General features: G+C 69.5%; 112 protein-coding genes (1 of these 112 running past the window's edge). 73 read left to right on the top strand and 39 right to left on the bottom strand.

Features of this window, described 5'->3' with window-relative positions; genetic code table 11:
• Positions 1-292 carry the final stretch of an FAD-dependent oxidoreductase gene (locus VF557_06720; GenBank protein ID HEX8079886.1) on the top strand. 1046 nt of this gene lie to the left of the window's left edge, so the window shows 292 of its 1338 coding nt (coding positions 1047-1338); the start codon falls outside the window, past its left edge; the stop codon is at positions 290-292.
• 113 nt (positions 293-405) lie between these two features.
• A complete protein-coding gene (locus tag VF557_06715; GenBank protein HEX8079885.1) occupies positions 406-1734 on the top strand; it encodes an FAD-dependent monooxygenase in 1329 nt (442 codons plus the stop codon).
• Between the two features lie 205 nt (positions 1735-1939).
• Here the strand turns inward: VF557_06715 and VF557_06710 are convergent, their stop codons facing one another.
• From VF557_06710 to VF557_06690, 5 genes are all read right to left on the bottom strand, one after another.
• The gene (locus VF557_06710) at positions 1940-2767 is read right to left on the bottom strand and encodes an alpha/beta hydrolase (GenBank protein HEX8079884.1); all 828 of its coding nucleotides are present in this window, start codon (positions 2765-2767) and stop codon (positions 1940-1942) included.
• Between the two features lie 11 nt (positions 2768-2778).
• Positions 2779-3729 (bottom strand): cyclase family protein, encoded by a 951-nt coding sequence (locus VF557_06705; protein HEX8079883.1) that lies wholly within the window; start codon positions 3727-3729, stop codon positions 2779-2781.
• The gene (locus VF557_06700) at positions 3726-4895 is read right to left on the bottom strand and encodes an epoxide hydrolase (protein ID HEX8079882.1); all 1170 of its coding nucleotides are present in this window, start codon (positions 4893-4895) and stop codon (positions 3726-3728) included. Before VF557_06700 ends, VF557_06705 begins: the two co-directional genes overlap by 4 nt.
• A gap of 127 nt (positions 4896-5022) precedes the next feature.
• Positions 5023-6237 (bottom strand): sigma-70 family RNA polymerase sigma factor, encoded by a 1215-nt coding sequence (locus tag VF557_06695; GenBank protein ID HEX8079881.1) that lies wholly within the window; start codon positions 6235-6237, stop codon positions 5023-5025.
• A gap of 2 nt (positions 6238-6239) precedes the next feature.
• A complete protein-coding gene (locus VF557_06690) occupies positions 6240-6611 on the bottom strand; it encodes a YciI family protein (GenBank protein ID HEX8079880.1) in 372 nt (123 codons plus the stop codon).
• Here VF557_06690 and VF557_06685 point away from each other — a divergent pair.
• Both VF557_06685 and VF557_06680 read left to right on the top strand, forming a co-directional pair.
• A complete protein-coding gene (locus tag VF557_06685) occupies positions 6595-8346 on the top strand; it encodes an MFS transporter (protein ID HEX8079879.1) in 1752 nt (583 codons plus the stop codon). The genes VF557_06690 and VF557_06685 overlap by 17 nt on opposite strands.
• A gap of 57 nt (positions 8347-8403) precedes the next feature.
• Positions 8404-8772: a VOC family protein gene (locus VF557_06680; protein HEX8079878.1), complete on the top strand. Its 369-nt coding sequence runs from the start codon at positions 8404-8406 to the stop codon at positions 8770-8772.
• Positions 8773-8880: 108 nt separating this feature from the next.
• Here VF557_06680 and VF557_06675 read toward each other — a convergent pair whose 3' ends face one another.
• From VF557_06675 to VF557_06660, 4 genes are all read right to left on the bottom strand, one after another.
• Positions 8881-10101 carry a CaiB/BaiF CoA-transferase family protein gene (locus tag VF557_06675; GenBank protein ID HEX8079877.1) on the bottom strand — a complete coding sequence of 407 codons (1221 nt, stop codon included), beginning with the start codon at positions 10099-10101 and terminating at the stop codon, positions 8881-8883.
• Complete coding sequence (locus tag VF557_06670; GenBank protein HEX8079876.1) at positions 10101-12329, bottom strand: 3-hydroxyacyl-CoA dehydrogenase NAD-binding domain-containing protein; 2229 nt, start codon at positions 12327-12329, stop codon at positions 10101-10103. Before VF557_06670 ends, VF557_06675 begins: the two co-directional genes overlap by 1 nt.
• A complete protein-coding gene (locus VF557_06665; protein ID HEX8079875.1) occupies positions 12329-13543 on the bottom strand; it encodes an acetyl-CoA C-acetyltransferase in 1215 nt (404 codons plus the stop codon). The genes VF557_06670 and VF557_06665 overlap by 1 nt, the downstream gene beginning before the upstream one ends.
• A gap of 86 nt (positions 13544-13629) precedes the next feature.
• Positions 13630-14448 (bottom strand): alpha/beta hydrolase, encoded by an 819-nt coding sequence (locus VF557_06660; protein ID HEX8079874.1) that lies wholly within the window; start codon positions 14446-14448, stop codon positions 13630-13632.
• A 36-nt stretch (positions 14449-14484) separates the two neighbouring features.
• Here VF557_06660 and VF557_06655 point away from each other — a divergent pair, with 36 nt between their 5' ends.
• Positions 14485-14976, top strand: coding sequence for a metallophosphoesterase family protein (locus VF557_06655; protein HEX8079873.1), 492 nt, complete (start codon positions 14485-14487; stop codon positions 14974-14976).
• A gap of 97 nt (positions 14977-15073) precedes the next feature.
• On the top strand, positions 15074-16033 hold the full coding sequence (locus VF557_06650) for an LLM class F420-dependent oxidoreductase (GenBank protein ID HEX8079872.1): 960 nt from the start codon (positions 15074-15076) through the stop codon (positions 16031-16033).
• 60 nt (positions 16034-16093) lie between these two features.
• Here VF557_06650 and hutI read toward each other — a convergent pair whose 3' ends face one another.
• The 6 genes from hutI to VF557_06620 form a co-directional block, all read right to left on the bottom strand.
• Positions 16094-17275, bottom strand: coding sequence for an imidazolonepropionase (gene hutI / locus VF557_06645; GenBank protein HEX8079871.1), 1182 nt, complete (start codon positions 17273-17275; stop codon positions 16094-16096).
• Positions 17272-17847, bottom strand: coding sequence for an HhH-GPD-type base excision DNA repair protein (locus tag VF557_06640; GenBank protein ID HEX8079870.1), 576 nt, complete (start codon positions 17845-17847; stop codon positions 17272-17274). Before VF557_06640 ends, hutI begins: the two co-directional genes overlap by 4 nt.
• A 54-nt stretch (positions 17848-17901) precedes the next feature.
• Entirely contained in the window at positions 17902-18348 is a 447-nt protein-coding gene (locus VF557_06635) for a DUF4190 domain-containing protein (GenBank protein HEX8079869.1), read from the bottom strand.
• A gap of 140 nt (positions 18349-18488) precedes the next feature.
• Positions 18489-19355: an RNA polymerase sigma-70 factor gene (locus tag VF557_06630; GenBank protein ID HEX8079868.1), complete on the bottom strand. Its 867-nt coding sequence runs from the start codon at positions 19353-19355 to the stop codon at positions 18489-18491.
• A complete protein-coding gene (locus VF557_06625) occupies positions 19352-19945 on the bottom strand; it encodes a carboxymuconolactone decarboxylase family protein (GenBank protein ID HEX8079867.1) in 594 nt (197 codons plus the stop codon). Before VF557_06625 ends, VF557_06630 begins: the two co-directional genes overlap by 4 nt.
• A gap of 152 nt (positions 19946-20097) precedes the next feature.
• Complete coding sequence (locus VF557_06620; protein ID HEX8079866.1) at positions 20098-20592, bottom strand: DUF4190 domain-containing protein; 495 nt, start codon at positions 20590-20592, stop codon at positions 20098-20100.
• Positions 20593-21019: 427 nt separating this feature from the next.
• On the opposite strand from VF557_06620, the gene VF557_06615 reads away from it, so the two are divergent.
• Positions 21020-21727 (top strand): alpha/beta hydrolase-fold protein, encoded by a 708-nt coding sequence (locus VF557_06615; GenBank protein ID HEX8079865.1) that lies wholly within the window; start codon positions 21020-21022, stop codon positions 21725-21727.
• 51 nt (positions 21728-21778) lie between these two features.
• Here the strand turns inward: VF557_06615 and VF557_06610 are convergent, their stop codons facing one another.
• A complete protein-coding gene (locus tag VF557_06610; GenBank protein ID HEX8079864.1) occupies positions 21779-22945 on the bottom strand; it encodes a hypothetical protein in 1167 nt (388 codons plus the stop codon).
• Between the two features lie 209 nt (positions 22946-23154).
• Positions 23155-25164 carry a hypothetical protein gene (locus VF557_06605; GenBank protein ID HEX8079863.1) on the bottom strand — a complete coding sequence of 670 codons (2010 nt, stop codon included), beginning with the start codon at positions 25162-25164 and terminating at the stop codon, positions 23155-23157.
• 295 nt (positions 25165-25459) lie between these two features.
• On the opposite strand from VF557_06605, the gene VF557_06600 reads away from it, so the two are divergent.
• On the top strand, positions 25460-27190 hold the full coding sequence (locus VF557_06600; protein ID HEX8079862.1) for a hypothetical protein: 1731 nt from the start codon (positions 25460-25462) through the stop codon (positions 27188-27190).
• Here VF557_06600 and hutU read toward each other — a convergent pair whose 3' ends face one another.
• A complete protein-coding gene (gene hutU, locus VF557_06595) occupies positions 27191-28849 on the bottom strand; it encodes a urocanate hydratase (GenBank protein ID HEX8079861.1) in 1659 nt (552 codons plus the stop codon).
• 137 nt (positions 28850-28986) lie between these two features.
• Between hutU and VF557_06590 the strand changes: the two genes are divergently transcribed.
• From VF557_06590 to VF557_06560, 7 genes are all read left to right on the top strand, one after another.
• On the top strand, positions 28987-29640 hold the full coding sequence (locus VF557_06590) for a GNAT family protein (protein ID HEX8079860.1): 654 nt from the start codon (positions 28987-28989) through the stop codon (positions 29638-29640).
• A gap of 177 nt (positions 29641-29817) precedes the next feature.
• Positions 29818-30975 (top strand): ABC transporter ATP-binding protein, encoded by a 1158-nt coding sequence (locus tag VF557_06585; protein ID HEX8079859.1) that lies wholly within the window; start codon positions 29818-29820, stop codon positions 30973-30975.
• Positions 30972-31616 (top strand): ABC transporter permease, encoded by a 645-nt coding sequence (locus VF557_06580; protein HEX8079858.1) that lies wholly within the window; start codon positions 30972-30974, stop codon positions 31614-31616. The genes VF557_06585 and VF557_06580 overlap by 4 nt, the downstream gene beginning before the upstream one ends.
• A complete protein-coding gene (locus VF557_06575; protein ID HEX8079857.1) occupies positions 31613-32365 on the top strand; it encodes an ABC transporter permease in 753 nt (250 codons plus the stop codon). The genes VF557_06580 and VF557_06575 overlap by 4 nt, the downstream gene beginning before the upstream one ends.
• A gap of 64 nt (positions 32366-32429) precedes the next feature.
• Entirely contained in the window at positions 32430-33356 is a 927-nt protein-coding gene (locus VF557_06570; GenBank protein ID HEX8079856.1) for an ABC transporter substrate-binding protein, read from the top strand.
• Between the two features lie 26 nt (positions 33357-33382).
• Positions 33383-34582 (top strand): allantoate amidohydrolase, encoded by a 1200-nt coding sequence (locus VF557_06565; protein ID HEX8079855.1) that lies wholly within the window; start codon positions 33383-33385, stop codon positions 34580-34582.
• Positions 34583-34593: 11 nt separating this feature from the next.
• Positions 34594-35937: a formimidoylglutamate deiminase gene (locus VF557_06560; protein ID HEX8079854.1), complete on the top strand. Its 1344-nt coding sequence runs from the start codon at positions 34594-34596 to the stop codon at positions 35935-35937.
• A 31-nt stretch (positions 35938-35968) separates the two neighbouring features.
• On the opposite strand, the gene VF557_06555 is transcribed toward VF557_06560, so the two are convergent.
• Both VF557_06555 and VF557_06550 read right to left on the bottom strand, forming a co-directional pair.
• A complete protein-coding gene (locus VF557_06555) occupies positions 35969-37684 on the bottom strand; it encodes a GMC family oxidoreductase (GenBank protein HEX8079853.1) in 1716 nt (571 codons plus the stop codon).
• A 159-nt stretch (positions 37685-37843) separates the two neighbouring features.
• Positions 37844-38623, bottom strand: a complete 780-nt coding sequence (locus tag VF557_06550; protein HEX8079852.1) for a class I SAM-dependent methyltransferase — start codon at positions 38621-38623, stop codon at positions 37844-37846.
• A gap of 63 nt (positions 38624-38686) precedes the next feature.
• On the opposite strand from VF557_06550, the gene VF557_06545 reads away from it, so the two are divergent.
• From VF557_06545 to VF557_06525, 5 genes are all read left to right on the top strand, one after another.
• Entirely contained in the window at positions 38687-39709 is a 1023-nt protein-coding gene (locus VF557_06545; GenBank protein ID HEX8079851.1) for a UDP-N-acetylmuramate dehydrogenase, read from the top strand.
• Between the two features lie 42 nt (positions 39710-39751).
• On the top strand, positions 39752-41086 hold the full coding sequence (locus tag VF557_06540; GenBank protein HEX8079850.1) for an MFS transporter: 1335 nt from the start codon (positions 39752-39754) through the stop codon (positions 41084-41086).
• A gap of 472 nt (positions 41087-41558) precedes the next feature.
• Positions 41559-42683, top strand: a complete 1125-nt coding sequence (locus tag VF557_06535; GenBank protein HEX8079849.1) for a GGDEF domain-containing protein — start codon at positions 41559-41561, stop codon at positions 42681-42683.
• Positions 42684-42801: 118 nt separating this feature from the next.
• Positions 42802-44076 (top strand): MFS transporter, encoded by a 1275-nt coding sequence (locus tag VF557_06530; GenBank protein HEX8079848.1) that lies wholly within the window; start codon positions 42802-42804, stop codon positions 44074-44076.
• Positions 44077-44684: 608 nt separating this feature from the next.
• Complete coding sequence (locus tag VF557_06525; GenBank protein ID HEX8079847.1) at positions 44685-45920, top strand: GGDEF domain-containing protein; 1236 nt, start codon at positions 44685-44687, stop codon at positions 45918-45920.
• 59 nt (positions 45921-45979) lie between these two features.
• Here the strand turns inward: VF557_06525 and VF557_06520 are convergent, their stop codons facing one another.
• Entirely contained in the window at positions 45980-46741 is a 762-nt protein-coding gene (locus tag VF557_06520) for an SDR family NAD(P)-dependent oxidoreductase (GenBank protein HEX8079846.1), read from the bottom strand.
• 122 nt (positions 46742-46863) lie between these two features.
• On the opposite strand from VF557_06520, the gene mshA reads away from it, so the two are divergent.
• The 3 genes from mshA to VF557_06505 all read left to right on the top strand — a co-directional run bounded on the left by mshA (position 46864) and on the right by VF557_06505 (position 49551).
• Positions 46864-48165, top strand: coding sequence for a D-inositol-3-phosphate glycosyltransferase (mshA, locus tag VF557_06515; protein HEX8079845.1), 1302 nt, complete (start codon positions 46864-46866; stop codon positions 48163-48165).
• Positions 48162-48683 (top strand): YbjN domain-containing protein, encoded by a 522-nt coding sequence (locus VF557_06510; protein HEX8079844.1) that lies wholly within the window; start codon positions 48162-48164, stop codon positions 48681-48683. The genes mshA and VF557_06510 overlap by 4 nt, the downstream gene beginning before the upstream one ends.
• Before the next feature lie 109 nt (positions 48684-48792).
• Positions 48793-49551, top strand: coding sequence for a phosphoglyceromutase (locus tag VF557_06505; GenBank protein HEX8079843.1), 759 nt, complete (start codon positions 48793-48795; stop codon positions 49549-49551).
• Between the two features lie 77 nt (positions 49552-49628).
• On the opposite strand, the gene VF557_06500 is transcribed toward VF557_06505, so the two are convergent.
• Positions 49629-49979 carry a helix-turn-helix transcriptional regulator gene (locus VF557_06500; GenBank protein HEX8079842.1) on the bottom strand — a complete coding sequence of 117 codons (351 nt, stop codon included), beginning with the start codon at positions 49977-49979 and terminating at the stop codon, positions 49629-49631.
• 753 nt (positions 49980-50732) lie between these two features.
• Between VF557_06500 and VF557_06495 the strand changes: the two genes are divergently transcribed.
• Complete coding sequence (locus VF557_06495; protein HEX8079841.1) at positions 50733-51305, top strand: hypothetical protein; 573 nt, start codon at positions 50733-50735, stop codon at positions 51303-51305.
• A 28-nt stretch (positions 51306-51333) separates the two neighbouring features.
• On the opposite strand, the gene VF557_06490 is transcribed toward VF557_06495, so the two are convergent.
• Both VF557_06490 and phoU read right to left on the bottom strand, forming a co-directional pair.
• Complete coding sequence (locus VF557_06490) at positions 51334-51933, bottom strand: hypothetical protein (GenBank protein HEX8079840.1); 600 nt, start codon at positions 51931-51933, stop codon at positions 51334-51336.
• Between the two features lie 1274 nt (positions 51934-53207).
• A complete protein-coding gene (gene phoU, locus VF557_06485; GenBank protein ID HEX8079839.1) occupies positions 53208-53897 on the bottom strand; it encodes a phosphate signaling complex protein PhoU in 690 nt (229 codons plus the stop codon).
• A 142-nt stretch (positions 53898-54039) separates the two neighbouring features.
• On the opposite strand from phoU, the gene VF557_06480 reads away from it, so the two are divergent.
• The 3 genes from VF557_06480 to VF557_06470 all read left to right on the top strand — a co-directional run bounded on the left by VF557_06480 (position 54040) and on the right by VF557_06470 (position 56269).
• A complete protein-coding gene (locus VF557_06480) occupies positions 54040-55251 on the top strand; it encodes an ATP-binding protein (protein ID HEX8079838.1) in 1212 nt (403 codons plus the stop codon).
• A complete protein-coding gene (locus tag VF557_06475) occupies positions 55248-55928 on the top strand; it encodes a response regulator transcription factor (protein ID HEX8079837.1) in 681 nt (226 codons plus the stop codon). The genes VF557_06480 and VF557_06475 overlap by 4 nt, the downstream gene beginning before the upstream one ends.
• A 107-nt stretch (positions 55929-56035) precedes the next feature.
• Positions 56036-56269 (top strand): hypothetical protein, encoded by a 234-nt coding sequence (locus tag VF557_06470; protein HEX8079836.1) that lies wholly within the window; start codon positions 56036-56038, stop codon positions 56267-56269.
• An 11-nt stretch (positions 56270-56280) separates the two neighbouring features.
• Here VF557_06470 and VF557_06465 read toward each other — a convergent pair whose 3' ends face one another.
• A complete protein-coding gene (locus VF557_06465) occupies positions 56281-57066 on the bottom strand; it encodes a hypothetical protein (protein ID HEX8079835.1) in 786 nt (261 codons plus the stop codon).
• A gap of 163 nt (positions 57067-57229) precedes the next feature.
• Here VF557_06465 and VF557_06460 point away from each other — a divergent pair, with 163 nt between their 5' ends.
• The 6 genes from VF557_06460 (at position 57230) to VF557_06435 (ending at position 62339) form a co-directional block, all read left to right on the top strand.
• Positions 57230-58156 carry a Ppx/GppA phosphatase family protein gene (locus tag VF557_06460; GenBank protein HEX8079834.1) on the top strand — a complete coding sequence of 309 codons (927 nt, stop codon included), beginning with the start codon at positions 57230-57232 and terminating at the stop codon, positions 58154-58156.
• A gap of 51 nt (positions 58157-58207) precedes the next feature.
• Complete coding sequence (gene proC / locus VF557_06455) at positions 58208-59032, top strand: pyrroline-5-carboxylate reductase (protein HEX8079833.1); 825 nt, start codon at positions 58208-58210, stop codon at positions 59030-59032.
• A 205-nt stretch (positions 59033-59237) separates the two neighbouring features.
• Positions 59238-59441, top strand: a complete 204-nt coding sequence (locus VF557_06450; protein HEX8079832.1) for a helix-turn-helix domain-containing protein — start codon at positions 59238-59240, stop codon at positions 59439-59441.
• A gap of 637 nt (positions 59442-60078) precedes the next feature.
• Entirely contained in the window at positions 60079-60177 is a 99-nt protein-coding gene (locus VF557_06445) for an AURKAIP1/COX24 domain-containing protein (GenBank protein ID HEX8079831.1), read from the top strand.
• 136 nt (positions 60178-60313) lie between these two features.
• Positions 60314-61417, top strand: coding sequence for an NAD-dependent epimerase/dehydratase family protein (locus VF557_06440; protein HEX8079830.1), 1104 nt, complete (start codon positions 60314-60316; stop codon positions 61415-61417).
• Positions 61410-62339, top strand: a complete 930-nt coding sequence (locus tag VF557_06435; protein HEX8079829.1) for a lysophospholipid acyltransferase family protein — start codon at positions 61410-61412, stop codon at positions 62337-62339. Before VF557_06440 ends, VF557_06435 begins: the two co-directional genes overlap by 8 nt.
• Positions 62340-62413: 74 nt before the next feature.
• On the opposite strand, the gene VF557_06430 is transcribed toward VF557_06435, so the two are convergent.
• The 3 genes from VF557_06430 to VF557_06420 all read right to left on the bottom strand — a co-directional run bounded on the left by VF557_06430 (position 62414) and on the right by VF557_06420 (position 65549).
• Positions 62414-63262 (bottom strand): HAD-IB family hydrolase, encoded by an 849-nt coding sequence (locus tag VF557_06430; GenBank protein HEX8079828.1) that lies wholly within the window; start codon positions 63260-63262, stop codon positions 62414-62416.
• A 55-nt stretch (positions 63263-63317) separates the two neighbouring features.
• On the bottom strand, positions 63318-64604 hold the full coding sequence (locus VF557_06425; GenBank protein ID HEX8079827.1) for a DUF5667 domain-containing protein: 1287 nt from the start codon (positions 64602-64604) through the stop codon (positions 63318-63320).
• Positions 64605-64727: 123 nt separating this feature from the next.
• Positions 64728-65549, bottom strand: a complete 822-nt coding sequence (locus VF557_06420; protein ID HEX8079826.1) for a sigma-70 family RNA polymerase sigma factor — start codon at positions 65547-65549, stop codon at positions 64728-64730.
• 301 nt (positions 65550-65850) lie between these two features.
• Here VF557_06420 and VF557_06415 point away from each other — a divergent pair, with 301 nt between their 5' ends.
• From VF557_06415 to VF557_06390, 6 genes are all read left to right on the top strand, one after another.
• Positions 65851-67422: an AMP-binding protein gene (locus tag VF557_06415; GenBank protein HEX8079825.1), complete on the top strand. Its 1572-nt coding sequence runs from the start codon at positions 65851-65853 to the stop codon at positions 67420-67422.
• Between the two features lie 5 nt (positions 67423-67427).
• Positions 67428-67676: a glutaredoxin family protein gene (locus VF557_06410; protein HEX8079824.1), complete on the top strand. Its 249-nt coding sequence runs from the start codon at positions 67428-67430 to the stop codon at positions 67674-67676.
• A 251-nt stretch (positions 67677-67927) separates the two neighbouring features.
• Positions 67928-68710, top strand: coding sequence for a redox-sensing transcriptional repressor Rex (locus VF557_06405; protein ID HEX8079823.1), 783 nt, complete (start codon positions 67928-67930; stop codon positions 68708-68710).
• Positions 68707-70176, top strand: coding sequence for a glutamyl-tRNA reductase (locus VF557_06400; protein HEX8079822.1), 1470 nt, complete (start codon positions 68707-68709; stop codon positions 70174-70176). Before VF557_06405 ends, VF557_06400 begins: the two co-directional genes overlap by 4 nt.
• A 7-nt stretch (positions 70177-70183) precedes the next feature.
• Positions 70184-71128, top strand: a complete 945-nt coding sequence (hemC, locus tag VF557_06395) for a hydroxymethylbilane synthase (GenBank protein HEX8079821.1) — start codon at positions 70184-70186, stop codon at positions 71126-71128.
• Positions 71125-72681: a uroporphyrinogen-III synthase gene (locus VF557_06390; protein ID HEX8079820.1), complete on the top strand. Its 1557-nt coding sequence runs from the start codon at positions 71125-71127 to the stop codon at positions 72679-72681. The genes hemC and VF557_06390 overlap by 4 nt, the downstream gene beginning before the upstream one ends.
• Positions 72682-72749: 68 nt before the next feature.
• Here VF557_06390 and VF557_06385 read toward each other — a convergent pair whose 3' ends face one another.
• The 4 genes from VF557_06385 to VF557_06370 all read right to left on the bottom strand — a co-directional run bounded on the left by VF557_06385 (position 72750) and on the right by VF557_06370 (position 76708).
• Positions 72750-73400: a DUF6318 family protein gene (locus VF557_06385; GenBank protein HEX8079819.1), complete on the bottom strand. Its 651-nt coding sequence runs from the start codon at positions 73398-73400 to the stop codon at positions 72750-72752.
• Between the two features lie 236 nt (positions 73401-73636).
• Entirely contained in the window at positions 73637-75064 is a 1428-nt protein-coding gene (locus tag VF557_06380; GenBank protein ID HEX8079818.1) for an ATP-binding protein, read from the bottom strand.
• A 286-nt stretch (positions 75065-75350) separates the two neighbouring features.
• Positions 75351-75827 carry a hypothetical protein gene (locus VF557_06375; protein HEX8079817.1) on the bottom strand — a complete coding sequence of 159 codons (477 nt, stop codon included), beginning with the start codon at positions 75825-75827 and terminating at the stop codon, positions 75351-75353.
• A 410-nt stretch (positions 75828-76237) separates the two neighbouring features.
• A complete protein-coding gene (locus tag VF557_06370) occupies positions 76238-76708 on the bottom strand; it encodes a DUF6318 family protein (GenBank protein ID HEX8079816.1) in 471 nt (156 codons plus the stop codon).
• Between the two features lie 281 nt (positions 76709-76989).
• Between VF557_06370 and VF557_06365 the strand changes: the two genes are divergently transcribed.
• Positions 76990-77445: a nuclear transport factor 2 family protein gene (locus tag VF557_06365; protein ID HEX8079815.1), complete on the top strand. Its 456-nt coding sequence runs from the start codon at positions 76990-76992 to the stop codon at positions 77443-77445.
• Between the two features lie 68 nt (positions 77446-77513).
• Here the strand turns inward: VF557_06365 and VF557_06360 are convergent, their stop codons facing one another.
• Positions 77514-78776 (bottom strand): ArgE/DapE family deacylase, encoded by a 1263-nt coding sequence (locus VF557_06360; protein ID HEX8079814.1) that lies wholly within the window; start codon positions 78774-78776, stop codon positions 77514-77516.
• Between the two features lie 58 nt (positions 78777-78834).
• Between VF557_06360 and hemB the strand changes: the two genes are divergently transcribed.
• The 11 genes from hemB to ccsB all read left to right on the top strand — a co-directional run bounded on the left by hemB (position 78835) and on the right by ccsB (position 89375).
• On the top strand, positions 78835-79833 hold the full coding sequence (gene hemB, locus VF557_06355) for a porphobilinogen synthase (protein HEX8079813.1): 999 nt from the start codon (positions 78835-78837) through the stop codon (positions 79831-79833).
• The gene (locus VF557_06350; protein HEX8079812.1) at positions 79830-80621 is read left to right on the top strand and encodes a GNAT family N-acetyltransferase; all 792 of its coding nucleotides are present in this window, start codon (positions 79830-79832) and stop codon (positions 80619-80621) included. The genes hemB and VF557_06350 overlap by 4 nt, the downstream gene beginning before the upstream one ends.
• 69 nt (positions 80622-80690) lie before the next feature.
• Positions 80691-81587: an ABC transporter substrate-binding protein gene (locus VF557_06345; GenBank protein HEX8079811.1), complete on the top strand. Its 897-nt coding sequence runs from the start codon at positions 80691-80693 to the stop codon at positions 81585-81587.
• A complete protein-coding gene (locus tag VF557_06340) occupies positions 81587-82477 on the top strand; it encodes an amino acid ABC transporter permease (GenBank protein ID HEX8079810.1) in 891 nt (296 codons plus the stop codon). The genes VF557_06345 and VF557_06340 overlap by 1 nt, the downstream gene beginning before the upstream one ends.
• Positions 82474-83262: an amino acid ABC transporter ATP-binding protein gene (locus VF557_06335; protein ID HEX8079809.1), complete on the top strand. Its 789-nt coding sequence runs from the start codon at positions 82474-82476 to the stop codon at positions 83260-83262. The genes VF557_06340 and VF557_06335 overlap by 4 nt, the downstream gene beginning before the upstream one ends.
• Positions 83263-83294: 32 nt before the next feature.
• Entirely contained in the window at positions 83295-84602 is a 1308-nt protein-coding gene (gene hemL, locus VF557_06330) for a glutamate-1-semialdehyde 2,1-aminomutase (GenBank protein ID HEX8079808.1), read from the top strand.
• Complete coding sequence (locus tag VF557_06325; protein HEX8079807.1) at positions 84599-85255, top strand: histidine phosphatase family protein; 657 nt, start codon at positions 84599-84601, stop codon at positions 85253-85255. Before hemL ends, VF557_06325 begins: the two co-directional genes overlap by 4 nt.
• Positions 85256-85375: 120 nt before the next feature.
• A complete protein-coding gene (locus VF557_06320; GenBank protein ID HEX8079806.1) occupies positions 85376-85963 on the top strand; it encodes a TlpA disulfide reductase family protein in 588 nt (195 codons plus the stop codon).
• A 3-nt stretch (positions 85964-85966) separates the two neighbouring features.
• A complete protein-coding gene (locus VF557_06315) occupies positions 85967-86728 on the top strand; it encodes a cytochrome c biogenesis protein CcdA (protein HEX8079805.1) in 762 nt (253 codons plus the stop codon).
• Complete coding sequence (locus VF557_06310; protein HEX8079804.1) at positions 86729-88351, top strand: cytochrome c biogenesis protein ResB; 1623 nt, start codon at positions 86729-86731, stop codon at positions 88349-88351.
• Between the two features lies 1 nt (position 88352).
• Entirely contained in the window at positions 88353-89375 is a 1023-nt protein-coding gene (gene ccsB, locus VF557_06305) for a c-type cytochrome biogenesis protein CcsB (GenBank protein HEX8079803.1), read from the top strand.
• 18 nt (positions 89376-89393) lie between these two features.
• Here the strand turns inward: ccsB and VF557_06300 are convergent, their stop codons facing one another.
• Positions 89394-89732 carry a PLD nuclease N-terminal domain-containing protein gene (locus VF557_06300; protein ID HEX8079802.1) on the bottom strand — a complete coding sequence of 113 codons (339 nt, stop codon included), beginning with the start codon at positions 89730-89732 and terminating at the stop codon, positions 89394-89396.
• 64 nt (positions 89733-89796) lie between these two features.
• Here VF557_06300 and VF557_06295 point away from each other — a divergent pair, with 64 nt between their 5' ends.
• The 6 genes from VF557_06295 to VF557_06270 all read left to right on the top strand — a co-directional run bounded on the left by VF557_06295 (position 89797) and on the right by VF557_06270 (position 95127).
• Positions 89797-91251, top strand: coding sequence for a menaquinone biosynthesis decarboxylase (locus VF557_06295; protein ID HEX8079801.1), 1455 nt, complete (start codon positions 89797-89799; stop codon positions 91249-91251).
• Between the two features lie 62 nt (positions 91252-91313).
• A complete protein-coding gene (gene mqnP / locus VF557_06290; GenBank protein HEX8079800.1) occupies positions 91314-92222 on the top strand; it encodes a menaquinone biosynthesis prenyltransferase MqnP in 909 nt (302 codons plus the stop codon).
• A gap of 91 nt (positions 92223-92313) precedes the next feature.
• A complete protein-coding gene (locus VF557_06285) occupies positions 92314-92985 on the top strand; it encodes a UbiX family flavin prenyltransferase (protein HEX8079799.1) in 672 nt (223 codons plus the stop codon).
• Positions 92986-92997: 12 nt separating this feature from the next.
• On the top strand, positions 92998-93456 hold the full coding sequence (locus VF557_06280) for an Lrp/AsnC family transcriptional regulator (protein ID HEX8079798.1): 459 nt from the start codon (positions 92998-93000) through the stop codon (positions 93454-93456).
• 50 nt (positions 93457-93506) lie between these two features.
• Positions 93507-94277: a thioesterase family protein gene (locus tag VF557_06275; protein HEX8079797.1), complete on the top strand. Its 771-nt coding sequence runs from the start codon at positions 93507-93509 to the stop codon at positions 94275-94277.
• Between the two features lie 7 nt (positions 94278-94284).
• Complete coding sequence (locus tag VF557_06270; GenBank protein ID HEX8079796.1) at positions 94285-95127, top strand: 4'-phosphopantetheinyl transferase superfamily protein; 843 nt, start codon at positions 94285-94287, stop codon at positions 95125-95127.
• Here VF557_06270 and VF557_06265 read toward each other — a convergent pair.
• Together VF557_06265 and VF557_06260 are read right to left on the bottom strand one after the other, a co-directional pair.
• The gene (locus tag VF557_06265) at positions 95116-95502 is read right to left on the bottom strand and encodes a type II toxin-antitoxin system VapC family toxin (protein HEX8079795.1); all 387 of its coding nucleotides are present in this window, start codon (positions 95500-95502) and stop codon (positions 95116-95118) included. The two genes, VF557_06270 and VF557_06265, sit on opposite strands and share 12 nt — an antisense overlap.
• The gene (locus VF557_06260) at positions 95499-95771 is read right to left on the bottom strand and encodes a type II toxin-antitoxin system prevent-host-death family antitoxin (GenBank protein ID HEX8079794.1); all 273 of its coding nucleotides are present in this window, start codon (positions 95769-95771) and stop codon (positions 95499-95501) included. Before VF557_06260 ends, VF557_06265 begins: the two co-directional genes overlap by 4 nt.
• A gap of 86 nt (positions 95772-95857) precedes the next feature.
• On the opposite strand from VF557_06260, the gene mqnE reads away from it, so the two are divergent.
• Positions 95858-97003: an aminofutalosine synthase MqnE gene (gene mqnE, locus VF557_06255; GenBank protein HEX8079793.1), complete on the top strand. Its 1146-nt coding sequence runs from the start codon at positions 95858-95860 to the stop codon at positions 97001-97003.
• A gap of 81 nt (positions 97004-97084) precedes the next feature.
• Positions 97085-97558, top strand: a complete 474-nt coding sequence (locus VF557_06250) for a DUF4229 domain-containing protein (protein HEX8079792.1) — start codon at positions 97085-97087, stop codon at positions 97556-97558.
• On the opposite strand, the gene VF557_06245 is transcribed toward VF557_06250, so the two are convergent.
• Positions 97544-98320, bottom strand: coding sequence for an inositol monophosphatase family protein (locus VF557_06245; protein ID HEX8079791.1), 777 nt, complete (start codon positions 98318-98320; stop codon positions 97544-97546). The two genes, VF557_06250 and VF557_06245, sit on opposite strands and share 15 nt — an antisense overlap.
• Positions 98321-98383: 63 nt before the next feature.
• Between VF557_06245 and VF557_06240 the strand changes: the two genes are divergently transcribed.
• A complete protein-coding gene (locus VF557_06240; GenBank protein ID HEX8079790.1) occupies positions 98384-99232 on the top strand; it encodes a menaquinone biosynthesis protein in 849 nt (282 codons plus the stop codon).
• Positions 99233-99532: 300 nt separating this feature from the next.
• Positions 99533-100507 (top strand): alpha/beta hydrolase, encoded by a 975-nt coding sequence (locus VF557_06235; GenBank protein ID HEX8079789.1) that lies wholly within the window; start codon positions 99533-99535, stop codon positions 100505-100507.
• 55 nt (positions 100508-100562) lie between these two features.
• On the opposite strand, the gene map is transcribed toward VF557_06235, so the two are convergent.
• Positions 100563-101207, bottom strand: coding sequence for a type I methionyl aminopeptidase (gene map, locus VF557_06230; protein ID HEX8079788.1), 645 nt, complete (start codon positions 101205-101207; stop codon positions 100563-100565).
• Between the two features lie 272 nt (positions 101208-101479).
• Here map and VF557_06225 point away from each other — a divergent pair, with 272 nt between their 5' ends.
• From VF557_06225 to VF557_06195, 7 genes are all read left to right on the top strand, one after another.
• Positions 101480-102292: a GNAT family N-acetyltransferase gene (locus tag VF557_06225; protein ID HEX8079787.1), complete on the top strand. Its 813-nt coding sequence runs from the start codon at positions 101480-101482 to the stop codon at positions 102290-102292.
• 9 nt (positions 102293-102301) lie between these two features.
• On the top strand, positions 102302-103495 hold the full coding sequence (mqnC, locus tag VF557_06220) for a cyclic dehypoxanthinyl futalosine synthase (GenBank protein HEX8079786.1): 1194 nt from the start codon (positions 102302-102304) through the stop codon (positions 103493-103495).
• 267 nt (positions 103496-103762) lie between these two features.
• Complete coding sequence (locus VF557_06215; GenBank protein ID HEX8079785.1) at positions 103763-104929, top strand: AAA family ATPase; 1167 nt, start codon at positions 103763-103765, stop codon at positions 104927-104929.
• 1 nt (position 104930) lies between these two features.
• A complete protein-coding gene (locus VF557_06210) occupies positions 104931-105548 on the top strand; it encodes a hypothetical protein (GenBank protein HEX8079784.1) in 618 nt (205 codons plus the stop codon).
• 88 nt (positions 105549-105636) lie between these two features.
• The gene (locus VF557_06205) at positions 105637-106338 is read left to right on the top strand and encodes a demethylmenaquinone methyltransferase (protein ID HEX8079783.1); all 702 of its coding nucleotides are present in this window, start codon (positions 105637-105639) and stop codon (positions 106336-106338) included.
• A gap of 82 nt (positions 106339-106420) precedes the next feature.
• Positions 106421-106930, top strand: a complete 510-nt coding sequence (locus VF557_06200; GenBank protein ID HEX8079782.1) for a MarR family transcriptional regulator — start codon at positions 106421-106423, stop codon at positions 106928-106930.
• The gene (locus VF557_06195) at positions 106923-108659 is read left to right on the top strand and encodes an MDR family MFS transporter (protein HEX8079781.1); all 1737 of its coding nucleotides are present in this window, start codon (positions 106923-106925) and stop codon (positions 108657-108659) included. The genes VF557_06200 and VF557_06195 overlap by 8 nt, the downstream gene beginning before the upstream one ends.
• Positions 108660-108820: 161 nt before the next feature.
• Here the strand turns inward: VF557_06195 and VF557_06190 are convergent, their stop codons facing one another.
• Complete coding sequence (locus VF557_06190) at positions 108821-109324, bottom strand: inorganic diphosphatase (protein ID HEX8079780.1); 504 nt, start codon at positions 109322-109324, stop codon at positions 108821-108823.
• 87 nt (positions 109325-109411) lie between these two features.
• Here VF557_06190 and dacB point away from each other — a divergent pair, with 87 nt between their 5' ends.
• The 5 genes from dacB to ftsH all read left to right on the top strand — a co-directional run.
• Positions 109412-110830, top strand: a complete 1419-nt coding sequence (gene dacB / locus VF557_06185) for a D-alanyl-D-alanine carboxypeptidase/D-alanyl-D-alanine-endopeptidase (GenBank protein ID HEX8079779.1) — start codon at positions 109412-109414, stop codon at positions 110828-110830.
• Between the two features lie 24 nt (positions 110831-110854).
• A complete protein-coding gene (locus VF557_06180; protein HEX8079778.1) occupies positions 110855-111898 on the top strand; it encodes a zinc-dependent metalloprotease in 1044 nt (347 codons plus the stop codon).
• A 2-nt stretch (positions 111899-111900) separates the two neighbouring features.
• The gene (gene tilS, locus VF557_06175; GenBank protein HEX8079777.1) at positions 111901-112953 is read left to right on the top strand and encodes a tRNA lysidine(34) synthetase TilS; all 1053 of its coding nucleotides are present in this window, start codon (positions 111901-111903) and stop codon (positions 112951-112953) included.
• An 11-nt stretch (positions 112954-112964) separates the two neighbouring features.
• Positions 112965-113504 (top strand): hypoxanthine phosphoribosyltransferase, encoded by a 540-nt coding sequence (gene hpt, locus VF557_06170; GenBank protein HEX8079776.1) that lies wholly within the window; start codon positions 112965-112967, stop codon positions 113502-113504.
• 233 nt (positions 113505-113737) lie between these two features.
• On the top strand, positions 113738-115343 hold a 1606-nt coding region (ftsH, locus tag VF557_06165), incomplete at its 3' end, for an ATP-dependent zinc metalloprotease FtsH (protein ID HEX8079775.1).

Here is a 115343-nt window from a genome sequence, read left to right as displayed (position 1 = left end):
ACCGGCGCGGCCGCTCAGCTTCTTGAAGGAACTCAAGCCGATCGTGGACGTGCCGTGGGACATCTCCGCCGGCGGTGACCTGGCCTTCTCGGGCGTTCAGGGCAAGCGCACTTTGAAGGGCCGGATGGGCAACGCCTACATCTCCAAGCTGCACACGGCTGCCCAGTTCGACGGCAGGTTCACCGCGGCCTTCTTCCGGGTGGCCGGCCTGATCGACCGTCCCGAAGCGCTGATGCGGCCCAGCCTCATGCTCGGCGTCCTGCGCACCGTCCGCGCCAACCGCAACCGCTGATGCGGGCCTGGCCCCCGCGGCTGCGTCGACGAGGACGCAGGCCGGAGCAAGCGCAGTTGAGAAACCACCCAACCGAAACCGAACTCGGTCGCCAAGACCTTGAGGAGACTCCCGTGACTCAGTACGTAGGAAACCGGGCCGTGGTGCTCGGAGGCAGCATCGTCGGAACGCTGGCAGCGCGGGTGCTGTCGGAGTTCTACCGCGAGGTCGTCGTGGTGGACCGTGACACGGTGCTCGACGTCTACTCGTTGCGCAAGGGCGTTCCGCACGCCGCGCACGCCCACGCCTTCCACAGCCGCGGCTATGACAACGTGATGGAGCTGTTCCCGGACCTGCCCGCGGACCTGGACAAGCACGGGATCCCGCAGCCGGACCTCGGCCACATGCGCTGGTACTTCAACGCCCAGCTCCTGCAGCGGACCACCACCGGGCTGAGGTCCATCGGCGCCCAGCGGCCGATCATCGAAGGCATCCTGCGCGCCAAGGTCGCCGCCCTGCCGAACGTGATCTACCGCGAGAAGACCGAGGTTCTCAGCCTGCTGGCCTCCGAGGACGGCGCCCGCATCAGCGGGGTGCGGATCAGCCCGGTGGGCGCCTCGGGTGAGGAGTCGGAGCTGGAGGCCGACCTGGTCATCGACACCACCGGCCGTGGGTCACGTACCCCGGTGTGGCTGGAGCAGCTCGGCTACGAGCGCCCGCCCGAGGAGCGGATGAACATCGGCCTGACCTACACGACGCGGCTGTTCCACCACCGGCCCGGCATGCTGGAAGACACCCAGTCGGTCAACCCGGTCGCTTCGCCGGCACACCCGCGAGGCGCGTTCTTCGGCCGGGTCGCGCCGGACACCTGCATCCTGTCGCTCACTGGCATCCTGGGCGACAAGCCACCGACCGACAGCGAGGGCTTCCTGGACTACGTAAAGTCGCTGCCGGTGTCCGAGGTCTATGACGCGGTCCACGACGCCGAGCCCATGACCGACGCCGTGTCGTTCGGCTTCCCCGCCAGCGTCCGGCGTCACTACGAGTCCATGGCGCGGTTCCCGGATCGCCTCTTCGTCCTCGGTGACGCGCTGTGCAGCTTCAACCCGGTGTACGGGCAGGGAATGATGGTCGCCACGATCGAGGTCATGGCACTGCGCGAGCACCTGTCGGCCGGCGCCCATCCCGACTCGGCGGCGCTGCGGACCGAGCTCGCCGCGATCGTCGACGACCCGTGGATGATCTCGACGAGCGGTGACCTCGACTTCCCGGAGGTGCCGGGCGAGCGCAGCCCCGAGGTGCTGATGGGCAACGAGTTCATCGGCAAGCTGACGGTCGCCGCCACCCAGGACCCGGTGCTCACCGACGCCTTCTTGCACGTGGCCGGCCTCAAGCGCCCGCTCACGTCGCTGATGGAGCCCGAGATCATCGAGCGGGTCGAGAAGCACTCTCCGACAGTATGAGCACCGGCCACGACCGCTACGCCCCCTAGCCGGCTGTCATAGCCTCGCCCGTCAGCGCGAACACGCCCGCTCGGCCACGGCCGAGCGGGCGTTGCTGTGCTCAGTGACAGCAAGGGCATTCCTGCTCTGGCACACTCGCTCAGCCTGGAACGTGCGAAGCGGGGCACTCCGTACGCCGGAGTGCCCCGCTTGGTCCGTGAGGTGTTTAGGTGGTGAAGTATTGAATTATCGGGTCGGCGACCTCAGCCAGTGGCATGACGTGACTGGCTCCCTCGATGGTCACCAGCTGTCCATCAGGAATGCAGTCGGCTACGACAGCGCATGCGTTGCGCTGCCACTGCGGACTCAACCCGCCCTGCATCACCAGGGTGGGGACCGACACCTTGTTCATAATGTCGGTGGGCACCGGTCCATCGCCGAGAATCTCGTGATCGTAGGGAATGGTGCGGGCCAGTCCGTTGAACATCGGCCATGCCGGGTGACTCCGGAAACGCCTCACGAAATCGTCGGAGTGTCCCACGGCCTCTTTCAGAAACAGCAGAACCGCGTCGTCGTAGCGCTCGGCGGCGAGCAGTGCCTTGAGCCGCGCCAGGTACTCGGGCGTGGTATCCGGCCTGCCCTCCTCGCTCTCTCCGTAGGGTGGCTCGTAAATCACGAGCTTGGCCATCGGCACGCCCCGGGCAGCGGCGAAGAGAGCTATGATGCTCCCGGTGCAGTTGGCAATCACGTAGGGCAGCTCGCTGGACTCGGCGATGACTGCGGCGAGATCGTCGATCTCCAGTTCCAGCGAGTACTTTTCGGGATCAATGCGAGCGCTGTCGCCACGGTCGCGCCGGTCGTAGTTGATAACGGTGAACTTGTCGGTAAGCAGGTCCACCAGTGTTTCGAACATGACCCGCTGATTCAGGCCACCGCTCACGATCACCACGGGAGGGCCCTGTCCGACGCGGTCGTAGGCGATCATCGTCCCGTCGCTCGAGGTGACGGTGTGGATCGGTGGTTCAGCTTTCTGATCAAGGGCCTGCTCAGTCATGTTCGTAACTCCTACTTGATTGCAAGGGGATTGACGGGGGAACCGACTGCCCGGCTGATGGGAAGCGGCGGCGCGACGAACAGGAACTCCCAGCAGCCGTCGGTATGGCAGTCCTCGGCAAGCTCGTCCAGGTCGAGGATTTCGCACAACGACATCCCCATGTCCCGGATGAGGACCATGTGGACGGTGAGCAGGGCGTCCGGTGATTCGCCGGGCAGCACCTCGATCGCCCAGTTGTCCGAACCGACGGCGGCGACATCGCGCTCGTGCAACCATTCGCAGCAACGCTGGCCCAGGCCCGGCTCGCCGGCCATGAACGCAGCGGCGTCGCCCTCCTGGACGAACTTGCGCCGCCACCCTGTGCGGAACAGCAGGATGTCACCCGGCAGCACCGTCACGCCCTGCGCCTGGCAGGCCGCGTCGAGGTCTTCCGGAGTGATGACCGTTCCGGCCTCGAGCCAGTCGACGCCCTTCAGCGCAGCGATGTCGAGCAGCACGCCGCGGCCGGCGATGCCAGCCGCCTGCTTGTCGATCGAACAGCGAACAGCGCCCTTGACGGTGGTGTCGCCGGCGGGAAAGCCGTTGTACATGCGGTCGTCGTAGTAGACGTGGGCCAGCGCGTCCCACTGGCTGGAGCTTTGCAGGGGCATGAAGATGTAGTCGTCGGCATAGCGGAACCCGCCCGGGAACACCTGCTCGGCGCCGGTCTCGGACATCAGATGGATCGGGTTGCCGCGCATGCCGCTCTGCGGCCCGTTCTCATCCAGCGGGATGCCGAGAGGGAACACCCTGCCCCTGCGCACTAACTGCGCGGCGGCAGCCAGCCGCTCACCGGTGATCAGGTTTACGGTGCCCCGCTCGTCCTGCTCCCCCCAGCGTCCCCAGTTGCTCAGCCGGCGCCCGAGCGTCCGGAAGTCCTCGACTGCGACCTGCGGTTCGTTGACCGGTTCGGTCCGGGTCACGTCCCGGGCCGCTCGATCGTCCGCCGGAACTTCCGAACCTCCTCGATGTAGAGGTCGGGCTCCTCGAGAGCGGCGAAGTTCCCGCCCCGATCGAATTCCGACCAGTGGACGAGGGTCGGGAAATCGCGCTCGAGGAAGCGGCGCACCGGAAGGAACGGCGCGTGCGGGAAGACGGCGACACCCAGCGGCATGCTGATCGGGTCATAGCGGCCGGTCCTGAGGTTCACCGGCAGGTACTCGGCGATCTCGTAGTAGAACTGGGCCGAAGAGGCGCCGGTCTGGGTCAGCCAGTAGGACATCACGATCGTGAGGATGCGGTCCCTCGTCACGGCATCCTCAGGGGCCTTCTCCGAGTCGGTCCAGTCCTTGAACTTCTCCACGATCCAGGCCAGCTGGGCCACCGGTGAGTCGTTCAGCCCGTAGCCGACGGTGTGCGGACGGGTGGACTGCAACTTCATGGAACCGGACAGGTCGCGGACGAACCGCTCGAAGTGATCCATCCGCGCCCGCTCGTCGGCGTTCAGGTCGGCCAGCTCCGCAGGGTCGTCGGTGGCCGGCATGGACGGCACGCCGTTGAGGTGCAGCGCGATCAGGTGCTCAGGGTCCATCGCGGCCAGGGCCAGGTTGACGCCGATGCCGAAGTCGGCGGCCTGTGCCATGTAGCGGTCATATCCGAGCCGGCTCATCAGCTCGGCCCAGGCACGGGCGACGCGGACAGTGTCCCAGCCGCCCTCACCGGCCGGGCCGGACAGCCCGAAACCTGGCATGGAGGGGATGACGAGATGGAACGCGTCAGCCGGGTCGCCCCCATGCGCGCGAGGATCGGTCAATGGCCCGATCACGTCGAGGAATTCCACTACCGAGCCGGGCCAACCGTGGGTGATCAGCAGCGGTACGGCGTTCTCTTCGGGCGAGCGGACGTGTATGAAGTAGACGTTCGCGCCGTCGATCGTCGTGGTGAACTGCGGGATCTGGTTCAGCTCGGCCTCGGCCTGGCGCCAGTCGTAGGAGTGCCTCCAGTAGTCCACCAGCTCGCGGAGGTAGTCCTGGGGCACCCCTCTGGCCCAGCCCGCTTCGGGCAGTCCTTGCGGCCAGCGAATGTGCGAAAGCCGGAACCGCAGATCCTCCAACGCGTCCTCGGTGACATTTACCTGGTATGGCTGCACTGATAACTCCTCAACTCGGCACCTCAACACAGCAGGGCGGGGTATAGGGTTAAATGTGCAGGCGTTTGCAGGTCCTATGCGTCTTCGCGCGTGCGGTGCTGCAGCGCCGGATCGAAGGCCGGCCGTTCTACATCGAAGGCGGGGCCGCGCGAGATTCGAGATAGCGCTGCTCGGGAAGGCTCAGCGTCCCGCGCGCAGCCAGGCGGTAGTAGTGCCGGGCAGTTTCTGAATCACCGGTCATTTCCAGCAGATGGGCCCGGACAGCGTGACCGCGGTAGTGCCGAAGCAGAACGGGGTCTTCCGAGGCCACGTCAAGCTCTTGCAAGCCGGCGGCGGGCCCGTGCACCATCGCGACTGCCACGATCCGGTTGAGTTCCACCATGGGCCCCGGAGCGACCATGCGCAGCAGGTCGTAGAGCCCCAATATCTGCGGCCAGTCGGTATCGGCAGCGGTGGCCGGCTGAGCGTGCACAGCCGCGATCGCCGCCTGCAACTGGTAGGGGCCGACCACGGCAGCGGTGGGAAGGGTCTGCTCGAGCAAGGCAATGCCCTCTTCGATCGCACAGCGATTCCACAGCGTGCGATCCTGGTCGGCTAGCGCCACGATGGCGCCATCGGAGCGGGTACGGGCGGGGCGACGGGCGTCGGTGAGCAGCATCAACGCCAGCAGCCCAGTCACCTCGCCGTCCTCGGGCAGGAGCTCGTGCAGTTGCCGGGCCAGCCGGATCGCTTCGGCGGTCAGTTCGACGCGGATGAGCGAACCGCCCGAACTGGCTGCGTAGCCTTCGTTGAATACCAGATAGAGCACCCGCAACAGGGCCGGCATCCGGCTCTGCCGCTCTTCGGGAGTGGGCAGCAGGAACTCCGCGCCGGTGTCTTTGATGCGTCTTTTGGCTCGCAGGATGCGCTGACTCACGGTTGACTCGCTCACGAGCAAGGCACTGGCGATTTCAGAGGTGGTCAGGCCCCCGACAGCCCGCAGGGTCAGCGCGATCTGTGAAGCCTCCGTCAGGGACGGGTGGCAGCAGAGCAGGTACAGGGTCAGGGTGTCATCGACGCCGGCCGCCGACTCCAGCTCCGGCGCCGAGACGACCGCGGCGGCATCCTCGCGCTCCCGGCGCGCTTGCTCACTGCGCCAGAGGTCGATGCGACGCCGCGAGGCCGCGGTGATCAGCCACGCCTTCGGGTTGCGCGGGACGCCTTCGTGAGGCCACTGGACAGCCGCTGCCAACATGGCCTCCTGAACGGCGTCCTCGCACAGGTCGAAGTCACCGTACTTGCGAAGGACCGCGTTGAAGACCTGTGGCGTCAGGCCTCGCAGCAGCAGCTCAAGAGCCTCCACCGTCAGAAATCGATGCTCTTCAGATCCATGACCGGCCGAATCTCGACCTCACCGTATTGGGCGTCGGGCACTTGGGCTGCGATCTGCACGGCGCGTTCACGATCGTCGCACTCGATGAGCAGGAAGCCCACCAGGTGCTCCTTCACTTCGGCGTACGGGCCGTCGATCGTGACGGCCACGCCGTCCCTCATGGCCACCACTGTGCTTTCGGAGGGGTCTGCCAGACCTTCGGCGGCGATGAGTTCACCGGACTCGTGCAGCGACTGGCTCAGCGCCATGTGGTTGCGGCCGAACTCCATGCGCTTGTCATCGGGCCAGGTCTCCCACAACTGCTGGAAATTCGGATTGCTCCGAATCATGACTAGGTACCTCACCAAGCGCCTCCTTGCGACTTCAGACATCTATTTCGGTGCGTGTCGGATTCAGGACCAGCGCTCCGACGTCCATAGTGTGCGGGCACTCGCGCAATGCGGTCAAACGCCGCAGCGCACGCACCGGCAACTGCCGGGCCGTGTAACCGATGCCAGGAAAGAAGGAGAGCCGATGACGACGCATTCAGAGCAAGCCGCAGCCGAGCCGGCTGGCGGCCAGGCTGGCTCCTCGGCAAGCGCAGCAGCCTTGACGAGCGGCGGTCCGCCTCGGAATGCTGAGCCCCCAGACCCCCGGCGATGGAAAGCGCTGGCGGTTCTGGGATTCGTCGAGTTCATGCTGGTCCTCGATGTCACCGTGGTGAACATCGCGTTGCCCAGCATCCAGGCAGACCTGCGCTTCTCCGAGGCCGGCCTGCCCTGGGTCGTCAACGCCTACGTGATCATGGCGGGTGGTCTGCTGCTGTTCGGCGGCCGGCTGGCCGACATCTTCGGTCGGCGGCGGCTGTTCATGGTCGGGGTGGTCATCTTCGCCCTCGCCTCGGTCTTGTGCGGCAGTGCCCAGAACTCCTCGGTCCTGGTCATCGGACGATTCCTGCAAGGGGCCGGTGAGGCCTGTGCGGCCCCGGCCGCGCTGGGCATGATCGCGCTGCTGTTCACCGACCAGGCTGAGCGCGCCAAGGCTTTCGCGATCTGGGGCGGCCTGGCCGGCCTCGGCGGCGTCACCGGCACAGTGATCTCCGGGGTGCTGGTGGATCTCACGTCATGGCGATGGATCTTTTTCATCAACGTCCCGGTCGCGCTGGTGGCGCTGATCCTCATTCCGCGCTGGACCAAGGAGAGCCGGATGAAGCGCGAGCACGACCGCCTGGACTTCACCGGCGCGTTCGCCGGCACGGCGGGTCTGCTGGCCATCGTCTACGGCCTGTTGCAGGTGGTACCGAACTCGTGGGGCTCGTGGCGGGTGCTGGTCCCGGTGCTCGGCGGACTGCTGCTCGTGGCAGGCATGTTCGTCTGGGAGGGGCGCTCGCCCACACCGTTGATTCCACGCAGCTTCTTCTCCAACCGAACCCGGCTGGTCGCCAATGTGAGCACGCTCCTCAGCACGGCGGCCTTCTTCGGCTATGCCTTTCTGCTGACCCTGTTCGAGCAGCAGGTGCTGGACTACAGCCCGATGGCCAGTGGCATGTCCTACGTGCCGTTCGGCCTCAGCATCGGCATGGGCATCGGATTGAGCAGCGTCCTCATGCTGCGCATCGGTGTTCGGAAGGTACTGGCAATCGGGTTCTTCGGCGCCGGGGTGGGGCTGTTCCTGGCCAGCATGATCGATCCGTCGAGCTCCTACGTAGGCGGTGTGTTGCCAGGCATGCTCGTGCTGGGATTGTCGATCGGCATGACTATCCCGGCCTCGGCCAGCGCGGCGCTGCACGAGGTCGACGAGCAGAACTCGAGCCTGGCCTCCGCGGTTCAGATCGTGATGCAGCAGGTGGGGGCCGCGATCGGCATCGCGTGCCTGGCCGCGCTGGCCTTCAGCCACACGGCGAATCGTCGTAATGACGGCGCTTCACCGGTGGAGGCCGTGGCCAGCGGCTACGGCCTGTCCTTCCAGGTGGGAGCCGTGCTCATGCTGGCGGCGATGTTGCTGGTGCTGCTCCTGCTAGGAAGCCCGAAACCGGTCGACCCGGGCGTCGCCGGCGCCCCGCAACCCGCTCCTGATCACGCCGAACCCGCAGGGGCCTGACTCCTCAGCGCCGCCTGTGACCCAGAACCCATCCGCAACTCAAGATAGGAAAACATCATGTTCGACACGGCACAAGCATTCAGCGGCTTCTCGGTGAACGACGTCGACGCCGCCAAGAAGTTCTACGGTGAGACCCTGCAGGTCCCGTTCACCGAGGATCACGGGATGCTCAAGCTCCATCTCGGCCCCGGCAAGGACGTCCTGGTGTACCCGAAGGGTGATGAGCACGTGCCCGCGGAGTACACCATGCTGAACTTCGCCGTCGATGACATCGACTCGGCCGTGGAGAAGTTGCGGTCAGTGGGCATCACACCCGAGCCGTTCGACGGCGTGGACGACAAGGGCGTCATGCGGCTCGGCGGGCCGCCGATCGCCTGGTTCAAGGATCCGGCCGGCAACATCTGCTCGGTGATCCAGGAGGACTGACGCCCCGAGCCTGGCGCCCTCGATGGGCCCGGGTAGCGGACACGGCAGTGGCCAGGCCCGTTTCGGCAGGCCTGGCCACTGGGCTTTCTCTGGGATGCCGCGCCGAAGTCAGTTTCCTGGTATTCGCGGTGCTTCCTCGGTGTTGCCCAGGACGCCGGCCGCTCGCAGCTCGGCGAGCCGGCCGGCGGAGTAGCCCAGCTCGGTGAGCACCTGCTCGGTGTCGGCCCCCAGCGCCGGCGGCGGCCCGGCCACCGTCGCGGGAGTCGCGCTGAATCGCGGCACGGGACTGGCGACCTGAACTCCGGCCACCTCGACGTAGGAGCCGCGGGCCTGGTTGTTCGGGTGCTCAGGAGCTTCGGCCAGGGTCAGCACCGGCGCCACGCAGGCGTCGGAGCCGGCGAACAGCTCAGCCCACTCATCGCGCGGCCGGCCGGCGAAGATCCCGGCCAGCAGGTCCACCAGCTCCGCCGCGTGCCCCGGGTCCAGCGGTGACGGGGTGGTGGCCGGATCCAGCCCGAGAGTGGTGAGCAGCTCGTCCCAGAATTTCGGCTCCAGCGCGCCGACCGCGACGTACCGGCCGTCCGAGCAGGTGTAGCAGCGGTAGTGCGGCACGCCGCCGTCGAAGATGTTGGCCTGCCGCTCGTCCCGCCACAGGCCGTGGCCGTGCAGGGTGCGCACCATGGTCGCCAGGTAGGCGGCCCCGTCGACCATCGAGGCGTCGACGACCTGGCCGGCCCCGGTGGACCGGGCGCTGAGCACCGCTGCCAGTAACCCGACAGCCAGTGACATGGCCCCGCCGCCGAAGTCGCCGATGTAGTTGGCCGGCGGGGTCGGCGGGCCGACCGCCGGGCCGATGCCGTGCAGCAGCCCCGAGACGGCCAGGTAGGTGATGTCATGGCCGGCGGTCCGCGCCTGCGGGCCGTCCTGGCCCCAGCCGGTCATCCGCCCGTAGACCAGTCGGGGGTTGCGCTCCAGCGCCTGCTTCGGCCCGATGCCCAACCGCTCGGCCACTCCGGGCCGGAACCCTTCGATGAGCACGTCCATGCCGGCCACCAGGTCCAGCGCCACCGCCGCGCCGGCCGGCTGGCGCAGGTCCAGCGCCACCGATCTGCGGCCGCGCCCGAGCGGGCCGGTCGGGCCGAGGATGGTCGTCAGCGGATCGACGCCGGGGTTCAGCCGGTCGATCCGGATCACCTCGGCGCCGAGATCGGCCAGCAGCATCCCGAGAAAGGGCACCGGCCCGATCGCAGGCAGCTCCAGGACGCTGATGCCGTTCAGCGGGCCGGGCGTCGGCTCGACGTGCCTGCTGGCGCCGGGTGCGTCCGGCATCAGAAGCTCTCGCCGTTGCCGGCCTTCTTGACCAGCAACGGCGGCGGGCTGAACCGGTCGCCGTGGCGTTCGGCGAGCTGCTCGGCTCGGGCGAGGAAGCCCGACACGCCGCGGCCGGTCGAGCCCTGGTAGCCGTTGACGTACTGCAGCACGCCGCCGGTCCAGGGCGGAAATCCGATGCCCATGATCGAGCCGATGTTGGCGTCGGCGACCGTGGTGAGCACGCCTTCCTCCAGGCAGCGCACCGACTCCAGCGCCTCGACGAACAGCATCCGCTCTTCCAGCTCGGTCAGCTCGTGCTCGGCCGGGTTGCCGTGGCCCCCGAACTCCGCGGCCAGGCCGGGCCAGAGGCCGGTGCGCTTACCAGCCTCGTCGTAGTCGTAGAAGCCGGCGCCGCGAAGCCGGCCGGGACGTCCGAGGTCCAGCATCCGGTCCACCACCGCTTCGCCGGGATGGGCGGGCAGCACGCCGCCCGCGGCGGCCACCGCGGTCCGGGTCTCGTGGCGGATCTTGGCGTACAGCTCGAGGTTGAGCTCGTCGGCCAGCTGCAGCGCCCCGACCGGGTAACCGGCCTGGGTGGTGGCCTGCTCGACGGTGGCCGGGTGCACGCCCTCACCGAGCATCGCCAGCGCCTCGTTGACGAAGGTGCCGATCACCCGGCTGGTGAAGAAGCCCCGGCTGTCTCCGACGACGATCGGGGTCTTCTTGATCTGGCGGGCGAAGTCCAGGGCCCGCGCGAGCGCGGAGTCCGAGGTCTGCTCACCCCGGATGATCTCCAGCAGCGGCAGCTTGTCCACCGGTGAGAAGAAGTGCAGGCCGAGAAAGTCCTGCCGGCGGGTGACGCCCTCGGCCAGGGTGGTGATCGGCAGCGTGGAGGTGTTGGAGCCGAGCAGCGCGTCCGGCGCCACCACCGGCTCGACCTCGGCGAGCACCTGGTGTTTGAGCCCGAGGTTCTCAAAGACCGCTTCGATGACCAGGTCGCAGCCGGCCAGCTCGGCCACCGAGTCGGTCGGCGTGATCCGGGCCAGCACCTGATCGCGCTCTGCCTGGCTCACCTTGCCGCGCGAGACGGCCTTGTCCAGCAGCTTGCGCGAGTAGTCCTTGCCCTTCTCCGCGGCCGCCGCGGAGACGTCGCGCAGCACCACCTCGATGCCGTTTCGGGCCGCCACGTAGGCGATGCCGGCGCCCATCATGCCGGCGCCGAGCACCGCGACCCGGCTGACCTGGCGGGGCTCGAAGCCGGCCGGCCGGCTGGCCCCGGAGTTGATCGCGTTCAGGTCGAACCAGAACGCCGAGATCATGTTCTTGCTGACCTGGCCCCGTACCAGGTCGGTGAGGTAGCGGGTCTCGATCCGCAGCGCGGTGTCGATGTCTACCTGGCTGCCCTCCACCGCGACGGCCAGGATGTGGTGCGGCGCCGGCATCGGCGCGCCCTTGAGCTGCTTGCGCAGGTTGGCGGGAAAGGCCGGCAGCATCGCCGCGAACGACGGGTTGGCCGGGGTGCCGCCGGGAATCCGGTAACCCTTGCGATCCCACGGCTGCGCCGGCCGCGGGTTGGCCGCGATCCAGCGCCGGGCCGCCGCCAGCAGCTCGTCGGGAGTGCCGGCCAGCTCGTCGACGATGCCGACCTCGACGGCTTCGGCCGGGCCCAGCCGCTGGCCCTTGAGCAGCAACTTCATCAGGGCGTCGGCGATGCCGAGCATCCGGACCGTCCGGATGACCCCGCCGCCGCCGGGCAGCAGGCCGAGGGTGACCTCCGGCAGTCCGAACTCGGCCTTCGCGCACTCCAGCGCGATCCGATGGTGGCAGGCCAGCGCGATCTCCAGCCCGCCGCCCAGGGCGGTGCCGTTCAGCGCGGCGACCACCGGCCGGGGATAGGTCTCGAGCCGGCGCAGCTGGGCCTTGAGCTTCTCGGCGGCGGCGAAGAACTCGGCCGCGGTCTCGTCGGTGACCTGGCTGAGCAGCCGCAGGTCACCGCCGGCGAAGAAGGTGTCCTTGGCCGAGGTCAGGATCACGCCGGTGATGGCGTCCTGCTCGGCGTAGAGCCGGTCGACGGCCGGGCCGAGGGAGTCCTGGAAGGCGGCGTTCATGGTGTTGGCACGCTGGTCGGGATCGTCCATCGTCAGCGTCACGACGCCGTCGGCGTCGAGGTCCCAGCCGATCATGCCGGTCGCCCTGGTCGTGTCGGTCGTCCTGCTCGTGTCGGTCGTGCCGGTGCTGCCGGTCATCAGATGCGCTCCACGATCGTGGCCACGCCCATGCCGCCGCCCACGCAGAGGGTGGCCAGGCCGTAGCGCTGGTCGCGGCGTTCCAGCTCGTCGATCAGGGTCGACAGGATCATCGCCCCGGTGGCGCCCAGCGGGTGGCCGAGGGCGATCGCGCCGCCGTTGACGTTGACTTTCTCGGCCGGCACGTCCAGATCGCGCAGGAACTTCAGCACGACGGCGGCGAAGGCCTCGTTGACTTCGAAGAGGTCGATCTGGGAGACGCGCAGACCGGCCTTGGCCAGCGCCTTGCGGGCGGCCGGGGCCGGCCCGGTCAGCATGATCGTCGGCTCCTGGGCCACCACCCCGGTCGCCACGATCCGGGCTCGCGGCCGCAGGCCCAGCTCGGCGCCGGCCTGCTCGCTGCCGATCAGCATCAGCGCGGCCCCGTCCACGATGCCCGAGGAGTTGCCGGCGGTGTGCACGTGGTTGATCCGTTCCACCCAGTGGTACTTCTGCTGGGCGACCGCGTCGAAGCCGCCCAGCTCGCCCATTCCCTCGAACGAGGCCGGCAGCTTGCCCAGCGTCTCGACGGTGGTGCCCGGCCGCGGAAACTCGTCATGGTCGAGCACGGTGAGGCCGTTGCGGTCGCGCACCGGGACCAGCGACCGGCCGAAGGCGCCGTTGGCCTGGGCCTTGGCGGCCTTGGTCTGGGAGTCCGCGGCGAAGGAGTCGACGTCGCTCCTGCTGAAGCCCTCCAGGGTCGCGATCAGGTCGGCGCTGATGCCCTGCGGCACGAAGCTGGTGGCGTAGGCGGTCTCGGGGTCCATCGCCCAGGCGCCGCCGTCGGAGCCCATCGGCACCCGCGACATCGACTCGACCCCACCGGCCAGCAGCAGGTCCTCCCAGCCGGATCGGACCTTCTGGGCGGCCAGGTTGACCGCTTCGAGGCCCGAGGCGCAGAACCGGTTGACCTGGACGCCCGCGCCGGACGTGGTCAGGCCGGCCGCCATCGCGGCGGTCCGGGCGATCACCGCGCCCTGGTCGCCGATCGGAGACACCACGCCGAGGACCACGTCCTCGATCCGGGCCGGGTCCAGGCCGGGGTTGCGCCGCTGGATCTCGGTGATCAGGCCGACCAGCAGCGAGATCGGCTTGACCTCGTGCAGCGACCCGGTCTGCTTGCCCCGTCCGCGTGGGGTGCGGATCGCGTCGTAAACGAATGCCTCGGTAACCATCAGCGCTCACCATCTTCTCGGGACCGGCTGTGTTACTACACGGTAACCGGCCACCAGGCCGGCCGCCGTCCTGGAGGCGGCCGCGTTCAGCCCAGCAGGTCCGGCAGCAGTTCGAGGGCCGCCTGCCAGGCCGGTGCGGCCGGGTCGATCACCGCGAAGTGGCCGCCGGTCACCTCCACCACGTCGGCGTCGTCACCGGCCGCCCGGGCCGCCCGGACGTAGTCGACGCTCTGGGAGAAGGGCACCGTGTCATCGTCGCGGGCGTGCAGGCAGCGCACCGGGACGCCCAGCGGCAGCCGGTGCAGTGGGCTGGCCAACTGGTAGGGCTCGGGCACCTCATCGGGGTGGCCGCCCAGCAGCCGGGGCACGGCGCCGGTCCCGAGGTCGTCGGCGGCTCCCTGGACCAGGTCCAGCACGCCGGCCTGCGCGATCACCCCGGTCAGCCGGACCCGGGGTGCCGCCCCGACCGCGCCCGCGGGTAGTCCCGGCCGGGCGGCTGCCCAGGCGGCGAGGTGACCGCCCGCCGAGTGCCCGATCGCCACCACCCGGCCGAGGTCGAGCTCGGGGGACCGGGTGCCGGAGCTGCTGAGATCGGCGCCGCTGACGTCGGCCAGCAGGTCGATGCCGGCTGCCACATCGGCCAGCGTGTTCGGCCAGCCACCGCCGTTGCCGACCCGGCGGTACTCCAGGTTCCAGGCGGCCCAGCCACGGGCAGCGAGATCCGCGGCCAGCGGCGCGCCGAGATCGGCGCCGTAGCGAGCCTTCCAGAACCCGCCGTGGATCACGATCACGGTGCCCGGCCGCCTATGTCCGGTCGGCAGGTACAGCTCGCCGTACTGGGACTCGTCGCTGCCGTAGCGGTGCCGGCTGACGGTGCCGGCCGCTGGCTGATCCGTGTCGTCCACGGCCGTCAGTCTGCCGCGCTGTGTCAGGCTGGAGCCATGAGGGTGGCCGTGCTGTCCGACACCCACGCGCCCCGGTACTGGAAGTCCTGCCCGCCGGCGGTCGCGCGGGTGCTGGAGCACGTCGAGGTGATCCTGCACGCCGGTGACGTCTGCATCCCGGACGTGCTCGACGAGCTGTCGGGGTGGGCGCCGGTGCACGCGGTGCGCGGCAACAACGACGGCCCGGACGTGGCCGACTGGGGCGCGCCTGACACCCTCACCCTGGAGCTGGCCGGCCTGCGGGTGGCGATGGTGCACGACAGCGGCGCGAGGATCGGCCGGCCGGCCCGGCTGCGGCGCCGGTTCCCCGACGCCGGGCTGGTGGTGTTCGGGCACTCGCACATCCCGCTGAACGAGGAGCACGACGGCCAGCGGATCTTCAATCCCGGCTCGCCCACCGACAAGCGCCGCCAGCCCCGGGGCACGGTCGGGCTGCTGCTGATCGAAGACGGCGAGCTGGTCCAGGCCGACATCGTGGCGGTGACCTGAGGAGGCTCGGCGCGCCCCGGGCGACAGCCCTGCCGCGGCCCGGCACCCGGGCGACAGCCCTGCTGCGCTTACTTCTCCGGTGCGGCAGACTTGCCCCATGACACGATTCGGAATCTTTGTGCCGCAGGGCTGGCGGATGGACCTGGTGGGAATCGGTGACCCGGTCCAGCAGTGGGAGGCGATGACCGCGGTCGCCAAGGCAGCCGACGAGGGCTCCTGGGACTCGATCTGGCTCTATGACCACTTCCACACCGTTCCCGAGCCCAGCACCGAGACGACCTTCGAGTGCTGGACGGCCACCGCGGCGCTGGCCCGTGACACCTCCCGGGTCAATATCGGCCAGATGGTGGGCTGCAACGGTTACCGCAACCCGGCGCTGTACGCCAAGATCGCCTCCACCGTGGACGTGGCCAGCAACGGCCGGCTCTACTCCGGGATCGGGGCCGGCTGGTACGAGCACGAGTGGAAGGCCTACGGCTACGAGTGGCCCGAGCTCAGGGACCGGATGGGCGCCTTCCGCGAAGCCGTCGAGATCGTGGTCGGCATGTGGACCCAGGACGAGTACCGGTTCAGCGGCAAGTACTACTCGGTCGACAAGCCCATCAACGAGCCCAAGGGCGTCCGCAAGCCGCACCCCTCGCTGTGGATCGGCGGCGGCGGCGAGAAGGTCACCCTGAAGCTGGTCGCCCAGTACGGCGACGCGGCCAATGTCGGCGCCGGTGACCCGGCAGTGATCACCGACAAGCTGGCGATCCTCAAGCAGCACTGCCAGACCCTCGACCGGGACTACGACCGGATCATCAAGTCCACCAACCTGAACGTGTTCCCGCTCGACGCCGGAGGCGACCCGGTGGCGGCCACCGAGAAGGCCCGCGGCGGCATCGACTTCGACGAGTTCGCGGCCGGCACCGTGATCGGCACCGACGACGAGATCGCCGCCAAGGTCGACGCGGCGCTCGAGGCCGGGGCGGACTACATCATCTTCTACGTGCCCGGCGTTGCCCATGACCTGGACCTGGTGACCCGGGCTGAGGGAATCGCCCGCCGGTTCGGCTGAGCCACTCGGTTCGGCCGAGCCGCTTGATTAGCCTGAGCCGCTCAGTTCAGCTGAGCCGTCTCAGAACGGGCCGGCCGGCGCGCCGGTCAGCCCTTCGTTGATCCAAGGCGTGCCGTCGATCCAGACCTGGGAGATCAGCGGCACGCCCGGCCGGTAGGCAAGGTGCAGGTAGCTGGGCGCGTCCAGCACGGTGAGGTCGGCCCGCAGGCCCACCGCCAGCCGGCCGATGTCCTCGCGCCGCAACGCCTGGGCGCCGCCGGCGGTGGCGGCGCGCACCGCCTCGGCCGGGGTCATCCGCATCTCGCGGACGGCCAGCGCGATCGCCAGCGGCATCGAGGTGGAGAACCCGGAGCCGGGATTGCAGTCAGTCGCCAGCGCCACCGTCGCCCCGGCGTCGAGCAGGCCGCGGGCGTCGGGGTAGGGCGAGCGGGTGGAGAACTCCACCAGCGGCAGCAAAGTCGCCACGGTGGACGAGCCGGCCAGGGCGTCGATGTCGGCTGCCGACAGGTGCGTGCAGTGATCGGCGCTGGCGGCGTCGAGTTCCACGGCCAGCGCCACCCCGCCACCGGCGCTCAGCTGGTTGGCGTGCAACCGCGGCGCCAGCCCGGCGGCCATCCCGGCCCGCAGCACCGCCCGGCTCTCGGCCACGTCGAAGGCGCCCTGCTCGCAGAACACGTCCACCCAGCGGGCGTGCGGCGCGCAGGCCTGCAGCATCGGCCCGCAGACCAGGTCGAGGTAGTCGCCGCGGTCGATGCCGGCCGGCACCACGTGGGCGCCGAGAAAGCTCACCTCGGACGTCTGCTCGGCGGCCAGCCGGACGGAGCGCTGTTCGGTGGCCACGTCCAGGCCGTAGCCGGACTTGCACTCGAAGGTGGTCACCCCGGCCGCGTGCAGCTCGGCCGCCAGCCGGGTCAGGTTGGCCCGCAGCTGCTCGTCCGAAGCCGCCCGGGTAGCGGCCACCGTGGACCGGATGCCGCCCGCGGAGTAGGGCGTCCCGCTCATCCGGGCGGCGAACTCCTCGGCCCGGTCACCGGCGAACACCAGGTGAGCGTGCGAGTCGACGAACCCCGGCAGGACGCAGCGGCCACCGACGTCGATGGCGTTGTCGGCAGCCGGCGCCCGGGCGGCCGGGCCGATCCAGGCCAGCAGCCCGTCCTCGATCACCAGCGCGGCGTCGGTGATCTCGCCGAGCTCGGGGTCCTGAGTGGCCAGCAGCCCGATCCCGGTCAGCAGCAGGCTCATGTGCCGGCCTGGGCGGCGGCCTTCGCCTGCTTCTTGAAGTCGCGGACCTTCTTCAGCGACTCACCGTCGACCACGTCGGCCACCGACCGGAAGGACCCGGACTCGCCGTAGGCCGCCGCCGCGGTGTCCCAGCCGGCCGGCCGGACCCCGAACTGCTTGCCCAGCAGTGCGGTGAAGATCCGGGCCTTCTGCTGGCCGAAGCCGGGCAGGCCGGCGATCCGCTTGACCAGCTCCGGCCCGTCCGCGGCGGTGGTCCACACCGATGCGGTGTCGCCGTCGTACTGCTCGACCAGCGCCCGGCACAGCTCCCGCACCCGCTTGGCCATCGCGGCCGGGAACCGGTGCAGGGCCGGCACCCGCCGGAACAGCTCCTCCAGTTCGCCCTCGTCGTAGTCGGCGATCTGGACCGCGTCCAGCCGCGCCACCCCGAGCCGCTCGGCGAGCACCTGGGGTGAGGTGAAGGCTTTCTCCATCGGGATCTGCTGGTCCAGCAGCATGCCGACGAGCAGTGCCAGGGGGTCCTCGGCCAGCAGCGCGTTGGCTTCCGGCGTGGTCGCGAGATGCAGGCTCATGCGCCCATCTTGGTACAAGGCGCCGACTTGTCACCTTGCTAACGCACCGATTGACTACGGGGTGGGGATGACCTCGTGGCGGAATATGTCCTCGCACTGCTGCACCTGGCTCTGATTGGTGCCGGCGTAGCGGATGCAGTCCTGCCGGTAGGACAGGTGGACCGCGAACAGCGCGGCCCCTATCGCGATGCCCAGCAGGCCGAAGATGATGCCCGCGATCGCCCGGCCCCAGCCCCGGGCGGGGCCGGGGCCGGGCGGGGCCGTGGCCAGGCCGCGACGGGCCTTGCGTAGCGCGAGGACGCCGAGGATCACCGCAAGCAGGCCCGCAAGCAGACCCGGGATGATCCCGCCGAAGCCGATCCACGAGGTGATCAGGGCCAGGATGCCGAGCACCAGGGCGGCCGTGGCCATGCCGCCGCCGACCACCGGCCGCGCGGGCTGGGCCTGGCCTGAGGGCGGCTCCGAGCCGTAGGAACCGGAACCGTGGGAACCGTCAGTCACGAGGGTGCTTCTTGATCGGAGGCACGGGATCGTGTTGACCCGACTTATCGATCCTTGCCGCACTCCCGAGCCGGCGTCAACCGAGGCTCAGCGAAGGGCGATCAGCAGCGCTGCCGTACCGGCCACTATCGGCATCGCCGCTACCGGCTCAGCTGCGCCTCTGCCCCGAGGCGGGTCAGCTTGCGCGGGTTGCGCATCGCGTAGATCCGGCTGACCCGGCCGTCCTCGATCAGCAGGCTGACCGCCGTGATGTCGCCCTCGAATTCGATCCGGGCGGCCGGCGCGCCGTTGAGCCACACCGTGTCGACCCGAGCCCCGGGCGCGACCTTGGCGAACCCGGCGAGGAACCGCGTCACGGCAGCGGCGCCCTCGATCGGGCGCGGGGCCGCGGCCACCACACCGCCGCCGTCGGCCCGGAGCACGACCTCGGGCGCGAGGACGTCCAGCAGGCCCTGGACGTCGCCGGTGCGCAACGCCGCCAGAAACCGCTCGACGACCGCCCGCTGCTCGGCGTGGCTGACCTGCACGCGCGGTCGGCGAGCGGCCACGTGCTCGCGCGCGCGGTGCGCGATCTGGCGCACCGCGGCCGGCGACTTGTCGATGGCGGCGGCGATCTCCTCATAGGAGGTGTCGAACACCTCGCGCAGCACGAACACCGCCCGCTCGGCCGGGCCCAAGGTCTCGAGCACGGTGAGCATCGCGATCGAGACGCTCTCCGCGAGCTCGACGTCCTCGGCCACGTCAGGGCTGGTGAGCAGCGGCTCGGGAAGCCACTGCCCGACGTACTCCTCGCGCCGCCGCGCCAGCGTGCGCAGCCGGTTGAGCGCCTGCCGGGTGACGATGCGGACCAGGTAGGCGCGCGGGTCGCGCACCTCGGCCTGATCGACCTCGGCCCACCGCAGCCAGGTTTCCTGCACCACGTCCTCAGCGTCCGCGGCGGAGCCGAGCATCTCGTAGGCGACGGTGAACAGCAGCCGCCGGTGATTTGCGAACGGGTCGAGGCTCATCGGGCCAAGGGTCGGACACCGCTCGGCTCGGCCAGGGGTCGCAGGTCACATGACGCGGCGAAGCCCTGTGACTCGATGCCGAGCGCGGTGTTGGTGCGGGTCCACAGGTTGGCCAGCGCGACGTAGGCGGTGAGCTCCACCATCGCCGGAGCGCCCAGCGCCGCCAGCAACCGCGCCGAGAGCTCGTCGGTCACCGTGGGAGGCGTGTGGGTCATCGCCTCGGCGTACTCCAGCACGTCACGCTCGAGCGGGGTGAACACGTCGGACTCGCGCCACCGCGGCACCTCGCGTGCCTTGTCCGGATCGAGCTTCTCGTGGTGGGCCTGGAAGTAGCCGAGGTCCAGGCACCAGGTGCAGCCCACCAGCGACGCGACGGCCAGATGAGCGAACGCCTTCAGGCCGGCATCGCAGGCGTCCCACTTCTGGGCCTTGCCACCGAGCGCGAAGTAAGCCTTGAGCACCGGACGGTTGTGCCACATCACCTGGAGCGGCTCCGGCACCACGCCGAACTGCTTCTTGCCGAACTTCTTCGCCACCGCACCGTAGACGCCGGTGATCTCGGCCTTGGGGATCCGGGTCGTGCTGGTCATGTCTCCTCCTGGGTAAATCGGATTCGACATACAGACACCGGCCGGCCGCCGGGTGTGACAGGTCAACCCGCGCGGGTCAGCCCGCGCAGGTCCACCCTGTGCGGGTCAACCCGTGCGGGCAACCCGGCGGCTCGGCCGCCGCCCGGATTCGCTCAGCTGCCCTCGATCTGGTCGCGGAACTCGTCCTCGCACTGCTGGACCTCGCTCTGGTTGGTGCCGGCGTCGCGGAGGCAGTCCTGCAGGTTCTGCGCTTCCTCGGAGTTGAGGATGGAGACGCCGACCGCGATCAGCGCGACCGCTATCGCGATGCTCAGCAGGCCGAGGATGATGCCGGCGATCGCCCGGCCCCGGCCGGTGGCCAGGCCGCGGCGGGCCTTGCGCAGCCCGAGGAAGCCGAGGATCACCGCGAGCAGGCCCAGGAAGACCCCGCCGATGACGGTCCACGAGGTGATCAGGGCCAGGATGCCGAGTACCAGGGCGGCCGTGGCCATGCCGTTGCCGCCGACCACCGGGCGTCCGGGCTGGGGCTGGCCTGGCGGCATCGCGCCGTAGGAACCCTGGGGGTTGGAACCGTAGGAACCCTGGGGATTGGAACCGTAGGAACCCTGGGGATTGGAACCGTACGAACCCTGCGGATCATTAGTCACGAGAGGTGCTCCTTGAGCAGAGGCACGGGATCGCGGTTTGACCCGACTTATGGATCATCCCCGCATTCCTGAGCCGTCGTCAAACCGGAGGCGCCTCAGCGAAGGGCGATCAGCAGCCCGGCCAGCACGAACATGACGCCGGAGATCCGGTCGATCCGGGCCTTGGAGCTCGGTGGCCGACAGCAACTTGCGGGCCAGTTCGGCCATCAAGCCGTAGCCCAGCACCACCGCCGCCAGGATCGCGCGCGCCGATGTCGCACCAGCTCATCGTGCATACGATGAGAAGTACCTTGTCCTTCGAACCCGGGCCCGAAAGTGCCCGCTCCACCGCCATGAACTAGCTCCTCAGGGTGTCTGCACGAACCGTCGGCACCTTACCGTGACACCTTGGACACAGCGAGAGACTTCCGCTCGCCGAGAGGACGATGTGAGCGCCACCTTCTCCGCCCAGGCCCAGCTCGGCTGGCAGGCCGGAGTGCTGTCAGCCCGGCCGGGTAAATCCGGCGAGGCGCCGCTGCCGGCCGGCCTGCACCTGCTCACCGATGACCGGGACCCCGAGTCGGCGCTGTACGTGCCGCCGGGGACCGGCAGCGCCGCGCTGCCGCTGGTGGTGCTGCTGCACGGTGCCACCTCCAGCCCGGAGCGGGTGCTGCCGGTGCTGCGCGAGCAGGCCGAGCGCGGCCGGTTCCTGCTGCTGGCGCCGAAGTCCCGGGACTACAGCTGGGACATCATCGGCGGCGGGTTCGGCCCGGACATCGCGGTGCTGGACCGGCTGCTGGGCCGGGTGTTCGAGCACTTCACGGTGGACCCGGCCCGGATCGCGCTGGCCGGTTTCTCCGACGGCGCCTCCTACGCGCTGTCGGTCGGACTGATCAACGGCGAGCTATTCAGCCGGATCCTGGCATTCTCGCCCGGGTTCATGGTGCCCGGCCGGCGCAGCGGCAAGCCGGCCGTCTTCATCTCACACGGCCAGGCCGACACCGTGCTGCCGATCCAGCGCTGCAGCCGCCGGATCGTCCCGCAGCTGCAGGCCAACGGCTACCAGGTGGACTACCGCGAGTTCGCCGGCGGCCACACGGTGCCGCCCGAGCTGGCCAGCGCCGCCGTCCAGCCGCTGGTGGAACTGCCTGGCTGACAGCGCGCCGCCGCCGAGCCTGAGCGCCGCTGGAGACCCGGTTTCGACGGCTCAGCCGCCGCCGCCTCCGCCGCCGTCCCCGCCACCGCCACCGCCGCCGTCCCCGCCACCGCCGCCTCCGCCGTCGCCGCCTCCGCCGCCGCCGTCTCCGCCACCCCATAAGCCCCAGCCGCCATCGCCGCCTCCGCCGGCTGCCATGGCGTCGCCGCCGGGTCCGCGCTCAAGCACCCCACTGGTGCGCAGCCGCCCCGCGGGTAGCAGCACCGCGTCGGAGGTGATCAGCATCGCGATCCCTCGATCGTTCAGCTCGCCGAGCAGCACGGCGTCCTGCACGGTCCCCGACTGCGGCAGGAGCCGCTCAGCGTCGTCGGATTCCTCCTCCGCCGCGCTTTCGGCAGGCGTGCCGGCAGCTGCGGGCACGGCCTGGGGCAAAGCTGCAGCCACCGCCAACCTGGCGATCGGACGCTTGGCAAGCCATGCGGGATTGCTGCCCAGCACGGGCAGGATCAGAGCGCGGCCCTTGTCATCCAGGCGCATCTTGACCCGGAGCGCGGGGTGATCGCCCCTGCGTAGGGCTGCCACACCTTGTCGCAGCCGCCAGTGGTGCAGCAGCCATACCAACGCCAGCAAGAAGCAACCCGCGCCCGCGCTCTGCCAGCCGACCGAGTTTCGCTGGCCGGACCAGGCGAGCAAGCCCAAGCCGGCCAGCGCCAGCGCGCCGGCCGGGGCCAGCTGCCTGGCAGTGAGGTGACCGCCATCCTCCGGTGCAGTCGGAAGGTGGCCGGCGCTGGCCTGAAGGCCGCCGGACGCCGCCGCCGCGATCCGCCGCTGCTCGGCGACGCCGAGCACCAGCCGCACCGCCGCCAGCGCGCAGAGCAGGCCGTGCAACCCGAACACCACGCGGGCGACCTGCATGTCCTCGTGACTAAGTCCGGTCAGGGCGTAGGCCACTGCCGCCAGGCAGCCGAGCACCGGCATCCAGACCAGCAGCACCGGCGTCGCGAGCAACATCACCAACCACAGCGTGGAGCTGGCATCGGGTCCGCACCCCGCGAGGTGCTGCGGCATGCACCGGCTGGCGCCGGTGCTGGCCGCCACCAGCAGTGCCACCCCCCACAACAGCGGGAGCGCGACGCTGGTGACCCCTCGCGGCAGGCCGGCGGCTACCCAGCGGTGGGCGTCGCGGCCCCTGAACGGCTGGGCGGTGGGCAGCACCACGGGGCCTCCTCAGCGCTGCCAGCTTCGCTCGGGAGCCCGGCACAGCTGACGTTGCAGGCAGCGATGCCGCGAGATTAACAGCCCATGTGCCCGAATACAGGGGCTATTCGGGCGAACGCCGCTACTGCTCGCGCATCGGCACTCCAGCGACTACAGCTGGGACATCGCCGTCGAGCCGCTGGTAGAGCCGCCCGCCGGCTGGCGGTGAGCTACCACCGCCAGAGGGTGAACAGGACGAGCGCGATATAGGTCGCCAGCACGATCCAGGTCAGGTTGGGACGGCTGCCGGCCTCGCGCCCGGGCAGGCCGCCCAGCAGCGCCCGCTGACGTAGCAGCAGCATGGCCGCGCCCAGCTGCTCGGCACGATCCTGCCGGCCGGACTCGCCGGCCGGGTCGTCGAACGGTCCGAAGTCGATCATGATGTCGGGTTGCCAGGCCACCGACAGCAACTCGCCGTTGCGGCGTACTCCGTGCAGCCGGTCCCACGGCACCGTGTGCGTCCACCACCGGCCGGCCATCTCGAACCGGGAATGCTCGAGCCGCAGGTAGCTGAACAGCCTGCCGACGCCGGCCATGGCCAGCCTGCCCAGGCCCACCGCCAGCGCTATTTCGCCGAAGAGGTGGAGTTCGGCCAGCCACCGCAGGACCGGGTACCCGACGAAGGCGGCTACCAGCATCAGCAACCCGGTTGCCCGGACCCGGACCCGCAGCCGGACCGTCAGGGGCAGCTCGGGCGGTTGTCGCAGGCCGGCCGGATCCACCGCGACGCCGGGGAACAGGTCATCGCGCCCACTCCTGGTCGAGGCGACCAGCCGCCGCCACCAGGCGCTCAGCGGATAGCGGCTCGCGTCCGGTGGCTTTCCGGGCGGGTCTGACTGCAACCCGCGGGCCTGGCCGGCACGCAGCCGTCCGGTCGGCAGCAGCACGGCATCGGCGGTGACCAGCATCGCGACCCCTCGGTCGCGCAGCTCACCGATCAGCACGGCGTCCTCGACGAGCTCCGGCGGCGCGAACCGCTCCAGGCCGGCCGGGTCCTCGTCGCGCCAGGTACGGCCGAAGGCGGCCTGGGTCTCGTGGTCCCAGTCCCCGTCCCCATCCTCGTCCCAGTCCTCGTCCGAGTCGTCGAACTCCGGCCCGTCGAACTCCGGTCCGTCGGCCTCGGCCCAGGCGTCGGCCGGCCTGCCGCTCGCCGGCGGTTCTGGTTCAGGTGGCGCGTCGAACACCGCCAACCTGCCGATCGGGCGCGCGCCGCCCGGTCCGGACAGGCCGTCCAGCGCGGGCAGGATCAGCGCGCGGCCCTTGTCGTCGGGGCGAATCCTGACTCGCAGCGCCGGGTGCTCGCCCGAGCTCAGCGCCCGCACGCCCCGGCGCCAGCGCTGCCGCTGCAGCAGCCAGCAGAACGCCAGCGCGAAGCAGCCGGCGCCGGCGGTCTGCCAGTACGTCACGTCCTGCGGTTCGGCCACCAACCGGACCCAGTCCCGGTCCTGCGGGTCCACCAGCACCGGGGTGCTCGCATGCAGCGGGTAGGGGTCGGTGTAATAAGCGACCTCGATCGTGTACTCGCGGGTGCCGACCGCCGGTGTTCGAGCCTCGACCCTGATGCTCCAGTCCGGGTCGACCGCGAGGATCTTGGCCTGCACCTGAACGGCACGGGTCAGGTGATCCTGCTCGTCGGCCACCTCGTGCCCGTACCAGGCGAAGAATCCGAGACCGGCCAGCACCAGCAGGCCCGCGACAGCGAGCCCGGAGACGGCACTCGGCCCGGGACCGCCTGGCACGTCCGGGACTGCGCCGATCCGCCCGCCGGCCGAGGTCGCCTCCGCGATCCGGCGCTGCTCGGCGCTGCCCCGGACCAGCCGCACCGCGACCAGCGCGCAGAGCAGGCCGTGCAGGCCGAATGCCCAGCGAGCCGCCTGCACGTCGTCGTAGCGAAGCTCGGCGAGCGCGAAGGTCACCCCTGCCCAGCAGCCGAGAACCGGCATCCACCACAGCAGCACCGGGGTCGCCAGGCACACCACCAACCAGAGCGCGAAGTGCGAGTCGGGTCCGCACACGGAGGGGTCCTGCGGTGTGCACCGGGTGGTGTCGCTTGTGAATGCCACCACGATCGCGCACAGCCACAGACCGGGCAGGGCGATGCCGGTGACCCAGCGGGGCACCCCGGCGCGCACCCAGCGGTCTGCGTCGGCGGCGGTGAACGGGTGTGCGGTGGGCAGCACAGGGCCCTCCTCAGCGCTGCCAGCTTCGCTCGGGAGCCCGGCACACATGACGTCACAGACAGTGACGGCGCGAGATTAACAGCCGTTGACCATGGCGTTGAGCAGCGGCCAGTCCGCGATCGCGTCCGAGCCGTCGGCCATCGCCTCGGTCTCGCGGTAGGGCGAGGCGACCGAGCCCGCGTCCAGGTGGTCCGGGGGCCTGACACCACAAGTGGGAAAGCCAGCGATTCGCCATGAGCTGACGTAAAGTTCACGGGCATCCTGCGGAAGCGCCGCGGCTAGCGCGAGGGTTCAGATGACCGAAGCAGGAACTGCCGTCAGCGTAAGGCAGTCCGAGGTCGACGGCGTGCGCACGTACTGGGGCCCCAGTCCATCCCAGACACTGCGGGCCTCGCTGCTGTTCCGGATCGGCATGTCAAACCTGACCTTGCCCAACCATGGCCGGTTGCACCTGCTGGAACATCTCGCCCTGCACGGACGCGAATCGGTGAGCAGCCCCAGCAATGGCGAGGTCGGACTGCTGCACACCGCTTTTACTATCGCCGGCCGGCCCGAGCAGGTCGTCGACTTCTTCGCCCAGCTCTGCACATGGCTTGCCGATCCTCACTTCGAGAATCTCGATCATGAACGGCGGGTGCTGGCGGCCGAAGAGCGGCAGCAGCGTGCGGACGGCACGCTGGCGCGGCACCTGATGTGGCGTTACGGCGCCCGCGGAGCCGGCCTGGCGCCCTATCAGGAGTACGGCCTGCACCAGGCGGGTGTCCATGACCTGCGCACGCTTGCGCAGGCGGCATTCGTCAGCGGCAACGCGGTACTGACCCTCTGCGGTGAGCCGCCGGCGGACCTGCGGTTGCCGCTGCGAGACGGCCGGCGGCTGCCGATTGACGTTGCGGTCGCCTGCGAGCAGCCGTTGCCTGGCGGCTTCACCGATCCTGTCAACGGCATCGGACTGTCCGGCGCGGTGACCCGGTCCACGGCGGCAACCACCTTCGCCCGGACGCTGCACCGTGAACTCCAGCGCGACATTCGAGGCCGGAGCGGAATGGGGTACAGCGCCTGGTCGGCTTACGAGGTGGTCGACGCCGAGACCGCGGTGATCGCCACCGGTATGGACATCCTCGCCGAAGGCAGAGCCGGACTGGTCGATCGCACGCAGGCCCTACTTCGCCGGTTGGCCGGCCAGGGCCCGGGCGCGGCGGACTTCGCCGATGACATCGAGTTGACCGTCCGACACCTCAGCGATCCGTCCGCCGACCCATGGTTGCGCGCCTACGCGGCGGCCAGGACCGACGTGCTCGGCGGTGAACCCTTCGACTACGACGAGTATCTCAACGAGCTGCGGCGCCTGAGCATCGACGACCTCCGCCAGGTGGCCGGCCAGTTCCAGGCCAGCATGCTGCTTGGCGTGGACGGAGGAACAGATCACGGCGATCTGCCCTGGCTCGAGCTGCAGCTGAACGGCCGGCGAATCGAAGGGGGCCGGTCCCATTTCTCGGTCGAGCGCCCGGTGAACCGCTCCGTACTCATCGTCGGTCCTGAACAGATCCGGCTGGATGACGGTGATCAATGGCTGGCCGCCGACCCGGCGGAGGTGGCGGCTGCTTTGGCCTATCCGGACGGCGGACGCGTCCTGATCCGTTTGGACGGTTACCGGCTGACCGTCGAACCGAGCTTGTGGCGACACGGTCAGGCCGCGGTCAGCGCCATCGATGCGCTGATCCCGGCGGACCGCGTCGTGGCGATGCCGGCGCGACCCGCCGACCTGATCCCTAAGCCGACTGTCGGCCGCCGCGACCGGTTCCGGTATCGCCTGCAGCTGGTGGTGACCCACCCGGCGGTACTGGCGATGTGCGCGTTCCTGGTCGGCGTGACGGACGTCGACCACCTGGCGGGCGGGTATGGCGGGTACTTGTACTTTCTGACTTTGCTCGCCGGGGTGGTCGCTTACCGCATGTTCCAACGCCGGCGCAGCCGCCCTCGACCGGCGGCGGCTCCACCACGGTGGCGCCGCCGCGGCCGCGGTTGATCACTGCTCGCGCATCGGGACCCGCACCCCGCGCTCGGCGGCGACCTCGTCCGCGCGCGGGTAGCCGGCGTCGACGTGCCGGATCACCCCCATGCCGGGGTCGTTGCTGAGCACCCGGGCCAGCTTCTGGGCCGCCAGCGGCGTTCCGTCGGCGACGCTGACCTGGCCGGCATGGATCGAGCGGCCCATCCCGACCCCGCCACCGTGGTGGATCGAGACCCAGGTCGCGCCGCTGGAGACGTTGACCATGGCGTTGAGCAGCGGCCAGTCCGCGATCGCGTCCGAGCCGTCGGCCATCGCCTCGGTCTCGCGGTAGGGCGAGGCGACCGAGCCGGCGTCCAGGTGATCCCGGCCGATGACGATCGGTGCGGCCACCTCGCCGCGGGCCACCAGGTCGTTGAAGACCAGGCCGGCCTTGTCCCGCTCGCCGTAGCCCAGCCAGCAGATCCGGGCCGGCAGGCCCTGAAAGTGCACCCGCTCCTGGGCCATCGTGATCCACCGGTGCAGCGACTCGTTCTCGGGGAACAGCTCAAGCACGGCCTTGTCGGTGCGGGCGATGTCCTTGGCCTCACCCGACAGCGCCGCCCACCGGAACGGGCCCTTGCCCTCGGCGAACAGCGGCCGGATGTAGGCCGGGACGAAGCCGGGGAACGCGAAGGCGCGGGAGTAGCCGGCCAGCTGGGCCTCGCCGCGGATCGAGTTGCCGTAGTCGAAGACCTCGGCGCCGGCGTCGGCGAAGCCCACCATCGCCTCGACGTGGCGGGCCATCGAGGCCCGGGCCCGGCCGGTGAACTCCTCCGGCTTGCGGGCGGCGTAGTCCTTCATGTCGTCGAACTCGACGCCGATCGGCAGGTAGGCCAGCGGGTCGTGCGCCGAGGTCTGGTCGGTGACGATGTCGATCGGGGCGCCGTTGGCCAGCAGTTGCGGCACCAGCGACGCGGCGTTGCCGAGCAGCCCGATCGACAGCGGCCGGCGGGCGTCGCGGGCCTCGACGGCCAGCTCCAGCGCGTGCTGCGTCGAGTCGGCCTGCACGTCCAGGTACCGGTGCTCGATCCGGCGGGCGATGCGGCTCGGGTCGCACTCGATGCAGATCGCGACGCCGTCGTTCATCGTCACCGCCAGCGGCTGCGCGCCGCCCATCCCGCCCAGGCCCGCGGTCAGGGTGATGGTGCCGGCCAGGGTGCCGTTGAACTTCTTGGCCGCGACCGCCGAGAAGGTCTCGTAGGTGCCCTGCAGGATGCCCTGGGTGCCGATGTAGATCCAGGAGCCGGCCGTCATCTGGCCGTACATGGTCAGGCCGAGCTGCTCGAGCCGGCGGAACTCCTCCCAGTTGGCCCAGTCGCCCACCAGGTTGGAGTTGGCGATCAGCACCCGCGGCGCCCACTCGTGGGTCTGCATCACCCCGACCGGGCGCCCCGACTGCACCAGCAGCGTCTCGTCCAGCTTCAGGGTGGTGAGCGTCCGGACGATCGCGTCGTAGCTGTTCCAGTCCCGGGCCGCCTTGCCGGTGCCGCCGTAGACCACCAGGTCTTCGGGGTGCTCGGCCACCTCGGGGTCCAGGTTGTTCATCAGCATGCGCAGCGGCGCTTCGGTCTGCCAGCCCCGCGCGCTCAGTTCGGTGCCACGAGCCGCGCGGATCACCCGCGAAGTAGTAGTCATGCCAGTCATGGTGGCTCGTCCGGGTTCGGATGACCAGAGCGGGGTCCGGTGGCGGCGCTCCCCCCGGCCGAGCGGGACGTCATCATGGTGCGGTACGCCGGTGGCACTATCGGATGCGCACGGGGAGGTAGGTGGCGATGCCGGGGGATCTGCCAGCAGCAGTGGTCGGGACGGCCGGGCGGGAGCCGATGCCCCTGCCCGGTCCGGAGCCGGCTGCGAGCTCCCCGCTGGAGGCCGTCAGCTGGCCGGTGCGCACCGCCCGGCTCCGGCTACGTCCCGCTGCTCCCGCGGACGCCGAGGCCACCTGGGAGTACTGGCAGTTCGAGTCCGTCAACCACTGGCTGTCCCGCGCCCCCGCCACCTTGGAGGAGTACCGCGAGGTGTTCGGAAACCCGGCTCGCCTGGCCAAGACGCTCGTCGTCGAGCTCGAGGGGGCGGTGATCGGTGACCTGATGATCAACGTCGAGGACGCCTGGGCGCAGGCCGAGGTCGCCGGGCAGGCCCGCGGCGTGCAGGCCGAACTGGGCTGGTCCTTCCATCCCGAGCACACCGGGCACGGCTACGCCACCGAAGCGGTCCACGAGCTGATCCGGCTCTGCTTCACCGATCTGGCGCTGCGCCGGGTGACGGCCAATTGCTTCGCGGGCAACGAGGCGTCGTGGCGGCTGATGGAACGGCTGGGGATGCGCCGTGAGATCCACACCGTCCGCGAGTCCCTGCACCGGTCGGGGGAGTGGCTCGACGGCATGGGCTACGCGCTGCTCGCCGACGAGTGGCGCGAGCTCCGGTGACCGGCCGGGGCTCACCTATCAAGGGCTTACAGACCAAGCCCGCGATGGAACAATGCGGCCCGGAAACGAGGCAGCCTGGAACAATGCAGCGTGACGCTTCGCGATCAGCTCCGAGCCCCGTAGGCCGTGGCGTTCACCTCGAGGCAGCGGCCTCGACCGGCAGGAAGTGACCCGCCCGTGATCCGCTTCGACTCGGTCTCCAAGCATTATCCCGACGGCACGGTGGCCGTCGACTCGCTGGACCTGGTGGCGCCCTCCGGTCAGATCACGGTCTTCGTCGGCCCGTCCGGCTGCGGCAAGACCACCTCGCTGCGAATGATCAACCGGATGATCGAACCGACGTCGGGCAAGATCTGGCTCGACGACAAGGACACCTCGACCATCGCCACCCACGAGCTGCGCCGCCAGATCGGGTACGTGATCCAGCACGCCGGGCTGTTCCCGCACCGCACCATCGTGGACAACATCGCCACGGTGCCGCTGCTGCTGGGCTGGGACCGCAAGAAGGCCCGGGCGCGCGCCCGCGAGCTGCTGGAGCGGGTCGGGTTGCCGGCCCACTTCGCCGACCGCTATCCCGCCCAGCTGTCCGGCGGCCAGCAGCAGCGGGTCGGGGTGGCCCGGGCGCTGGCCGCCGACCCGCCGGTCATGTTGATGGACGAGCCCTTCAGCGCGGTGGACCCCATCGCCCGCGAGCAGTTGCAGGAGGAGTTCCTGCGGCTGCAGAACGACCTGGGCAAGACCATCGTGTTCGTCACCCATGACATCGACGAGGCGATCAAGCTCGGCGACCAGGTCGCGGTGCTGCGGGTAGGCGGCCGGCTGGCCCAGCTGGCCACCCCGGCGCGGTTGCTGAGCGAGCCGGCCGACGCCTTCGTGGCCGCCTTCGTCGGCCGGGACCGGGGTTACCGGGCGCTGGGCTTCACCCCGGCCGGTGAGATCGCCACCCACGACGAGCCCACCGTCGCGATGGGCTCGTCGCTGACCGGCGCGGAATCCGTCGACGGCTGGCTGCTCGCGGTCGACCCGCAGGGCGCTCCGCAGGGTTGGCTGCGGCTGGCCGACCTGAACTCGGACAAGGCGGGTCCGGACAAGGCGGGTCCGGGCGGGGTCACTGTCACCGAGGAGCTGCTGCACCGGGGCGGCACGGTGGCCGAGCGGGACGGCTCGCTGCGCTCGTTGCTGGACGCCTGCCTGTCCTCGCCGAGCGGGCGCGGCGTGCTGGTGGACCAGACCGGCCGGCTGGTCGGCACCGTGACCGCCACCGAGGTGCTGGCGCTGATCGAGCAGCGTTCACCGGCCGGCGCCGCGGAGCAACCCGTCGGGGGCGGCCAGTGATCGACTACTTCCGGGCGAACTCCGACGAGATCCTCAACTGGCTGGGCTGGCATGCCCGGCTCTCGGCGCTGCCGCTGGTGTTCGGCCTGCTGATCGCGTTGCCGCTGGGGTGGTTGGCGCGGCGCTACCGCTGGCTGTACCCGCCGCTGGTGACGACCGCCGGCCTGCTCTACACGATCCCGTCGCTGGCGCTGTTCATCCTGCTGCCGGGGCTGCTCAAGACCAGGATCCTCGATCCGACCAACGTCGTGGTGGCCCTGACTATCTATACGGTGGCGTTGTTGGTCCGGGTGGTGGCCGACGCGCTGGCGGCGGTGCCCGAAGAGGTGCTGCAGGCCGCCACCGCGATGGGCTACCGCAGGGTGGGCCGGCTGCTCAGGGTCGAGCTGCCGATCGCTGTGCCGGTGATCGCGGCCGGCCTGCGGGTGGCGGCGGTGTCCAACGTCAGCCTGGTGTCGGTGGCGGCGCTGATCGGCATCCCGCAGCTCGGCCAGCTGTTCACCAACGGCTTCCAGCTCAGCTACCAGACCCCGATCCTGCTGGGCATCCTGCTGTCGGTGTTGCTGGCCCTGGTCTTCGACTCCACGATCCTGCTGATGGCCCGGCTGCTGACCCCCTGGCGACGGGCGGTGGCGCGATGATCTCCGACGTCTGGAACTGGCTCACCACCGCCTCGCACTGGCAAGGTCCCGACGGCGTCCCCATCCACCTGAAGGAGCATCTGCAGTACTCGCTGATCGCCCTGGTGATCGCCGCGGCCATCGCGCTGCCGCTCGGCCTGCTGATCGGCCACACCGGCCGCGGCAGCTTCGTGGTGGTGGCCGTCGCGAACTCGTTCCGGGCGCTGCCCACGGTCGGCCTGCTGACCTTCTTCGTCATCCTGATCTCCCCGCACATCCACAGCACCGGCAACGCGACCTACCTCATCCCCAGCGAGATCGTCCTGGTGTTGTTGGCCATTCCATCCATGCTGACCAGCACCTACGCGGGGGTCAGCGCGGTCGACCCGGCGGTGCGGGACGCCGCCAGGGGCATGGGGATGCGCGGCATGCAGACGCTCTGGCAGGTCGAAGTGCCCAATGCCCTTCCGCTGATCTTCTCCGGTGTCCGCAGCTCGTTCCTGCAGGTGATCGCCACCGCCACCATCACCGCCTACGTGTCGCTGGGCGGCCTGGGGCGCTACCTCATCGACGGCCTGGCCCAGCAGGACTATCCGCAGATGGCCTCGGGGGCGGTGCTGGTCGCGTTGCTGGCCATGCTGATCGACCTCGTGCTGGCTGTGATCCAGCGCTACGCCGTCTCGCGCGGCATCTCCGGCCGATACTCCACCAAGCGGATTCTGGACCCGGCGGAGCAGCAGGCGCTGCTTTCCGCCGCCCCGATGAGCTGAGCGCCGCCCTAACTGCTCGCACTATGATCTCGATGATCTGGTAGATGACAGGAGAATCCCCGACATGACAGCTATTCGCGCTTTCGCCGCCGCTGCCGTCAGCGCGTGTTTGCTGCTGCTCACCGCCTGCGGGGACAGCGATGACCCCACCGACACCAACCCGGGCGGGGCGGGTTCGTCGGCGCCCACCGACACCATCGTGATCGGCTCGGCGAACTTCCAGGAGAACGTCGTGCTGGCCAACATCTACGCCGGCGCGCTCAAGGCCAAGGGCGTCAAGGTCACCACCAAGCTCAACATCGGCAGCCGCGAGACCTACCTACCGGCTCTGAGGGACGGCTCGATCGACCTGATCCCGGAGTACTCCGGCGTGCTGCTGCAGTACTTCGACAAGAACGCCACCGCGGTCAGCAGCGACGAGGTCTACACCGCGCTGCAGAAGGCCACCCCGCAGCCGCTGATCGTGCTGCAGCAGTCCGCAGCCCAGGACAAGGACGCGATCGTGGTCACCAAGGAGACCGCGGCCAAGTACAACCTCAAATCGATCGCCGACCTGACCTCGGTGGCGGGCAACCTCACCCTCGGCGCCCCGCCCGAGTTCCAGACCCGGGCGGACGGGATCCCCGGGCTGGAGAAGGTCTACGGCGTGAAGTTCAAGACCTTCAAGAAGCTGGACCCGGGTGGCCCGCTCACCCAGAACGCCCTGAAGAACGGCCAGATCGACGCTGGCGACATCTTCACCACCGACCCGCTGATCTCCAAGAACGGCTGGGTGGTGTTGGAGGACCCGAAGAACCTCTACACCGCGCAGAACGTGCTGCCGCTGATCAACAGCGAGAAGGCCTCCGACACGGTCAAGGCCGCCCTGGACGCCGTCTCGGCCAAGCTCACCACCGAGGACCTGATCAAGATGAACGAGCAGGTGTCGCTGGAGAAGCAGAACGCCGAGGACGTCGCCCAGAAGTGGCTGTCCGACGCCGGGCTGGTCTAGGCCTGCCTGAGGCGGGGCTTCGACGCATGACCGACCAGCCGTCCTTCGATCGGATGTGGGACGAGTTGACCCCGATCGGCCGGTCGGCGGCCACCGGCGGTTACCAGCGGTTCGCCTGGACCCGGACCGACCACGACCTGCGGGAGTGGTTCGCGGCCCAGGCGGCCGACCGGGGACTGTCGCTGACGCTGGACCGCGCCGGTAACCAGTGGGCCTGGTGGGGTGAGCCGTCCTCTCACCAGCGCGGCCTGGTGATCGGCAGCCACCTCGACTCGGTGCCCGACGGCGGCGCCTTCGACGGGCCGCTGGGCGTGGTGTCGGCGTTCGCGGCGGTGGATGCCTTGCGCCAGCAGGGCTTTCAACCCCGGCGTCCGATCGGGGTCGTCAACTTCGGCGACGAGGAAGGCGCCCGGTTCGGCATCGCCTGCGCCGGATCCAGGTTGATCACCGGCGCGCTGCCCGCCGACCGTGCCCGGGCGCTGTCCGACGCCGAGGGGACCAGCATGGCCGCGGCGATGCGCGCTTCGGGCCTGGACCCGGACGGCGTCGGCCCCGACTCCGAGACCCTCGACCGGATCGGGTGCTTCGTCGAGCTGCATGTCGAGCAGGGCCGCGGCCTGGTGGAGCTGGACCGGCCCGTCGCGGTGGGTTCGCAGATCTGGCCGCACGGCCGCTGGCGGATCGAGCTGCCCGGTGAGGCCAACCATGCCGGCACCACCCGGCTGGCTGACCGCCGCGACCCGACGCTGGCCTACGCCCGGCTGATCTTGGCGGCCCGGGAGGCGGCCGAGCGCCGGGACTCGGTGGCCACCATGGGCAAGGTGAGCGTCTTTCCCAACGGGGTGAACGCGATCCCGTCGCACGTCACCGCCTGGCTCGATGCCCGCGGCCCGGACGCCGAGCAGGTGCTGGCCGTGGTGGCCGAACTGGACGCGCTGGCCTCCGGCGCCGGTGGCAGCCTGCTGCAGGAGTCCTGGACCGAGGCCACCGGCTTCGACCGCGACCTGAGCGACCGGATCAGCGCCGTGCTGGCCGGCGCCCCGGTGCTGGGCACCGGAGCCGGGCACGACGCCGGCATCCTGGCCAACGCCGGCGTCGCCACCGCGATGCTGTTCGTCCGCAATCCCACCGGCATCTCGCACTCGCCGGCCGAGCACGCCGAGCTCGAGGACTGCCATGCCGGGGTGCGGGCGCTGACCTCGGTGGTGGCCGAGCTGGCCGGATGAGCAGGCTCCGGATGAGCAGCTACTGGGCGCCCTACGGCTGGTTGCCGGGCGGCGTCGCGGAGCGGGTCCGGCTGGTGGCCGAGGACGGCCGCTGGACGCGCGTCGAGGCCGGCGTGGAGCCGGCCGATCAGGACGTCCGGCTGCCCGGCCTGGTGCTGCCCGGCTTCGCCAACACCCACTCCCATGCCTTTCACCGGGCGCTGCGCGGGCGGACCCACGGCGACGGCGGCACCTTCTGGACGTGGCGCGACCGGATGTACGCACTGGCCCGCCGGCTCGAGCCGCCGGCCTATCACCTGCTGGCCAGAGCGGTCTACGCCGAGATGGCGCTGGCCGGAATCAGCGCCGTGGGCGAGTTCCACTACCTGCACCACCAGCAGGACGGCAGCCCCTACCCGGACCCGAACGCCTTCGGCCACGCGTTGATCCAGGCGGCCTCCGAAGCCGGCATCCGGATCACCCTGCTGGACACCTGCTACCTCAGCGGCGGCCTCGGCCCGGCCGGTCACCTGGAGCTGGACGAGGTGCAGCGCCGGTTCAGTGACGGCTCCGCGGCTGCCTGGCAGCAGCGGGTGGCGCTGCTGGCCCAGATTCACGGGGCCCAGGTCGGCGCGGCCCAGGACGACACGGTCCGGATCGGTGCGGCGATCCACTCGGTCCGGGCGGTGCCGGCCGGCCAGCTCGGTCAGGTCGTCGCGGCCGCGGCCGGCAGCCCGCTGCACGTCCACGTCTCCGAGCAGCCGGCCGAGAACGAGGCCACCCTGGGGCACTACGGCTGCAGCCCCACCGAGCTGCTGGCCAGGCACGGCTTCGGCGGGCCGCTGCACACCGCGGTGCACGCCACCCACCTGAGCGCCGCCGACATCGCGCTCTACGGCCGCACCGCGACCAACATCAGCTTCTGCCCCACCACCGAGCGGGACCTGGCCGACGGCATCGGCCCGGCCCCGGAACTGGCGGCGGCCGGCGCCCGGCTGACCCTGGGCAGCGACCAGAACGCCTGCGTCGACCTGCTCGAGGAGGCCCGCGCCCTGGAACTGCACGCCCGGCTGGCCAGCCTGCGCCGGGGCCGGTTCAGCCCTGCCGAGCTGGTGGACGCGCTGACCGGGCACGCCAGCCTCGGCTGGCCGGACGCGGGTCAGCTGGCGCCGGGCCAGCGGGCCGACCTGGTGGCGCTGCGGCTGGACACCGTCCGGACCGCGGGGGCGCTGCCCGAGCAGGTGGTGCTGGTGGCCGGCGCGGCCGACGTCGACACGGTGCTCGTCGACGGCCGGCTGGTGGTCTCCGGCGGCCGGCACGTTCTGGGTGACGTCGCCGGCCTGCTGGCCGAGGCCATCGCCCCGCTCTGGCGCTGACCCGTCCTTTCTAGCCATTGCGCGGTGGGGATCAGCGGGCCAGCCGGGTGGGGCCCAGTCGCAGGGCGGCCGGAGCCGAGGCGGGCACGGCGGGACGGACCGGTGGCACCGGGTCCAGCCGGCGATAGGGCTGCCCCAGCGCCGGCCGCTGATCGGGCTCGCCGTTGTTGGGCCACAACGCCGTCGCCCGCTCGGCCAGCGCGGTGATCGACAGCGACGGGTTGACGCCCAGGTTGGCCGACAGCGCCGAGCCGTCCAGCACGTGCAGCCCGTCGTAGCCGTAGAGCCGGTGGTACGGATCGATCACCCCGGTCTCGGCGGAGTCCCCGATCGGGCAGCCGCCGATGAAATGGGCGGTCATCGGCACGTTGAACAGGTCACCGTAGGTCCCGCCCGGCGCGCCGCCGATGTTGTCGGCGAGCTGGCGGGCGGCCTGGTTGGCCACCGGTATCCAGCTCGGGTTGGGCTCGCCGATGCCCTGGGTGGAGGTCAGCCGCAGCCGTCCGAACCGGGTCTTTCGTCCCAGCACGGTGATCGAGTTGTTCAGCGACTGCATCACCAGCAGGATGACGGTCCGCTCGGACCAGTGCCGGGGCACCACGGTCCGCAGGATCAGTCGGGGATGGCGGACCGCCACCCCGAGCCACTGCCGGATCCGGTGGGCCGGGCTGCCGCCGTCAGTGAGCGCGGTGCTCAGCAGGCCCATCGCGTTGCTGCCCCGGCCGTAGCGGACCGGCTCGATGTGGGTGTGCGGATCGGGATGCCAGGACGAGGTGATGGCCACCCCGCGGGTGTAGTCGGCGCGGCGGTCCTTCGACACCACGCCCAGCAGGGCTTCGGAGTTGGTCCGGGTCAGCTGGCCCAGCCGCGCCGAGATCCGGGGCAGGGTGCTGGCCCGCAGTTGGTGCAGCAGCTTCTGGGTGCTGTACGCGCCGGCGGCGAACACCACCTGCTCGGCGGTGTAGACCCGGCTGTCCCTGCGTGGCCGCCAGCTGCCGGTGCGCACCGCGCTGACCTGATAGCCGCCGCCGGGCATCGACCGCACGCCGGTGGCGGTGGTCAGCGGGTGCACGGTGGCGCCGGCCCGTTCGGCCAGGGCCAGGTAGTTCACGGTCAGGGTGTTCTTGGCGCCGTGCCGGCACCCGGTCATGCACTCACCGCACTCGATGCAGCCGGTGCGCTCGGGCCCGGCGCCGCCGAAGTACGGGTCCGGCACCCGCTGGCCGGGCTCCTTGCGACCGTCCCGGCCGAAGAACACCCCGACCGGGGCGGGCTCGAAGGTGTCGCCGGCGCCGAACTGCTCGGCCAGCCGCTTCATCTGCACGTCCGCGGGGGTGGTGCTGGGGTTGGTCACCACCCCGAGCATCTTCTTCGCCTGGGCGTAGAACGGCGCCAGTTCCGAGCGCCAGTCGGTGATGTGGGCCCACTGCGGATCGGCGAAGAACGGCTCGGGCGGCTCGTACAGGGTGTTGGCGTAGTTCAGCGAGCCGCCGCCGACCCCCGCGCCGGCCAGGATCACCACGTTCCTCAGCAGGTGGATCCGCTGGATGCCGGTCAGGCCCAACCTCGGCGCCCAGAGAAAGTCGGCCAGGTTCCAGGACGTCCGGGGAAGCGTGTGCTCGTCGAAGCGCCGGCCGGCCTCCAGGACACCGACCCGGTACCCCTTCTCGGTCAGCCGGAGGGCGGTGACGCTGCCGCCGAAGCCGGAGCCGATCACCAGCACGTCGAAGTCGTTCTGTGCAGTCACTTTCCGAGCTCCTTGCCGGCGGGTCCAACCGGAGTTCCGTTATCTCCGGCAGTTATTCTTAACTCCCAGCAGACATCTAGACGCAATTACCTAGCTAAGCGTCTAAATACGTCTATTACTTTCCAGCGGGCTTATTCCACGGGGGCCACCGCGCTCCAACTAACGGTCAATTCTCCGAAGCGGTGCCGGCCGGCTGTGCTCAACACCGGCCAGTCCGCAGCCAGGGGTGGCAGCCATCGCCTGCCAGCGCTGCCGCGGGCCGAAAACGGCCAACGGCGCGTGCAGATCCCAGGCGGCGTCCATCGCGCGCAGCAGCCGGTGGATCGGCTCGCCCGCCACGTTGCGGTGGATGAGTGCCTTGACCAACCGATCCGCCACGTCCGAGGGCCGTTGCAGGTCGGCGAGACGGCAGCTCAGGGTCAGGCTCAGCGGCCCGCGGGCGTCCAGCAGCACCCAGCTGGCCCGCCTGCCCAGCTCGTCGCTGGTGCCTTCGACGAGGACACCGCCAGGCGCCAGCTGGCTCCGCATCCGCTGCCAGGCCTCGGGAACGGCCGAGGGCGGGTACTGCCGCAGCACGTTCGCGGCGCGCACGATCACCGGCCGCCGGCCCGCCAACTCGAAGCCGCCGAGGCCGAAGCTCAGCCCGGGCCGGCTTGCCGGCTGGGCGGCGGCCACCCGCTCGGGGTCGATCTCCAGACCGAGCACCTCGACGTCGGGCCGCCGCGGGCGCAGCCTGCTCAGCAGCTCGACGGCGGTGACCGGGCTCTGGCCGTAGCCCAGGTCGATCACCAGCGGCACGGCGGCCTGCCGCAGCGGCTCGGCCAGCTGGGATGCGATCCAGTTGTCCATCCGGCGCAACCGATTCGCGTTCGTGGTGCCCCGGGTCGGCAGCCCGAGCGCCCTGGCCCGGCCGGCTGCCAGCCGCGGCTGCTTCGTCACGCCGGCGATTCTCCCCGATGGCGCGTCCTGGGCATCGTCGGGTTACACCTAAACTTGACAGCCATGGCCACCACCCTTGCCGAGTTGACGACGCTGCGGCTCGGTGGCCCCGCCGGGCGGATCGAGATCGCCTCCAGCAGCGACGAGCTGGTGGCCCTGGTGGCGGCCGCGGACGCCGCCGACGAGCCGGTCCTGCTGGTGGGCGGCGGCTCGAACCTGGTGGTGGGCGACGCCGGCTGGCCCGGGCTGGTGATCCGGGTCGCCTCCGACACGATCACCCGTCAGGACGTCGATGACGAGCAGCTGATCACGGTGGCGGCGGGGGTGTCCTGGGACGAGTTGGTGGCCCGGACCGTCGCCGACGGGTTGGCCGGCCTGGAGACGATGTCGGGCATCCCCGGCCTGACCGGCGCGACGCCGGTGCAGAACGTCGGCGCCTACGGCTCGGAGGTCGCCGACTTCCTGACCGGGCTGCGGATCTATGACCGCCAGAGCCGGACGGTTCAGTGCTGGTCACCCGAGCGGTGCGAGTTCGGCTTTCGCAGCTCGGCGTTCAAGCACACCGACCGGTTTGTAGTCCTGGAGGTGACGTTCCGGTTGACCCGCAGCACCTGGTCCGGGCCGATCCGGTACCTGGAACTGGCCAACCGGCTCGGCATCGAGCCCGGCGCCACCGCCCCGCTGGACGCGGTCCGCGCCACCGTGCTGGAACTGCGGCGATCCAAGGGGATGGTGCTGGACGAGGCCGATCACGACAGCTGGAGCGTCGGGTCGTTCTTCGTCAACCCACTGCTGGACGAGGTGCCGGCCGCGGCCGAGGGCTGCCCGCGCTGGCAGACCGACGGGCGGACGAAGTTGTCGGCTGCCTGGCTCATCGAGCAGGCCGGTTTTCCACGCGGTTGGGGGCTGGATCGGGGCCGCGGCACGGTGTCGGTCTCGACCAAGCACACGCTGGCCCTGACCAATCGTGGCGGTGCCACCACCGCGGAATTGCTGGCACTCGCCGCCGAAATCCGCGCCGGGGTCCAGGCCAGGTTCGGTATCCGGCTCGGGCCCGAGGCGCATCTTCGAAATTGTACTTTTTAACTATCCGATACCGTGCGTAGTTAGCCGGTCACCGGCTAACGTATGAACCCACATCGGACACCACGAAATTGCGAGGTCGGGTTGGCCAGCGAGCGCGTCACCTTCGCTGATGTCCTCCGAATTCGCGAATTCCGGGTGCTGTGGTTCGCTGATGCCCAATCGGCGATCGGTGATCAAATCGCCCGGGTGGCGTTGTCGGTGCTGGTGTTCCAGCAGACCGCCTCGGCCCTGCTCACCGCGCTCACCTACGCGCTGACTTTCCTGCCGGCGATGCTCGGCGGCGTGCTGCTGTCCGGGCTTGCCGACCGGTTGCCGCGCCGCCAGGTGATGGTGGGCTGCGACGTGGCACGCGCGGTGCTGCTGGGCTGCATGGCGATCCCGGGGGTGCCGATCTGGCTGCTGTGCGCCCTGCTGGTGCTGGCGGTGCTGACCGAGGCTCCGTTCATAGCAGCGGAGTCCTCGCTGATGCCGATCATCCTCGAGGGTGAGTACTACATAGTGGGCACCGGCCTGCGCACCATCACCAACCAGGTTGCCCAGCTGGCCGGCTTTGCCGGTGGCGGCCTGCTCATCGCGCTGGTCGGCGCCCGGGCCGGCCTAGCACTGGATGCCGTCACCTTCGCGCTGTCCGCGGTGTTGATCATGGTGGCGATCAAGCCCCGACCGGCGGCGGCCGCCACCTCGGCTGCGCAGGACAGCATCGGCCCGACCTTTCTGAGCGGGGTGTCCTCGGGCCTGCGACTGATCTTTCATAACCCGAGACTGCGCATCCTGGTGGGGCTGTCCTGGTTGGCGGGGCTGTACGTGGTGCCCGAGGGGGTCGCCGCTCCCTATGCCGACAACCTGGGCCATGACGCGGTCGCCACCGGCCTGTTGATGGCAGCGATTCCAGCCGGCACCGCGCTCGGCACCTACCTGTGGGTCCGCTTCGTGCCGAGCAGGATCCGCTCGGTCTGGATGGGCCCGATGGCTGCCGGCGTCGGGGTGCCCCTGGGGCTGTGCGCCCTGAATCCGAACCTGGTCTTCTCACTGCTGCTGTGGGCGGCTGCCGGGTTGTTCTTCGGCTATCAGGTTCAGGTGATCACCGAGTTCGTCCGAACGGTGCCGGACGAGCAGCGCGGGCAGGCTATCGGCATCGCGTCCTCCGGCCTGCTTGCCGTGCAGGGTTTCGGCATCCTGGCCGGTGGCATTGTCGCAAGTGTGTGGGGGGTCAACGGGGCCGTGGCGAGCGCCGGCCTGCTCGGCACGGCGCTCGCGGTGGTGCTGTCCTGGCGCTGGCATCGAACCACCCCAGCACGGCTGCAGCCGGAGTTGGCCGAACCGGTGATGCTCCCCACCCAACCTGAGCGGATCGCCGAGGACCGGTCCACCGCCTGAGCGGTGGTCAGGGCCAGTTCCAGTTGCCGAGCAACGTGTCCTCCTCGCAGTCGTTGAACAGCTTGCGGGTTAGGGCCAGCGCCAGTTTTTGAGCATGCCGAGCCTCCTCACGCACTTGATCGGTCGGGAAAGGCTGCGGTTTAGGGCCAGCGCCAGTTGTAGAGCATCTGTCTGACCTCCTTTGGGCGCATCTTCGCAACGGCTAAGTAGCGGTATGGGTGGTATCAGGTGGTTACCTGGTTATGGGTGGGTGTCAGGTGACAAACCAGACCGCGATCCACTAGCTTCTGAGGCAAGACAACCGGGTGGGGAAATGTCTAGAACAGCACGCGGCGCACCGATTTCGCCGCTGGCAAGGGTCCGCTCGTGGGACCTCTGGGCTACCCCGCGGGCGATGCTGGCGTTCGTGCTGACTGTCGACGCAGTGATGTTCTTAGTGGCTTTCTGTCTGATAATCAACACTGAACCCGTTGTGTCCGATCTGGCCCGCATCGCGATCCTGCTCGGGTTGTGGGTGGTGTTCGAAGAAACTTCCAACCGAATTGCCCGGTTGCGCATCAGGTTGGCAGACTACGGCCACGTCGATATGACCTCAGTGTGGACATTTGCCGCAGCTCTGGTCCTGCCTCCGTCATTGACCGTGCTGCTGTGCGCGGTCGTGCTCGGTTATGCCTGGTTGCGTCACGAGCGGGATAGTGGCATGCGGGCCTACCGCCAGGTGTTCGGCGCGGCGGTGGTGATCGCATCGTGCCTGAGCGCCCGACTCGTCCTAAACCTTTTTCCGGCCGGGGTCAGCGCCACCGACCAGGCGTTCTGGGCGGTCGGGGCCGTCGTGGTGGCGATGCTGGTCTACGCGAGCGTGAACTTCGTCGTCCTGTTCGTGGCGATCTACCTGGCGGTCCGACCCGTCAAGTTGAGTGCGCTGCTGGAGAACCGGCAGGACGTGACCCTGGAGTTCGCCACCCTCTGCCTCGGCGGGCTGACCGCGCTGGCGCTGGCCAATCAGCCGCTGCTGAGCGTGCTGGTGGTGCCGCCGCTGTTCGTACTGCAGCGCAGTGTGCTCACCAAGCAGCTCGAGATCGCGGCCACCACCGACTCCAAGACCGGGCTGCTCAACGCCGCGACCTGGCAGCACATGGCTCAACGCGAGCTTGCCCGGGCCCGCCGTGAGCACGAGGCCGCCGCGTTGCTGATCATCGACATGGACAACTTCAAGCTGGTGAACGACACCCATGGTCACATGGCCGGCGACTCCGCGCTCCGGGCGGTCGCCGACTGCCTGGTGCACGAGTTGCGACAGTACGACGCGATCGGCCGGTTCGGTGGTGAGGAATTCGTGGCGATGCTGTCCGGGGTGGATCAGCTGACAGCGGTCGGAATCTCCGAGCGCATCCGGCAGCAGGTCCAGCTGCTCGAGGTGGCCAGCCCGGTCGAGGGCCAGCCGGCCCTGATCGGGTTGTCGGCCTCGATCGGCATCAGCTGTTACCCCGAGCACGGCGCCGAACTCCAGGACCTGCTGCACGCCGCCGACTCGGCGCTGTACGCGGCCAAGCGAGGCGGGCGCAACCGGGTCGTGGTGTGCGCCCAGTCTGAGTAGCGGTAGCGCTTTCCGGTATCCGCTCGGGCCTGTCTGGAATCCTGATACGCCGTGTTGGCTGAATCACCTGCAATCCTGTGTTCGAATGTGCACTAGGTGTATGCGCTGACCTGCTCCTATGGTTACCGTGTCACCGAAGGCGAGGATGATCCCGAACGTGCACAAAGTAATATCTGCTCGTCGGGTCTCGTTCCTCGACGTGCTTCGGGTTCCAGAGTTCCGGGTGCTCTGGTTGGCCGACGCGCAGTCGATGGCCGGCGATCAGCTCGCCCGGGTCGCGCTGTCGATCATGGTGTTCGAACGGACCTCCTCCGCGCTGCTGACCGCTCTGACCTATTCCCTCACCTTCCTGCCGGCCTTGATCGGCGGCGCGTTTCTGTCAGGACTGGCCGACCGGCTGCCCCGCCGCCGGGTGATGATCGCCGCTGACCTGATTCGCGCGGTCCTGCTCGGCGTGATGGCCATCCCTGGCGTGCCGCTGTGGACGGTCTGCACGCTGCTGGTCTTCGCGGTGCTCGCGGGCTCGCCCTTCAGCGCTGCCGAGTCGGCTCTGATCCCCGAGATCCTGTCCGGAGAGGCCTTCGTGGTCGGAACCGGGCTGCGAACCATCACCAACCAGCTGGCGCAGCTGGGCGGGTTCGCCTTCGGCGGTGTGACGGTGGCGGCGATCGGCGCCCAGGCCAGCCTGGGGATCAACGCGCTGACCTTCGGGCTGTCGGCGCTGTTCATCAGCCTCGGCGTCCACCGCCGGCCGGCGCCGACCGCGGGAGCCGCCGAGCACAGTTACCTCGCCTCCATCGCGCTGGGGGCCAAACTGGTCGCGAAGGACCCGAAGCTGCGCACGCTGCTCGGCTTCTCGTGGTTGCTGGGGCTCCTCGTGGTGCCCGAAGGGGTCGCGCCGCCCTACGCGCACTCGCTCGGAGCCGGCGCCGTGGGCATCGGCCTGTTGATGGCTTCCGGTCCGGCCGGCACCGCGCTCGGCACCTATCTGTTCCTGCGCTTCGTTCCCGACGCGCTCAGGCCGAAATGGATGTGCGTGCTCGCCATGCTCAGCGGGTTGCCGCTGGTGGCCTGCTGGCTGCGTCCCGGTATCGCGGTGTCGATCGTGCTCTGGGGGCTCAGCGGCGCGGCCACTGCCTATCAGGTGCAGGTCGTCACCGAGTACGTCCGTGCCGTTCCGGACAGCCGCCGAGCACAGGCAATCGGATTCGCGGCGTCGGGCCTGCTTGCTGCCCAGGGAATCGGGATCCTGCTGGGCGGACTGGTGGCGAGCCGGTTCGGGGCCGCCACAGCGGTTGGTCTGGCCGGCGGGGTGGCGGCGGCACTGGCGGTGTGGTTCACCGTGCTCTGGAGCAGGAATGGCTCAGCAGAGCTGATCGAAGGACACCGGTAGCCGACGGCTTCTCCGCGATCGGCGGATCACCAACGGTGGTCGGTCATGAAGGGTTCTTTCCGTTCGTGCTGGACGGGGTGCAGGTGTGCTGTCGGTTTTACCAGCCGTGGTTGCTCACGGTGGCCCTTTCGTTCGTGGGTTCGGACGGGGGCTAGGTGTGCTGCGGGCTACCAGCCGTGGTTGTTCACGTGGGCCTGCTTTCATTTCTCGATTCGGCAACGGGGGAGTGTCGCCGAACTTTTTTGGGCTGGATGGTATTTCTGGACCTGCGCCAGGCTCTACCAACCGTGGTTGTTCATGCTCGCCCTCCTTGCGTGGCCTATGCCCTGATGTATATTTTATGTTAACATAGCGCCGTCAAACCTGTGCAGAGTCAAACCAGACGGACAGGAGTTAAGTTGCCAGCCTGGGCATTCTGCGCTATACACTGCGCGGTCGTCACAGATCTTACGTAGCTCGGTCGCTCTCTGTCACCCCACTCGGCTAATCTCGGGGGCCCGGTGACACACCGCGACTGAGCCGTTACTGTGAAGGAACGCAACACTGCAAGGGGTCGGGAGTACAGCGGGATGACAGTGGCACCACCGCCTGGGACGAACAGGCGTAGGTTGGCGCCCCGTTCCTGGGAACTGTGGTCACTGCCCAAAGATCTTGCCCAATATCTGATCCTGGCCGAACTCGGAGCCGTCCTCTGGACGGTCTTCGCCTTGATGACTGACACCATAAGTCGTTCAGACCTGATCCGCTTCGGCGTGCTGGCCGTCCTGTTCGCCGCCTTCCAGCAGATCTCACCGCGTATCGAGCGGATGCGGATCCGGATGGCTGACAGCCACCAGATCGACATGACCTCGGTCTGGACGTTCGCCGGGGTCATCGCGTTGCCGTCGGGGTTGTCGGCGCTGCTGGCGCTGTTGATCTCGGTGGCCATGACGGTGCTGCGGCTGCGGGCCGGCATCCACCCCTACCGCCAGATGTTCACCGCTGCCACCGTCATGCTGGCCTGCCTCACCGGCTCAGCCATCGTCAAGCTGTCCTCCTCGCACCTTGGCCACCTGTCCGGAGACGCCACCGGGGCCGCGATCGTGCTGCTGTCGCTGGTGGCCTACACCGCCGTCAACACGACGATGATCGCCGGCGCCATCTTCCTGGCGGCCCGGCCGCTTCCGGTCCGCGCGCTGTTCGGCACCGCCGAAGAGAACGGGCTCGAGATCGCGACCCTGTGCCTGGGCGCCATGACCGGCCTGACGCTGGTGTTCACGCCGTGGTTGAGCTTTCTGAGCATCGTCCCGCTGGTCGTGCTGCAGCGCGGCGCGTTGATCAAGCAACTCGAGGTGGCCGCCACCACCGACCCCAAGACCGGCCTGCTCAATGCCGTGGCCTGGCGGCAGGTCGCGCAGAAAGAGATCGCCCGCGCTGCTCGCGATCGGCACACCGTCGCCCTGATGATCATCGACATGGACCGGTTCAAGGCCGTGAACGACACCCACGGGCACCTCGTCGGCGACGCCGTCCTGGTCGCGGTCGCCGAGCGGCTGACCGCTGAACTGCGCCAGTACGACAGCATCGGCCGCTTCGGGGGCGAGGAGTTCGTCGCGATCCTGCCCGAGGTGGACATGCCCACCGCCCGGGCCGTCAGCCACCGGATCCTGGCTCGGATCCGCGAGCTGGAGGTGTTCAGCCCGGACGCGCCCGCGGTGCCGCTCGGTGGCTTCTCGGCCTCGATCGGGGTGGCGCTCTACCCCAACAACGGCGCGGACGTCGAGAGCTTGCTGCACGTCGCCGACAGCGCGCTGTACGCGGCCAAGAGCGCCGGCCGTGACCGGGTGGAGTGCGTCGTCCTCTGAGGGCGTCGTCCTCTGAGGGCGTCGTCCTCTTAGGGGTCAGCGCGTCGTTCTCTGAAAGGTCAGCGTCGCCGATCGAGCTTGTACGGACTGGCCTGGGCCAGCGGCTTCACCACCGCGAGGTCGATGTTCACGTGGGCCGGCCGGGTCGCCACGAAGGTGATGACGTCGGCCACGTCCTCGGCGGTCAGCGGCTCGGCGACCCCCTCGTAGACGGCGGCGGCGCGGGCTGCGTCACCGCGGAAGCGGACCAGCGAGAACTCCTCGGTGGCCACCAGCCCGGGCGCGACCTCCGACACCCGGACCGGGCGGCCGTTCAGCTCCAGGCGCAGGGTCTCCATCATCGCCCGGGCGGCGTGCTTGGCCGCCGAGTAACCGGCCCCGCCCTCGTAGACGGTGTAGCCGGCGATCGAGCCGGTGAGCACGATGTGGCCCCCGCCGCCGGCCTCCAGCGCCGGCAGCAGGGCCTGGGTCAGCCGCATCGCCCCGAGCACGTTGGTGTCGAACATCCTCAGCCAGTCCGCCGGGTCGGCCTCGGCGACCGGTTCGAGCCCGATCGCCCCGCCGGCGTTGTTGACCAGCAGCGCCAGGCCGTCGGGCTCGGCGCTCACCCGGTCGGCCAGTTCGGCGACCGAGTCGGGTGAGGTGACGTCCAGGCTGACCGCGGTGATGGCCGGGCTGGCCGCAGCCACCTCGGCCAGCCGGTCGGCCCGCCGGGCGCAGGCCCACACGGTGAAGCCGGCCGCGGCGAGTTGGCGGGCCGTCGCCGCCCCGATCCCACTGGACGCCCCGGTCACCACTGCCAGTCCTCGCGCGCTCGCCATGTCTGCATTCTCACTGATTCAGCTCAAGGCGGCATGATCGGAGGGGGTTAGGCGTTGTGGCCACAGAGCGGGGCCAGACACCGAACCAGGGGGGCGATGTGCGACAGGGCGTGCGACGCGAGATGTCAGCGCGGATAACCAGGCACGGCGCACTGCCGAAGCGGGTGGCCACCCTCAGCGTGCACACCTCGCCGCTGGAGCAGCCCGGCGGCGGCGACGCCGGCGGCATGAACGTCTACGTGCTCGAGACGGCCCGCAGGCTGGCCGACTCCGGCGTGGCGGTCGAGATCTTCACCCGGGCCACCTCCTCCGAGCTGCCCAAGGTGGTCGCGGTCGAGCCGGGGGTGATCGTCCGGCACGTGACGGCCGGCCCTTTCGAGGGGCTGTCCAAGCAGGACCTGCCGGGCCAGCTGTGTGCCTTCAGCGCGGCGGTGCTGCGCGCGGAGGCCCAGCACGAGCCCGGCTGGTACGACGTGGTGCACTCGCACTACTGGCTGTCCGGGCAGGTCGGATGGCTGGCCCGGGAACGGTGGGGCGTCCCGCTGGTGCACACCGCCCACACCCTGGGCCGCACCAAGAACGAGTACCTGGCCGCCGGTGACGCCCCCGAGCCGCTGGCCCGGATCGTCGGGGAGCAACAGGTGATCGCCGAGGCGGACCGGCTGATCGCCAACACCGACGACGAGGCCCGGCAACTGGTCGACTGGTATGACGCCGACCCGTCCAAGATCGTGACGGTGCCGCCCGGCGTGGACCTGGACGTCTTCCGGCCCGCTCCGGCCGCCGCCGCCCGCGACCGGCTCGGCATCCCGGCGCACGCGCTGGTGCTGCTGTTCGTCGGCCGCCTGCAGCCGCTGAAGGCGCCGGACGTCCTGCTTCGGGCGGCCGCTCAGCTGGTCGCCGAGGATCAAGACCTGGCGCGGCGGTTGCAGGTGGTCATCGTGGGAGCGCCGAGCGGCTCCGGGGTGGATGACCCGCTGGCGTTGCCGCGGCTGGCGGCCGAGCTGGGAATCGCTGACCGGGTCCGGTTCGAGCCGCCCGCGTCCCGGTCGCTGCTGGCCGACTTCTACACCGCGGCGGACCTGACCGTGGTCCCCAGCTACAACGAGTCCTTCGGCCTGGTGGCGCTGGAATCCCAGGCCTGCGGCGTGCCAGTGGTCGCCGCCGCGGTGGGTGGTCTGCGGACCGCCGTGCTGGACGGCCGGACCGGCACCCTGGTGGACAGCCACCGCACCGAGGACTGGGCCGGCGCGCTCGGCTCGTTGCTGCGCGAGCCGGCCCGGCGGGCCGCCTTCGGCGCGGCGGCGCGACTGCACGCCGAGCAGTTCTCGTGGCGGCACACCGCGGACGGCCTGCTGGGCGCCTACCGGGACGCGGTGGCCGAGTTCGGCTCGCTGGCGCTGACCGGCTCGGGCTCGCGGTGACGGCTGACCGGCCCGCCGGCCCGGACGAGCAGGCCGCGGCCGTCGCCGTGATCAGGCAGGCGCTGGTCGAGGCGGAGGTGGAGCACCAGGAGCCCCAGCCCGGGGCGTTCGTCGCCAACCTTCCCGGCCAAAAGCGCCTGAAGACCGCCTGCTGGCTGGTCGTCGGCGGGCAGGGGCTGGCGGTCGAGGCGTTCGTGGTGCGCAAGCCCGAGGAGAACCACGAGCAGGTGCATGGCTGGCTGCTGACGCACAACGCCCGGATGTTCGGGGTGTACTGGTCGATCGACGACAGCGGCGACATCTACCTGACCGGCCGGTGGCCGCTGGCCGCGGTGACCCCGCAGTCGATCGACCGGTTGCTCGGGGTGGTGCTCGACTACGCCGACTCGGCGTTCAACACGTTGCTCGAACTCGGCTTCGGCTCCTCGATCAAGCGGGAGTGGGCCTGGCGGGAGAGCCGGGGCGAGCCGATGGCCAATCTCGCCGCCTTCGAGAGCTTCGTCAAGCGCGCTCGCTGAGCTGGATCGGCTGGGGCTCGTTGGGCTGGGTCGTCGGACTGGCTTGATGGGCTGGGTCGTCGGCTGGCTCCGCTGAGCCGGTGCGCGGTGACCTGGCAGGATTGGGTTCATGACTGCCGCCACTGCCGCCACCAAGACGCTAGTGCTGCTTCGCCACGGCGAGAGCGACTGGAACCGCAAGAACCTGTTCACCGGCTGGGTCGACGTCGACCTGACCGCGACCGGTGTGGAGGAGGGCCGGCGGGCGGGGGAGCTGCTGCGCGAGCATGGCCTGGCGCCCGAGGTGGTGCACACGTCCCTGCTGCGCCGGGCGATCCGCACCGCCGAGCTGTCGCTGGACGCCGCTGACCGGCACTGGATTCCGGTGCGGCGCAGCTGGCGGCTCAATGAGCGCCACTACGGCGCGCTGCAGGGCAAGGACAAGGCGGCCGTCCGGGCCGAGTTCGGCGACGAGCAGTTCATGCTGTGGCGCCGGTCCTATGACGTGCCGCCTCCGCCGCTGGCCGAGGACGACCAGTACAGCCAGGTCGGTGACGAGCGCTACGCCGACCTGCTGACCACCGTGCCGCGCACCGAGTGCCTGGCCGACGTGGTGGAGCGGATGCTGCCGTACTACTACGACGCCATCGTGCCCGACCTGCGCCACGGCACCGTGCTGCTGGCCGCGCACGGCAACTCACTGCGCGCGATGATCAAGCACCTGGACGGCCTGAGCGACGAGGCGGTGGTGTCGCTGAACGTCCCCACCGGGATCCCGCTGCGCTACGAGCTCGACGCCGTCACGATGCTGCCGGTGCGGCCGGCCGAGTACCTGGACCCGGCCGCCGCCGAGGCCGCCATCCAAGGAGTGGCCAACCAAGGGAAGTAGACACTCTGTCTATAGGGCTCAGGCGGTTGGATGACGAGAGTTCGACCTCGTTTAGTCCCAGTCCCAATGACGTGTCATCACTGAACTCCTCTCATCGCCGCGAGCTTCTCCGGATCGAAGGCCAGTCGCTGGTTCAGTTCCGGTTGGTGGCGAAGCTCGGCTCTCGCAGGGGGGTGGGCTGCCGGCTGTGCGCTGAATCGGTGCCACTGGGGGTCGGTGGGAGGCGAGCCGTCGAACAACGTCCCGACCTCACAGCCGAGTGCCTTCTCGATGGCGCCCGCGGTCGCGGGCGAGCAGCGGGTGCGGCGGCCGGTGACCAGGTGGTTGACGGTGGCGTGCCCGAGTCCGGCGACCCGCGCGAGTTGCCGCTCGGACATGCCGCTCGCCTCCAGACAGATGATCAGCGCGTCGCGGCTTCGAAGCTGCATGGGTGCGTCACCTCCATGAGATGTGATGGGACTTTGGGGGAGGTGCTGGGCGGGCGGCGGTGGAGTGAGCCTGGTGGCCACTCCACCGCCCTTCCCCTGCTCCCCAACAGGACCCGCCGCGGTACCCAGCCGCGGCGGGAGACGGGTCGAGCCTTGCGCTCGGTGCTCTGAGAACGGGCAGGCCGCGGGCCGGGGCGGCTTTTCGGCAGGCCCGAGCTGGGCTCGTGGGACGGGTCGGCGGCCCCTGGCGGTAGCGACCGATAGTCAGCCTGTCTATCAGTGGTTGACTTAGAGGGCACAAAAATAACGCGGGTGGGCACGTCGAGCGCCGCCGCGATGCGATCGGCCAGCGCGTCGGTGCAGGTGTTGCGGCGTCCGGACAGCAGGTGCGAGATGAAGCTCTTCGAGCACTGGGCAGCCGAAGCCAGTCCGCTGAGGGACAGGCCTTGCTGGCGCATCAGAGCCCTCAGTGTCTCGGCACTTCTCAACCTCATCCAGCGACTCCCTCAAGGGCTCCCGTGACCTCGTGCATGATTCAAATCGTCGCCTGACAGCTAGAGGTATGTCAAGTATTGATTGACAAACGGCGAGTCTTGGTAGACACTCATGATCACAATTACCGGCATGTAGTTCCGAGAACGGGGGCATCGAATGGGTCGGCTACCTCTACCTTTGGTAGACGCCAAGCCACCGCTCGGCCCGCACCGCCGCCCGGCAGCCGCCGCGCCTTACCGAGAGGGGTCGATCAGCGTCGTGGTTGACCCCGGCTCCGGAAATGTGCCGACCATCGCCGAGCTCGTTCGGCAGAAGCTCGCCACCGGCTTGACCCTCCGGCAACTCGAAGAGCGCTCCGGCGGCTCGGTGCCCTATCAGACGTTCGGCAAGATCAGTAAGGGCGAGGTCCGGGGCTGGCCGAAGTCCCGCGAGGTCATCGAAGGCACGGCCAGCGCCCTGGGCGTCGACCCCCGCGAGGTGGTGCTGAGCTACGCCACCCAGTTCGACATCGACGTGTCGGAGGACCGCTCGCTGCTGGCGTCCATGCTGCCGGCGTCTACCGGGACGCTCACCATCGAGCAGGCGCAGGCGGTGGCCGGACTGATCCGGGCGTTCACCGCGCCGACCTCCGAGGCGTCGGCGCCGGAACTGGCGCCGATGGACATCTCCGCTTTCACCACCGCGGAGCGCCGGCAGGTCACCGACCTGCTGCTCGAGCTGGGCGACCGCACCCGGGCGGCGAGGACCGAGGGGCTCACCGCTCTCGCGTCGGTGCTGGCGTTCCTGGAGAGCACGCTGGCCTCGGTCATCGAAGGAGCGGAAGAAAGCTAGGAGCGGAAGACCGCTAACCCTCCTGCTGCTACCAGTTCCGGTTGACCCCGGCCTCGGTGCGCCGGCCCATCAGGTCAGACATCGCCTCGATCAGCAGCGCCTCCAGCTCGGAGTCGGCTGTGGTAGCGCAACCGAGGGCCGCATGTACACCCGCGGCGGCCAGATCCGCTCGGAAGCCGGCGCTCATGAAGGGGCCGGCCTCGGGCCGGCCCACCGGGATCAGCACCACGATCTGCCGGGTGCCGTAGCGGCCCAGCAGGTCCGATGGGCCCAGTCCGGACTCGATGGCCCGCATGATGAGGTGCTCCTGGTCGGGCTCGTCCGGGTCGATCATGAGCAGGGCGACGTGGCCTCGTGCGTCGTGCAGCTTCTGCTGGGCTTGCACCATCCACGCCTTCTCGGACCACAGGCGGGTTTCCGGGTCGAAGGCTTCCTCGACCTTGACTGTCTCTCGCAGCGACCAATGGTGGACGAGCAGCAGTGCCGGCACCACTAGAACGCCCAGCGCGACGTGCCAACTGAGGAGCCCGGCCAGTGCTATACCCAGACATTGCGTTGCGGCCTCCGCCGCGTGCGCCTTGGGATTCGCGAACATCCGCAGCACATGCTTCTGCCGAGCCAGCATCACTGCCGCAGCGATCAAGCCGATGTTGACAGCGGAGTGGGTCAGCATAGCGAGCGGAACCCCTGCGACTCCATCTACTGCGTGCAGAACTGCCGAGGCAACGATGCAGGAGCTGGCAGCGGCAACGCCGCCATAGAGATATTTAAGCGGAGTGGCACGTCTAACGATTCTGCGAGACGGCCACTCGGCTAAGTAAGTGGCTGTAACTACTACGGCGATGTACAGCGGTGGCAGGGTCAGTGCAGCAGCGAACGTCCAAGTACTTACAAGGTTGGGCATTTTTTCTTCAGAGAGGGCGCGCCGAAGGCGTTCTAACCGCCGAACCGAGATGGAATAGGTGACACTCATCGTTGCCAAGAGCAATAAGCAGACGCCGTCGGGTCCGATCATTCCAGGAACCGCCGGCACTTAGGCACGTGCAGTGTTCCGTGAGGGGAATTCACGAAGGCGCTGGTACGGACCTCAATGGTCGAAGGGGGTGTAGTCAATGTTGCGTCAATGGGAATGGCCGTAAACACACGCGTTTGATCACCAGGGCCAAGGCGCGGCCGGACAGGCCGCGTCTTGCCACTGATCAGACCGCCTCTCATCCGCGATTCCCCCCGCATCGACCGTTACAGACCGTACCCGGAAGGTTCGGATCTGTCACCACTACTTGACATAGGAAGGCACCAGTACCCAACACATACCTACCTGTCTCACAGTGCGCAGGGCACTCGCTTCGATGCTGTCGTTGAGCTTTCGCCTTGTACTGCAGGGATCTAGTTTGATGTCTCGACCAGCGCCTGCGTACGGAGGCAGCTATGACCGGTCGTTAGGGTCGAACGCATCGGTCGAGGCCGAGCACCGTGTAGCGCGCGTGCTGGTCGGAGTATGCCAGGCAACTAATGCCTTCGCGCTATGTACCTCGGTTGATTGAACAACGGGCACTACATGCGCGTGCCATCGGTAAGGCCGCTGTTCATAGGACTGCGGCAGAGCTATCGCAGTACCTGGACCTGCGTAGCTGTCTATCACTGGAGGAGTGAGTTTAAGCGAGTTGCTATACAGCTCTCCATAAGATGATGACCTTCAAATAGGCATTTCATCTATATAAGCGCCTAGGAGCTGCTACGTATTTTTTGAACATTTGGGTCGGATTCTAACGATATATCTAGATAAAGTGTCTACTTCTTGCCTAGACAGATCTGAGCGTGGAAGCATTACTCCACTAAGTGGCAGCGGCTATAGGCAGCGGCGAGGTGAAAGCAAGTGCGGTGCGGTTCCCGCTCCTGTCGTTATGCCGTCGGCGGGACGGCGGGCGGCTGCTTGGGCGCAGCCGAGCCGGCCGGCATGGCGCCGGTCGCGATGAAGACGACCCGGCGGGCCACCCCGACCGCGTGGTCGGCGTAGCGCTCGTAGTAGCGCCCCAGCAGGGTCATGTCGATGGCCACCTCGGTGCCGTGTGACCAGGTGTCGGCCAGCAGCTGGGTGAACAGCTTGCGGTGCAGGGCGTCCATCGAGTCGTCCTCGGCCTCGATCGCCTGGGCCAGCTCGACGTCGCGGCCCTTGATCACCTCGGCGACCTTGTCCACCAGCGACAGCGCCACCGTTCCCATCTGCGAGATCACATCGCGCAGCTCCACCGGGACGGCGAGGTCCGGGTGCCGCATCCGGGCGACCTTGGCCACGTGCAGCGCCAGGTCACCCATCCGCTCCAGATCGGCGACCAGGTGCAGCGTGGTCACCAGCACCCGCAGGTCGGTCGCCACCGGTTGCTGCAGCGACAGCAGCAGGAACGTCCGGGCCTCCAGGTCGGCTCGCAGGGCGTCGATGGCGGTGTCATCGCTGACCACCCGCTCGGCGCCGTTCAGGTCACCGGTCAGCAATGCCTCGGTCGCCCGCTGCATCGCGGTGCCCGCCAGGTGCGTCATGGCCACCAGGCTGTTGCCAATCTGGTCCAGCTCGTCGTGATAGAGATCGCGCATGCGCCCAGCCTAAGGGCTCAGATGTCCGTGGCAGGCGGTCGCTGTGAATGGGCGGCAGCCGGTCGATGAACAACAGGTGACGCCCGGCTCCACAGCCACGTGAGGACATCCCGGACCGCCGCTCGGCCGTAAGATCGAGGTTGTGGGCCTCGAAGTAGCCGTCGTCTCGTTCCTCATCGGAGCGGCGATGTCGGCCTTCGCCGCGGCGCTGTTCGTGCGCCGCAGCACCGCCGGGCTGGTCCCCGGCCCGACCGCGCCGCCGGCCCCGGCCGGAAACCTGGCCTCGCGGGCGCTCAGCGTGCTCGACGTCGGGGTGGTGGTGCTGGATCGGGACGAGACCGCGATCCTGGCCAACCCGGTGGCGCGCCGGATGCGGGTCGTCGACGGCGATCGGCTGACCCTGCCGGTGCTGTCGGAGCTGGTGCGCTCGGTGACCGACACCGGGGTGGCCGACAGCGTCACCCTGGACCTGTCCACCCCCGGCCGGGGCCCGGAGCACGTCAGCTTCCTGGTGCGGGCCATGCCGTTGCCCGACGGCGGGCGGGTCGGCTCGGTCGTCCTGCGGTTCTCCGACATCACCGACGCCCGGCGGCTGGAACTGGTGCGCCGGGACTTCGTCGCCAACGTCTCGCACGAGCTCAAGACCCCGGTCAGCGCCCTGACGCTGCTCGCCGAGGCCGTCCAGGAGGCGGCTGATGACCCCGAGGCGGTGCAGCGCTTCGCCGGGCGGATGCAGCGCGAAGGCTCCCGGCTGGGTCGGCTGGTCCAGGAGCTGATCGAGCTGTCCCGCCTGCAGGGGGCCGAAGCGCTGCCCGGGCAGGGGTTGATCAGCGTGGACCAGATCGTCGGCGAGGCGGTGGACCGCAGCCGGCTGCTTGCCGAGCAGACCGGCATCACGGTGGTCGAGCGCAGCGAACCCGGCCTGCAGGTGCGCGGCAACGAGACCCAGCTGAGCACGGCGCTGGGCAACCTGGTGGACAACGCCATCGCCTACAGCCCGCAGAACACCCGGGTCAGCGTCACCAGCCGCCTGGTCACCGACGCCGACGGCGTCGACTGGGTCGACATCGCCGTCGCCGACCAGGGGATCGGGATCGCCGAGCCCGACCTGGACCGGGTCTTCGAGCGGTTCTACCGGGTGGACCAGGCCCGATCGAGGGCCACCGGCGGCACCGGCCTGGGCCTGGCGATCGTGAAGCACATCGCCACCAACCACGGCGGCGCGGTGTCGGTGTGGAGCGTGCTGGGATCGGGCTCCACCTTCACCATGCGGCTGCCGCTGGCCGGCCGCGCCCCGCTGGCCGATCCAGCTCCGCTGGTCGCCGTCGCACTGTCAGGAGAGGAGGCCCGGTGACCCGGGTACTGGTCGTCGAGGACGAGGAGTCGATCTCGGACCCGCTGTCCTACATGCTGCGCCGCGAGGGCTTCGAGGTGTCGGTGGCCGAGGACGGCCCCGACGCGCTGCGCCAGTTCGAGCGCAACGGCGCGGACCTGGTGCTGCTGGACCTGATGCTGCCGGGGCTGTCCGGAACCGAGGTCTGCCGCTCGCTGCGCCAGAAGTCCAACGTCGCCATCATCATCCTGACCGCGCGGGACTCCGAGGTGGACAAGGTCGTCGGCCTGGAACTGGGCGCCGATGACTACGTGACCAAGCCGTTCTCGCATCGGGAGCTGCTCGCCCGGATCAGGGCGGTGCTGCGCCGGGGCGCGGAGGCCGAGGAGCTGGTGAGCGCGACGATCGAAGCCGGCCCGGTGCGGCTGGACGTCGAACGGCACACCGTGGCCGTCAACGGCGCGACCGTGGCGCTGCCGCTCAAGGAGTTCGACCTGCTCGAGCTGCTGCTCAGGAACGCCGGCCGGGTGCTGACCCGCGGCCAGCTCATCGACCGCATCTGGGGCTCGGACTACGTCGGTGACACCAAGACCCTCGACGTCCACGTCAAGCGGCTGCGGTCCAAGATCGAGCCGGACCCGGCGAACCCGAAGTTCCTGCTGACGGTGCGGGGGCTGGGCTACAAGTTCGAGGGCTGAGGCGGTCATCGGCAGCCGTTCGCGCCGTGGCCGCGGGCGCCGGACCAGAAATTGTCAGAGGTCGGTGCGAAGGTTCGCCCCAGTCAACCTGTGGAGGTGAGCCGCCGATGTCCGACATCGACCGCACCGAGAACGGCCCCGATGCCGCCTGCTGCGTCAACGCCGGCTGCGGGGCCTGGTTCGACCCGGCCCGCGAGGGTTTCAACGGCGAGTGCGATCACTGCGCCGCGCTGGCTGCCGACCATTTCACCGGCGCGCATCGCGGGCTGGACGTCGAGTGCTCGTTCTGCTGGGCCGAGGAGCCGGCCGAGGCCGACTGCCTGCTGGCTGTGGCGGCCTGAACCGGTGCCAGCTAACCGGCCACGGCCTTGTTGGGCCCGGCGGATGGCTTGCCCGCCGCGGCGGTTGCCGGGTGCACCGCCACCAAGCCCTGCGCCAGCCGCAGCGCGCAGAGCCTGGCCAGCTCGGTGTACGCGGCCTGCCCGATCAGGGCGGTGATCTCAGGCCCGTAGCTGACGTACAGCGGCTCGGTCCCCACGTGGGCCTCGGGAGAGGAGGTGCACCACCAGTGCAGGTCATGTCCTCCCTCGCCCCAACCCCGCCGGTCGAACTCGGTCACCGTCGAGACCAGGACCTGGGTGTCATCGGCCCGGGTCACCCATTCCTGCTCACGGCGCACCGGCAGCTGCCAGCAGACCTCCGGCTTGGTGTCCAACGGATGCAGGCCGGTGCGCAAGGCCAGCGCGTGCAGGGCGCAGCCCTCGCCGCCGGCGAAGCCCGGCCGGTTGAGAAAGACGCAGGCCCCGTCCACCGTCCTGGTCCGGGTCCGGTTCTCCTCATCGCCGACCGAGTCCTTCTCGGTGATGCCCTTCTTGCGCCCGACCTTCTGGTACTGCCAGGTCTCGGCGTCCAGCTGCTTGGCGTAGCCCCGCACCCGTTTGAGGTCGGCGTCGTCGGAGAAGAACGCCCCGTGGCTGCAGCAGCCGTCCGCCGCCCGGCCCTCGAGAACGCCGTGACAGCCCCGGCCGAAGATGCAGGTCCAGCGCGAGCACAGCCAGGTCAGGTCGGCCCTGATGCGGTGGTCGGGGTTGCTGGGGTCGCTGAATTCCAGCCATTCCCGGGAAAAGTCCAGGCTCACCTCGCTGTCGCGAGGAGCAGGCGGTATGACCGGTTGTATGACAGGAAGGTTCCGGGCACTGGCAGGCACAACGGCGAGACTAACCCGGCGCACTCGCAGGCTGCCAGAACGGGCACCGGTGTCCGGCGGTTACCCGCGCAGGTCATCGGCTAGCGTGGCCGGCATGCGACTAGGGGTGCTGGACGTCGGCTCCAACACTGTCCACCTGCTGGTGGTCGATGCCCACCTCGGCGCTCAGCCGACACCGCAGCTGTCACGCAAGAGCGTGCTGCGACTGGCCGAGCACCTCGACAAGCGCGGTGACCTGAAGGTCGAGGGGGCCGACGCGCTGGTCGGCGCGGCGCTGGGCGCGCGGCGCCAGGCCAAAGAGCTGCATTGCGACGAGCTGCTCGCCTTCGCCACCTCAGCCGTCCGGGACGCCCGCAACTCCACCGAGGTGCTGGCCCGGGTCAAAGAAGAGTCCGGCGTTGAGCTGCTGGTGCTCACCGGCGAGGACGAGGCGGTGCTGACCTTTCTGGCCGTGCGGCGGTGGTTCGGCTGGAGCGCCGGCCGGCTGCTCTGCCTCGACATCGGCGGCGGCTCGCTGGAGCTGGCGGTCGGCTGCGACGAGGTTCCCGAGATCGCGCTGTCGGTCCCGCTGGGCGCCGGCCGGCTGACCCGGGACTGGCTCGACGGTGACCCGCCGTCCAAGCAGTCGGTCGAGGAGCTGCGCGAGTACGTCGCCGACCAGCTCGCCGGCCCGGCCAAGCAGTTGCTGGCCCCGGGCCTGCCGGACCGGGTGGTGGCCAGCAGCAAGACCTTCCGGACGCTGGCCCGGTTGGCCGGCGCCGCGCCTTCCAGCGCCGGTCCCCGGGTTCGCCGCAGCCTGCAGATCAACGGCCTGCGGCAGATCATCGGTTTCATCTCCCGGATCCCGGCCGCCGACCTGGCCGAACTCGACGGGGTGTCGCCGGGCCGGGCGCACCAGACGATGGCCGGCGCGGTGGTGGCCGAGCAGGCGATGCTGGCGCTGGGCATCCCGGAGTTCGAACTGTCCCCCTGGGCGTTGCGTGAGGGCGTGATCCTGCGCCGGCTGGACCAGATCCACTGACCCTGCCGGCAGCCGGCCGACCCGGCTCGCCGCAGCTGGGAGGATGACGCCATGACGAGCAACCCCGGCAGGCTGGCGATCATCGGCGGCGGCAAGATCGGCGAGGCGCTGCTGTCCGGCCTGTTGCGGGGCAGCGCCGCCCCCGGTGACATCCTGATGGTCGAGCACTACCCCGAACGGATCCGCTACCTCAGCGAGCGATACCGCGTCCGGGTGGTGGAGATCGCCGAGGCCGTCCAGGCCTGCACGACGATCCTGATCGCGGTGAAGCCGCAGGACATCGACCCGTTGCTGCGCCAGCTGGCTGACCTGGTCACCGACGAGCACCTCATCGTGTCGGTGGCGGCCGGCATCACCACCGCGCGGATCGAGCGTGGCCTGCCGGCCGGGCCCGCCGTGGTGCGCTGCATGCCCAACACCCCGGCGCTGGTCGACGAGGCGATGACGGCGATCTCGGCGGGTTCCCGCGCCACCCAGGAACACCTGCAGCGAGCCGATGAGCTGCTGTCGGCGGTCGGACGGGTGGTCCGGGTGCCCGAGTCGCAGCTGGACGCGGTGACCGCCCTGTCCGGCAGCGGCCCGGCGTACTTCTTCTTCCTGGTCGAGGCGATGATCGACGCCGGCATCCTGCTGGGCCTGCCCCGGGCGTTGGCGGCCGAGCTGATCGTGCAGACACTGGTCGGCTCGGCGGTGATGCTGCGCGACTCGGGCGAGCACCCGGTGCAGTTGCGCGAGGCGGTCACCAGCCCGGCGGGCACCACCATCTCAGCGATCCGCGAGCTGGAGAATCACGGCGTCCGGGCGGCGTTCCTGGCCGCGATCGAAGCCGCCCGCAACCGCTCGGCGGAGCTGGGCCGGGCCGCCGACGCGGAGTGAGCCGCCCGGACCTTCGGGCGTGCCAGCACGGCACCGCCGCGGGACAGGGTTCGCCACGCTGTCTTGAGGAAAAAGTATCCACTTTGTGAAGAACATGTATCGCACGGGCACCATCGGTACCGCTACTCTCAGCCCAGCACGTGCGTGTCAGGTTGCCCGGCGGGAAGCCGGGCTCACTGTCACGTGCCGAGAGTCCGGTGAACAGATGAATACGACCCCCGACGGGTTACGTGAGGTGCGCTTCTTGACAGTGGCCGAGGTGGCCGCGGTGATGCGCGTCTCGAAGATGACGGTGTACCGCATGGTGCACTCCGGTGAGCTGCCCGCTGTCCGGGTGGGCCGCTCCTTCAGGGTGCCCGAGAAGGCCGTCCAGGACTATCTGAAGAGCGCCTTCTTCGAGGCCGGCTGAGCGCTGTCAGAACCGTCGTGCTGACATGCCGCCAGGTCGACCTGGCGGCATGACGGTCGTGCCTGGGCCAGAACCACTCCGAGTGGGACGGTTCACCAGTTCCAATTCGACATGCGTCGGGCTTCTTTGACGGTCGGGTGTTGATGTTACGAAGCAGGTCCGATTAGGGCCAACCCCATTGGGAGGGGCGTGGCCAGTTCCAGCCGGACGGCTTCGGCCAGTTGTTATTCGACATGTGACAGCTCCTTGGTGGTCCGTAGTCCGGTTCGAACGGGTCGATGAGCCCAATGACGCTGACGCCGGATTTGAGGGGCGCTACCACTCCCAGCCGGACGGCTTGGGCTAGTGCCAGGTGGACGGCTTCGGCGAGTTCCATTGCGACATGTGACAGCTCCTTCAATAGTCGGTTGCCAGAAGTATGCGACAACTCTGGCGGATCCGACAGGACAGGTCCTGAGCCAAGGGCAGCCCCTGCCCCCAAGGGCAGCGCCCAGCGGGTGTCATCGCGCCCGCGTCAGCACGGTAAGCTGCCCCCAGTGACGCGTGTATGACCTGTAGGTGACTTCGAGGTCATTCGAGTTCAGCCCAGTCGCTCAGGTCCTGATAACGCGAGTTGATCATGTTGGTGAGGTAGGTAATGGGTTCTGTCATCAAGAAGCGGCGCAAGCGGATGGCCAAGAAGAAGCACCGCAAGCTGCTGAAGAAGACGCGCGTTCAGCGCCGCAACAAGAAGTAGCCCCGCCCCGCTGAGCTGGCTTCGACGTCGAGACGCGAAGCCAGCTTTTCGCGTCTGCGACCGCTGACAGCCACCCAGCCGGCTGACTAGCATGGGTCGCTCCAGGCAGAGCTAGGCATCCCCTCGTAGGAGTCCTATGTCGCGGGTCGTCATGGTCACCGGCGTCAGCCGGCATCTGGCCTGCCGACTGGCCGGGCGGCTGTCCGCCGACCCCGCCATCGACCGGATCCTCGGAGTCGACACCGTCCCGCCGGCCCGGGCCGACCTGGACCTGCTGGGCCGCACCGAGTTCGTCCGGGCCGACATCCGCAACCCGCTGATCTCCAGGGTGATCAGCCAGGCCGAGGTGGACACCGTCGTGCACGCCTCGGTGACGGCGACCCCGCACAGCGCCGGCGGCCGCGCGCCGATGAAAGAGCTGAACGTCATCGGCACGATGCAGTTGCTGGCCGCCTGCCAGCACTCCGACACCGTCCAGCGGCTGGTGGTCAAGTCCACCACCGCGGTCTACGGCACCTCACCGCGTGACCCGGCCATCTTCACCGAGGACATGGAGGCACGGGCGCTGCCCCGCAGCGGCTACGCAAAGGACGCCGTGGAGGTCGAGGGCTACCTGCGCGGGTTCACCCGCCGCCGGCCGGACGTCAACGTCACGCTGCTGCGCTTCGCCAACTTCGTGGGGCCGTTCATCGACACCCCGCTGACCCGCTACTTCCAGCTGCCGGTCGTGCCCACCGCCTTCGGCTTCGACCCCCGCCTGCAACTGCTACACGAGAACGACGCGATCGAGGTGCTGCGGCTGGCCAGCACCTCCGACCGTCCGGGCACCTTCAACGTCGCCGCGGACGGCGTGCTGCTGCTCAGCCAGGCGATCCGGCGGGCCGGCAAGATCGCCGTCCCGGTGCCGGCCCCGGCCGTCTCGTTCGTCGGCCGGGCGGTGCGGCGCAGCGGCATCGTCGATTTCTCACCCGAGCAGATGCAGTTCCTGAACTTCGGCCGGGTGGTCTCCAACGACCGGCTCAAGGACGTCTTCGGGTACTCGCCGCAGTTCTCGACCACGCAGGCCTTCGAGTCGTTCCTGACCGGCCGCCCGATCACCCCGGTGCTCTCCGAGTCAGTCCTCGACGCCGGCGAGGCGGTGCTCGCCCGGCTGCTGAGGACCACCGCGCCGCCGCACCCGTCGCGCACGACGGCGTCGGTGTCGTCGATCCGGTCCTCGAGGAGGCTTCGCCATGGCTGAGGCGCAGGTGATCAGGCTGCACTCGCAGGACCGTGGGTCCCACAGCACTGAGCCGGAGCAGCCGCCGGCCGGCCAGGGCGCGGCGTGGGAGCGCCGGGCTGCGTCCGCGCTGGGTTTCCTGCGCCGCCGGATCACCGGGGACTACCCGGTCGATGAGTTCGGCTTCGACCCCGAGCTGACCGAGGCGACCCTGCTGCCGGTGGCCCGCCAGCTGTACCGCAGGTGGTTCCGCACCGAGGTGACCGGCGTGCACCACCTGCCGGCCGAGTCCGGAGCGCTGATCGTGGCCAACCACGCCGGCGCTCTGTGGGCCCTGGACGGGGTGATGACGGCCACCGCGGTGCACGAGGAGACGCCGAACCACCGCTTTCTGCGGCTGCTCGGCGCGGACCTGGTGTTCACCACCCCGGTGCTCGCGCCGCTGGCCCGTAAGACCGGCAACACGCTGGCCTGCAACGCCGACGCCGAGCGGCTGCTGGGCGCCGGTGAGCTGGTCGGGGTCTGGCCGGAGGGGTTCAAGGGCATCGGCAAGCCGTTCTCCGAACGGTACAAGCTGCAGCGCTTCGGCCGCGGCGGGTTCGTCTCGGCGGCGTTGCGGACCGGCGCGCCGATCATCCCGACCGCGATCGTCGGCCCGGAGGAGATCCACCCGATGCTCGGCAACGCCAAGACGCTGGCTCGGGTGCTCGGCCTGCCGCACTTTCCGCTGACGCCGACCTTTCCGTGGCTGGGGCCGCTCGGGCTGATCCCGCTGCCCAGCAAGTGGCACATCGAGTTCGGCGAGCCGATCGAGACCAGCGAGTACGGCCCGGAGGCCGCGGATGACCCGATGCTGGTCTTCGAGATCACCGACCGGGTTCGCGAGCAGATCCAGGGCAGCCTGTACCGGCTGCTGATGCAGCGCCGGTCGGTCTGGCACTGAGCGGGCCCGAGCGGCTGGGATCTGGCGCTGAGGTCGCCACAGCGCTGAGCTGGCACTGAGCAGGCCCCGAGCGGTCAGGTCCGGCCGCGGTTGCGCTCCTGCCGCCGGCCGATCGCCAAGCCGCCGGCCACCGCGCCGCCGGCCGCCGCGGTGACCAGGGCGGTCGGCACCCCGATCCGGGCGGCCTTGCGTCCGGTCCGGAAGTCCCGGATCTCCCAGCCCCGCCGGCGGGCCTCGTCGCGCAGCGCGGAGTCCGGGTTGACCGCGACCGGCCGGCCGACCAGTGACAGCATCGGGATGTCGTTGATGGAGTCGGAGTACGCCGCGCACTGAGCCAGGTCCAGCCCCTCGCGCAGCGCCAGGTCACGCACCGCCGCCGCCTTGGCCTCGCCGTGCAGCAGCTCACCGATCAGCCGTCCGGTGAACAGGCCGTCCTGCTCCTCGGCCCGGGTGCCCAGCGCTCCGGTGAGCCCCAACCGGCGCGCGATGATCCGGGCCAGCTCCTCCGGCGTCGCGGTGACCAGCCAGACCCGCTCACCGGCATCGAGGTGCAGCTGTGCCAGCGCCCTGGTTCCGGAGTAGATCCTGGCGGCGATGGTCTCGTCGTAGATCTCCTCCGACATCGCCACGATCTCAGCGACCGACTTGCCGGCGATGAAGGCCAGCGCGGACTCCTGGGCCGAGGCGATGTTGTTGTGCGCCTCGCCGCCGGTCCGGAACCGCACCTGCTGCCAGAGGAACCGGCGCAGGTCGCTGGTGGAGAAGTACTTGCGGGCCGCCAGCCCCTTGGCGAAGTGGAAGATCGACGCGCCGACGACCACTGTGTTGTCCACGTCGAAGAACGCGGCGGCGTCGGGCTGGGCCGGGACGGTGAGGGCCTGTTCGAGTTCGGGCACCGCTGAGCCCGCGGAAAGGCCAGGCACTGCCGCCTCCCTAGACGCTGGAGTTCGATGAGCAGCACCGAGCGTAGTCAGTGGGTCAGGGGCGGGAGACACCCGGCAGGGTCGGCAGCGTCGGCAGGATGCTGCCGACCGCCCCGGGCAGCGTGGCCGGCAGGGTGCTCGACCCGATCACGATCGGCCCGAGCGAGCTGGGCCGGCCGGTCGGCAAGCTGGACGGCAGCGCCGGCGGCGGGGCCGACGTCAGCGAGGACGGCAGGCTCGAGGCCGTCGGCGACGATCCCACCGGTTGCGTTCCCGCCGGCTGTCCTGCCGGTTGCTGTCCCGCCGGTTGCGTGCCCACCAGACCACCCGCCTTGCCGGAGCTGGAACCGCCGGACCCGCCGAGCGGCGGCAAGGACAGGCTGGGCAACGACCCGGACGGCCCGACCGGCGAGCCCAGGCCGGGAACCGGCACCGGCACGGTGGCCGCTCCGCCGCCGGGCGCCGGGCGGGGCACCGCGGCGCAACCGGTGCACGGCAGCGGGCCCAGCTCGTCGGCCAGCGCCTGGGCCAGGCAGGGGCAGCCCATCGAGCTGGTGAGCTGGTCGGTGCGGGTGGCGATCCGTTGCAGCAGCAGTAGCGAGGCCTGGGCGCGGGTGCGCAGCGCGCCGGCCGGGATCCGGTCCCGGATCTCGGCCATCAGGGTGCGCTGCTGGGGTAGCCAGCCGCTCATCTTGGCCAGCGGCTCCTTCGACAGCTGGGCCACCGCGGCCCGGCCGAGCAGCTGCATGCCGTGGACGCTGTCGTCGTCGGCACTGTCCAGGGTTTCGGTGACCAGCGTGGCGATGCGCGGGGTGAAGCGGGGTGTTCCGGCGCTGAGACCACCCGCGGTCGCCATCGCCGACGGCTGCGAGAGCAGGTCGGCGACCTCGTGCATCCGGTTGCCGGCCAGCTGCAGGTAGGCCTCGCCCTTGGCGACGTCGTTGCCGGCCAACGACAGCTGGACGTTCTCGCTGGCCCGCTTCACGCCGTACAGGGACTGGCCGGGCAGCGAGCCGCTCGACATCCAGACCGCCATGCCGAGCAGCAGGGTCAGCACCGTCGACGCACCGGCCAGGGCCAGCACCGGCCGGCGCAGCGTGCGCAGGGCGCGGCTGCCGGCCGCGCTGGACCGGCGGTCGGCGGGTGCGGCCTCGGCCGGGGACTCGGACACGATGCGGGCAGTGATGGCGACCAGCTGCGCGCGCAGCTCGGCTCTGAACCGGATTTCGGGTGCGGGGCCGGGCAACGTCCGCAACCGGCTGATCAGCTCAGCCTCGACAGCCGAGCCACCAGCGGCGCGATCACCGCGGGCCCAACGGGCGGCAGATCTGCCGACGCTCATCGCTGCCTCCCAGGCTTGTCGGAACTCAGCATCCGGACGCCTGATCGGCGGTACTGGCCTGCTTCGTTGCATTCAACGACAGCGGGCTCCTGCGGTTACTCGATTTCGGCCTACTTATCAGATTCACGTGAGTTCGTCGCCGAGCACGCTGGCCAGCCTCTTGACGGCCCGGTGCTGCAGGGCCTTGATCGCCCCGTCGTTCTTGCCCATCACCGACGCGGTCTCAGCCACCGACAGGCCGTTGAGGAACCGCAGCACGATGCATTCCTTCTGCTCCTCGCCCAGGGTGTTGACCGCTTCCAGCAGCCGGGCGTTGGTCAGCCGGGTCAGCACCGCGAGCTCGGGGCCGGCCTCCACCTCGTTGCCCTCGATGACCTCACCGGTGGTCAGCTCCAGCCGGAACCGGGCCGATTTCGTGTGGTCGAAGACGATGTTGCGGGCGATGGTGATGAACCAGGCGCCGATATCGCGTCCCTGGTAGTTGATCGAGGAGATCCGGCGCAGCGCGCGCAAGAAGGTCTCGGAGGTGAAGTCCTCGGCCAGGGCCCGGTCGTTGACCCGGTAGTAGATGAACCGGAACACCGAGTCCACGTACTGGTCATACAGCTTTCCGAACGCCTCGCCGTCGCCCTGCTGGGCCGCCCGGACCAGGGTCCACATCGCGGCGTGCTCAGCCTCGATGTTCGAGGTGTCGCCGTCGTGGGGCAGCGGTATCTTTTCCCGCGCCGGGTCGTTGGAGGATCCGACATCGCCGGACGCGCTGGACGGGCCGGCACGAGTGGCAGTGGGCGGGGAGGTCGATAGCGGAAAGTTGACCGCCGACTCCACCGCGTCCATGGAGGCGCGCGTCAGGTCCTGGACCGCCCGCGCCACCAGCTGGGCGAGCTCTGCCCAGCCCTGAGTGGCTGCCGCGGGTAGGCGCACAGCCACGCCGGGGACGCTCATCAGCCAAGCCCGCTTTCGTGGTTCGAGTGCGCCGCCAAACGACAGCCATATTTCGTGACCTGGACGGTACCTGTACAAACGTTCCAGGACGAGTACCAAGTGGTTACTCTCTGTTGATGCCTGAGCTGCCATGGCCCGGCCGACCGGCCTGGCGTCGTGGCGTACCCGCCAGTAGCTTGTTAGTCGAACCGGCCTACGCACGTTCCGCGCCGGGGTCCAGGGAGGTCTGGTGACTGTCGAGTCGGGCGGGTGGCAATCCGGCCCATCGAGCCCATCGAGCCCATCGAGCCCATCGAGCCAGGTGGGCGGTCAACCGTCGACGTTCGGCGAGCTGCTGGAACGGGCGGCGGCGCAGCGGCCTGCCGAGGTGGCGCTGATCGACGCCGAGCGCCGCTGGACCTGGCTCGAGCTGCGCGAGGCCGTCACCGACCTGGCGGCCGGCCTGGTCGAGGCCGGCATGCGGCCCGATGACCGGCTGGCCATCCAGGCGCCCACCACCGCCGAATTCGTCGTGGTCTACCTGGCCGCGCTGCGGGCCGGCCTGGTGATCGTCCCGGTGAACCCCGGATACACGCTGCCCGAGCTGGACCACATCCTGGCCGACTCCGGCGCCCGGATGCTGGTCACCTCGTCGGTGGCCGTGGTCGCCACCGCCGACGAGCTGTACCAGCGCCATCAGCAGCTGAGCCAGATCGTGGTCGCCGCCCGGTCCGGCGCGGACGGGCTGCCCACCGTCACCGAGCTGCTGGCCAGCGGCCGGACCGCGGCCGGCGGCCCGCCGCAGGGCCTGGACCGCACCGGCGAGCAACTGGCGGTGCTGCTCTACACCTCCGGCACCTCGGGCGTGCCGAAGGGCGCGATGCTGCCGGTGCGCGCGTTGCTGGCCAACCTCGCCCAGGTGGCCGAGCTGCGGCCCTCGCCGATCAGCGCGCGGGACCGGATCTACCTGCCGCTGCCGCTGTTCCACGTCTTCGGGCTCAATGCCGGGCTGGGGCTTGCACTGTACTTCGGCGCGAGCGTGGTGCTGGTGGCGAAGTTCGACCCGGCCGCCAACCTCGAGCAGCTACGCGCCGAGCAGGCCACCGTGGTGATCGGCGCCCCGGTGGAGTTCGCGATGTGGGCCGGCCAGCCCGACCTGGCCGACGGCTTCGCCGGCGTCCGGTTCGCCCTGTCCGGCTCGGCGCCGCTGTCGGCCGAGCTGGTGGCCCGCTACGCCGCCGTCGGGGTGCCGCTGTTCGAGGGCTACGGGCTGACCGAGGCCGCTCCGGTGATCAGCCTGAACCTGACCCCCACCGGCCCGGACAGCTGGGCAGAGCCCAAGGCCGGCTCGGTCGGGCGGCCGCTGCCCGGCGTCGAGGTGCGGCTGGTCGACAGCGACGGCGAGGCCGTGGAGGTGGGTGACCTCGGGCTGCTCGAGGTGCGCGGGGCGAACCTGTTCCTCGGTTACTGGCCCGACGCCGCCGACGGCCCGGACTCCGAGGGCTGGTTCAGCACCGGTGACCTGGCGGTGGCCGACGACGACGGCGACTACTACCTGGTCGGCCGGCGCAGCGACCTGGTGCTGGTGAACGGCTTCAACGTCTACCCCGCCGAGGTCGAGGCGGTGTTCAGCAAGCTGCCCGGGGTGGCCGAGATCGCGGTCCTCGGGGTGACCGAGAGCGAGACCAGCGATTCGATCGTGGCCTACGTGGTGCCCGCGCCGGGCGCCGTGCTGGATCCGGAGGAGCTGCTCGGTCAGGCCGGGCGGTCGCTGGCCCGGTTCAAGCTGCCCAAGCAGATCATCGAGGTGACCGAGTTGCCGCACACCGCCACCGGCAAGGTGATGAAGTGGCGGCTACGGGCCGCCGCCGGGCAACCGGCCAGCCGGAGCTGAGCCTCATGCCCGCCAACCAGCATCGTGTCACCCTGATCACCCGGGACGGCTGCCACCTGTGCGATGACGCCGAACGGCAGCTGGCCGCGCTGTCCGGCGAGCTCGGGTTCGAACTGGAGCTGCTGGACGTCGACGCCGACCGGGCGCGTGCCAACGAGTACTCCGAACGGGTGCCGGTGATCCTGATCGACGGCGCCGAGCACGGTTACTGGCACCTGGAAGAGGCCCGGTTTCGGGCTGCCCTGCAACGCTGAACCGGCGTGGCCAGCACCTCACGGCGACGCCTCGCGCGGACGTCCGGGCAGCGGGCATTCGGGCAGGCTGGCAGGCTGCGAGTAGCAGCGCCGGGCGGCGCTCAGAACGCTCTTACCACACGGGTCAGCGATTTTGTGAATGCCTTCACAAAGGCGTACGGTTCATCGCTGTCGACCCCTTTACCACACCGGTCTGCCCCTCGTGCGGGGGGCCACGGCTCAGGCCGCGACCGGTCCGTTTCGAGGAGCACATGATCGCGCAGCCACATCAGCTGAACGCGGTCGGCGACCACGCTGACCCGCGGCCGGTCACGGCTACCGATCAGCGCTCGATCCCGGAGGCCACCGTCGCCCGGCTGGCCACCTACCTGCGCGCTCTGATCGGCCTGGGCGAGCACGGGGTGGCCACCGTCTCCTCGGAGTCGCTGGCCACCGCGGCCGGTGTGAACTCGGCCAAGCTGCGCAAGGACCTGTCCTACCTGGGCTCCTACGGCGTGCGCGGCGTCGGCTATGAGGTCTCGGTGTTGACCGAGCAGATCCACAAGACCCTCGGCCTGCACCAGAACCGGGCCGTCGCCCTGATCGGCCTGGGCCACCTGGGGCAGGCGCTGGCCGGCTACGCGGGCTTCGCCTCCCGGGGCTTCCGGATCTCGGCGCTCATCGACGCCCACCCGGCCCTGGTCGGCACCCGGCTGCGCGGGCTGACCGTGCAGCACGTGGACCGCCTGGACGAGGTCGTCCAGCGGGAGAAGATCGCGATCGCCGTGGTCGCGGTGCCGGCTGCCGCGGCGCAGGACGTCTGTGACCGGCTGGTGGCGGCCGGCGTGACCTCGATCCTGAACTTCGCGCCGACGGTGCTGAACGTGCCCCCGCATGTCGACGTGCGCAAGGTCGACCTCGCTGCCGAGCTGCAGATCCTGTCCTTCCACGACAACCGCAAGGCCGGCCGGGCGGACTGCGGGCCGGCCACCGCCGAGCCGGCTGCCGCCATGTCTGCCACCGAGTCGATCAGCAAGGTGGCGGTGGCTCGGTGACCCTGCTCGTCGTCGGTCTCTCACATCACTCCGCTCCTGTCCGGGTGTTGGAGCGCGCCAGCATCCCGCCGGAGGGGCTGGTCAAGGTTCTGGACGAGCTGCACCGCAGCGAGGCCATCTCCGAGGTCGTGGTGCTCTCGACCTGCAATCGGATCGAGATCTACGCCGACGTCGCCCGGTTCCACCCGGCTGTCGTCGACATCTCGACCACGCTGGCCCGGATCGCGGGCATGGGCGTGACCGAGCTGGGCGATCACCTCTACGTCCACTTCGACGAGGCCGCCGCCGACCACCTGCTGCAGGTCGCGGCCGGCCTGGATTCGATGGTGGTCGGGGAGTCCCAGATCCTGGGCCAGCTGCGCAACGCCTACGCGACCGGCACCCAGGCCGGAACGGTCGGCAAGGTGCTGCACGAGGCGAGCCAGACCGCGCTGCGGGTCGGCAAGCGGGTGCACACCGAGACCGGCATCGCCCGGGCCGGCGCGTCGGTGGTGTCGGTGGCGCTGCAGCAGGCCGCCGACGTCCTGGGCGGTGTCGAGGAGCTGATCGGCAAGCGGTTCGTGATCCTGGGCGCGGGCTCCATGGGCGCCCTGGCCGGTGCGACGTTGCAGCGGCTGGCCGGCGGCGCGGCCCTGGACGCGGTGGTGATCAGCCGCAGCCCCGACCGGGCGCAGCGGCTGGCGCAGAGCGTCGGCGGCCGGGTCGGTTCGAAGGAGTTCCTCGCCGATGAGATCGCGCGGGCCGACGTGCTGATCTCGTGCACCGGCGCGACCGGCCTGGTGGTCGAGAGTCCCGACGTGCGCCCGCGGGCCGGCCGTCCGCTGGTGGTGCTCGACTTGGCGCTGCCTCGCGACGTCGACCCGGCGGTCTCGCTGATGGCCGACGTGCACTATGTCGATCTGGACGTGCTGCGCAGCTCCGGGGCGATGGTCAGCGACGCCGAGGTGGCGGCCGCGATGGCGATCGTGGCCACCGAGCTGCGCGGCTATCTGACCAGCCAGCAGGTGCGGGCGGTCGCGCCGACTGTCACCGCGCTGCGGGCCCGGGCGGCGCAGGTGGTGGACGCCGAGCTGCTGCGGCTGGACAGCCGGCTGCCCGGCCTGGAGCCCGCGGTTCGTGAGGAGCTGGCCAGCGCGGTCCGCCGGGCCGTCGACAAGGTGCTGCACGCCCCGACCGTCCGGGTGAAGGAACTGGCCGCCACGCCGGAGGGCAACTCCTACGCGGCGGCGCTGCGCGAGCTGTTCGACCTCGACCCGGCGCGGCCGGGCTCGGTCACCGCGGTCAAGCGCTCCGAGCCGTTGGACGCCGACTCCCTCGACGAGGGACCGCTGGGCGGCGTCGTCGGTCCGGATGGCGTTGTGGGTCCGGACGGCTCTGTGGGTCCGGACGGCTCTGTGGGTCCCGATGGCTCTGTGGGTCCGGACGGCTCTGTGGGTCCGGACGGCTCTGTGGGTCCGGGGCGGTGAGCGGCTGATGACGATGACTCGCACCATCCGGGTCGGCACCCGCGCCAGCCTGCTGGCCCGTACCCAGACCCAGCTGGTGATCGACGCCTTCGCCGGCAGCAATCCGGACGTGCCGGTGGAGGTCGTCTTGGTCTCGACCGAGGGTGACCGCTCGTCGCAGCCGCTGGAGCAGATCGGCGGCACCGGAGTGTTCGTCTCCGCGCTGCGCGAGGCGCTGCTGGCCGGCGAGATCGACGTCGCGGTGCACTCGTTCAAGGACCTGCCGACCGCGCTGGCGCCCGGCATCGCGCTGGCCGCGGTGCCGCAGCGCGAGGACCCGCGGGACGCGCTGTGCGCGCGGGACGGGCTGAGCCTGCTGGAGCTGCCGGCCGGCGCCCGGATCGGCACCGGCTCGCCGCGGCGCACCGCCCAGCTGCGCGCGTTGGACCGCGGCTGGGAGATCGTGCCGATTCGCGGCAACGTCGACACCCGGCTGTCCAAGGTGGGCTCCGGTGCCGACCAGCTCGACGCGGTGGTGCTCGCGGTGGCCGGCCTGCACCGGCTCGGCCGCGGCGAGGTCATCACCGAACTGCTCGACCCCATTCAGGTGCTGCCGGCAGCCGCGCAGGGCGCGCTCGCCGTCGAGTGCCGGGAGTCCGACGAGGACGCCCGGGCACTGCTGGCGCCGCTCGATGACCACACGACCAGGGCGGCAGTCGCTGCCGAACGGTCGTTGCTCACTGCCCTTGAGGCAGGCTGCACCGCCCCGGTGGGGGCACTCGCCGAAATCACCGAGGGTGATGACGGCTTGCTCGAAGTTTTCCTTCGTGGCTCGGTCACGGCGATCGACGGCAGCGATGCCGTCCGGCTGTCGGCGTCCGGTCCACTCAACACTGCCGAGGAGATCGGGCTGCGGCTGGCCGCGGAACTGATCGATCTCGGCGCGAACATCATGATGGGGAGCTCGAAATGACCCGAGCGCGTAAGTCCGTCGGCAAGGTGTCCTTCGTGGGCATCGGCACGGGCGACGCTGGATTGCTCACCGTGCGCGCCGCGGAGGTGCTGGCATCGGCCGACGTGGCCTACGTCGATGCCGCTGTCTCCGACGCCGTGCGGGCACTCATCCGCGGCGAGGTCCGCCCGGCCGACACGATACCCGCAGACGCCGCCAAGGCGCTGCTGGTGGAGGCACGCAACGGCCTGGCGGTGGTGCGAGTGGTGTGCGGCGATCCGTTCGGCTCGGACGCCGTCACCCGCGAGGTGCTGGCCGTCGGCAAGACCGTGGTGCCCTTCGAGATCGTTCCGGCGCTGTCGGTGGCGGCCGCTACCACCAGCTACGCCGGCGTGCCGAGTGGGCCGGTGCGCACTGAGGTCGACCTGCGGCAGGGCCAGCCGGTCGACTACGAGGCGCTGGCGGCAGCACCCGGCACCCTGGTGCTGACCCTGGATGCCGACGAGGTCGGGCCGGTGGCGGAGCAGCTGGTCGCCTCCGGGCTCAAGCCCGACAGCCCGATGGTGGTGACCTGTGCCGGCACCACGACCGCGCAGGTCAGCACGGCCGGAACCCTCGCCGAGGCCGAGCTGTCGGCGACCGGCATGTGCGGCTCAGTGGTGCTGACCATCGGCAAGGCCGTCGCCTCACGCGAGAAGCTGGCCTGGTGGGAGTCCCGCGCGCTGTTCGGCTGGAAGATCCTGGTGCCGCGCACCAAGGAGCAGGCCGGCGCGATGAGCGAGCGGCTGCGTGACTTCGGCGCGGTGCCGGTCGAGGTTCCGACGATCGCCGTCGAGCCGCCGCGCACGCCAACCCAGATGGAGCGCGCGATCAAGGGCCTGGTCACCGGCCGGTACGAGTGGATCGTGTTCACCTCGACCAACGCCGTCAAGGCGGTCCGGGAGAAGTTCGAGGAGTTCGGCCTGGACGCCCGGGCCTTCGCCGGCGTGAAGATCGCCTGCGTCGGTGAGCAGACCGCCGACGCGGTGCGCGCCTTCGGCATCCGGCCGGAGCTGGTGCCCAGCGGCGAGCAGTCCTCGGAGGGCCTGCTGGCCGACTTCCCGCCGTATGACGACGTGCTGGACCCGATCGACCGGGTGCTGCTGCCGCGGGCCGACATCGCCACCGAGACGCTGGCCGAGGGGCTGCGCGAGCGCGGCTGGGAGATCGACGACGTGACCGCCTACCGGACCGTTCGGGCGGCGCCGCCGGCGGCCGAGATCCGTGACGCGATCAAGTCCGGTGGCTTTCAGGCGGTCTGCTTCACCTCGTCCTCGACGGTGCGCAACCTGGTCGGCATCGCAGGCAAGCCGCACAACAAGACGGTGGTGGCCTGCATCGGGCCGCAGACCGCGGCGACGGCGCGCGAGTTCGGGCTGCGGGTGGACGTGCAGCCCGAGACCGCGAACGTGGCGTCGCTGATCGACGCGCTGGCCGAGTTCGCGGTCAAGCGCGCCGAGGAGGAGCGGGAGAAGGCGGCCGCCGCGCCGGCCCGCCGGTCGCGTTCCACCTCGCGGAGCCGCACGGTTCGCTAGCCGTATCGCTTAGGCGGGCATCATTCGTAGGCCTTCGGGCGTGCGGTGGTGCCCGCTTTTGTTTGCCGTCATCGTGCGGCAGCGAAATAAGTGACCTGCCAGCGGTCCGAAGACGCTTTCACGCATAGCTTCCACCGGAAGTTCGGATGGGCGGCCTCCTCGGTGAAGACTGTGCCGGCGCGGTCCACTACAGAGTGAGCCGTGCTATCCACGTTGACGGTCGAGCAGAAATCGGCTGGCGCAGTGACCGGACCGACGGGCGTGGCTATGGCGGGACGAATGGTCAGCCGGCCTCCTTCGTACCAATGACGCACAGCCGCAGTGTTCCGGACCTCGGTGGCGAGGTCGTTGCACAAGCCGCAGGACGGGCCCGAGTAGTGCCTCATGTACGAGGGATTGGTGGTGGCGTAGGCCCAGTCGAGGGTGCGCAGAAAGAACTCGGCGAAGGCGTTGGCGCCCGCCTGGGTCCGGGCCCGGGCGGCTGCCGGATACAACGGCGGTTTCTCGCCGGGCCTGAGGTTGCGGCCGGTCAGCGGCACGTCTGCCGGGTACGCCTGGTCAGTCGGGGCGGGGCTAGCGGAGGGTGACGCGGCGCTGGTGCCGGGTGCCGTGCTTGCCGCCGTCGAGGCGTTCGGCTTGGCCTCGCCGGTGCAACTACTGACCAGCAGCGCCGAGGCAGCGGTCAGCACCAGGACAGCTCGCCGCATCCACTTGCCCATGACGACATGATCCTTGAAGGATCTTGTACCCGGGCGATCGGCACCGGCGTGCGGACTACTCCAGTCAGACAGATCCGGACGTTTGGCCGTGCCAGCTCGCCGTAGTTCAGCGTCGTGCGGTCAATTTCATTGTTGATAGTGAAGGTGGTTCAGAATAGCTATTGGCGTAACAAAGGGGCTAGTCACAATCTGGTTCAGGTCGCTGACCGCGTAATAACTTGGCGTGAGCTGGTGTGTCAGTCAGTCCTTAATTCCCAGATTGCCCGGGGGTCCTTCGGAGACTTGCCCGTCCGCTTTATTAGACCTTCGTCGGCAAGGGCTCTAAGTCGGATCAACGTAGCAGGTCGGCTAAGGCCGAGCGACGAGGCGAGGTCCCCTGTTCCGAGCGAACCACCTGCGGCACGAAGGCTGTTGAGGACACTCTGGCTCCCGCGTGGCAACCGTTGGGCGATCTCCGGGTCAAGTCTTGGAATGGCGGTCAAAGTGAGGCGAACCGTTCCGGCGGTTTGCTGGTAGATTGGATCACTGAGACCCATCAACTGCATCTCTTCGAAGATTCGTTTGATGCCTTCACCGAGCTCTTGACCGATTCTTAAATCTGCGCATACCCGTGCTATTCGCGGGTTCCGAGCAAAACGACTTATCTCAAGCGGTCGTGCGGGATTAGCTAACCCCGGAAACCTGCCTGGGCTTTCGATCTCGATTCTGTTGGGATAAATTTCAACACGTATGTGATCGCCTCCCAGACTGTACGATCGATGGATTACGGCATTTACCAGACCTTCGAGCCATGCGTCTGTTGGAATGATCGAAGTGGGCTCAAATTTCCCATTAATGAGGGTGCGCCGCTTGGGCATCCACTCCTCAATCTGCTTGTGCGCTTTCTGAATTGCCCACGGTATGGCACCTTCAATACGTCGATCAGCGTTGTCGTCCAGTCCAAGCCGCGCCCCCGTCCCGCGTTCGTTAGTTAAAAATCGTAAAACCCGGATGTACGCTTGTGGGAAAAGATCTTGGGGATGACGACCGAAGAGCAGATAGGCCGCGTTGGTAAGTTTCCCTGCTCGATCAAACAGGCTGCGTGCCCCGAATAACACCTCAACTGGCTGTTTAATTCCGCTACGCTGACGGTAATTCTCAACAAGCTTCGGATCAAGGTCAGCCATAGAAGCGCCGGCTACTGTAAACCCATCATACTGAGCTTGACCTTTGTCAAACTCTAATTCTTGGCGTTGAATGAAGCCAAGTTTGTGGGAGGAGTCGCCAACTCGCAAGTAACACTCGCCATTGGTGAGTTCGTGCACGCGCTCGCTGGTTTCCACTCGTATTACAACGATCGTGTCAATCACGCCATGATCATTGATGCACGGCAGTTCCTCGAGTCGAGCGCGTACCGGCGGGTTCGTCATATTTACAGAAGTCTGGCGAATCTCATTAAGCTTTCTTATGTTATTTCCGAATCCACTTACTTTACCGTTCGAGACCCCCACCACGACTACGCCGCCTTCTGCGTTGGCCAGCGCAACGAGAGTGACGGCAAGATCTTTAGGGGCGATGCTCGAGCCCTTCCGCTCGAACCATTGATCCTCGCTCAGCGCAAGGATCTTTCGACCCACATCGCTCCGGCTAGCAGCGAGCGCTGCATCTACTTGATTCGATCCCATCCGTCTACTATAAACTTGTTAATGTAGCGAGAGGCGTAGGACGCGGCTCACAGCAGCGAGGTCGGGCCTCGGCGCGCCGCCCCGGCCCTACTCGAAAGTTAGTGTCAAACAGTTCGAGGCGTTCCAGCCTCGTGCACCCCAGGAAACTCGGGCGTTTCTTTCCTGCATGAAAGCTACTCGAATGTCACCACGCGCTGCTGCCATCCGCGCGTGCTCGGCGGTGGTGGGAGTTACCCCAAGCATCTAGTCTCGCGTACGCCAGTTGGCTAGCTGGGCTCGCCGCAGTTCAGCGGGGCGGGGTCAGTGTGCTGCGGGATTGTTTGACGGTGAGGGTGGTTTGGGAGGGCTGGTTGGCGGTGACCTCGCCGGGGATGTCGGTCCAGGAGCCGGTGCCGATCCGGAACTGGGCCTGCCAGTACACCCGGGCGGTGACGGTGACCGGGCCGCGTTGGGTGTAGTTGTGCCCGAACCGGTCGGAGCAGTCTCCGCAGTCCTGGGCCGGGTCGTAGGCGGTGCCGGGTGTTGCGGTCAGGGTGTCGGCGGTGCCGTCGCCGAAGTCGAACTCGGTGCGGTCATAGCGCACCCGCAGGCTGACCGGAAAGCCGATCAGGCTGGCCCGGCCGAGATCGACCTCGGCGGCGGTGTCGACCCAGAACAGGGTCCGCAGGTTGACCAGGGCCGTGCCGGTGCTCGGCGAGACTCCCAGTGCGGGAGGCCGCAGCAGCCGGATCACCTCATCGCGCAGGGCCGCGGCTGAGGGCATCGGAGTGCTGACGCCGGCGCACCAGGCGGCGATGGGTACGGCGGTGTCACCTAAGGAAATAACGGTGATGAACTGGTGCGGGTTGGGTGTGCCGGGGATTGGAGGGCAAGGAAATCCCGTTGGACCACAAGCCTTGTTCCAGAAAGTGTGGTCGTCGGTTGCCGTGGCGTAGCCGCAGTCGATCACCAGTACCGGCGAACCGTTGTTGCCCGGCAGGTCGGTAGGCGTTACCCCGCAGGTACCCGATACGCCCACGGTTCCAGGACCAGATCCGCCGTACCAAGAGGTATCGACGTTGTTACCGCATCCAGATGCTGTCGCGCTGGCGGTGGACCCGTAAGCCAGTCCTACGACGGCCAGCATGGTCAGGAAAAGGCCACAGCTCAAGGGCTTGCCGAAACGCTCGATCGTCATGTAGACCGCGCCCAGTAAGTGATCTGCCATCCGGCCGTAGCCCAGTCGGCGCAGAGCTTAAATGGAACGCCTGAGTGGGCTGCCTCGCCGTTGAAGACCTTGCCAGTACGATCGACCACGCTTTGGGCAGTGCCGTTGATACGGACGGTGGAGCAGTAAGTAGCAGATGCCGTTACCGGTCCTCGCGGCGTGGAAGAAACCGACTGCACCGATAGCCGACCACCGAGGTACCAATGCTTAGCTTCGGCGGTCTTGCTGATGCCGGTGGCAAGGCCATGACATAGTCCGCATGACGCGGCCGAGTAGTGCTTCATGTAGGCCGGGTTGGTGGTGGCGTAGGCCCAGTCCCATGTGCGCATGAAGAACTCGGCGAAGGCGTTCGCGCCTTCCTGCGTCCGGGCGCGGGCAGCCGCCGGGTACAGCGGCGGCTTCTCGCCCGGCTTGACGTTGTGACCGGTCAGCGGCACGCCCGCGGGATAGGGCCGGGCACTGGGCGTCGGCTTCGCGGACGTCGGCGCGGCGCTCGTACTAGGTGCGGCGCTCGTACTGGGCGCTGAGCTCGCCACTGGCACTGTCGAGGTATTCGGCGCGGCGTCGCCGGAGCAGCCGCTGACCAACAGAATGCCGACCAGTGCCAACCCGGCCAACCGCGCACGCTTACCCATAACGGCCATGATGCCCGATTGGATCTTGAGCCGCGCACCCGGATACCGCTCTGTGGATAAGCCTCTCGCTACGGTGAGCGGTTGTGAGCGACAACCAACTGCACAACGTCCAGGCCGCCGACCGGGCCGCCATCGCCGACCTTATCCGGACGTTCTTCGCCGCCTTCTCCTCCGGCGCAGACTGCACCACCCGGCTCGACGCGCTCCGCGAGGTGTTCCTTCCTGAAGCGGTGATCGTCCGGACCTGTGGCGGTGAACCCACCGCCTACGGAGTCGACAGCTTCATCGCGCCCCGGCAAGCTCTTCTTACCGGCGGTGCCCTGAGCGACTTCCGCGAGTGCGAGCTGTCCGGCCATACCGACGTGTTCGGCGATATCGCGCAGCATTTCTGCAGCTATGCCAAGCAAGGTGCGCAGGACGGGACACCCTTTACCGGGCGGGGTATGAAATCGCTGCAATTCGTCCGCACGTCGGCTGGCTGGCGGATCAGCGCCGTCGCCTGGGACGATGAGCGGGACGGGCTGACGATTGACCCCTAGCGGGCGACCGGCAGGCACACAAAGCCGCCCGCATCCGAAGGCGAAGCCTAGGTCGCACAGTCTCGTCCCTAGCCTGAGCTACCGGTCAGCCGCAGCGCCGCCACGATCAAGGTGCGAGCGGTCTGAACCGTCTCGGTCAACGACACCCGCTCCTGCGCGCTGTGCGCGACCGCCGGATCGCCCGGCCCGTAATGCAAGGTCGGAATCCCGGCCCCGGCGTAGAGCCGCAGGTCGCTGCCGTACGGCGCGCCGCGTTCGGCGACCTGCCCGCCGACGGTGTCGGCGTGCGCCCCGGCCACCACCGAGCGCAGCGGGTCACCGGCCGGCAGCCGGCCGCTGGCGAACTGGCCGCCGCTCCAGCGCACCGAGGCCGGATGATCGCGCAGCCAGGGGTCGGCGGCGCACACCTCGGCCACCCGCTGCTCGAACGCGTCCCTGGCCGAAGCCGGGTCCTCGTCCAGCAGCACCCCGAACCGCCCGTGCGCGACCAGCAGATCCGGCACCGTGCTCGGCCAGTCGCCGGCCGACACCTGCCCGATCGACAGCGCCGCCGGGATCTGGAACCCGGCCAGCAGCGGGTCCGGCGAGGCATTCCGCTCGGTCTCCAGCGCCCGCAACCCCTGAAACAGCGGCAGGAAGTTCTCGATGGCGCTGACCCCGGCCGTGCGGATGCTGCCGTGCGCCGCCGCGCCCGGCACCGAGAGCTCGAAGGTCAGCGCGCCGCAATTGGCGGTGATCATGCTGAGCCCGGTGGGTTCAGGAATCAGGCAGGCGTCACCGCGGTGGCCTCGGCGCAGGGTGGCGAACGCGCCCAGCCCGCCGTCCTCCTCGCTGGCCACCAGGTGCAGCGCGAGCCGGCCGGCCAGCCGCATGCCGCTGGCCCGGATCGCCGCCAGCGCCGCGAAGTTGGCCGCCACCCCGGCCTTCATGTCACAGGCGCCGCGCCCGTGCAGCAGGTCGCCTTCGATCCGCGGGGTGAACGGATCGCCTGGCCAGGCGGCCCGATCGCCGGGCGGCACCACGTCGACGTGACCCTGCAGGATGACCGTGGGACCGTCCCGCTGCTCGGTGCTGGCCACCAATCCCCAGATCTCGGCCCGCTCCGCCTCGGTGCCCGGAAAGTCCGGATCGGCCCGCAGCTCGGCCAGCTCCGGCTGCCACAGGTCGACCTCCAGCTCCAGCTGTTCGGCCTGCCCGGCGAGCGCGTGCATCAGCTCGGTCTCGGCCGCGGTGCCGGTGATGGAAGGCACCGCGAGCAGGTCGAGCAGGCCGCGGTGCAGCGCCGGCTCGTCCAGGGCGTCCAGCGCGCGGCGTTCGGTGTCGCTCAGCATGGGCGCATCATGCCCGCTAAGCGCTGCCAGCGGCACTACCGCCGGGTACGTTGAACGCGTGACCGAACTGCCTGCCCTGCCCTCCTTTCCGGTGTCACGGCCCCGCCGGCTGCGACGGACCGCCGCGCTGCGCCGGCTTGCCGGTGAGATCTCGGTGCGGCCGGGGGACCTGGTGCTGCCGATGTTCGTCGCCGAGAACGCCTCCGAGCCGCGCCTGGTCGGCTCGATGCCCGGGGTGGTCCAGCACTCGCTCGACTCGCTGGCCAAGGCCGCTATCGCCGCGGTCGAGGCCGGCGTGGGCGGGCTGATGCTCTATGGCATCCCGACGCACAAGGACCCGACGGGCTCCGGCGCCGACGACCCCCAGGGCATCCTCAACCTCGGCCTGGCCCGGTTGAAGTTCGAGCTCGGCGACGCCACCGTGCTGATGGGCGACCTGTGCCTGGACGAGTTCACCGACCACGGCCACTGCGGGGTGCTGTCCACCGACGGCTCCGTCGACAACGACGCCACCCTGCAGCGCTACGCCTCGATGGCCCAGGCCCAGGCCGAGGCGGGCGCTGACCTGCTCGGCACCAGCGGCATGATGGACGGCCAGGTCGGCGTGGTGCGGCGGGCTCTGGACAGCGCCGGCCGTTCTGACGTCGGCGTGCTCGCCTACGCGCCCAAGTACGCCTCGGCGTTCTACGGGCCGTTCCGCGAGGCGGTGGACTCCTCGCTCACCGGCGACCGGCTGACCTACCAGCAGGACCCGGCCCGCGGCGTCCGCGAGGCGCTGGCCGAGGCGGCCCTGGACGTGGCCGAGGGCGCCGACATGGTGATGGTCAAGCCCGCGCTGCCCTACCTCGACATCCTGTCGGCGGTCTCGGCGGCCTCGCCGGTTCCGGTCGCGGCCTACCAGGTGTCAGGGGAGTACGCGATGGTCGAGGCCGCCGCCGAACGCGGGTGGATCGACCGCGAACGGATCGTGCTCGAGACGTTGCTGTCGATCCGCCGGGCGGGCGCGGCCACCATCCTGACCTACTGGGCGCACGAGGCAGCCACCCTGCTGCAATGAGGTACCGCGGCTCGCGGTACCGCCGTGCCGGCCTGCTCCCCGGGCTGATCGTCCTGGGCTGGATCTGGGACTGCGCGCTCGGCGGCGGCCGCGCCCACGCGCCGGCCTGGTTGGGCGCGCTGATCATCGTGGGCGGCATCAGCCTGCTCGCCGCTCGCGGCGCGACCGACCCGAGCCCGCCGGAGCCGGCAGGACCAGCCACCCCGGCCGCCACCGGCCCGATCGTCATCGAGCCCGCGACCCCTGCTGACCTGCCGCGGCTGGTAGAGGTCGAAGTCGCCGCCGACACGCTGTTCGCGGTGGCCGGCTACGGCAGCACCCCCGGCCCGGCCAGCGTGGACGAGCTGGCCTCGGCGCGGTTGCTGCTGGTCGCCCGCCGGCAACCGAGCCACCCGCCGAGCGACCCAGCAGCTACCAACCCCGCGCCTGACGATCCCGAACCGGTCGGCTACATCCGGGTCGAGATTGTCGACGGGCAACCGCACATCGAAGGCATGTCGGTTCGCCCGAAGCAGATGCGCCGTGGCATCGGCACCGCCTTGGTGGATGCCGCCTGCCACTGGGCCACCGAGCAGGGGTACAGCCAGATCACGCTGTGCACCTTCGGTGACGTGCCGTGGAACGGGCCGTTCTACGCCCGGCTGGGCTTCACCGAGATTCCCGCCCCCAGCCCAGCACTGCGGGCGCTGCGGCAGCGCGAGGTGCGGCTGGGCCTCGACGGGATGGGCCGGCGGTGCGTGATGCGGCGCCCGCTCGGCGAACCGCCGGATGACGCGCCGGCTCGCTGACCTGCCGACCGGCCAAGGCGAAAAGCACCCCGGCCGTATGCTGGATGCTCCCGTATCGAGGAGCCTGACATGCTCGTCCGTTCCGTTGCCACCGCGGCGATGTCAGTCATCGCCCTGCTCGGCGTCACCGCCTGCTCGCCGACCGACGAGAACACCGCCGGCAGCAACACCACCGCCGGCAACAACACCGCCCCGTCGGTCAGTGCCGCGGCCGACGAGTGCGACAAGTCGAAGCTGAGCCTGCTGACCCCGGGCACCTTCACCGTGGCCACCGACAACCCGGCGTACGAGCCCTGGTTCTCGGACAACAAACCCAGCAACGGCAAGGGTTACGAGTCGGCGGTCGCCTACGCGGTGGCCAAGAAGCTCGGCTTCGAGCCCTCCGAGGTCAAATGGGTCACCGCCTCGTTCAACAGCGTGGTGACCCCCGGCCGCAAGAACTTCGACGTCGACATCAACCAGGTCTCGATCAGCGACGAGCGCAAGAAGGCCGTCGACTTCTCCACCGGCTACTACGACGTCGCGCAGTCGGTCGTCAGCTACACCGGCAGCAAGATCGCCAACGCCAAGTCGTTGGCCGAGCTGAAGGGCGCCAAGCTGGGCGCGCAGGTCGGCACCACCAGCTACCGGACCATCACCGACACCATCAAGCCGTCGCCCAAGCCGGCGGTGTATGACACCAACGACCTCGCCGTGCAGGCCCTGAAGAACAAGCAGATCGACGGCATCGTGGTGGACCTGCCGACCGGCTTCTACATGAGCGCCGCCCAGCTGGACAACGGCAAGATCGTCGGCCAGATCTCTTCCGGCAGCTCGCCCGAGCAGTTCGGGTTCGTGCTCAGCAAGGGCTCCAAGCTGACCGCGTGCGTCTCCAAGGCGGTTGACGCGCTGCGCGGCGAGGGCGCGCTTGCCCGGCTCGAGCAGCAGTGGCTGGCCACCGCCGGCGGAGCGCCCGAGCTGAAGTGATGGCGCGGGCGCCCCTGCCGAGCGCACCGGCCGGCCAGTCGAGCTGGCAGCCCTCAGAACTGCAACGCCAGCGCCTGGCCTACCGGCGAGGCAGAGCGATCCGCTCCGGCATCACCGCGGCGCTGAGCACCCTGGTGCTGCTCGCGGTGCTGATCGGCGCGGTCACCTCGTCCCCGGGCTGGCCGCGGGTCCACGAGACTTTCTTCAACTGGGAGAAGGCGAAAGAGTCCTTTCCCGCCGTGGCCGAGGGACTGTGGCTCAACATCCGGGTGATGCTGATCTGCGCGGTGCTCGTGGTGCTGGTCGGCCTGGCGTTGGCGATCCTGCGGACCCTGCGCGGGGCGGTGTTCTTTCCGTTGCGGATGTTCGCCGCCGCCTACACCGACCTGTTCCGCGGGCTGCCGCTGATCCTGGTGCTGCTGCTGCTCGGGTTCGGGGTGCCGGCGTTGAGCCTGGGCGGCGCGTCGTTCCAGCCGGTGGTGGTCTACGGCGGCGCCGCGCTGGTGCTGACCTATTCGGCTTACGTGGCCGAGGTGTTCCGGGCCGGCATCGAGTCGGTGCATCCCTCCCAGCGCGCGGCGGCCCGCTCACTCGGGCTGACCAACTCCCAGTCGCTGCGGCACGTGGTGTTGCCCCAGGCGGTTCGCCGGGTGCTGCCGCCGCTGCTCAACGACTTCGTGTCGCTGCAGAAGGACTCCGGGCTGATCTCCATCCTGGGCGTCATCGACGCGATCCGGGCGGCCCAGATCTCGACGGCCACCGACTTCAACTACACGCCCTACATCGTGGCCGGTTTCCTGTTCGTCTGTTTGACGATCCCGCTCACCAGGCTGACCGACTGGGTCGCCAGGCGGCAGGGCTGGTACGGCGTCGCGGGTGGCGCGGTATGAGGCGGCGGCCCGCGACCAGGTGGGATCCGACCCCGGCCGGCGCCAACCTGCTGTCGATCCGCAACCTGCGCAAGGCCTTCGGCTCCAACCTGGTGCTCGATGACATCAACCTCGACGTCACGCAGGGCGAATGCGTCGTGCTGATCGGCGCGTCCGGATCGGGCAAGTCCACCCTGCTGCGCTGCGTGAACCTGCTCGAAGTGGTCGACGACGGCGTCATCGAGCTGGCCGGGACCGACGTCACCGACCCGAGGATGAACGCCGACGAGGTACGGTCCCGGGTCGGCATCGTGTTCCAGGCGTTCAACCTGTTCCCGCACCTGTCGGTGCTGCAGAACGTCACCCTGTCACCGATCAGGGTGCACGGCCTGCCGCGGGCCGAGGCCGAGGCGCGGGCGCTGGCGATGCTCGAGCGGGTGGGGCTGTCGGACAAGGCATCGGCCAAGCCGGACGAGCTGTCCGGCGGCCAGCAGCAGCGGGTGGCGATCGCCCGGGCGCTGGTGAACTCGCCGGTGCTGATGCTGCTGGACGAGGTCACCTCGGCGCTGGACCCGGAGCTGGTCGGTGAGGTGCTGAGCCTGCTGCGCGAGCTCAAGGACGAGGGCATGACGATGCTGATCGCCACCCACGAGATGGGCTTCGCCCGGCAGGTCGCCGACACCGTGTGCTTCCTCGACGGCGGCCGGCTGCTGGAGGTCGGCCCGCCCGGCCAGGTGCTGGCAGATCCTCAGCAGGCCCGCACCCGGCAGTTCCTGGCCCGGATCATCGAGGCCGGCCGGCTGTGACCCGCCGCCGGCAAAGCTGGAACACTGGCCAGGTGAGCGACGCACCCATCTCAGCCGAGCTGTTCGCCCGAGCCCAGAAAGTCATCCCCGGAGGGGTCAACTCGCCGGTCCGGGCCTTCCGCGCGGTCGGCGGCACCCCCAGGTTCATGGTGAGCGGCCAGGGCCCGTACCTGACCGACGCCGACGGGCGGACCTACGTCGACCTGGTCGCCTCGTGGGGCCCGATGATCCTGGGCCACGCGCACCCGGCGGTGGTCGAGGCGGTCCGCCACGCCGCGACCCAGGGACTGTCCTTCGGCACCCCGACCATCGGCGAGGTCGAGCTGGCCGAGGAGCTGATCTCCCGGGTGGCGCCGGTGCGGGAGGTGCGGCTGGTCAACTCCGGCACCGAGGCCACCATGTCGGCGATCCGGCTGGCCCGCGGCGTCACCGGGCGTCCGAAGGTGGTCAAGTTCGCCGGCTGTTACCACGGCCATGTCGACTCGCTGCTGGCCAGCGCCGGCTCCGGGGTGCTCACCCTGGGCCTGCCCGACACCCCTGGCGTCACCGGCGCCCAGGCCAGCGAGACGATCGTGCTGCCCTACAACGACGTCGCCGCGGTCGAAGCGGCCTTCGAGCTCGACGGCCCGGAGATCGCCTGCGTCATCACCGAGGCGGCGGCGGGCAACATGGGCGCGGTGCCGCCGCTGCCCGGCTTCAACCAGGCGCTGCGCGAGATCACCGCCCGGCACGGCGCGCTGCTGGTGATGGATGAGGTGATGACCGGCTTCCGGGTCAGCAGGTCCGGCTGGTACGGCCTGGACCCGGTCGAAGCCGACCTGTTCACCTTCGGCAAGGTGATGTCGGGCGGGCTGCCGGCGGCGGCCTTCGGCGGCAGCGGCGACGTGATGTCGCACCTGGCGCCGGCCGGACCGGTCTACCAGGCCGGCACGCTGTCGGGTAACCCGGTCGCGGTCGCGGCGGGCCTTGCCACCCTGCGCAACGCCGACGCCGAGGTCTACGCCAGGCTGGACGCCACCGCCTACACGGTCGGCCGGCTGGTCTCCGAAGCGCTGAGCGCCGAAGGCGTGGCCCACCAGTTGCAGTACGCCGGCAACATGTTCTCGGTCTTCTTCGGCGAGACCCAGGTCACCGATTTCGTCCAGGCCAAGGCCAGCGAGAGCTACCGGTACGGCCCGTTCTTCCACTCCATGCTCGATGCCGGGGTGTACCTGCCGCCGAGCGCGTTCGAGGCCTGGTTCGTCACCGCCGCGCACGACGACGCCGCGGTGGCCCGGATCGCCGACGCGCTGCCGACCGCCGCCCGGGCCGCCGCGATCGCCACCCGGCCGGCTTCATGACCCGGGCATCAGAGACCCGGACGACCGTCCACCTGCTGCGTCACGGCGAGGTGTTCAACCCCGACAAGGTGCTCTACGGCCGGCTGGCCGGGTTCCGGCTGTCCGAAGCCGGCGAGGCGATGGCCGAGCGGGCCGCCGGCTACCTGGTCGGCCGCGACATCACCTACCTGGTCTCCTCGCCGCTGGAACGGGCCCAGCAGACCGCGGCGCCGATCGCGGCCCGGTTCGGCCTGGACGTCGAGACCGACGAGGACCTGATCGAGGCAGGCAACGCCTTCGAGGGCAGGCGGGTCGCCGGGCCGGGCGGCGTGCTGAAGTACCCGACCAGCTGGCCGCTGTTCCGCAACCCGGCCCGGCCGTCCTGGGGCGAGCCCTACCAGCAGATCGTCCTGCGGATGCTGGCTGCGGCCCACCGGGCCCGCGAGCGGGCCGCCGGCCATGAGGCGGTCTGCGTCTCACACCAGCTGCCGATCGTCTGCCTGCGCCGCTACTCCGAGGGCAAGCGGCTCATGCACGACCCGCGCCGCCGGCAGTGCTCCCTGGCCTCGCTCACCTCGCTGACCTTCCAGGACGAGCGGGTGGTCGGCGTGAGCTATGCCGAAACGGCCGGCACGACCCCGAACCGGCTGGAGGAGCAGCCTCCCGGCGCCTGAGCCGAGCGGGTTGGCGCGGGCGCCCGGCCACAGCCGGTGCTCAGGAAACGGGGCAGTGCGGCTGTGCTGTGGCCCACGCATCACACTGTGGGAGTGAACCCGTTGCACACTGGGATGGCTATGACATCTCGTACCGTCGTGCTGGTCACGACGCTGCTGGCGGCCGTCCTGGGCCTGTCGGCCTGCAGCGGTGGAAAGAACGCCGTCGACCAGAGCGCGGGCAACCAGTTTCGCTACGTCCAGGCCAACAAGAAGGGCTCGCTCATCCAGGCGGCCGAACGCAAGCAGGCCGGCCCGGTCGCCGGCACCCTGCTCACCGGCGGGGAGTACCGACTCAGCGATGACCGGGGCAAGGTCGTGGTGCTGAACTACTTCGCGTCCTGGTGCCCGCCGTGCCAGATCGAGACCCCGCAGTTCGAGGCGATCTACCGCGAGCGCAAGTCCGCCGGCGTCCAGTTCGTCGGCATGGACGTCAAGGACCCGTCCAAGAGCGCGGCGCTGTCCTGGATCAAGGACAAGGGCGTCACTTTTCCGGTGGTCTATGACGAGGCCGCCCGCAGCGCCATCCAGCTGGGCGATGTGCCGATGGCCGCGCTGCCCTCGACCGTCGTGATCGACAAGCAGGGCCGGGTCGCGGCGGTCTACGTCGGCGCGGTGCTGCCCAAGGACCTCACCGCGGCGCTCGACGAGCTGACCGAAGAGGTCTGAGCCGTGCTCGCCAGCGGGTTCAGCAGCACCGTCACCGACGGCGGGCTGATCCCCGCCGCGGGGGTGGCGCTGCTGGTCGGCGTGCTCGGCTTCCTGTCGCCGTGCGTGCTGCCGCTGGTGCCGGGCTACCTGTCCTACGTCGCGGGCTTAGCCGGCGACGGCGCCGGTCAGGGCGCGCACCGGCAGCGCCGGATGGTCGGCGGGGCGTTCCTGTTCGTGCTGGGGTTCACCGCGGTGTTCGTGGCCACCGGGGCGCTGTTCGGCACCCTCGGCTCGACCATCAGCGTGCACCGGGTGCTGCTGATGCGGATCTTCGGCGTCGTCACGATCGCCATGGGTCTGGTGTTCCTGGGCAGGTTCAAGTTCCTGCAGCGCGAGGCGAAGCTGCACCGGCTGCCGCCGGCCGGCCTGCTGGGCGCCCCGCTGCTGGGGCTGACCTTCGGGCTGGCCTGGACCCCGTGCCTGACGCCGACCTTCGGCGCGGTGTACGCGCTGGCGGTGACCGAGGGCACGGCCGGCCGCGGCGCGCTGCTGTCGGCGGTGTACTGCCTGGGCCTGGGCGTGCCGTTCCTGCTCGTGGCGATGGGCCTGGGCTGGGTGAGCGGCGCGCTGGCGGTGGTTCGCCGGCACGCCCGGCTGGTCAGCCAGGTCGGCGGCGCGTTGCTGATCGTGATGGGCGTGCTGCTGCTCAGCGGGGTCTGGGATCACTGGATGAACTACCTGCGGCTCGAGTTCGCCGGCGTCGGCGTCGGATCGGGGCTCTAGATGGCTGGGCTGCCGACCGGATCGGCGCGGCGGGCCCAGTTGTCCCGCCGACTGCGGGTGCCTCGCCAGGTCCGCCAGCTGTGGCGGCGGCTGGTGTCGATGCGCACCGCGCTGGTGCTGCTGTTCCTGCTGGCGCTGGCCTCGGTGCCGGGCTCGCTGCTGCCGCAGCGGCCGCTCAACCCGCCGAAGGTGCGGGAGTACCTGCGGACCCATGGCGCCTGGGGCAGGTTCCTGGACCGGATCGGCGCCTTCGACGTCTTCGGCTCGATCTGGTTCTCCGCCATCTACCTGCTGCTGTTCGCCTCGCTGATCGGCTGCCTGATCCCGCGGATCACCGTCTATGCCAAGGCCCTGCGGGCCCGTCCGCTGAAGGCGCCGCGCAATCTGGACCGGCTGGCCGAGAACGCCGCGCTCGGCACCGACCTCAGCCCCGACCAGGCTGCCGACCGGGTCAGCCGGGCGCTGCGGCCGCGCTGGCGCACCGCGGTCCGCGCCGAGGAGAGCGGGGCGGTGGCCGTCTCGGCCGAGAAGGGGTACAGCCGGGAGGCCGGCAACCTGCTGTTCCACGTCTCGCTGCTGGCCGCCCTGGTGCTGATCGCCGGCGGGCGGATGTTGAGCTATGAGGGCACGGTGGTGACCACCGAGGGCTCCGGCTTCTGCAACCGGCCGATCTCCTACGACTCGTTCACCGCCGGCCGCTGGGTCAAGCCCGACAGGCTGGCCGACTTCTGCGTCGACCGGCTCGACAAGTTCACCGCCGACTACCGCGAGGACGGCTCGCCGGCCCGGTTCAAGGCCGACATCAGCTACTCCGAAGACCTGGCCGCGGAGTCCCGCAAGGGCGTGATCACGGTCAACCACCCGCTGCGGCTCAAGGACAACCGGGTCTACCTGCTCGATCACGGCTATTCGCCGACCGTGACCATCACCCGGCCCGGCCGCACCCCGGTCACCGACACCCAGGCGTTCCTGCCCACCGACACGGTGCTGACCAGCGAGGGCGCCTTCAAGTTGCCCGGCCGGGACGCCACGAAGGACGACGACCTGGGGTTGAGCGCCATCTTCGCGCCGACCGCGGTGATCGACGGCGGGGTCGTCAGCTCGATCGCGCCGGAGGCCGCCAACCCGGTGCTGGCGGTGCTGGCCTACACCGGCGAGCTGAACCCCGGCGGCGTGCCGCAGTCGGTCTACAGCCTCGACCAGAAGCAGATCGACTCCGGCGAGCTCACCAAGGTGGGCGCTGAGAACCTGGCGCTGGGCCAGTCGATGACGCTGCCGGACGGCACCGTGATCCGGTTCGACGGCTACAAGGAATGGGTCAACCTGCAGGTCTCGCACGACCCGAGCCAGACCGCGCTGCTGATCGCCTCGATCCTGATGGTGGCGGGCCTGCTGGGCTCGCTGGCGATCCGCCGCCGCCGGCTCTGGGTGCGGGTTGCGCCGGCCGGCCCGGGGGCTCGTAGTGTGGTGTCGGTGGGCGGCCTGGCCCGCAATGACAGCGGTAACTTCAGCGCCGAGTTCCAGGCGATCGTCGAGGAGCTGACGGCCGTTCTGGATGCCGATGGGCCACCTGCCCCGGCGGCTCCGGCGGCTGCGGAGAAGATCGGCGCGGGAAAGGACTGAGATGGCCATCGACGGCGGCCTGGCTTCGTTGTCCGAGTCCTTGTGGACGGCGGCGACCGGCACCTACATGCTCGCTGTGGTGGCCTACACCGGCGAGTACGCCTTCGGCAAGAACGGCCGGATCGCCAAGACCAGCGCCGCCCAGGCAAGCGTCCGGCAGCCGGCGCTGGTCGGCGGCGATGAGCCGGGCCCGGCGAGCCAGGCGCCGGAGCAACCCCGCTTCAGCGCCGGATCGGTCGAGTCCGGCAATGCGGCCGGCCGGCGCTGGGGCCGGGCCGCGGTCTGGCTGACGGTGCTGGCGGCGCTGTTCCACGCGGGCTCGGTCGCGTTGCGCGGCATCGCCGTGGACCGGGTGCCGTGGGGCAACATGTACGAGTTCACCCTGGTGGTGGGCCTGATGGCGACGGTGACCTGGCTGGCGACCTTGGTCAAGATGCCGCAGCTGCGCTATCTCGGCCTGTTCGCGATGATGCCGGTGCTGCTGGTGATGTTTCTGGCCGGCACGCTCTACACCAAGGCCACCAAGCTGGTGCCGGCGCTGCAGTCCGTCTGGCTGGCGATCCACGTCTCGGTGGTGGCGGTGGCGATGGGGATCCTGCTGATCTCAGCGGTGATCACCATGCTGTACCTGGTGCGCGCCCGTATCGAGCGGCACGCCGCGGCCGGGTCGGCCCCGACCCGGTTCGCCACCCTGGGGTCCCGGCTGCCGGTCGCCGCCTCGCTCGACAAGGCCGCCTACCGCACCGTGGCGTTCGCGTTCCCGCTCTACACCGCCGGGGTGATCTTCGGCGCCATCTGGGCCGAGGCGGCCTGGGGCCGGTACTGGGGATGGGATCCCAAGGAGACCTGGGCGTTCATCTCCTGGGTCGTCTACGCCACCTACCTGCACGCCCGCGCGACCGCCGGCTGGAAGGGCAACCGGGCGGCCTACATCAACCTGCTGGGCTTCGGCACGATGGTGTTCAACTTCTTCGTGGTGAACATCGTGATCTCGGGCCTGCACTCCTACGCCGGGTTGACCTAGCCGCCACCCGGCGCGCGGCTACCGCGGTTCGGGGCCGCGGATGTTGCGCAAGAACTCCGGATCGTCATCCGGACCAACCGGCCTGCTGTTGCGGGGTGTCGAACCGCTGCCGGGCATCCTGTCACCGGGCATCGGCTTTCGCAGGCTGCCGCGCGCGGCAGCCTGACCGGCTCGCGGCCGTCCGAAGATCACCCAGGCCAACGCGCCGAACTCCAGGAACACCAGGATCAGCACCACCCACGCCCACTTCGGCAGGTTGCGTACCCGCTTGGTGTCAGAAGTCAGGCAATCGAAGATCGTCCAGAGCCAGAACAGCACACTGATGAGGAAGAAGAGGCCACCCAACTTGAGGAGCATGACACCAGCTTAAGTCGTCCACGGCACAACGGCGCCGGATTCAGCAGGCTGGGATACTGGGCCGGTGGCATACACCGATCTGGCTGACTTCGTCCGTGCCCTGGAGCGCTCCGGCGAGCTGATCCGAATCAAGGCGCCCGTCGACCCCCATCTGGAAGTCGCCGGCATCGTCGGCCGGGTGGTGCGCGAGCGGGGCCCGGCGCTGCTGTTCGAGAATCCGGTCAGCGGACAGATGCCGCTGCTGATGAACCTGTTCGGCACCAATTCGCGGATGTGCCAGGCGCTCGGGGTGTCCAGCCTGGACGAGATCGGCGACCGGATCGCCGGCCTGCTCAAGCCGGACCTGCCGCAGGGCTTCAGCGGCCTGCGCGACGCGCTCGGCAAGGCCGCCCAGCTGCGCAACGTGCCGCCCCGGCACGGCAAGCGGGCCCACTGCCAGGAGGTGGTGCGCAAGGGGGACGAGGTGGACCTGAACCTGCTCCCCGGGATCACCTCATGGCCCGGTGACGGCGGCGTCTTTCTCAACCTGGGCCTGACCCACACCAAGCATCCCGAGACCGGCGCCCGAAACCTGGGCATGTACCGGCTGCAGCAGCAGGACAGCCGCACGGTGAGCCTGCACTGGCAGATCCACAAGGACTCGACCTCGCATGCCGCGATCGCCGAGCGCCGCGGCGCGCGGCTGCCGGTGGCGATCGCCTTCGGCTGCCCGCCGGCGGTCACCTACGCCGCGTCCGCGCCGCTGCCGGCCGACATCGACGAGTACCTGTTCGCCGGTTTCCTGCAGCGCGAGCGGGTCGAACTGGTGGACTGCCTGACGGTGCCGCTGCAGGTGCCGGCCCACGCGCAGGTGGTGCTCGAGGGCTGGGTCGAGCCGGGCGCCCGGCTGCCCGAGGGCCCGTTCGGCGACCACACCGGCTTCTACACCCCGGTCGAGCCGTTCCCCTACCTGCACGTGGACGTGATGACCACCCGTGAGAAGCCGATCTACCAGTCCATCGTGGTCGGCCGGCCGCCGCAGGAGGACGGGCCGCTGGGCAAGGCGACCGAGCGGATCTTCCTGCCGCTGATCAAGCTCACCATCCCCGAGATCGTGGACTACGACCTGCCCGAGGCCGGGGTGTTCCACAACTGCGCCATCGTCTCGATCGACAAGCGCTTTCCCAAGCACGCGCACAAGGTGATGAACGCGATCTGGGGCGCCGGCCTGCTGTCGCTGTCGAAGCTGATCGTGGTCGTCGACGCCGATTGTGACGTCCACGATTACAACGACGTCGCCTGGCGGGCTTTCGGAAACGTCGACTACGCCCATGACGTGGTGCACATGACCGGGCCGGTGGACCACCTGGACCACTCGTCCTACGAGCAGTTCTACGGCGGCAAGCTGGGCATCGACGCGACCGCCAAGCTGCCGAGCGAGGGGTACCGGCGCGAGGGCGGCTGGCCCGAGCCGTGCGTGCTCGACCCGGCGACGGCGGAACTGGTGCGCCGCCGCTGGCGCGAGTACGGCATCAGCTGATCCGTGGGGTGACATCCAGCACATGGCATCCCTGCCATGTCACGGCTGGCAGACTCAGGGTTGTGTCAGCGCCCGCCACCCAGGTGACCGTGCCGCGACCCGGCAAGGTCCGGGCGTTCCTGCGGCTGGTGATGATCGAGCACTCGGTGTTCGCGCTGCCGTTCGCGCTGATCGCGGCCTGCACCGCGATGTGGGCCCGGACCCGGTCGATGCACTGGATCGAGCTCGCGCTGATCGTGGTGGCGATGGTGTCGGCACGGACGGTGGCGATGGCCGGCAACCGGATCCTGGACCGCCGCTTCGACGCCCTGAACCCGCGCACCGCCCAGCGGGAGCTGGTGACCGGCGCGCTGTCGGTGTCGGTCGCCTGGCGCGGGTTCACCGTGGCGCTGGTGGTCTTTCTGGCCTGCGCCGCCGCGCTGGGGCCGCTGCCGTTGCTGCTGTCGCCGGTGGCGGTCGGCCTGCTGATCCTCTACTCCTACGGCAAGCGGTTCACCGACTTTCCGCAAGTGCTTTTGGCGCTGGCCCAGGCGGTGGCCCCGATCGGCGCCTGGATGGGCGTCACCGGCGGCTTCGCGTGGCCGGCCGTCGCGCTCGGGCTCGCGGTCGGCAGCTGGATCGGCGGCTTCGACCTGATCTACTCCTGCCAGGACGCCGAGATCGACCGGGTGATCGGCTCGCGGTCGTTCCCGGCCCGGTTCGGGATCGCGGCCGCGCTGCGCTGGTCGAGCGTGTCCCACCTGGTCACCGTCGGCTGCTTCGCCTGGTTCGGACTGGCCGCGGGACTGGGCTGGGTGTGGTGGCTGGGCCTGGCGATCACCGCCGCGGTGCTGGTCTATGAGCATGTGATCGTCCGGCCGCAGGACCTGTCCCGGGTCAACCGGGCGTTCTTCACGGCCAACGGCTTCGTAGGCATCCAGCTGTTCGCCTTCGCGCTGGCCGACCTGATAGCGCAGGGCCTGCGGTGGTGAGTGAGCATCGCAGCGAGGAACGAGCGCGGAGCGGAGCGATTGACGGCTCATGAGTGAGCATCGAGCGAGGAGCGGAGCGATCGACGGCGCTATGAGCGAGCGGACGCCCTGGATCGTCGGGGTGTCCGGCGCCTCGGGCACCCCCTACGCCAAGGCCGTCATCACCGCGCTGCTGCAGGCCGGCCACCCGGTGGACCTGATCGTCTCGCGGGCTGCCCGGCTGACCATCCTGGACGAGACCGGCATCGCTTTTCGCGACAACCACTGGGCGCAGGACCTGGCGTCCTGGCTCGGCCCGGACGCCGTCACCGGCGCGTTCGCCGGTGACCTGCGGTACTGGACGGCCACCGACCTCAGCGCCGGCCCGGCCAGCGGCTCGTACCCCGCCCGCGGCATGGTGGTGGTGCCGGCCTCGACGGCGGCGGTTGCCGGAATCGCCCTGGGGCTGTCCAAGGACCTGCTGCAGCGAGCCGCCGACGTGAGCCTGAAGGAGCGCCGGCCGCTGGTGGTGGTGCCCCGCGAGACGCCCTACACCCGGGCCACCCTGACCCACCTGATCGAGCTCTACGACGCGGGCGCGGTGGTGCTGCCGGCCAGCCCGGCCTTCTACGCCGGCGCGGGCTCCGTTCAGCAGCTGGTCGACTTCGTGGCGGCCAAGGTGCTCGACGTGCTCGGCGTCCAGCACTCGTTGATCACCCGGTGGACCGGCAAGCTCGGCGCCGGCCGGGCGGCCGAATCCAGCCCTACGAGCACGACGGCCTGACAGACTCCAGGCATGGACGCCGTCGACCGTGCGATTTTGGACGCCTTGCGGGCCAACGCCCGCGCCACCTTTGCCGAGCTGGCCCGAGAGGTGGGGCTGTCCGCGCCGGCCGTGCACGAGCGGGTCAACAAGCTCGAAGCCCAGAACGTGATCACCGGCTATCACGCGGCGGTGGCCCCGGAGTCGATCGGCTATTCGATGAGCGCGTTGGTCGGGATCTTCCTGTCCGACACCGCCGATGAGGACCTGGTGGCCGAGCGGCTGGCCGAGCTGGCCGCGGTCGAGGACTGCTGGTTCGTCGCGGGCGAGGAGTCCTTCGTGGTCAAGATCCGGGTGCCTGACGTCGGAGGGTTGGAGCAGGCCATCCGGGCGCTGTCCAAGATCCGTGGCGTGGCCCGGACCCGCTCGACCGTGGTGCTCTCGACCAGGTTCGAGGGACGGGTCCAGTCGGCCGGCCGGCCGCACGCCTGATTCCCGGCGGGTGGCGGGCAGAGGACGACCACCGAGTCCAGGAGACAGAGATGGCCTACTTCGAGCGGGTCGGCGAGTGCGCCTTCCGCGCGACCGGGCACGTCAGCGGAGCATGGGATCCCGACACCCAGCACATCGCCCCGGCTCTGGGCCTGCTCACGCACGCCGTCGAGGCCGACCGCGACCGGCGCCGCGCCGATCACCTCGTGCTCAGCCGCCTCAGCTTCGACATCCTCGGCACCGTCCCGGTCGACGTGGTCGAGATCAGGGTCGAGGTGATCCGGCCCGGACGCACCATCGAACTCGTCGAGGCCACCCTGAGCCACGCCGGCCGGGACGCCGTCCTGCTGCGGGCCTGGCTTCTGCAGACCCGCGACACCACCGGGCTGCGCGGCATCGCCCTGCCCGCCATCGCGGCGCCCGAGGACCTGCCGGCCTGGGATCCGACGACCGTGTGGCCAGGTGGGTTCATAGCCTCGGCCGAAGTCCGTCGGCACCAGGTCGAGCCCGGCCGGGCGGCCTTCTGGGTCCGCACCCCGATCCCGCTGATCGATGACACGGCGGTGAGCCGGCTGGCCAGGGCCGCGGGCCTGCTCGACATCGCCAACGGCATGACCGTCCGCGCCCACCCGCGCGAGGTGGCCTTTCCGAACGTCGACCTCACCGTGCACCTGCTCGCCGAACCCCGGGGCGAGTGGCTCGGCTTCGACACCGCGGTCTGCTTCGGGGCCGGCGGAACAGGTTTCACCAGCAGCGTCCTGCACGACGTCCACGGCCCGATCGGGACGATGACCCAGGCGCTGACCGTCCGTCCCGGCTGAGGAGGGGGTGTGCCTGGCTGGTCCAGCCGCCGGTGAGCGCTACATTCGTGTCGATCCCCGCTGGCTGGCAGGCCCTGCTGGCTGGCAGGCCCTGCTGGCTGACGAAGGAGGGCGCGCTCTGTCCGGTGTCGGCGATCTTCTCGAGCCCGCCAGTGACGGCGCCTCTTCCGCCAGTGTCTTCCTGGACGTCTGGGTGCTGTCGGTGTCCGGCGTGCGCGCCGATCAGGCGGATGTCTCGGTGCTCGACGAGCATGAGCGGCAGCGGGCCGCCAAGTTCGTCCGCGACGTCGACCGGCACAGCTACCTGAGCTCGCACATCGCGCTGCGCCAGGTGCTCAGCCGGCACCTGGACACCCCGCCGGGACAGGTGGAGTTCATCCGGGAAGCCTGTCCGAACTGCGGCGCGTCGCACGGGCGTCCGGCGGTGCCCGGCCACCCGGTGCACTTCTCGCTGTCGCACGGCGGTGACCTGGCGCTGGTGGCAGTCGCCGGCGCGCCGGTCGGAGTCGATGTCGAGGCGGTGCCCAAGGAGCAGGTGGCGGCTGAGCTGAGCACCCGGCTGCACCCGGACGAGCAGTGCGAGATCGCCGCCGCCGAGCACCCGCGGCTGGCCTTCGCCAGGGTGTGGACGCGCAAGGAGGCCTACCTGAAAGGGATCGGCACCGGCCTGTCACGCAGCCTGAGCGCCGACTACCTCGGCGGCACCGGCCTGGCCGCGCTGCCCAACGGCTGGAGCGTGCTGGACGTGCCGGTGCCGGCCGGCTACGCGGGCGCGGTCGCGTTGTGCGGCGCGGCGCCCGACCTCCGGGTGCTCGAACTGCCACCGGCGGTCGTCGAACTACGCCGGTGACTCCACCGGCAACCCGTAGGCGGTGGCCGCTTCCGCCATCCGACGGTCGTAGGTGAGCACCGCCTGCAGTTCGAGCAACTCTGCCGCCGAGGCGATGTGCAACGCGTCCAGGGTGCGCACCTCAGGCGGCGGCACCTGTCCGGCCAGGGCCAGGGCCGCCGGGGTGAGGCTCACCCGATCGATCCGGCCGAGCAGCAGGGTGGCGGTGTCCAGCGCCTGCTGACTCACCCGGGCGGCCAGCCGGCGCAACCCCACCACGCCGATGGAGTTGGTGACCAGCCGGGCATCCTGCCGGGAGATCCAGTCGCGCAGGGCCGGCGTCTCGGCCTCGGCGATCACCAGCTTGGCCAGCGCTGAGGTGTCGGCGTAGATCACCGGTCGTCGCGCAGGCCCGCGAGCAGCTCACCGGTCGACGGCGAACCGGCGGGGGCGCTGATCGGCTCGACCCCGAGCACGTCACCGCGTCCGGGCTGCAGCTCGCCGCTGGCGATCAGGTCGGCACGGCCCTGGCGCTGATCGCCGACCGGCACCAGTTGGGCCACCGGGTGGCCGTGGTTGGTGATCTGGATCGTCACGCCGGTCGCCACCCGGTCCAGCAGGGCGCTGGCGTTCTGGCGTAGTTCCCGCACTCCGACCTTCTCCATGTAGCACAGAGTAGCACTACTTGCATGTGACCAGCATGGCAGCCGTTTCAGCCAGCCCGCCAGGTGCTGGAACGTAGGCTGGGCCCATGGCATGGAACGCGGTTCGCAAGGCCGAGCTGACCGAGAAGATCGCCCAGGGCGAGCGGCTGACCCGCCAGGACGGTGAGGATCTCTACGACTGCGACGACCTGGCCTGGCTGGGCGCCCAGGCGCACGGCGTGCGCACCGCCAAGAACGGCGACGCGGTGTTCTTCAACGTCAACCGTCACCTCAACCTGACCAACGTCTGCCGCGCCTCCTGCGCCTACTGCTCCTTCGAGCGCAAGCCGGGAGCCAAGGACGCCTACACCATGCGGGTAGAAGAAGCCGTCGCGCTGGCGCTGGCCATGAAGGACGACGGCCTGACCGAGCTGCACATCGTCAACGGCCTGCACCCCACCCTGCCGTGGAAGTACTACCCCCGGGTGCTCCGCGAGCTCAAGGCCGTGCTGCCCGGCGTCGCGCTCAAGGCGTTCACCGCCACCGAGGTGCACTACTTCGAAGAGATCTCGGGACTGTCGGCCAGCGAAATCCTGGACGAGCTGATCGACGCCGGCCTGGAGTCGCTCACCGGCGGCGGCGCCGAGATCTTCGACTGGGAGGTCCGCAAGCAGATCGTGGATCACAACACCCACTGGGAGGACTGGTCGCGCATCCACCGGCTGGCCCACCAGAAGGGGCTCAAGACGCCGGCCACCATGCTGTACGGCCACATCGAAGAGCCGCGGCACCGGGTCGACCACGTGCTGCGGCTGCGCGAGCTGCAGGACGAGACCGGCGGCTTTCAGGTGTTCATCCCGCTGCGGTTCCACAATGACAACAACCGGCTCTCGCACCTGAAGATGGCCGCCCCGGCCGACGTCCTCAAGACCTTTGCGGTGTCCCGGCTGATGCTGGACAACTTTCCGCACGTCAAGGTGTTCTGGGTGATGCACGGGCTGTCCACCTCCCAGCTGGCCCTGAACTACGGCGCCGATGACATGGACGGCTCGGTGGTCGAGTACAAGATCACCCACGACGCGGACGGCTTCGGCACGCCCGACAAGCTGACCCGCGACAACCTGCTGGAGCTGATCCGCGACGCCGGCTTCCAGCCGAAGGAGCGCAACACCCGCTACGAGGTCATCCGCGAGTACGAGCCGCCGGTGCCGCTTGCGCAGCGCCGCTCCGAACCGCAGGCTGTCTGGGCATGAGTGAGGATCGCAGCGAGCGCCAGCGAGTGAGGACCGGAGCGAGTCAGCGATGAGCGCTCGCGCGAAGAGCCGGATGGGGACATGAGCGAGGATCGGGTGCCGCGACCGCCGTCGCCCGGCCAGACGCTGGGCGCGATGTGGCTCTACACGGTGCTGCGGTTCGGGCTGTTCCTGGCGCTCTGGGGCCTGCTCTGGGTGGCCCGGGTGCCCGGCCTGCTGGCCGCCACCATCGCGCTGGTCCTGTCCATCCCGCTGTCCTACATCCTGCTGCGCAAGCAGCGCGAGCGGCTGGCCGCCAACCTCGAAGCCAGGGTCGCGGCCAAGCAGGCCCAGCGGCACAACCTCGACGCCCAGCTCACCGGTGAGGCTGAGGGCGCCCTGGACGACGGGGACGGTTTCCCGCCCGCCGCCGAGCGTGACCCGGCCGCCGAGCGGAGCCCCGCCGTCAAGCGTGACCCCGCCGCCGAGCGGAGCCCCGCCGCCAGGCGTGGCCCGGCGGCCAAGCGCCGCCCTGGCACCCGAGGCCCGGGCGCCGGCCGGTCAGCTCAGCAGTAGCGCACGGGCCTCTGCGACCGCCTGCCGGTTGCCGGCCAGGTGCCAGCGGTGCCCGCGATGGCGCAGCACCTCGGTCACGCCGCCGGCGGCGTTCACCAGCGCGGCGCCGGGTAGCCAGTCCCAGTCCAGGGTGTCCAGCTGCGCCCAGATTCCCAGCCGGCCGCCGGCCACCGCGGCCAGTTCCAGCGAGCCCGAGCCGAGCATTCGGACCGTCGCGGCGCCGCGCAGCATCGCCAGCAACGGCTCACGGGCGCCATCGTCAGGCAACGTGGTCGGATGCAGGTAGCTGCCCACCGACAGCCGGGACAGCGGGGTGTCGAGCAGTTGCCGGACCGGCTGCCCGTTGCAGCTGGTCGGCTCGTCCACCCCGCCCAGCCACAGCTCGTCGGCCACCGGGTGATAGACCGCGCCCAGCACCGGCAGCCGCGGGCCCGTGCCTGCTGGGGCTGAGGCCAGCGCGAGCGCCGAGCACCAGTACGGCAGCCCGGACAGGAAGTTGTAGGTGCCGTCCACCGGGTCGATGTACCAGGTGCGGTCGTTATCGGCCGGGTCGTTGGCCCCTTCCTCGCCGATCAGGCCATCACCCGGCCGGGCCGCCCGCAACCGGGTCACCACCAGCTCCTCGGCGGCGTGGTCGGCAGCCGACACGACGTCAGAGACCGAACTCTTGTGGTGGGTGTCCAGGCCCTCGCGCAGCATCCGGAGCGCGAGGCGGCCGGCGTCGGTCACCAGCTCGGCGGCCAGCGCCAGGTCATCGGTCACTTGACGAGCCTAGTTGGACCCAGCCGGACCGCCGCCGCCGTCGCACCGCGTAGCCTCGGGGGCGTGACGGAGCCGTCCAACGCCAGGCCGCGGGTCGGCCACATCCAGTTCCTGAACTGCCTGCCGATCTACTGGGGCCTGGTGCGTTCGGGCGCCCTGCTGGACCTGGAGCTGACCAAGGACACCCCGGACAACCTCAATGAGCTGCTGGTCCGGGGCGGGCTCGACATCGGTCCGATCTCGCTGGTGGAGTACCTGCGACATGCCGACCAACTGCTTCTGCTGCCCGACATCGCGGTCGGCTCGGACGGCCCGGTGCTCTCGGTGGATCTGGTCTCGCAGCGCCCGCTGGCCGAGCTGGACGGCCGGCCGGTCGCGCTGGGCTCGACCTCGCGCACCTCGGTGCTGCTGGCCCAGCTGTGGCTGCGCGAGGTCCACCACGTCGAGCCGGAGTACTTCAGCTGCCCGCCGGATCTGACCGCGATGATGCTCGAGGCAGACGCCGCGGTGGTGATCGGCGACGTCGCGCTGCGGGCGACCTATGAAGGCGCCCGCAAGGGCCTGGACGTCCATGACCTCGGGCAGGCCTGGCGGTCCTGGACCGGGCTGCCGATGGTCTTCGCGGTGTGGGCGGTCCGGCGCGAGTTCGCGGCGGAGAACCCCGGCCTGGTCAAGGACGTGCACGCCGCCTTCATCAGCAGCCGCGACGAGGCGCTGGCGCGTGTCGACGAGGTCGCTGCCCAGGCCGCCCGCTGGGAGGTCTTCGACGCCCCCACGCTGGCCAACTACTTTCAGACGCTGGACTTCTCACTCGGGGACCGCCAGCTCGCCGGGTTGCTGGAGTTCTCCCGCCGGGCAGCGGCGGTGGGCGCGGTGCCCGGCCGGGTGGCGCCGGAGTTCGCGCAGGTCTGACCGGGTGACACCCGGAGTTCGCGCAGGTCTGACCCCTTGAGAACGCCCAGAGTGACGGAGTTTCGTGCGCGGGCAAGCGAAACTCCGTCACCCTTTTGGGGTTGGAGCAAGACGGGACTAGCTGCCAAATCCCCAGCTCAGGGCTCACTGAGGAGTTCGAGCGTATAGCTAACTGAGTGTAGTGCTGTGGTGAAGTTTCGGTAACTATTTCTCGGCCGGATCGGCGGCGGGCACACTCGATGGGGCCAGGGCTCAGCAGATCGGCTCGCCGCGCAGATCGAAGAACGAGAGGGTCTCTACGTGACAGAACCCACCATGGACGCCGAGCTGGCGAACTGGCTTGCCACCACGCCGGTCGAGGCCGACGACGAGGCCAGCATCGAGGAGGCCCGGGCGGTCTCGGGCCGAGCCCACAAACTGGCCCAGCAACATCTGAACCCGGCGCTGATCCCAGCCTCGGAGACCGATCAGGAGATCGACAGCCCGCACGGTCCGCTGCCGATCCGGGTGCTGCGCCCGGCCGGAGCCGAGGCCAGGCCGACGGTCGTCTACTTCCACGGCGGCGGCTGGATCGCCGGTGACATCGACACCCACCTCGGCCATGCCCGCCGGATCTGCACCCAGGCCGACATGGTGGTGGTGTCCGTCGGCTACCGGCTGGCGCCGGAGCACCCGTTTCCGGCCGCCTTCGAAGACGCCGTGCTGGCCACCGAATGGGCCGCCCAGCGAACCGAGGAACTCGGTGGCGAGGCCGGCACCCTGATCCTGGCCGGTGACAGCGCCGGCGCCCAACTGGCGGCGTCGGTGGCGATCGCCCGCCGCGACGCCGGCCAGCCGGTATCGGCCCAGCTGCTGCTGTACCCGGTCACCGACGTCGCCGGCCGGTACTCCGATCCCGAGGTCAACGCCCGCTACATGTCCCGGCGCACCGCGGGCAACAGCCTGGGGCTGACCTTGCAGGGCATGGTCAACTTCGCCGTCAACTACGTCGACGAGCAGTCCTCGGCCGACTGGCGGGTCTCACCGATGCGCGCCCCCGATCACAGCGGGCTGGCGCCGGCGGTGATCCACACCGCCACCCTGGACCTGCTGCGCACCGAGGGGAACTTCTACGGCGACGCGCTGCGCAGGGCCGGCGTCCGGGTGATCAGCCGGGAGTGGCCCACCCTGAACCACTCCTACTTCGGCTTCGGCGGGGTGTCCGCGGTGGCCGACAGCGCGGCGGCCCAGGCCGCTGAGGACCTGCGAAACCTGCTGGCCGGCGGGTCGAACTAGCCGCATCGACTTAAATCACTGAGCGCGGCCTCACCGCTGCGCCCGCTCCGGCAAGCTAGCTCGGCAAGGTGAGAACTTCGGCCCCGTCGTCGGTGATGGCGATCGTGTGCTCACGGTGCGCGGTCCGGCAACCCGTCGCGCTTCGCAGGGTCCAGCCGTCGGCATCGGTGACGAGCCGGGCGGTGTCGGCCATGACCCACGGCTCCAACGCCAGCAGCAGTCCGGGTCGCAGCCGGTATCCCCGGCCGGGTCGCCCGGTGTTCGGGACGTGCGGGTCCTGGTGCATCGTCGAGCCGACGCCATGCCCGCCGAACTCGGTGTTGATCTGATACCCCGCCTCGCTGAGGACCGCGCCGATGGCATGGGAGATGTCGCCGATCCGGGCTCCGGGGCGGGCCGCGGCGATCCCCGCGCTCAACGCGCGCTCGGTCGCCTTGATCATCGCGACGTTCTGCGGGGAGCTCGGGTCGCCCACGATGAAGCTGATGGCGGAGTCGGCGACAACTCCGCCTCGGGAGACGGCGAGGTCGAGCGTCAGCAGGTCGCCGTCGGCGAGCGGGTAGTCGTGGGGCAGCCCGTGGAGCACAGCGTCGTTGACCGACGTGCAGATGTAGTGACCGAACGGCCCGCGTCCGAAGGCCGGCGCGTAATCGACGTAGCAGGACTGGCTCCCGCGTCGGTGATCATGGCCCGGGTCCACCGATCGATGTCCAAGAGGTTCGTGCCCACCTCGCAGCGGCTCTTCAGCGTCTGCAAGATGCCGGCGACCAGGGCGCCTGCGTCCCTCGCTCGTGGCAGTTCTGTCGAGTTCAAGATCTCGATCATCTGACTCCTTCCCCCGGGACCATAGCCGCGATCGTCGACGTCCTCGGCCTTTCGCTCGACGCGGTGTGGGCCGAGATCGACCGGTAGGACCAGCCGAAGACGCGTCCCGGGCGCGGCGGGGCCGTCGCGTGCCGCACACTAGCCATCGTGAGAACCGCCGCTGAACTGCTTGCCGCCTACCACGAGCAGGTCCGAGCCGTCCTGCCGAGTAAACAGCCCGAAGGTGTGGTCGTGGACCGGGACGGCCCGCTGGTGCGGGTGAGCGGCGGCAAGCACCACGGCTACGTGGTCTACCGCGACCTGGCCGGCCTGACCGGGGCCGACCTCGACGCGCTGATCGAGCGGACCCGCGACTACTTCAGCAGCCGCAACGAGGCCGTCGAGTGGAAGACCCATGACTACGACGAGCCGGCTGACCTGCCCGACCGGCTGAGGGCGGCCGGGTTCGTGGCCGGTGAGGTCGAGACGGTGGTGATCGGGCTGGCCGAGGAGCTGACCGACGAGCCGGAGTTGCCCGCGGGCGTGTCGATCCGCCAGGTCAGCGAGCCGGTGGACTTCGAGCGGATCGCGGCGCTGCACACCGAGATCTGGAACGAGGACTGGAGCTGGCTGGCCAAGGACCTCGCCGACCGGCAGGCCGCCTACCCCGACCACATCGCGATCTTCGTGGCCGAGGCCGGTTCGCAGCTGATCACGCCGGCCTGGCTGGTCCGCGACCCCGGAAACGAGTTCGCCACCCTGTGGGGCGGCGCCACCCGGCCCGGCTGGCGCGGGCAGGGCATCTATCGGGCGATGGTGGCCCGGCGGGCCCAGTTCGCCACCCGGGTGGGCGCCCGCTACCTGCAGGTCGACGCGTCCGCCGACAGCGCGCCGATCCTGCAGCGGCTGGGGTTCGTGGCGGTCACCACAACGACGCCCTACGTGTGGACGCCACCCGGTGGTCAGGGCCCGGCCGTCTAGGCTGAGCGGGTGACCCTGCGCGCTGACCCTGTCGAGATCGCGAACCTGCTGCAGCACGCCGCCGACGGCGGCCGGATAACCCCCGAGCAGGCGCTGCTGCTCTACACCGACGCCCCGCTGCACGCGCTGGGCGAGGCCGCTGACGCCGTCCGCAAGCGGCGGTTCGCCGGCGAGTCGGTCAACGTCGCGACCTACATCATCGACCGCAACATCAACTACACCAACGTCTGCCTGACGGCCTGCAAGTTCTGCGCCTTCTACCGGGCGCCGGGGCACCGCGAGGGCTGGACGCACTCCGATGAAGAGATCCTGCGCCGCTGCGCCGAGGCGGTCGAGCTGGGCGCGACCCAGATCATGCTGCAGGGCGGCCATTCCCCCGAGCTGGGCATCGAGTTCTACGAGCGGATCTTCGCCGCCATCAAGCGGGACCACCCGTCGCTGACCCTGCACTCGCTCGGCGCTTCCGAGGTGGTGCACATCGGCAAGGTCTCCCGGCTCGAGCACGCCGAGGTGATCACCCGGCTGCACGCCGCCGGACTGGACTCCTTCGCCGGCGCGGGCGCGGAGATCCTGGTCAAGCGGCCGCGCACCGTGATCGCGCCGCTCAAGGAGTCCGGCGAGACCTGGCTGTCGGTCATGGAGACCGCGCACAACCTCGGGGTGCAGTCCACCGCCACCTTCATGATGGGCACCGGCGAGACCAACGCCGAGCGGGTCGAGCACCTTTCGATGGTGCGCGACGTGCAGGACCGCACCGGCGGCTTCCGCTCGTTCATCCCGTGGACCTACCAGCCCGAGAACAACCATCTCAAGGGCCGCACCCAGGCCACTTCGCTTGAGTACCTGCGGATGATCGCGCTGGCCCGGCTGTTCTTCGACAACATCACCCACCTGCAGGGCTCGTGGCTGACCACCGGCAAGGACATCGGCCAGCTGACCCTGCACTTCGGCGCCGATGACCTCGGTTCGGTGATGCTGGAGGAGAACGTGGTCTCCTCGGCCGGGGCCAGGCACCGCTCCAACCGCACCGAGCTGATCGAGCTGATCCGCTCGGCCGGCCGGATCCCGGCCCAGCGCGACACGCTCTACCGCCACCTGGTGGTGCACACCGATCCGGCCGATGACCCGGTGGATGACCGGGTGCACTCGCACTTCGCCTCCACGGCGCTCACCCTGACCCCGGCCGGCGCCTCGCTCAGCTGAGCGCCGACGCGGGAACTCACCGAAGTGGCGCTTCATGAACCCCTGCTGGGTTGTTGTCCACACAGAATGCACTCGGATGGATCTAGGTCGCTGCACTGCCGTACCTCCTTGGGGGTGGGCTGCGCAGTCGGCTGGTTCGCTACTTGCCCGTTCGATTAGCTCCGCGGCGCGACAAATGACTGTGCCGATAGGTGATAATGGGTAACATGAGTCGCCGGACAAACCTGTGGCTAGAAGTCGACTCCAAACGTCAGAAAGGACATGGGAGTGCGCATAACATCTCTCACGCTGAAAAACTGGCGTAACTTTAAGACACTCGATATCAGCCTCGGTAGCCGATTGATAATAGTGGGGCCAAATGCTGCAGGGAAGTCAAACCTTCTAGACTCGATTCGCTTTCTGCGGGACTTAACCTTGGATGGCGGAGGCTTGCAATCCGCTGTAAGGGGTCGTGGTGGCTTGAGTCGTGTGCGCTGCCTTTATGCGCGGAGCCATTTCCACGGCTGGGTTGGTATAGAGGTCACACTTGGTGACGAAGATGATCCCGAACTATGGAAGTATTCACTATCGTTTAATGGTGAGAAGGGTGGGCTAAATAGGCCCATCGTGGCCTCGGAAACCGTATGGCATGAGGGTCGGATAATCCTTAATAGGCCTGATAAATTTGATAAGGAAGATCCAGAAAGGCTTACCCAAACGACCTTGGAGCAAATATCCGCTAATAAAAACTTTCGCCCAGTGGCGGAATTCTTTCGCGAAACACGCTACCTGCATTTAGTCCCTCAGATTATACGTGATGCCAAAAGGTCGGGAGACATTCGAGATGATCCCTTCGGAGGGGACTTTATTGCGCGAATGAACCGGGTGCCGACCAAAACACGGGATGCATGGCTGCGCAGAATTACCAAGTCACTCCAGATCGCTGTACCGCAGTTTGAATCGCTTGAAGTCAAAGTCGATGCTGCTGGTACACCACATCTCGAAAGCCGATACACCCACTGGCGTCGTAGTGGGGCGCGGCAGGATGAGGGAGATTTAAGCGACGGCACGCTTCGCCTAATTGGTCTTTTATGGTCCTTAGTAGAAGTAGGGCGGCGTGCTGCTCCTGTGCTGCTTGAGGAACCGGAGCTATCGCTCCATCCAGGGGTGGTTAGCCTCCTACCCAGCGTTCTTGCAGGCGCACAGCGTCGTAACGGCGCTCAAGTGATAATAACGTCTCACAGTTGGGACTTATTGAGTGATGAAGGTATTAGGCCAGATGAGGTGCTGTTGTTAACGCCGACATCAGATGGAACCGTAGGCCTTACTCTAGATAAATCCCCCGAGGCCATGGAGCTAATACAAGACGGCCTCCCGCTTGTGGATGTTGTTCGGCCTCGTTCTGAACCTCCGGACATAGAGCGCCTTATCTCCGTAGGAATCGGAGAAGGTTAAGGTGCAAAAAGTTGCTCTTGCCGTTGAAGGCCCTACGGATCGCGCGGCGGCGGAGAGGATTTTGGTAAGCCGCAAACTCTTATCCGATGCCGACAAGACTTTCGTTACCCGAGGTAAATCAGGTTTAAACAAGAAAATTGAAGCTTATAATCAAGCTGCAAAGCGCGGTCCCTGGCTGGTAATGCGTGATCTAGACCATGATGGGTCAGGTTGCCCAGTCTTGCTGCGTGAATCTCTGCTGCATCCTTCAGTCCAGGTGCCTGGAATGTGCTTCAGAATCGCTGTAAGGTCGTTGGAAGCTTGGTTGCTCGCTGACACGGCGTCCATGTCGGATTTCTTTAAAGTATCGGAGGCTACCGTTCCAGTGTCTCCCGAAGACCTAGATGATCCCAAGAGCGCCCTTGTCAATGTTTGTCGAAAATCTCGTTCTGCTGATATTCGCCAGGCGATGGTGCCACCATCTGGAACTCAGTGGCAAGTGGGGCCGGAGTACACCGCTCGAGTTATTGAGTACTGTAGCCGTGTTTGGAATCCGGATGCCGCAAAGGGCTCTGCACCTAGTTTGGCGCGAGCGCTTGGACAAATTGATAGGCTTATTGCCCACGGATCATGGGGGTAGGCTGGCTAATAAACTCTCTGAATTCAGCGCCCTGTGGCCTCTGGCCCACAACTAGGGTCGTTCTAATTAGTCGAAAGTTTGAACCCTCATGACACGCGCAACTCTGGCCAAGGAACCCCACGACGTCGCCCGGATGTTCGACGGGGTGGCCAAACGCTATGACCTGACCAACACGGTGCTCTCCTTCGCCCAGGACCGGCGTTGGCGCCGCTGCACCCGCGACGCGCTGGGCCTGCAGCCGGGTGAGCGGGTGCTCGACGTCGCGGCCGGCACCGGGGTGTCCACGGCAGAGCTGGCCCGCTCGGGCGCGCAGGCGGTGGCCAGCGACTTCTCGCTGGGAATGCTGCGGGCCGGGGTCCGCCGTGCGGGCCGGCGGGGGCTGCCGTTCGTGGCCGCCGACGCGCTGCGGCTGCCGTTCGCCGACGGGGCCTTCGACGCGGTCACCATCTCCTTCGGCCTGCGCAACATCGCCGACGTCTCCGGCGCGCTGGCCGAGTTCGCGCGGGTCACCCGACCGGGTGGCCGGCTGGTCGTCGCCGAGTTCTCCACCCCGGTGATCCCGGGGTTTCGCCAGCTCTACCTGAACTACCTGATGCGGGCGCTGCCCTGGGTGGCCAAGAGGGTGTCCAGCAATCCCGAGGCCTACGTCTACCTCGCCGAATCGATCCGCAGCTGGCCTGACCAGCAGCACCTGGCCTGGACGATCGCGGCGGCGGGCTGGCAGGAGGTCCACTACCGCAACCTCACCGGCGGGGTGGTGGCGCTGCACTGGGCCCGACGGCCCGGGTGAGCACCGGCTCTAGGCAGCGCCTGCCGCTCAAGGCAACCTGAGGTTTGCACTGGCTCCGCGGGCGAGCTAACTTAGATGTGTGATGCAAGCATCTAATCTTTCCTCGCACGATCCCATCGCGCAACCACTCGATCCGATCCAGACGGTGGAGCGGGAGTTCGGGACGCTGATGATGCATCTGATCCGCTTCAAGCATCACGTCAACGGCGACCGGATCGACCGGATCGCCCTGATGGTGCTCGGCACCCTGGCCCGCTGCGGGCCGTCCCGGCTCGGCGCCGTCGCCGAGTGGACGGGCCTTGACCCCTCCACCGTCTCGCGTCAGGTCGCGGACCTGGAGAAGGCGGGACTGCTGGCCCGCGAGGCAGACCCCGAGGACCGCCGGGCGGTGCTGCTCAAGGCCACCGTCGAGGGCGAGCGGGTGCTGGACCGGTTGTCGCGCGGGCGCCGCAAGCGGGTCGAGCGGCTGCTCAGTGACTGGGAACCCGAGGACGTCGTCACCTTCGGCAGGTTGCTCGCGCAGCTCAACGCGGCCACCGAGAAGTACGGCGAGCAGAACGCGCTGGAAGTAGAGCAGGAACTCAATGGCTGAACCATCCGCCGCCGTCGCCCTCGAGGACACCGGCCGGCTGACCCATCGGCAGATCCTGCTGATCCTGTCCGGGCTGATCCTCGGCATGTTGCTGGCGGCACTGGACCAGACCATCGTCTCGGCCGCCATGCGCACCATCGCCGACCGGCTCAACGGCCAGACCAACCAGGCCTGGGCCACCACCGCGTACCTGGTCACCTCGACGGTGTCGACCCCGCTGTACGGCAAGTTGAGCGACATGTACGGCCGCAAGAAGTTCTACCTGTTCGCGATCTCGATCTTTCTGGTCGGCTCGATGCTCTGCGGCATGGCGAACTCGATGGAGCAGCTGGCGGCCTATCGGGCCGTGCAGGGCCTGGGCGCCGGCGGCCTGATGGCGCTGGCCTTCGCGATCATCGGCGACATCGTCCCGCCGCGTGAGCGGGCCCGGTACCAGGGCTACTTCATGGCGGTCTTCGGGCTGTCCTCGGTCGCCGGCCCGGTGATCGGGGGACTGCTGGCCGGCCAGGACCGGCTGCTCGGCTTCGACGGCTGGCGCTGGGTCTTCTACGTCAACCTGCCGGTCGGCATCGTCGCCCTCGTCGTGGTCAGCAGGTTCCTCAACGTCCCGCACCTGGCCAAGGACCACAAGATCGACTACCTCGGCGCCGTCACCCTGGTGCTGGGCGTCACCGCGCTGCTGCTGGTCGCCGAGCAGGGACGCACCTGGGGCTGGGGCTCAGCCACGGCCGTGACCTACTACGTCGTCGGCATCGGGCTGCTGGCCGCCTTCCTGCTGATCGAGCGCAGGGTCGGCGACGAGGCGATCCTGCCGTTGAAGATGTTCCACTCGCCGGTGTTCAGCGTCGCGTCGCTGATGAACTTCATCCTGGGCATGGGGATGTTCGGCGGCATCATCTGCCTGCCGCTGTACATGCAGATCGTCAAGGGCTTCAGCCCCACCAAGTCCGGCCTGTCGTTGCTGCCGATGATGGTGGGGATGATGACGGTGGCGATGGGCAGCGGGATCTTCACCGCCAGGACCGGCCGGTACAAGATCTTTCCGATCGTGGGCACCGGGCTGCTGATCGTGGCGCTGCTGGGCCTGGCGCGGATCGACTACACCACCGGCTACGCCTACCTGGCGCCGCTGATGCTGCTGATGGGCGCCGGTCTGGGTTGCTGCATGCAGACGCTGGTGCTGGCCACCCAGAACGCGGTGCCGGCCTCCCAGATGGGGGTGGCCACCTCTTCGGCCGCCTTCTTCCGCTCGATGGGCGGCACCTTCGGCACCGCGATCTTCCTGACGATCTTCTTCTCCGGCGCGGCCAGGCACGTCAGCGTGAACGTGCAGGCCGCCGCCGGTGAGCCGCAGTTCCAGGCCGCCCTGCGCGATCCGGCCAACGGCGTCATCGCCCGCGCGCTGCGGGCCATCGCCAACGGCTCGACCGGCCAGCTGAACGACACCAGCTTCCTGGAGTACGGCTCGCAGGTGTTGCGCCAGCCGTTCCTGGCCGGGTTCGCCCAGGCGATGGACCGGGTGTTCCTGGTGGCCGCGCTGGTCGTGCTGCCGGCGTTCCTGCTCAGCTTCTTCCTCAAAGAGGTGAAGCTGCGGACCGAGACCGGCCTGGAGGCCCAGGCCGCCGAGCGGGCCGCCGCGGCCGCGGCGGTCACGGGCAACCCCGCCCCGCAGGTCGACGAGCGGACCGCCGCCCAGCTCGCCCCCGCCCCGGACCGCCGGAGCGGCTGACACCCGCCCCGCACATGCGAACGCCGGCTGGTCACCTGAGGTGACGTCGCCGGCGTTCAGCTGCCTTGGAGGGGTCAGTACCGCATCTATCGGCGGATCCGGGCCCGGCTTGAGCAAGATCGACGCCGGGGTCGAGTCGAGGGGTCAGCGCACGGCGCTGATCAGTGCACCGCGCCGGGGTTGTCGGCCAACCGCTTGCGGCTGGCCGTGATCTCGGCCTCGGCCTCGGCCCGCCCGACCCAGGACGCGCCCTCGACGCTCTTGCCCGGCTCCAGGTCCTTGTAGACCTCGAAGAAGTGCTGGATCTCCAGCCGGTCGAACTCGCCCACGTGGTGGATGTCGCGCAGGTGCTCCAGCCGGGGGTCGTTGGCCGGCACGCACAGCACCTTGTCGTCGCCGCCCTTCTCATCCGTCATCCGGAACATGCCGATCGCGCGGCACATCACCAGGACGCCGGGGAACAGCGGGTCGCCCTGCAGCAGCACCAGCGCGTCCAGCGGGTCGCCGTCCTCGCCGAGGGTGTTCTCGATGTAGCCGTAGTCGGCCGGGTACTGGGTCGAGGTGAACAGCGTCCGGTCCAGCCGGATCCGCCCGGTGGCGTGATCGACCTCGTACTTGTTGCGGCTGCCCTTGGGAATCTCGATCAGGACGTCGAATTCCTGCATGGCGGGCTCCTCTCACGGCTGACGTCGACGCTCATGGCCGAACGCGCCGCCCTCGCTGACGCGTGGATACCTTTATTGTTCCCTACCGTGGCGCAGCGCAGAACGAAGCCGGTCAGCCTGGTGCTGCTGGTCCTGGCGTTGTCGCTGGCCGTGATCAGCTACTTCGGCGTCGGCGCCGGGCGTCAGTACCTCACCGACCAGGCTTTCGAACCGATCCGGGTTCCCGCGCCCACCGCGCCGGCGCCGGGCATCGCGGCGATGCTGGCGGCGGCCGCCGTGGCCCCGCCCGCCGTCGCCGGCAGCCGGGCGAACGCGCCCATCCCGACGCCGGCCGGAGTGGCCGCGGCGCTGGCCGCGGAACTGTCCGATCCCGAGCTCGGGCCGTCGGTCGCCGGCCAGGTCTTCGATGCCGGCACCCGGACGCTGCTGTTCGACCAGCGGTCCACGGCCGCCGTGGCGCCGGCCTCGACCGCCAAGTTGCTGACCGCCGCCGCGCTGCTGAGCGTCCGGCAGGCCACCGACCGGTTCAGCACCCGGGTGGTGGCCGGCAGCGAGCCGGGCACCGTGGTGCTGATCGGCGGCGGCGACCCGACGCTGTCAGCGGCGGCTGCCGGCCGGCCGACCCGGTATCCGGCGGCGGCCCGGCTGACCGACCTGGCGGCCCGGGTCCGGGCCAGCCTGGGCACGGCCCGGGTCGAGCGGGTGCTCGTGGACGACTCGGCCTTCACCGGCCCGGCCACCGCGCCGGGCTGGGGCACCGAGGACACCCCGTCCAACTACGCCAGCCTGATCACCGCGACCATGGTCGACGGCGGCCGGGACGTCCCCGAGGCCGAGATCCGATCGGCGGCTCCGGACCTGGCCGCCGGCAACGCCCTCGCCGCCGCGCTCGGCGCCACCGCCGTGGATCGGGGCAGCGCACCGGCCGGCGCCCGGGTGCTGGGCCAGGTCCGCTCCGCCCCGGTGGACGTCCTGATCGAGCAGATGCTGCGGTCCTCGGACAACGTGATCGCCGAGGTGCTGGCCCGCCACGTCGCCCTCGCCACCTCCCGGCCGGCCAGCTTCGCCGGCGCTGCCGAGGCGGTGCGCGCCACGCTGGCCGGCGCCGGCATCGAGATCGGGGACGGGATGGTCGACGGCAGCGGCCTGTCGCTGTTCAACCGGGTGCCGCTGGCGGCGATCTCCAGCACCCTGCTGGCCACGGTCGATGCCAAGCAGTCGCGCTGGCGGCCGTTGCTGAGCGGGCTGTCGATCGCCGGCTGGGACGGCACCCTGCTGGAGGAGGACCGGTTCAGCGGCGCGGCGGCGGTCGCGGCCGGCGCGGTCCGGGCCAAGACCGGCACCCTGACCGGGGTGACGGGGATGGCCGGCCTGCTCACCGACGCCGACGGCCGGCTGCTGGTGTTCAGCTTCGTGGCCGATCAGGCCCCGTCGGCTTTCGAAAGCTCCAGCCGCGGCGCGGTCGACAGCCTGGTGGCGGCGCTGGTGCGGTGCGGCTGCCGCTGACCCCCCGCCGGTACCGTGAGGGGCATGACGTCCTTGGTCGACTGGTCGGTTGCCGAACGTAGCGCCCGGGCACTGTCCCCCCAACCGCCCTCGATCACCCCCGAGCAGGCGCACGCCACGGTGCAGGAGCTGCGCCGGGCCACCGACCGGGCGGCCGGCCAGGTCGCCGAGCTGACCAGGCTGGTCGAGCCCGCCGTCACCGCCGCCACCGTGGTGGTGGACCGGCCGGGCTGGATCGCGGCTAACGTCGCCAGCATGTCCGCGGTGATGGACCCGCTCACCGCGAAACTGGTCGAGAAGAAGCCCCCGGGCCGGCTGACCGCCGCGGTCGGTGGCCGGGTCACCGGCGCCCAGGCCGGGACGATCCTGGCCTTCCTGTCCGGAAAGGTGCTCGGGCAGTACGAGTTCTTCTCGGCGAACAACGGCCAGCTGTTGCTGGTCGCGCCGAACCTGGTGGCAGTCGAGCGGTCCCTCAAGCTCGATCCGAGCGACTTCCGGCTGTGGGTATGCCTGCACGAGGTGACCCACCGGGTGCAGTTCACCGCGGTGCCGTGGATGCGCCAGCACATGCTCGATGAGATCCAGGCGCTGACCGACGCCATCGACCTCGATCCCGAGGCGGTCCGCGAGCGGGTCAAGAACGTGGTCTCCGAGCTGGCGAAGGCGGCTCGCGGCGGCGACGGCAACGGGCTGCTGACCGCGCTGGCCTCGCCCGAGACCCGTGCGGTGATGGACCGGGTGACCGGCTTCATGTCCCTGATCGAGGGCCACGCCGAGTACGTGATGAACGCCGTGCCGGCCACCGTGATCCCGTCCCAGCCGGATATCGAGCGCAAGTTCGCCGCCCGCCGCCGCCGCGGCGCCAACCCGCTGGACCGGTTGCTGCGCAGCCTGCTCGGGATGGACGCCAAGACCCGCCAGTACACCCAGGGTTCGCAGTTCGTCCGGTCGGTGGTCGAGCAGGTCGGGCTGGACGACTTCAACGCGGTCTGGACGTCAGCTCAGACGCTGCCCACCAAGGCCGAGATCACCGCCCCCGCGGACTGGGTGAAACGGGTGCACGGCTAGCGATGGGACCGCATCCGGCGGTGGCCGCCGTCCGGCTTGCCGTTCGCCGGGCACTGGCCGGGTATCCGGTGACGACGCCGGCCTTCGTGGCCTGCTCCGGTGGCGCGGACTCGCTCGCGCTGGCCGCGGCGCTGGCCTTCGAAAGCGCCCGCACCCACCGGCCGGCCGGCCTGGTCTGCGTCGATCACGGCATGCAGGACGGCTCGGCCGAACAGGCCGGCCGGGTGGGCGTCCTGGGCTATGAGCTCGGGCTGGACCCGGTGCACGTGCTGAGGGTGGCCGTCGGCTCGGCGGGCGGTCCGGAGGCGGCTGCCCGGACTGCGCGTTACGCGGCCTTGCGGCCGTTTCTCGAGCACGGCCTGGTGCTGCTCGGCCACACCGCCGACGATCAGGCCGAGACCGTCCTGCTGGGGCTGGGCAGGGGCTCCGGGCCGCGCTCGATCGCCGGCATGCGCCCGGAGCAGCAGGGTTACCTGCGGCCGCTGCTGGCGCTGCGGAGGTCTGAGACCGAGGCCGCCTGCCAGGCGCTCGGGTTGCCGGTCTGGCACGACCCCCACAACGGCGAGCCGCGTTTTCGGCGCAGCCGGCTGCGTCACGAGGTGCTGCCGCTGCTCGAGGACGTGCTGGCCGGCGGCGTCACCGAGGCGCTGGCGCGGACGGCAGAGCTTCTGCAGGCCGATCTGGACGCCCTGGAGCAGCTTGCCAAGCAAGCGCTGGCGGCGGCTGGCGGCGTTGCCGGCGGCCTGAGCGTCGAAGCGCTCGGCCCGCACCCGGACGCCGTCCTGCACCGGGTGCTCAAGCGCTGGGTCGAACGGGCCGGCGCCGGGCCGCTGACCGCCGCGCACGTGCTGGAGCTGGGGCGGCTGGTGAGGGACTGGCACGGCCAGGGGCCGATCGACCTGTCGGGCGGTTACCGCGCCGTCCGGGCATCTGGCACGCTATGCCTCATCAGGCCAGCAGGTGCGCCAGCCGACCCCGTCAGCGTGCCGGCCGCCCAGGCGCCGTTATCGACACCGGCGCCGACCGACCCGGCCCGTGCCACCGAAGAGGAGTGACAGTGTCCGTCCTGGACGACGACATCGAAGCGGTGGTGGTGTCCGCGGACGACATCCGGACCAAGATCACCGAGCTGGCCGGCAAGATCGACGCCGACTACGCCGACCGCGAGCCGCTGCTGGTGGGCGTGCTCAAGGGCGCGGTGATGTTCATGTCCGACCTGGCCCGCGAGCTCAGCCGGCCTTCGACGATGGAGTTCATGGCCTGCAGCTCATACGGCTCCTCCACGACGTCCTCGGGGGTGGTCCGCATCCTGAAGGACCTCGACCGGGACGTGAGCGGCCGCGACATCCTGATCGTCGAGGACATCATCGACTCGGGCCTGACCTTGTCCTGGCTGTTGAAGAACCTGCAGGCCCGCAACCCGGCCTCGGTCGAGGTGGTGGCCCTGCTGCGCAAGCCCGATGCGGTGAAGGTGCCGGTTCAGGTGAAGTACGTCGGTTTCAACATCCCGAACGAGTTCGTGGTGGGCTACGGCCTGGACTACGCCGAGCGCTATCGCGACCTGCCCTACATCGGACGGCTCAAGCCTTCCGTCTACGGCGGCTGACGGAGTCAGTCGCTCCGTAGACCCGACCGCTCTGTAGCCAATCCGAGCGTTCCGCGGCGCCGAGCAGCACCATCTCGGTTAGCTCACATAAGCTGGTTGATGAGGAACTCCCTCGCTGCGCGCAGCGTTCAATTAAAGCAGGCCCACCTGGCTGCGTGTACCGTCCGACCCAGCATTTCCCGGCCCTTGATCAGGAGGACTCGCCCGGTTGTCACTGACCGGGCGGACGCAAAATGGATCGTAAGCGCCTAGCTCGCTCACCGATACTGTGGATCGCCGTCGCAGTCATCCTGCTCTTCGCCCTGCCGCAGATGCTGGCGGGCGAGAGCCCCTACAAGTCCGTGAAGACCTCTGAGGCGCTGGCCCAGATCACCTCGGGCAACGTCAAGACGGCGACGATCCACGACAAGGAGTCGCGGCTCGAGCTCGAGCTGAAGGAGCCGTTCGCGGGCAAGACCAAGATCAGCGCGTCCTACCCGAGCGAATACGCCCCGGCCCTGACCACCGATCTGCGGACGAGGTCCGAAGGCGCGGAATTCACCACCAAGCAGAGCAAGCAGAGCGCCCTTGTCAGCATCCTGCTGTCGCTGCTGCCGATCCTGCTGATCGTGGGCGTGCTGCTGTTCGTGATGTCCAACATGCAGGGCGGCGGCTCGAAGGTGATGAGCTTCGGCCGCAGCAAGGCCAAGCTGGTCAGCAAGGACACCCCGAAGACCACCTTCGCCGACGTCGCGGGCGCTGACGAGGCGATCGAGGAGCTGCACGAGATCAAGGACTTCCTGTCAAACCCGGCCCGCTACCAGGCGATCGGGGCCAAGATCCCGAAGGGCGTCCTGCTCTACGGCCCGCCCGGCACCGGTAAGACGCTGCTGGCCCGCGCGGTGGCCGGCGAGGCCGGCGTGCCTTTCTACTCGATCTCCGGCTCGGACTTCGTCGAGATGTTCGTCGGTGTGGGCGCCTCCCGGGTCCGCGACCTGTTCGAGCAGGCCAAGTCCAACGCCCCCGCGATCGTGTTCGTCGACGAGATCGACGCCGTCGGCCGGCACCGCGGCGCCGGCATGGGCGGCGGCCACGACGAGCGCGAGCAGACGCTCAACCAGATGCTCGTCGAGATGGACGGCTTCGACGTCAAGGGCGGCGTCATCCTCATCGCCGCCACCAACCGGCCCGACATCCTGGACCCGGCGCTGCTGCGCCCGGGCCGCTTCGACCGCCAGATCGCCGTCGACCGCCCCGACATGCAGGGCCGCCGGCAGATCCTCGAGGTGCACGCCAAGGGCAAGCCGATGGCGCCCGGCGTCGACCTAGAGGTCATCGCCCGCCGCACCCCCGGCTTCACCGGCGCCGACCTCGCCAACGTCATCAACGAGGCCGCGCTGCTCACCGCGCGCACCGGGCAGAAGACGATCACCCTCGAGACGCTCGAGGAGTCGATCGACCGCGTCATGGCCGGCCCGCAGCGGCGGACCCGGCTCATGAGCGACAAGGAGAAGAAGGTGACGGCCTACCACGAGGCCGGCCACGCCCTCGTCGCGCACGCGCTGCCGAACACCGACCCGGTGCACAAGGTGACGATCCTCCCGCGCGGCCGCGCCCTGGGCTACACGATGGTGCTGCCCGAGGAGGACAAGTACTCCCAGACGCGAGCCGAGCTGCTCGACACCCTCGCCTACGCGATGGGCGGCCGCGCCGCCGAGGAGCTCGTCTTCCACGACCCGACCACGGGCGCCAGCAACGACATCGAGAAGGCCACCGGCGTCGCGCGCGCCATGGTCACCCAGTACGGCATGAGCGAGCGGCTCGGCGCGGTCAAGTTCGGCCAGGCCACCGGCGAGGTCT

It is taken from the genome of Jatrophihabitans sp. (genome assembly GCA_036389035.1).
Lineage (GTDB): Bacteria > Actinomycetota > Actinomycetes > Mycobacteriales > Jatrophihabitantaceae > Jatrophihabitans_A.
Note: the sequence above shows the minus strand (reverse complement) of the source record. Positions and strands in the feature narration are given on the sequence as shown.

What these genes read in the sequence shown, in the direction of transcription:
- phoU (HEX8079839.1), bottom strand. Translation starts at nt 53,897, where the DNA reads ATGCGCGATCTCTATCACGACGAGCTGGACCAGATTGGCAACAGCCTG.
- VF557_06260 (HEX8079794.1), bottom strand. Translation starts at nt 95,771, where the DNA reads ATGGAGAAGGTCGGAGTGCGGGAACTACGCCAGAACGCCAGCGCCCTG.
- VF557_06340 (HEX8079810.1), top strand. Translation starts at nt 81,587, where the DNA reads ATGGCGCGGGCGCCCCTGCCGAGCGCACCGGCCGGCCAGTCGAGCTGG.
- VF557_06470 (HEX8079836.1), top strand. Translation starts at nt 56,036, where the DNA reads ATGTCCGACATCGACCGCACCGAGAACGGCCCCGATGCCGCCTGCTGC.
- VF557_06380 (HEX8079818.1), bottom strand. Translation starts at nt 75,064, where the DNA reads ATGGGATCGAATCAAGTAGATGCAGCGCTCGCTGCTAGCCGGAGCGAT.
- VF557_06275 (HEX8079797.1), top strand. Translation starts at nt 93,507, where the DNA reads ATGGCCTACTTCGAGCGGGTCGGCGAGTGCGCCTTCCGCGCGACCGGG.
- VF557_06505 (HEX8079843.1), top strand. Translation starts at nt 48,793, where the DNA reads ATGACTGCCGCCACTGCCGCCACCAAGACGCTAGTGCTGCTTCGCCAC.
- tilS (HEX8079777.1), top strand. Translation starts at nt 111,901, where the DNA reads ATGGGACCGCATCCGGCGGTGGCCGCCGTCCGGCTTGCCGTTCGCCGG.
- VF557_06410 (HEX8079824.1), top strand. Translation starts at nt 67,428, where the DNA reads ATGCCCGCCAACCAGCATCGTGTCACCCTGATCACCCGGGACGGCTGC.
- VF557_06630 (HEX8079868.1), bottom strand. Translation starts at nt 19,355, where the DNA reads ATGAGCCTCGACCCGTTCGCAAATCACCGGCGGCTGCTGTTCACCGTC.
- VF557_06180 (HEX8079778.1), top strand. Translation starts at nt 110,855, where the DNA reads ATGACGTCCTTGGTCGACTGGTCGGTTGCCGAACGTAGCGCCCGGGCA.
- VF557_06205 (HEX8079783.1), top strand. Translation starts at nt 105,637, where the DNA reads ATGACACGCGCAACTCTGGCCAAGGAACCCCACGACGTCGCCCGGATG.
- VF557_06285 (HEX8079799.1), top strand. Translation starts at nt 92,314, where the DNA reads ATGAGCGAGCGGACGCCCTGGATCGTCGGGGTGTCCGGCGCCTCGGGC.
- VF557_06565 (HEX8079855.1), top strand. Translation starts at nt 33,383, where the DNA reads ATGACCGACCAGCCGTCCTTCGATCGGATGTGGGACGAGTTGACCCCG.
- VF557_06310 (HEX8079804.1), top strand. Translation starts at nt 86,729, where the DNA reads ATGGCTGGGCTGCCGACCGGATCGGCGCGGCGGGCCCAGTTGTCCCGC.
- VF557_06500 (HEX8079842.1), bottom strand. Translation starts at nt 49,979, where the DNA reads ATGCAGCTTCGAAGCCGCGACGCGCTGATCATCTGTCTGGAGGCGAGC.
- proC (HEX8079833.1), top strand. Translation starts at nt 58,208, where the DNA reads ATGACGAGCAACCCCGGCAGGCTGGCGATCATCGGCGGCGGCAAGATC.
- VF557_06650 (HEX8079872.1), top strand. Translation starts at nt 15,074, where the DNA reads ATGACACGATTCGGAATCTTTGTGCCGCAGGGCTGGCGGATGGACCTG.
- VF557_06590 (HEX8079860.1), top strand. Translation starts at nt 28,987, where the DNA reads ATGCCGGGGGATCTGCCAGCAGCAGTGGTCGGGACGGCCGGGCGGGAG.
- VF557_06200 (HEX8079782.1), top strand. Translation starts at nt 106,421, where the DNA reads ATGCAAGCATCTAATCTTTCCTCGCACGATCCCATCGCGCAACCACTC.
- VF557_06420 (HEX8079826.1), bottom strand. Translation starts at nt 65,549, where the DNA reads ATGAGCGTCCCCGGCGTGGCTGTGCGCCTACCCGCGGCAGCCACTCAG.
- VF557_06360 (HEX8079814.1), bottom strand. Translation starts at nt 78,776, where the DNA reads ATGCTGAGCGACACCGAACGCCGCGCGCTGGACGCCCTGGACGAGCCG.
- VF557_06190 (HEX8079780.1), bottom strand. Translation starts at nt 109,324, where the DNA reads ATGCAGGAATTCGACGTCCTGATCGAGATTCCCAAGGGCAGCCGCAAC.
- VF557_06625 (HEX8079867.1), bottom strand. Translation starts at nt 19,945, where the DNA reads ATGACCAGCACGACCCGGATCCCCAAGGCCGAGATCACCGGCGTCTAC.
- VF557_06390 (HEX8079820.1), top strand. Translation starts at nt 71,125, where the DNA reads ATGACCCGAGCGCGTAAGTCCGTCGGCAAGGTGTCCTTCGTGGGCATC.
- mshA (HEX8079845.1), top strand. Translation starts at nt 46,864, where the DNA reads ATGTCAGCGCGGATAACCAGGCACGGCGCACTGCCGAAGCGGGTGGCC.
- VF557_06405 (HEX8079823.1), top strand. Translation starts at nt 67,928, where the DNA reads ATGATCGCGCAGCCACATCAGCTGAACGCGGTCGGCGACCACGCTGAC.
- VF557_06675 (HEX8079877.1), bottom strand. Translation starts at nt 10,101, where the DNA reads ATGCCGGACGCACCCGGCGCCAGCAGGCACGTCGAGCCGACGCCCGGC.
- VF557_06640 (HEX8079870.1), bottom strand. Translation starts at nt 17,847, where the DNA reads ATGAGCCTGCATCTCGCGACCACGCCGGAAGCCAACGCGCTGCTGGCC.
- VF557_06345 (HEX8079811.1), top strand. Translation starts at nt 80,691, where the DNA reads ATGCTCGTCCGTTCCGTTGCCACCGCGGCGATGTCAGTCATCGCCCTG.
- hutU (HEX8079861.1), bottom strand. Translation starts at nt 28,849, where the DNA reads ATGACTACTACTTCGCGGGTGATCCGCGCGGCTCGTGGCACCGAACTG.
- VF557_06325 (HEX8079807.1), top strand. Translation starts at nt 84,599, where the DNA reads ATGACCCGGGCATCAGAGACCCGGACGACCGTCCACCTGCTGCGTCAC.
- VF557_06570 (HEX8079856.1), top strand. Translation starts at nt 32,430, where the DNA reads ATGACAGCTATTCGCGCTTTCGCCGCCGCTGCCGTCAGCGCGTGTTTG.
- VF557_06385 (HEX8079819.1), bottom strand. Translation starts at nt 73,400, where the DNA reads ATGGGCAAGTGGATGCGGCGAGCTGTCCTGGTGCTGACCGCTGCCTCG.
- VF557_06375 (HEX8079817.1), bottom strand. Translation starts at nt 75,827, where the DNA reads ATGCCCTCAGCCGCGGCCCTGCGCGATGAGGTGATCCGGCTGCTGCGG.
- VF557_06680 (HEX8079878.1), top strand. Translation starts at nt 8,404, where the DNA reads ATGTTCGACACGGCACAAGCATTCAGCGGCTTCTCGGTGAACGACGTC.
- VF557_06280 (HEX8079798.1), top strand. Translation starts at nt 92,998, where the DNA reads ATGGACGCCGTCGACCGTGCGATTTTGGACGCCTTGCGGGCCAACGCC.
- VF557_06320 (HEX8079806.1), top strand. Translation starts at nt 85,376, where the DNA reads ATGACATCTCGTACCGTCGTGCTGGTCACGACGCTGCTGGCGGCCGTC.
- VF557_06560 (HEX8079854.1), top strand. Translation starts at nt 34,594, where the DNA reads ATGAGCAGCTACTGGGCGCCCTACGGCTGGTTGCCGGGCGGCGTCGCG.
- VF557_06655 (HEX8079873.1), top strand. Translation starts at nt 14,485, where the DNA reads ATGAGGGTGGCCGTGCTGTCCGACACCCACGCGCCCCGGTACTGGAAG.
- VF557_06540 (HEX8079850.1), top strand. Translation starts at nt 39,752, where the DNA reads ATGAACCCACATCGGACACCACGAAATTGCGAGGTCGGGTTGGCCAGC.
- VF557_06425 (HEX8079827.1), bottom strand. Translation starts at nt 64,604, where the DNA reads ATGAGCGTCGGCAGATCTGCCGCCCGTTGGGCCCGCGGTGATCGCGCC.
- VF557_06460 (HEX8079834.1), top strand. Translation starts at nt 57,230, where the DNA reads ATGCGACTAGGGGTGCTGGACGTCGGCTCCAACACTGTCCACCTGCTG.
- hutI (HEX8079871.1), bottom strand. Translation starts at nt 17,275, where the DNA reads ATGAGCCTGCTGCTGACCGGGATCGGGCTGCTGGCCACTCAGGACCCC.
- VF557_06670 (HEX8079876.1), bottom strand. Translation starts at nt 12,329, where the DNA reads ATGACCGGCAGCACCGGCACGACCGACACGAGCAGGACGACCGACACG.
- VF557_06335 (HEX8079809.1), top strand. Translation starts at nt 82,474, where the DNA reads ATGAGGCGGCGGCCCGCGACCAGGTGGGATCCGACCCCGGCCGGCGCC.
- VF557_06600 (HEX8079862.1), top strand. Translation starts at nt 25,460, where the DNA reads ATGACCGAAGCAGGAACTGCCGTCAGCGTAAGGCAGTCCGAGGTCGAC.
- VF557_06450 (HEX8079832.1), top strand. Translation starts at nt 59,238, where the DNA reads ATGAATACGACCCCCGACGGGTTACGTGAGGTGCGCTTCTTGACAGTG.
- VF557_06545 (HEX8079851.1), top strand. Translation starts at nt 38,687, where the DNA reads ATGGCCACCACCCTTGCCGAGTTGACGACGCTGCGGCTCGGTGGCCCC.
- VF557_06250 (HEX8079792.1), top strand. Translation starts at nt 97,085, where the DNA reads ATGAGCGAGGATCGGGTGCCGCGACCGCCGTCGCCCGGCCAGACGCTG.
- ccsB (HEX8079803.1), top strand. Translation starts at nt 88,353, where the DNA reads ATGGCCATCGACGGCGGCCTGGCTTCGTTGTCCGAGTCCTTGTGGACG.
- VF557_06440 (HEX8079830.1), top strand. Translation starts at nt 60,314, where the DNA reads ATGTCGCGGGTCGTCATGGTCACCGGCGTCAGCCGGCATCTGGCCTGC.
- hemC (HEX8079821.1), top strand. Translation starts at nt 70,184, where the DNA reads ATGACGATGACTCGCACCATCCGGGTCGGCACCCGCGCCAGCCTGCTG.
- VF557_06575 (HEX8079857.1), top strand. Translation starts at nt 31,613, where the DNA reads ATGATCTCCGACGTCTGGAACTGGCTCACCACCGCCTCGCACTGGCAA.
- VF557_06685 (HEX8079879.1), top strand. Translation starts at nt 6,595, where the DNA reads ATGACTAGGTACCTCACCAAGCGCCTCCTTGCGACTTCAGACATCTAT.
- VF557_06520 (HEX8079846.1), bottom strand. Translation starts at nt 46,741, where the DNA reads ATGGCGAGCGCGCGAGGACTGGCAGTGGTGACCGGGGCGTCCAGTGGG.
- VF557_06445 (HEX8079831.1), top strand. Translation starts at nt 60,079, where the DNA reads ATGGGTTCTGTCATCAAGAAGCGGCGCAAGCGGATGGCCAAGAAGAAG.
- VF557_06435 (HEX8079829.1), top strand. Translation starts at nt 61,410, where the DNA reads ATGGCTGAGGCGCAGGTGATCAGGCTGCACTCGCAGGACCGTGGGTCC.
- VF557_06665 (HEX8079875.1), bottom strand. Translation starts at nt 13,543, where the DNA reads ATGGTTACCGAGGCATTCGTTTACGACGCGATCCGCACCCCACGCGGA.
- VF557_06710 (HEX8079884.1), bottom strand. Translation starts at nt 2,767, where the DNA reads ATGACTGAGCAGGCCCTTGATCAGAAAGCTGAACCACCGATCCACACC.
- VF557_06350 (HEX8079812.1), top strand. Translation starts at nt 79,830, where the DNA reads ATGAGGTACCGCGGCTCGCGGTACCGCCGTGCCGGCCTGCTCCCCGGG.
- VF557_06300 (HEX8079802.1), bottom strand. Translation starts at nt 89,732, where the DNA reads ATGCTCCTCAAGTTGGGTGGCCTCTTCTTCCTCATCAGTGTGCTGTTC.
- VF557_06195 (HEX8079781.1), top strand. Translation starts at nt 106,923, where the DNA reads ATGGCTGAACCATCCGCCGCCGTCGCCCTCGAGGACACCGGCCGGCTG.
- mqnE (HEX8079793.1), top strand. Translation starts at nt 95,858, where the DNA reads ATGGCATGGAACGCGGTTCGCAAGGCCGAGCTGACCGAGAAGATCGCC.
- VF557_06530 (HEX8079848.1), top strand. Translation starts at nt 42,802, where the DNA reads ATGGTTACCGTGTCACCGAAGGCGAGGATGATCCCGAACGTGCACAAA.